Annotated in this window: 97 protein-coding genes and 3 tRNA genes (1 of these 100 running past the window's edge); 69 read left to right on the top strand and 31 right to left on the bottom strand. The window is 46.9% G+C overall.

What is annotated here, in order from left to right; genetic code table 11:
• Nucleotides 1–153, bottom strand: the 5' end (the start) of a protein-coding gene (locus tag AC1RJL_RS06085) for a DUF1853 family protein (protein ID WP_492911963.1). Its footprint begins 849 nt before the window's first position; the window shows 153 of its 1002 coding nt (coding positions 1–153); it begins with the start codon at nucleotides 151–153; its stop codon lies beyond the left edge, outside the window.
• 111 nt (nucleotides 154–264) lie between these two features.
• On the opposite strand from AC1RJL_RS06085, the gene AC1RJL_RS06080 reads away from it, so the two are divergent.
• The 7 genes from AC1RJL_RS06080 to AC1RJL_RS06050 all read left to right on the top strand — a co-directional run bounded on the left by AC1RJL_RS06080 (nucleotide 265) and on the right by AC1RJL_RS06050 (nucleotide 8334).
• Complete coding sequence (locus AC1RJL_RS06080; protein ID WP_492911961.1) at nucleotides 265–1164, top strand: NAD(+) kinase; 900 nt, start codon at nucleotides 265–267, stop codon at nucleotides 1162–1164.
• A gap of 1 nt (nucleotide 1165) precedes the next feature.
• Nucleotides 1166–2173 (top strand): metallophosphoesterase, encoded by a 1008-nt coding sequence (locus AC1RJL_RS06075; protein WP_492911959.1) that lies wholly within the window; start codon nucleotides 1166–1168, stop codon nucleotides 2171–2173.
• Between the two features lie 30 nt (nucleotides 2174–2203).
• Nucleotides 2204–3043, top strand: a complete 840-nt coding sequence (locus AC1RJL_RS06070) for a rhomboid family intramembrane serine protease (RefSeq protein ID WP_492911957.1) — start codon at nucleotides 2204–2206, stop codon at nucleotides 3041–3043.
• 33 nt (nucleotides 3044–3076) lie between these two features.
• Nucleotides 3077–3343 carry a YeaC family protein gene (locus AC1RJL_RS06065; protein WP_492911955.1) on the top strand — a complete coding sequence of 89 codons (267 nt, stop codon included), beginning with the start codon at nucleotides 3077–3079 and terminating at the stop codon, nucleotides 3341–3343.
• A 17-nt stretch (nucleotides 3344–3360) separates the two neighbouring features.
• Complete coding sequence (gene pepN, locus AC1RJL_RS06060; protein ID WP_492911953.1) at nucleotides 3361–6057, top strand: aminopeptidase N; 2697 nt, start codon at nucleotides 3361–3363, stop codon at nucleotides 6055–6057.
• Nucleotides 6058–6392: 335 nt separating this feature from the next.
• On the top strand, nucleotides 6393–7526 hold the full coding sequence (locus AC1RJL_RS06055; RefSeq protein WP_492911951.1) for a methyl-accepting chemotaxis protein: 1134 nt from the start codon (nucleotides 6393–6395) through the stop codon (nucleotides 7524–7526).
• 4 nt (nucleotides 7527–7530) lie between these two features.
• Nucleotides 7531–8334 carry a nitrate- and nitrite sensing domain-containing protein gene (locus AC1RJL_RS06050; protein ID WP_492911949.1) on the top strand — a complete coding sequence of 268 codons (804 nt, stop codon included), beginning with the start codon at nucleotides 7531–7533 and terminating at the stop codon, nucleotides 8332–8334.
• A 15-nt stretch (nucleotides 8335–8349) separates the two neighbouring features.
• Here the strand turns inward: AC1RJL_RS06050 and AC1RJL_RS06045 are convergent, their stop codons facing one another.
• The 6 genes from AC1RJL_RS06045 to AC1RJL_RS06020 form a co-directional block, all read right to left on the bottom strand.
• The gene (locus tag AC1RJL_RS06045; protein WP_492911947.1) at nucleotides 8350–10098 is read right to left on the bottom strand and encodes a BatD family protein; all 1749 of its coding nucleotides are present in this window, start codon (nucleotides 10096–10098) and stop codon (nucleotides 8350–8352) included.
• A gap of 83 nt (nucleotides 10099–10181) precedes the next feature.
• The gene (locus AC1RJL_RS06040; protein WP_492911945.1) at nucleotides 10182–12113 is read right to left on the bottom strand and encodes a vWA domain-containing protein; all 1932 of its coding nucleotides are present in this window, start codon (nucleotides 12111–12113) and stop codon (nucleotides 10182–10184) included.
• Complete coding sequence (locus AC1RJL_RS06035) at nucleotides 12113–13132, bottom strand: VWA domain-containing protein (RefSeq protein ID WP_492911943.1); 1020 nt, start codon at nucleotides 13130–13132, stop codon at nucleotides 12113–12115. The genes AC1RJL_RS06040 and AC1RJL_RS06035 overlap by 1 nt, the downstream gene beginning before the upstream one ends.
• The gene (locus tag AC1RJL_RS06030) at nucleotides 13125–13667 is read right to left on the bottom strand and encodes a DUF4381 domain-containing protein (RefSeq protein WP_492911941.1); all 543 of its coding nucleotides are present in this window, start codon (nucleotides 13665–13667) and stop codon (nucleotides 13125–13127) included. Before AC1RJL_RS06030 ends, AC1RJL_RS06035 begins: the two co-directional genes overlap by 8 nt.
• Before the next feature lie 50 nt (nucleotides 13668–13717).
• Nucleotides 13718–14689, bottom strand: a complete 972-nt coding sequence (locus AC1RJL_RS06025; protein ID WP_492911939.1) for a DUF58 domain-containing protein — start codon at nucleotides 14687–14689, stop codon at nucleotides 13718–13720.
• 14 nt (nucleotides 14690–14703) lie between these two features.
• Nucleotides 14704–15663 carry an AAA family ATPase gene (locus AC1RJL_RS06020; protein WP_492911937.1) on the bottom strand — a complete coding sequence of 320 codons (960 nt, stop codon included), beginning with the start codon at nucleotides 15661–15663 and terminating at the stop codon, nucleotides 14704–14706.
• Between the two features lie 205 nt (nucleotides 15664–15868).
• On the opposite strand from AC1RJL_RS06020, the gene AC1RJL_RS06015 reads away from it, so the two are divergent.
• The 3 genes from AC1RJL_RS06015 (at nucleotide 15869) to AC1RJL_RS06005 (ending at nucleotide 22182) form a co-directional block, all read left to right on the top strand.
• Complete coding sequence (locus tag AC1RJL_RS06015) at nucleotides 15869–20809, top strand: NAD-glutamate dehydrogenase (RefSeq protein WP_492911935.1); 4941 nt, start codon at nucleotides 15869–15871, stop codon at nucleotides 20807–20809.
• 18 nt (nucleotides 20810–20827) lie between these two features.
• A complete protein-coding gene (locus tag AC1RJL_RS06010) occupies nucleotides 20828–21049 on the top strand; it encodes a DUF2835 domain-containing protein (RefSeq protein WP_492911934.1) in 222 nt (73 codons plus the stop codon).
• 104 nt (nucleotides 21050–21153) lie between these two features.
• A complete protein-coding gene (locus tag AC1RJL_RS06005) occupies nucleotides 21154–22182 on the top strand; it encodes a quinone-dependent dihydroorotate dehydrogenase (protein WP_492911932.1) in 1029 nt (342 codons plus the stop codon).
• A 90-nt stretch (nucleotides 22183–22272) separates the two neighbouring features.
• Here the strand turns inward: AC1RJL_RS06005 and rmf are convergent, their stop codons facing one another.
• Nucleotides 22273–22497: a ribosome modulation factor gene (gene rmf, locus AC1RJL_RS06000; protein WP_007641871.1), complete on the bottom strand. Its 225-nt coding sequence runs from the start codon at nucleotides 22495–22497 to the stop codon at nucleotides 22273–22275.
• Between the two features lie 285 nt (nucleotides 22498–22782).
• Between rmf and rlmKL the strand changes: the two genes are divergently transcribed.
• The 4 genes from rlmKL (at nucleotide 22783) to AC1RJL_RS05980 (ending at nucleotide 26501) form a co-directional block, all read left to right on the top strand.
• Entirely contained in the window at nucleotides 22783–25041 is a 2259-nt protein-coding gene (gene rlmKL / locus AC1RJL_RS05995; RefSeq protein ID WP_492911930.1) for a bifunctional 23S rRNA (guanine(2069)-N(7))-methyltransferase RlmK/23S rRNA (guanine(2445)-N(2))-methyltransferase RlmL, read from the top strand.
• A gap of 75 nt (nucleotides 25042–25116) precedes the next feature.
• Nucleotides 25117–25365: a type II toxin-antitoxin system ParD family antitoxin gene (locus tag AC1RJL_RS05990; protein ID WP_492911928.1), complete on the top strand. Its 249-nt coding sequence runs from the start codon at nucleotides 25117–25119 to the stop codon at nucleotides 25363–25365.
• 112 nt (nucleotides 25366–25477) lie between these two features.
• Complete coding sequence (locus AC1RJL_RS05985; RefSeq protein WP_492911926.1) at nucleotides 25478–25663, top strand: type II toxin-antitoxin system RelE/ParE family toxin; 186 nt, start codon at nucleotides 25478–25480, stop codon at nucleotides 25661–25663.
• Nucleotides 25664–25688: 25 nt separating this feature from the next.
• On the top strand, nucleotides 25689–26501 hold the full coding sequence (locus tag AC1RJL_RS05980; protein WP_492911924.1) for a hypothetical protein: 813 nt from the start codon (nucleotides 25689–25691) through the stop codon (nucleotides 26499–26501).
• 236 nt (nucleotides 26502–26737) lie between these two features.
• Here the strand turns inward: AC1RJL_RS05980 and efp are convergent, their stop codons facing one another.
• On the bottom strand, nucleotides 26738–27298 hold the full coding sequence (efp, locus tag AC1RJL_RS05975; protein WP_492911922.1) for an elongation factor P: 561 nt from the start codon (nucleotides 27296–27298) through the stop codon (nucleotides 26738–26740).
• A 144-nt stretch (nucleotides 27299–27442) separates the two neighbouring features.
• Nucleotides 27443–28582, bottom strand: coding sequence for an elongation factor P maturation arginine rhamnosyltransferase EarP (gene earP, locus AC1RJL_RS05970; protein ID WP_492911920.1), 1140 nt, complete (start codon nucleotides 28580–28582; stop codon nucleotides 27443–27445).
• Between the two features lie 73 nt (nucleotides 28583–28655).
• Between earP and AC1RJL_RS05965 the strand changes: the two genes are divergently transcribed.
• Nucleotides 28656–29201 carry a DUF2058 domain-containing protein gene (locus AC1RJL_RS05965; protein WP_492911918.1) on the top strand — a complete coding sequence of 182 codons (546 nt, stop codon included), beginning with the start codon at nucleotides 28656–28658 and terminating at the stop codon, nucleotides 29199–29201.
• A 60-nt stretch (nucleotides 29202–29261) separates the two neighbouring features.
• Here AC1RJL_RS05965 and AC1RJL_RS05960 read toward each other — a convergent pair whose 3' ends face one another.
• Entirely contained in the window at nucleotides 29262–31091 is a 1830-nt protein-coding gene (locus AC1RJL_RS05960; protein WP_492911916.1) for an ABC transporter ATP-binding protein, read from the bottom strand.
• Nucleotides 31092–31263: 172 nt separating this feature from the next.
• On the opposite strand from AC1RJL_RS05960, the gene AC1RJL_RS05955 reads away from it, so the two are divergent.
• Both AC1RJL_RS05955 and AC1RJL_RS05950 read left to right on the top strand, forming a co-directional pair.
• Complete coding sequence (locus tag AC1RJL_RS05955; RefSeq protein WP_492911914.1) at nucleotides 31264–31653, top strand: hypothetical protein; 390 nt, start codon at nucleotides 31264–31266, stop codon at nucleotides 31651–31653.
• A 17-nt stretch (nucleotides 31654–31670) separates the two neighbouring features.
• Entirely contained in the window at nucleotides 31671–32195 is a 525-nt protein-coding gene (locus AC1RJL_RS05950; protein ID WP_492911912.1) for a hypothetical protein, read from the top strand.
• A 57-nt stretch (nucleotides 32196–32252) separates the two neighbouring features.
• Here AC1RJL_RS05950 and AC1RJL_RS05945 read toward each other — a convergent pair whose 3' ends face one another.
• Nucleotides 32253–33287: a DUF6976 family protein gene (locus AC1RJL_RS05945; protein WP_492911910.1), complete on the bottom strand. Its 1035-nt coding sequence runs from the start codon at nucleotides 33285–33287 to the stop codon at nucleotides 32253–32255.
• 29 nt (nucleotides 33288–33316) lie between these two features.
• Nucleotides 33317–34567 carry a hypothetical protein gene (locus tag AC1RJL_RS05940; protein ID WP_492911908.1) on the bottom strand — a complete coding sequence of 417 codons (1251 nt, stop codon included), beginning with the start codon at nucleotides 34565–34567 and terminating at the stop codon, nucleotides 33317–33319.
• Between the two features lie 571 nt (nucleotides 34568–35138).
• Here AC1RJL_RS05940 and AC1RJL_RS05935 point away from each other — a divergent pair.
• A complete protein-coding gene (locus AC1RJL_RS05935; RefSeq protein WP_492911906.1) occupies nucleotides 35139–36131 on the top strand; it encodes an acetylating acetaldehyde dehydrogenase in 993 nt (330 codons plus the stop codon).
• Between the two features lie 129 nt (nucleotides 36132–36260).
• Here AC1RJL_RS05935 and AC1RJL_RS05930 read toward each other — a convergent pair whose 3' ends face one another.
• Together AC1RJL_RS05930 and AC1RJL_RS05925 are read right to left on the bottom strand one after the other, a co-directional pair.
• The gene (locus AC1RJL_RS05930) at nucleotides 36261–37115 is read right to left on the bottom strand and encodes a pirin family protein (protein WP_492911904.1); all 855 of its coding nucleotides are present in this window, start codon (nucleotides 37113–37115) and stop codon (nucleotides 36261–36263) included.
• A 54-nt stretch (nucleotides 37116–37169) separates the two neighbouring features.
• Complete coding sequence (locus AC1RJL_RS05925; RefSeq protein WP_492911902.1) at nucleotides 37170–37769, bottom strand: FMN-dependent NADH-azoreductase; 600 nt, start codon at nucleotides 37767–37769, stop codon at nucleotides 37170–37172.
• 140 nt (nucleotides 37770–37909) lie between these two features.
• Here AC1RJL_RS05925 and AC1RJL_RS05920 point away from each other — a divergent pair, with 140 nt between their 5' ends.
• Nucleotides 37910–38854, top strand: coding sequence for a LysR family transcriptional regulator (locus AC1RJL_RS05920; RefSeq protein WP_492911900.1), 945 nt, complete (start codon nucleotides 37910–37912; stop codon nucleotides 38852–38854).
• A 73-nt stretch (nucleotides 38855–38927) separates the two neighbouring features.
• Here the strand turns inward: AC1RJL_RS05920 and xthA are convergent, their stop codons facing one another.
• From xthA to AC1RJL_RS05900, 4 genes are all read right to left on the bottom strand, one after another.
• Nucleotides 38928–39737: an exodeoxyribonuclease III gene (gene xthA / locus AC1RJL_RS05915; protein WP_492911898.1), complete on the bottom strand. Its 810-nt coding sequence runs from the start codon at nucleotides 39735–39737 to the stop codon at nucleotides 38928–38930.
• A 78-nt stretch (nucleotides 39738–39815) separates the two neighbouring features.
• Nucleotides 39816–41927: a carboxy terminal-processing peptidase gene (locus AC1RJL_RS05910; protein WP_492911896.1), complete on the bottom strand. Its 2112-nt coding sequence runs from the start codon at nucleotides 41925–41927 to the stop codon at nucleotides 39816–39818.
• Between the two features lie 419 nt (nucleotides 41928–42346).
• A complete protein-coding gene (locus AC1RJL_RS05905) occupies nucleotides 42347–42745 on the bottom strand; it encodes a hypothetical protein (RefSeq protein WP_492911894.1) in 399 nt (132 codons plus the stop codon).
• 232 nt (nucleotides 42746–42977) lie between these two features.
• On the bottom strand, nucleotides 42978–44054 hold the full coding sequence (locus tag AC1RJL_RS05900) for a 3-deoxy-7-phosphoheptulonate synthase (protein ID WP_492911892.1): 1077 nt from the start codon (nucleotides 44052–44054) through the stop codon (nucleotides 42978–42980).
• A gap of 350 nt (nucleotides 44055–44404) precedes the next feature.
• Between AC1RJL_RS05900 and AC1RJL_RS05895 the strand changes: the two genes are divergently transcribed.
• Entirely contained in the window at nucleotides 44405–46579 is a 2175-nt protein-coding gene (locus AC1RJL_RS05895; RefSeq protein ID WP_492911890.1) for a patatin-like phospholipase family protein, read from the top strand.
• A 55-nt stretch (nucleotides 46580–46634) separates the two neighbouring features.
• On the opposite strand, the gene AC1RJL_RS05890 is transcribed toward AC1RJL_RS05895, so the two are convergent.
• Both AC1RJL_RS05890 and AC1RJL_RS05885 read right to left on the bottom strand, forming a co-directional pair.
• On the bottom strand, nucleotides 46635–47396 hold the full coding sequence (locus AC1RJL_RS05890; protein WP_492911888.1) for a TIGR04219 family outer membrane beta-barrel protein: 762 nt from the start codon (nucleotides 47394–47396) through the stop codon (nucleotides 46635–46637).
• 93 nt (nucleotides 47397–47489) lie between these two features.
• Nucleotides 47490–48383, bottom strand: a complete 894-nt coding sequence (locus AC1RJL_RS05885) for a LysR family transcriptional regulator (RefSeq protein WP_492911886.1) — start codon at nucleotides 48381–48383, stop codon at nucleotides 47490–47492.
• Nucleotides 48384–48545: 162 nt separating this feature from the next.
• Here AC1RJL_RS05885 and leuC point away from each other — a divergent pair, with 162 nt between their 5' ends.
• From leuC to AC1RJL_RS05790, 19 genes are all read left to right on the top strand, one after another.
• Nucleotides 48546–49982 (top strand): 3-isopropylmalate dehydratase large subunit, encoded by a 1437-nt coding sequence (gene leuC / locus AC1RJL_RS05880; protein WP_492911884.1) that lies wholly within the window; start codon nucleotides 48546–48548, stop codon nucleotides 49980–49982.
• Between the two features lie 14 nt (nucleotides 49983–49996).
• Nucleotides 49997–50644, top strand: coding sequence for a 3-isopropylmalate dehydratase small subunit (gene leuD / locus AC1RJL_RS05875; protein ID WP_492911882.1), 648 nt, complete (start codon nucleotides 49997–49999; stop codon nucleotides 50642–50644).
• Between the two features lie 24 nt (nucleotides 50645–50668).
• Nucleotides 50669–51745 carry a 3-isopropylmalate dehydrogenase gene (leuB, locus tag AC1RJL_RS05870; RefSeq protein WP_492911880.1) on the top strand — a complete coding sequence of 359 codons (1077 nt, stop codon included), beginning with the start codon at nucleotides 50669–50671 and terminating at the stop codon, nucleotides 51743–51745.
• A gap of 36 nt (nucleotides 51746–51781) precedes the next feature.
• A complete protein-coding gene (gene asd, locus AC1RJL_RS05865) occupies nucleotides 51782–52888 on the top strand; it encodes an aspartate-semialdehyde dehydrogenase (protein WP_492911878.1) in 1107 nt (368 codons plus the stop codon).
• A gap of 364 nt (nucleotides 52889–53252) precedes the next feature.
• Complete coding sequence (locus AC1RJL_RS05860; RefSeq protein ID WP_492911876.1) at nucleotides 53253–56411, top strand: motility hub landmark protein FimV; 3159 nt, start codon at nucleotides 53253–53255, stop codon at nucleotides 56409–56411.
• Between the two features lie 86 nt (nucleotides 56412–56497).
• Complete coding sequence (truA, locus tag AC1RJL_RS05855) at nucleotides 56498–57397, top strand: tRNA pseudouridine(38-40) synthase TruA (protein ID WP_492911874.1); 900 nt, start codon at nucleotides 56498–56500, stop codon at nucleotides 57395–57397.
• Between the two features lie 126 nt (nucleotides 57398–57523).
• Nucleotides 57524–58150 (top strand): phosphoribosylanthranilate isomerase, encoded by a 627-nt coding sequence (locus AC1RJL_RS05850; RefSeq protein WP_492911872.1) that lies wholly within the window; start codon nucleotides 57524–57526, stop codon nucleotides 58148–58150.
• Between the two features lie 38 nt (nucleotides 58151–58188).
• On the top strand, nucleotides 58189–59415 hold the full coding sequence (gene trpB / locus AC1RJL_RS05845) for a tryptophan synthase subunit beta (protein WP_492911870.1): 1227 nt from the start codon (nucleotides 58189–58191) through the stop codon (nucleotides 59413–59415).
• Nucleotides 59416–59483: 68 nt separating this feature from the next.
• A complete protein-coding gene (gene trpA, locus AC1RJL_RS05840) occupies nucleotides 59484–60293 on the top strand; it encodes a tryptophan synthase subunit alpha (RefSeq protein WP_492911868.1) in 810 nt (269 codons plus the stop codon).
• A gap of 79 nt (nucleotides 60294–60372) precedes the next feature.
• Nucleotides 60373–61233, top strand: coding sequence for an acetyl-CoA carboxylase, carboxyltransferase subunit beta (accD, locus tag AC1RJL_RS05835; protein ID WP_492911866.1), 861 nt, complete (start codon nucleotides 60373–60375; stop codon nucleotides 61231–61233).
• Between the two features lie 22 nt (nucleotides 61234–61255).
• A complete protein-coding gene (gene folC, locus AC1RJL_RS05830) occupies nucleotides 61256–62545 on the top strand; it encodes a bifunctional tetrahydrofolate synthase/dihydrofolate synthase (protein WP_492911864.1) in 1290 nt (429 codons plus the stop codon).
• A 53-nt stretch (nucleotides 62546–62598) separates the two neighbouring features.
• The gene (locus AC1RJL_RS05825; protein ID WP_492911862.1) at nucleotides 62599–63210 is read left to right on the top strand and encodes an SPOR domain-containing protein; all 612 of its coding nucleotides are present in this window, start codon (nucleotides 62599–62601) and stop codon (nucleotides 63208–63210) included.
• A 76-nt stretch (nucleotides 63211–63286) separates the two neighbouring features.
• Complete coding sequence (locus tag AC1RJL_RS05820; protein WP_492911860.1) at nucleotides 63287–63808, top strand: CvpA family protein; 522 nt, start codon at nucleotides 63287–63289, stop codon at nucleotides 63806–63808.
• A 28-nt stretch (nucleotides 63809–63836) separates the two neighbouring features.
• Entirely contained in the window at nucleotides 63837–65366 is a 1530-nt protein-coding gene (gene purF, locus AC1RJL_RS05815) for an amidophosphoribosyltransferase (RefSeq protein ID WP_492911858.1), read from the top strand.
• 20 nt (nucleotides 65367–65386) lie between these two features.
• Nucleotides 65387–66592, top strand: a complete 1206-nt coding sequence (locus AC1RJL_RS05810; protein WP_492911856.1) for an O-succinylhomoserine sulfhydrylase — start codon at nucleotides 65387–65389, stop codon at nucleotides 66590–66592.
• Between the two features lie 85 nt (nucleotides 66593–66677).
• Nucleotides 66678–66754 (top strand) — tRNA-Val (locus AC1RJL_RS05805).
• A gap of 167 nt (nucleotides 66755–66921) precedes the next feature.
• Entirely contained in the window at nucleotides 66922–68826 is a 1905-nt protein-coding gene (gene htpG, locus AC1RJL_RS05800) for a molecular chaperone HtpG (RefSeq protein ID WP_492911854.1), read from the top strand.
• 136 nt (nucleotides 68827–68962) lie between these two features.
• Nucleotides 68963–69427, top strand: coding sequence for a methylglyoxal synthase (locus tag AC1RJL_RS05795; protein WP_492911852.1), 465 nt, complete (start codon nucleotides 68963–68965; stop codon nucleotides 69425–69427).
• A gap of 312 nt (nucleotides 69428–69739) precedes the next feature.
• Nucleotides 69740–69955 carry a cold-shock protein gene (locus AC1RJL_RS05790; protein ID WP_133682220.1) on the top strand — a complete coding sequence of 72 codons (216 nt, stop codon included), beginning with the start codon at nucleotides 69740–69742 and terminating at the stop codon, nucleotides 69953–69955.
• An 83-nt stretch (nucleotides 69956–70038) separates the two neighbouring features.
• Here the strand turns inward: AC1RJL_RS05790 and AC1RJL_RS05785 are convergent, their stop codons facing one another.
• Together AC1RJL_RS05785 and mfd are read right to left on the bottom strand one after the other, a co-directional pair.
• Nucleotides 70039–70905 (bottom strand): CsiV family protein, encoded by an 867-nt coding sequence (locus AC1RJL_RS05785; protein ID WP_492911850.1) that lies wholly within the window; start codon nucleotides 70903–70905, stop codon nucleotides 70039–70041.
• A 47-nt stretch (nucleotides 70906–70952) separates the two neighbouring features.
• The gene (mfd, locus tag AC1RJL_RS05780; RefSeq protein ID WP_492911848.1) at nucleotides 70953–74414 is read right to left on the bottom strand and encodes a transcription-repair coupling factor; all 3462 of its coding nucleotides are present in this window, start codon (nucleotides 74412–74414) and stop codon (nucleotides 70953–70955) included.
• A 630-nt stretch (nucleotides 74415–75044) separates the two neighbouring features.
• On the opposite strand from mfd, the gene AC1RJL_RS05775 reads away from it, so the two are divergent.
• The 14 genes from AC1RJL_RS05775 (at nucleotide 75045) to sthA (ending at nucleotide 91608) form a co-directional block, all read left to right on the top strand.
• The gene (locus tag AC1RJL_RS05775) at nucleotides 75045–75482 is read left to right on the top strand and encodes an NADH-quinone oxidoreductase subunit A (protein WP_492911846.1); all 438 of its coding nucleotides are present in this window, start codon (nucleotides 75045–75047) and stop codon (nucleotides 75480–75482) included.
• Nucleotides 75483–75509: 27 nt separating this feature from the next.
• Entirely contained in the window at nucleotides 75510–76184 is a 675-nt protein-coding gene (locus AC1RJL_RS05770) for a NuoB/complex I 20 kDa subunit family protein (protein ID WP_435785235.1), read from the top strand.
• Between the two features lie 55 nt (nucleotides 76185–76239).
• The gene (gene nuoC / locus AC1RJL_RS05765) at nucleotides 76240–78006 is read left to right on the top strand and encodes an NADH-quinone oxidoreductase subunit C/D (RefSeq protein WP_492911843.1); all 1767 of its coding nucleotides are present in this window, start codon (nucleotides 76240–76242) and stop codon (nucleotides 78004–78006) included.
• Nucleotides 78007–78024: 18 nt separating this feature from the next.
• Entirely contained in the window at nucleotides 78025–78552 is a 528-nt protein-coding gene (gene nuoE, locus AC1RJL_RS05760; protein WP_492911841.1) for an NADH-quinone oxidoreductase subunit NuoE, read from the top strand.
• Nucleotides 78549–79853 (top strand): NADH-quinone oxidoreductase subunit NuoF, encoded by a 1305-nt coding sequence (nuoF, locus tag AC1RJL_RS05755; protein WP_492911839.1) that lies wholly within the window; start codon nucleotides 78549–78551, stop codon nucleotides 79851–79853. Before nuoE ends, nuoF begins: the two co-directional genes overlap by 4 nt.
• 10 nt (nucleotides 79854–79863) lie before the next feature.
• Nucleotides 79864–82605, top strand: coding sequence for an NADH-quinone oxidoreductase subunit NuoG (gene nuoG, locus AC1RJL_RS05750; protein ID WP_492911837.1), 2742 nt, complete (start codon nucleotides 79864–79866; stop codon nucleotides 82603–82605).
• Nucleotides 82605–83597, top strand: coding sequence for an NADH-quinone oxidoreductase subunit NuoH (gene nuoH / locus AC1RJL_RS05745; RefSeq protein ID WP_492911835.1), 993 nt, complete (start codon nucleotides 82605–82607; stop codon nucleotides 83595–83597). Before nuoG ends, nuoH begins: the two co-directional genes overlap by 1 nt.
• An 11-nt stretch (nucleotides 83598–83608) precedes the next feature.
• Nucleotides 83609–84157 (top strand): NADH-quinone oxidoreductase subunit NuoI, encoded by a 549-nt coding sequence (gene nuoI / locus AC1RJL_RS05740; RefSeq protein ID WP_492911833.1) that lies wholly within the window; start codon nucleotides 83609–83611, stop codon nucleotides 84155–84157.
• A gap of 31 nt (nucleotides 84158–84188) precedes the next feature.
• On the top strand, nucleotides 84189–84680 hold the full coding sequence (nuoJ, locus tag AC1RJL_RS05735; protein ID WP_492911831.1) for an NADH-quinone oxidoreductase subunit J: 492 nt from the start codon (nucleotides 84189–84191) through the stop codon (nucleotides 84678–84680).
• Nucleotides 84681–84784: 104 nt separating this feature from the next.
• On the top strand, nucleotides 84785–85093 hold the full coding sequence (nuoK, locus tag AC1RJL_RS05730) for an NADH-quinone oxidoreductase subunit NuoK (RefSeq protein WP_435785227.1): 309 nt from the start codon (nucleotides 84785–84787) through the stop codon (nucleotides 85091–85093).
• Complete coding sequence (gene nuoL / locus AC1RJL_RS05725) at nucleotides 85090–86955, top strand: NADH-quinone oxidoreductase subunit L (RefSeq protein ID WP_492911829.1); 1866 nt, start codon at nucleotides 85090–85092, stop codon at nucleotides 86953–86955. The genes nuoK and nuoL overlap by 4 nt, the downstream gene beginning before the upstream one ends.
• Nucleotides 86956–86972: 17 nt before the next feature.
• A complete protein-coding gene (nuoM, locus tag AC1RJL_RS05720; RefSeq protein ID WP_492911827.1) occupies nucleotides 86973–88532 on the top strand; it encodes an NADH-quinone oxidoreductase subunit M in 1560 nt (519 codons plus the stop codon).
• A gap of 7 nt (nucleotides 88533–88539) precedes the next feature.
• Nucleotides 88540–89979 (top strand): NADH-quinone oxidoreductase subunit NuoN, encoded by a 1440-nt coding sequence (gene nuoN, locus AC1RJL_RS05715; RefSeq protein WP_492911825.1) that lies wholly within the window; start codon nucleotides 88540–88542, stop codon nucleotides 89977–89979.
• Between the two features lie 213 nt (nucleotides 89980–90192).
• Entirely contained in the window at nucleotides 90193–91608 is a 1416-nt protein-coding gene (sthA, locus tag AC1RJL_RS05710) for a Si-specific NAD(P)(+) transhydrogenase (RefSeq protein ID WP_492911823.1), read from the top strand.
• 71 nt (nucleotides 91609–91679) lie between these two features.
• On the opposite strand, the gene AC1RJL_RS05705 is transcribed toward sthA, so the two are convergent.
• On the bottom strand, nucleotides 91680–92021 hold the full coding sequence (locus AC1RJL_RS05705) for a hypothetical protein (RefSeq protein ID WP_492911821.1): 342 nt from the start codon (nucleotides 92019–92021) through the stop codon (nucleotides 91680–91682).
• 33 nt (nucleotides 92022–92054) lie between these two features.
• Complete coding sequence (locus AC1RJL_RS05700; protein WP_492911819.1) at nucleotides 92055–92627, bottom strand: PilZ domain-containing protein; 573 nt, start codon at nucleotides 92625–92627, stop codon at nucleotides 92055–92057.
• A gap of 145 nt (nucleotides 92628–92772) precedes the next feature.
• Between AC1RJL_RS05700 and AC1RJL_RS05695 the strand changes: the two genes are divergently transcribed.
• From AC1RJL_RS05695 to AC1RJL_RS05685, 3 genes are read left to right on the top strand one after another with little or no spacing between them, the layout of a single operon-like run.
• The gene (locus AC1RJL_RS05695; protein ID WP_492911817.1) at nucleotides 92773–94011 is read left to right on the top strand and encodes a lipoprotein-releasing ABC transporter permease subunit; all 1239 of its coding nucleotides are present in this window, start codon (nucleotides 92773–92775) and stop codon (nucleotides 94009–94011) included.
• A gap of 54 nt (nucleotides 94012–94065) precedes the next feature.
• Entirely contained in the window at nucleotides 94066–94761 is a 696-nt protein-coding gene (gene lolD / locus AC1RJL_RS05690; RefSeq protein WP_492911815.1) for a lipoprotein-releasing ABC transporter ATP-binding protein LolD, read from the top strand.
• A complete protein-coding gene (locus tag AC1RJL_RS05685; protein WP_492911813.1) occupies nucleotides 94761–95990 on the top strand; it encodes a lipoprotein-releasing ABC transporter permease subunit in 1230 nt (409 codons plus the stop codon). Before lolD ends, AC1RJL_RS05685 begins: the two co-directional genes overlap by 1 nt.
• A 62-nt stretch (nucleotides 95991–96052) precedes the next feature.
• On the opposite strand, the gene AC1RJL_RS05680 is transcribed toward AC1RJL_RS05685, so the two are convergent.
• Nucleotides 96053–96592 (bottom strand): DUF2062 domain-containing protein, encoded by a 540-nt coding sequence (locus tag AC1RJL_RS05680; protein ID WP_492911811.1) that lies wholly within the window; start codon nucleotides 96590–96592, stop codon nucleotides 96053–96055.
• Nucleotides 96593–96789: 197 nt separating this feature from the next.
• Here AC1RJL_RS05680 and AC1RJL_RS05675 point away from each other — a divergent pair, with 197 nt between their 5' ends.
• The 12 genes from AC1RJL_RS05675 (at nucleotide 96790) to AC1RJL_RS05620 (ending at nucleotide 107634) form a co-directional block, all read left to right on the top strand.
• A complete protein-coding gene (locus AC1RJL_RS05675) occupies nucleotides 96790–99171 on the top strand; it encodes a DNA internalization-related competence protein ComEC/Rec2 (RefSeq protein ID WP_492911809.1) in 2382 nt (793 codons plus the stop codon).
• Between the two features lie 172 nt (nucleotides 99172–99343).
• Nucleotides 99344–99970, top strand: coding sequence for a MotA/TolQ/ExbB proton channel family protein (locus AC1RJL_RS05670; protein ID WP_492911807.1), 627 nt, complete (start codon nucleotides 99344–99346; stop codon nucleotides 99968–99970).
• 17 nt (nucleotides 99971–99987) lie between these two features.
• The gene (locus AC1RJL_RS05665; protein ID WP_492911805.1) at nucleotides 99988–100413 is read left to right on the top strand and encodes an ExbD/TolR family protein; all 426 of its coding nucleotides are present in this window, start codon (nucleotides 99988–99990) and stop codon (nucleotides 100411–100413) included.
• A gap of 92 nt (nucleotides 100414–100505) precedes the next feature.
• The gene (gene lpxK / locus AC1RJL_RS05660; protein ID WP_492911803.1) at nucleotides 100506–101606 is read left to right on the top strand and encodes a tetraacyldisaccharide 4'-kinase; all 1101 of its coding nucleotides are present in this window, start codon (nucleotides 100506–100508) and stop codon (nucleotides 101604–101606) included.
• A gap of 23 nt (nucleotides 101607–101629) precedes the next feature.
• Nucleotides 101630–102391 (top strand): 3-deoxy-manno-octulosonate cytidylyltransferase, encoded by a 762-nt coding sequence (gene kdsB, locus AC1RJL_RS05655; RefSeq protein ID WP_492911801.1) that lies wholly within the window; start codon nucleotides 101630–101632, stop codon nucleotides 102389–102391.
• Nucleotides 102392–102407: 16 nt separating this feature from the next.
• Entirely contained in the window at nucleotides 102408–102881 is a 474-nt protein-coding gene (locus AC1RJL_RS05650) for a low molecular weight protein-tyrosine-phosphatase (RefSeq protein WP_492911799.1), read from the top strand.
• Between the two features lie 34 nt (nucleotides 102882–102915).
• Nucleotides 102916–103938 (top strand): UDP-N-acetylmuramate dehydrogenase, encoded by a 1023-nt coding sequence (gene murB, locus AC1RJL_RS05645; RefSeq protein WP_492911797.1) that lies wholly within the window; start codon nucleotides 102916–102918, stop codon nucleotides 103936–103938.
• A gap of 197 nt (nucleotides 103939–104135) precedes the next feature.
• A complete protein-coding gene (locus tag AC1RJL_RS05640) occupies nucleotides 104136–104789 on the top strand; it encodes a response regulator (protein ID WP_492911795.1) in 654 nt (217 codons plus the stop codon).
• A gap of 37 nt (nucleotides 104790–104826) precedes the next feature.
• Nucleotides 104827–106665, top strand: a complete 1839-nt coding sequence (gene uvrC, locus AC1RJL_RS05635; protein WP_492911793.1) for an excinuclease ABC subunit UvrC — start codon at nucleotides 104827–104829, stop codon at nucleotides 106663–106665.
• Nucleotides 106666–106770: 105 nt separating this feature from the next.
• Nucleotides 106771–107325, top strand: coding sequence for a CDP-diacylglycerol--glycerol-3-phosphate 3-phosphatidyltransferase (pgsA, locus tag AC1RJL_RS05630; RefSeq protein ID WP_492911791.1), 555 nt, complete (start codon nucleotides 106771–106773; stop codon nucleotides 107323–107325).
• A gap of 116 nt (nucleotides 107326–107441) precedes the next feature.
• Nucleotides 107442–107515, top strand: a tRNA-Cys gene (locus AC1RJL_RS05625).
• A gap of 32 nt (nucleotides 107516–107547) precedes the next feature.
• A tRNA-Leu gene (locus AC1RJL_RS05620) sits at nucleotides 107548–107634 on the top strand.
• Nucleotides 107635–107969: 335 nt separating this feature from the next.
• Here AC1RJL_RS05620 and AC1RJL_RS05615 read toward each other — a convergent pair.
• Both AC1RJL_RS05615 and AC1RJL_RS05610 read right to left on the bottom strand, forming a co-directional pair.
• On the bottom strand, nucleotides 107970–108362 hold the full coding sequence (locus tag AC1RJL_RS05615; RefSeq protein ID WP_492911789.1) for a response regulator: 393 nt from the start codon (nucleotides 108360–108362) through the stop codon (nucleotides 107970–107972).
• Nucleotides 108359–109846: an ATPase domain-containing protein gene (locus AC1RJL_RS05610; protein WP_492911787.1), complete on the bottom strand. Its 1488-nt coding sequence runs from the start codon at nucleotides 109844–109846 to the stop codon at nucleotides 108359–108361. The genes AC1RJL_RS05615 and AC1RJL_RS05610 overlap by 4 nt, the downstream gene beginning before the upstream one ends.
• A 431-nt stretch (nucleotides 109847–110277) precedes the next feature.
• Here AC1RJL_RS05610 and AC1RJL_RS05605 point away from each other — a divergent pair, with 431 nt between their 5' ends.
• Nucleotides 110278–110718, top strand: coding sequence for a DUF1810 domain-containing protein (locus AC1RJL_RS05605; protein WP_492911785.1), 441 nt, complete (start codon nucleotides 110278–110280; stop codon nucleotides 110716–110718).
• 267 nt (nucleotides 110719–110985) lie between these two features.
• On the opposite strand, the gene ligD is transcribed toward AC1RJL_RS05605, so the two are convergent.
• Genes ligD through AC1RJL_RS05590 form a run of 3 tightly spaced genes read right to left on the bottom strand, consistent with a single transcriptional unit; the run spans nucleotide 110986 to nucleotide 115007 of the window.
• The gene (ligD, locus tag AC1RJL_RS05600) at nucleotides 110986–113709 is read right to left on the bottom strand and encodes a DNA ligase D (RefSeq protein ID WP_492911783.1); all 2724 of its coding nucleotides are present in this window, start codon (nucleotides 113707–113709) and stop codon (nucleotides 110986–110988) included.
• Between the two features lie 52 nt (nucleotides 113710–113761).
• Nucleotides 113762–114733, bottom strand: a complete 972-nt coding sequence (gene ku / locus AC1RJL_RS05595; RefSeq protein WP_492911781.1) for a non-homologous end joining protein Ku — start codon at nucleotides 114731–114733, stop codon at nucleotides 113762–113764.
• A gap of 31 nt (nucleotides 114734–114764) precedes the next feature.
• Nucleotides 114765–115007: a hypothetical protein gene (locus tag AC1RJL_RS05590; RefSeq protein ID WP_492911779.1), complete on the bottom strand. Its 243-nt coding sequence runs from the start codon at nucleotides 115005–115007 to the stop codon at nucleotides 114765–114767.
• Nucleotides 115008–115343 lie beyond the last annotated feature (336 nt).

Here is a 115343-nt window from a genome sequence, read left to right as displayed (position 1 = left end):
TTGATCGTTGCCGATAGGAAATATGACGGCCTCTGTACCTGGCAATTCGCGCATTATAGGAGAGCTGAAGCAGCACCAGGCCAAGTCGCGCACAGCTTGATGTTGCAGTGCGTGTACCCGTGATTGGAAGGAGGTATATATCGAATTTGGCATAAATTTAAGCCTTGGCTGATCTGGAGGCTATAATAGCTCAAAGAGCCTGACTATTATTTATCCATGCCTCACTATATTCATTTTCCATAACCGCTCACTCAGTGAAATTTTATGACTCATTTTTCAACCATTGGCCTGATTGGTCATCTCAATAACGAGCGTGCGGTCTATTCCATCAAGCGATTAATTCGTTTTTTGCAGGCGCGCCACAAAGCCTTTGTGCTGGAAGCTGAGACAGCTGCATTAATTACCGATGCCTCAATGGTGGCGGCTGCACAGCAAATCATGGATATGGAAGCACTCGGGCAAGTGTGTGATCTGGTTATTGTAGTGGGCGGCGATGGCAGTCTGCTGCGCGGTGCGCGCGCATTGGCCAAATACGATGTGCCACTATTGGGTGTTAACCGTGGTCGCCTCGGCTTCTTGACTGACATCACTCCCGAAAATATTGAAAACAAGGTTGATGAGGTTTTGTCGGGTAAATTTAAGTCCGAACAGCGTTTTTTGCTGGATATGGAGGTTAAGCGTCAGGGGCAGGTTATAGCTACAGCTGATGCCCTAAATGACGTGGTATTGCACCCGGGCCAATTTATTCACATGCTGCAATTTGAAATTTCGGTCGATGGCGTATTTGTAACCAGCCAACGTTCCGATGGTGTGATTGTCTCCACGCCGACGGGTTCAACAGCCTATTCGCTCAGTGGTGGCGGCCCGATTCTGCATCCCACGCTGGATGCCATTGTACTGGTACCCATGAACCCCCATACCTTGAGCAGCCGTCCGATTGTCGTGGCGGGCGATAGTGCCATCAGTATTGTAGTGGGTGAGCATAACCGCGCCGAACCTATGGTCACTTGTGATGGTCATTCCCATGTGGATGTACAAACCGGCGATGAGATTTGTATCCGTAAAAAGCCCCATCGATTGAAACTGCTGCATCCGCTGGATTACAACTTTTATGAACGTTGCCGCTCTAAATTGGGGTGGGGTGGCCATTTGCTGAAGGAGTAATATGATCGAGTCCTCGTCAGGCGTAGCCCGATTCAAGCCTCAGATTGGTGAGGCGAGCGGTTATGATTTGATCGGTGATGTACACGGTTGCGCCCAAACACTGGAGCGGTTGCTACAATTGCTCGGCTATCAAAAAAGTGGCGGCGTATATCGTCATCGTGATCGACAAGCCATTTTTCTCGGCGATGTTGTTGACCGCGGTCCGCGTATCCGCGAAGCCTTACATTTGGTGCGCGATATGGTGGAAAAGGGCAGTGCGCAGTTGGTCATGGGTAATCATGAGTTCAATGCAATTACCTATTCGACACCCACGGCGACAATTGGCGAGTATTTGCGGCCACACACACCCGCTAACGTCCGGCAAGCGACAGAAACATTGGAACAATTTGCCAATTATTCTCAGGAATGGCAGTCGTTTTTACGCTGGTTTGTGGAGTTGCCGCTGTTCCTGGAGATCCAACATCCTCATACCCAACAAATATTCCGCGCGGTACACGCCTGTTGGGACCAGCAATTGATCGATCTGCACCGTGCAACCTACGGCGATGGACACATTGATTGGCAATTTATCAATCGCTCCGTTCAAAAAGGTAGCCTGGAGGCCAGAACCAAGCAGCGGTTGACAGGCGGTGTTGATATACCGCTACCGGAAGGCGAGACGATGACCTCCTCCGATGGTTACATCCGCCATGCCTTCCGCACGAAATTCTGGGGACACACCGCGCGCACTTATGGGCAGTTATTGTTCCAGCCAGATCCCATTCCAGAGCACATAGCTCGCGCCGAAATCTCGGATGAGCATCGCGCGCAAATGGTTTATTACGATAAATCCTTGCCCCCGCTGTTTATTGGCCATTATTGGCTCAAAGGCCAACCGCGCCCGCTCGCGCCCAATCTTGCTTGCCTGGATTACAGCGCAGTTAAATACGGGCGATTGGTGGCGTACCGCATGGACGGTGAGGCACAATTGCGGCCAGATAAATTTGTGTGGGTCTATGTCGATCCTTAACGATTACTTTTTTCTACTGGATACTCATCATTGAACTGGATTACCGTAAAAAATTTTCCACTTGACCAGGATTTAAGCGCGCTTGCCAATTATTTGCACCACCGCGGGCTACAACATCGAATCACCGAGGAAAATGGCCAGCAATGCCTGGCTGTGCTCGATGCCGCCGTAATTCCCGCTTTGCAAGATTTCCTTAATCAATATGCGCAAGGTCAAATTGAATTGCAGCCTGCAACAATTAATGCGCAGGCTCTGCAGGCAGGGCCTGGATTATTTGAGCAGGCGACAATGGCTCCGGTCGTTATTAGCCTGATTATTTTGAGTGGCTTGGGAGCATTGGTGGCAGGCACGCCACTGGAAAGTTATTTTTCCTTTGCCAGTTTCAACACTGCCGGCGTTGATCCATTAACGGGTTTGTTTGCCAGCGGTGAAATATGGCGGCTACTCACGCCGGCATTTTTGCATTTTGGTATTTTCCATGTGTTGTTCAATAGTTTGTGGATGTGGGATTTAGGCCGACGCCTTGAGTTTCTCATGGGGCATTGGCACTTCCTCCTGTTTTTTGCCGTTACGGCGATAGCCGCAAATATTGTCCAGTACTGGTGGAGCGGCAGCGTGAATTTTGGTGGTATGTCCGGTGTTGTTTATGCCGTGGTGGGTTTTATTGCGGTGCGTCAACGTTTGGTGCCACATCCACTGGTTGCAGTACCATCGGCATTGATTGGTTTTATGCTGGTTTGGTTAGTGTTATGTATGACTGGTGTAGTGGATTATTTTATTTCCGGTTCTGTTGCGAATGCGGCACATGTAGGCGGTTTAATTGCCGGCGTAATTTATGCGCTGCTTACCAAAAACTTATATCAGCGCTAATAGTTTGCGCTCCAGCAGTTGAGTGAATGATTTATGGATCTGCAACAATTACTTTCCAGTCTTACGCCGGAAATTTACCAAAATCTAAAGCGCGCCGTTGAGTTGGGCAAATGGCCTGATGGTAATCGATTGTCAGTTGAGCAGCGTCAATTGTGCATGCAGGCGGTGATTGCTTACGAGCATAAAAATCTTCCGCCCGAGCAACATACTGGCTATATCCCACCGGAGCCGCACGCCTATTGTGGTGATGACGATCATGACCATGAGCCGCACGATAAACCGATCAAGTGGGTTGAATAAACTTTAAGGATTTCATTATGACTGCTGTTGAACAATCATTACCTGCCAAAAATCAACCCAAAACAATTTACCTGAAAGATTATCAAGTTCCCGATTATCTCATTAAAACGACAGATTTGCGTTTTGAAATTTACGATGGTGAAACTATCGTAAGTGCGATGTTGCATTTATACCGCAATCCGGCCGCACAAGTTCCCGCGACACAATTGACTCTGCATGGTGCTGATCTGGAATTAATTTCAATCGCGCTTGATGGAAAACAACTCACCGACAGTGATTATGAGTTTGGCGAAGAAAACCTGACTATTTTTGATACGCCTGCTGAATTCAAGCTGCTGAGTATCACAAAAATCAAACCTGAGTCGAACACATCATTAGAAGGCTTATATCGCTCGCGCACTATGTATTGCACCCAGTGCGAAGCCGAGGGTTTCCGCAAGATTACTTACTATCTTGATCGTCCGGATGTAATGAGCGAATTTACCACGACGGTGGTTGCCGATAAAAAATATCCGGTGCTCTTATCCAACGGCAACTTGATTGATCAGGGCAATGCAGAAAATAATCGTCACTATGCTACCTGGCACGATCCTTTTAAAAAACCGGCTTACCTTTTTGCATTAGTGGCTGGCGAACTTGCGCATATTGAAGACAGTTTTACCACTTGTTCCGGGCGCGAAGTTGCGCTGAAAATTTTTGTAGAGCCCAAAGATCTGGATAAGTGCAATCACGCTATGACGTCGCTTAAAAATTCCATGCGTTGGGATGAAGAAGTCTACGGCCGTGAATACGATCTCAATATTTTTATGATCGTTGCGGTCGATGATTTCAATATGGGTGCGATGGAAAATAAAGGTTTGAACATCTTTAATACATCTTGCGTGCTGGCAAAGCCGGAAACGACTACCGATGCTGGATTTCAAAGGGTAGAAGGCGTAGTTGCACACGAATATTTCCACAACTGGAGCGGCAACCGTGTCACCTGTCGCGACTGGTTCCAATTGAGTTTGAAAGAAGGTTTTACGGTTTATCGCGATTCAGAATTCTCTGCCGATATGGGATCTCGCACTGTGAAGCGGGTTGAAGATGTGACTCTGCTGCGCACGCTACAGTTCGCAGAAGATGCCGGCCCGATGGCGCATCCGATCCGCCCTGAGTCCTACATCGAAATTTCCAACTTCTACACCATGACTGTATATGAAAAAGGTGCGGAAATAATCCGTATGTTGGCGACCTTACTTGGCAAAGACGATTTCCGTAAAGGCACTGACTTGTATTTCGATCGTCACGATGGGCAGGCAGTGACTACGGAGGATTTTGTTGCAGCGCTCGCCGATGCTTCCGGGCGCGACCTCACGCAATTTAAAAATTGGTATTCACAGGCAGGCACTCCACGTTTGCAAGTAACCGATTTTTACAATGAAGAGGCGCAAGAATATTCGCTTACCATTAAACAATCCTGCCCGCCAACGCCTGAATGTCAGGAGAAGTTGCCGTTTCATATTCCTATCGCACTGGGGCTTTTGGGAAGTGCAGGGGACTTACCGCTCTATCTGAAAGATGCAGAGCCGGATTTTGAAACCGGTGATAATACCCATACTGTATTGGAGCTAACTGGTGCAGAGCAAACGTTTGTATTCCAACGTGTGCAAGAAAAGCCGGTGCCGAGTTTGCTACGCGGTTTTTCTGCTCCGGTGAAATTGCATTTTGATTACAATCGTGATGATTTGATTGTGTTGATGAGCCGCGATAGCGATGGTTTTAATCGTTGGGAGGCAAGTCAACAATTAGGTTTGCAAGCTATCCATCATGCGATGGCCGCGTATCAACGTGGAGAAAATCTGGTAAGTTTGCAACTCGACGCCGACCTGGTGGCTGCATATCGCAGCGTGCTGCAAGACGATAGCCTTGATAAAGCCATGGTGGCTTATATGCTCAGTCTGCCATCAGAAGCCTATTTGAGCGAGTTGGCTGAGTTGGTTGATGTTGAGGCAATCCACTATAGCCGCATGGCTGTACGCAAAGTGATTGCACGGGAACTGCGTGATGATTTTGTGCGGATTTACAATGCGTATGATCACCGGCAATCCTATACCGCAACAGCGGATGCAATTGCTGGGCGTAGTTTAAAAAATGTTGCGCTAGGGTATTTAATGTTGTTGGGCGAAGACGATTTAATTCGTGCTTGCGAACAACAATACCGCGAGGCAAACAACATGACTGATGTGATGGCAGCGCTAACGCAATTGGTAAACACCGATGCTCCGTTAGCACAGCAGTTGGCTGAAACAGCGTTAGCCGACTTTTACCAGCGTTGGCAGCATGAATCGTTAGTGGTGAACCAATGGCTCAGCGTGCAGGCAACCTGTGTATTACCTGAGACATTGAAAAAAGTAAAAGCATTACAAGCGCATATGGCCTACGATGGAAAAAATCCCAATAAAATTCGCGCGCTTGTAGCGGCCTTTGGCAACAGCAATGCGATTAATTTTCACGCTGATGCAGGTGCTGGTTACCGATTCCTGGCCGATCAAATTATTTTACTTAACACTCAAAACCCGCAAATTGCATCGCGGTTGTTGACACCGTTAACCAAGTGGAAAAAGTACAATGTAGAACGCCAAGCGTTGATGAAAGCCGAGCTGGAAAGAATTATAGCTGAGCCAAATCTTTCCAAAGATGTATTTGAAGTTGTCAGTAAAAGTTTGATCTAGGAGAAATAGTCGTTCATAAAGGGCGGGTGAAGCTTGATTCATCCGCCTTTTTTATTGCGTAAAAGTTTATTACCCACCAAAAAATTCCTCCTGTATTCCTTATCGTTCAACACTTCGGTAAATCCTGTTCACTCTGTTTCTGCTCGCTAAATGATCGAGTAGCTGCGGCTGGCATGAATGTTGATTGATATACCTAAAATATTGCTGATAAGTAAAAGTACGCGATAAGTTGCGCCCCTTTTTGTTGCATTGATGGCAATAATAATTATGACCGCACTGATTATGTGCGCATTTTTGCTCGGTTATTTTTGCAGGGTGGGGTTGGAGGTTGTGAGATGGTGCGTTTTTTGGGGCAAGCGGTAGGCGCCGTAAAGTCGTGGGTTCTGCTAGTCGCTATTTTCTGTAATTTATTGTTGGTAGCGAGTGCTATTTTATATGGCAGTAATAGTTACTGGTTGCTGATGCCTCTGGCATTAGTGGTGATTCTAATACTCGGTATTATTGGTGGCGTAACCAGAGATGTTCGTGGAATCAAACGGTATTTGCTGGCGGTAAATAAAAATGAAGTGATCGATTGGAATCACTCGGTTGTCGGGCCTCTTAATGGTTTGCACGATGTATTTATCGAGGTATTTAAATCGCGGCAGAGGCGCAATGCAGAATATAGAGATGCTGTGAAAGAAATGGGGCATTCGTCATTTGAGTTGGCAGCAAATGCGAAAGAAGTTTCAAAAAGTGCTTCCTATCAATCAAGTGCCACCACATCGAGTGTGGCGGCAATTACGGAAATCAGCCATAGCATTGATGATATCAGTAGTCGAATTGCATCGGCTCGCGATGCAGCCACTAAAGCGTGTGACTATAGTAAAAATGGAGGAAATGCGTTAGCGGAAGCTAGCCGGGAAGCAAGTGCAGTGGCGAATCTCGCGCGTGAAACTGAGGCGCGCGTCAGCCAGTTGGGAACGCTCATGCAAAATGTTACCGCTATGTCACAGATTATTAGTGATATTGCCGGGCAGACCAACTTGCTTGCATTAAATGCAGCGATAGAGGCTGCGCGGGCAGGAGAACATGGGCGGGGTTTTGCGGTGGTGGCGGATGAAGTGCGTGCATTGGCTGTGCGCAGTAAAGGGTCTGCCAGTGAGATATCAACCAATATTGCGCGCGTGCAGGAGAGTATGCAGCAAGTATTGGTAAGCATGACTAACGTTGTAGAAAAAACAGATAAGTCATTACAAGGTGTATTCAGTGCTGATGAATCTTTAAAAGCAATTTTAACAACAACTGAGGATGTTTTTGAATTGATCGATGAGATCGCCGTCGCTGCAGGGCAGCAAAGTGTTGCAGCGCGCGAAATTTCAAAACACATAGAAACGGTAGCGGATTTGGCGAATCAAAATAGTTTTCGCGCCGGTCAAGCTGCCGAAATTGCCGACCACTTGCATAAATTGACTCATCAATCGGAGTAGCGCTATGGAAACTCCTGTTTCGCTAATGATAATTTTATTGGTTTTTCCTGTGGGTTTTTTACTGTTTTTGATGGCTTCTTTGAGCCAAAAAAAACGTTACGCCACTTTACAGTTCACCCAGGGAATTGAATATATAAAGTTGTTACGTGGCTTGTTAACCCTTGTGCAGCAACATCGTGGACTGACAACCGGTTTTATTAACGGTAATCGCGCAGTTAAAGCTGATATTGAAACGTTGGCAATAAAAATCAAATGCACTATGGACGATGTTGAAGCCGCAGGCAGCTGGATGAGAGATAACATTAAATGGTCAAGTTTAGCCGACCATTGGACTCGCTTGGGGATGATTTATTTACAGGGTGATGCGGATAAAAACTTTAAGCAGCATAATATTTTAATTGCCAATCTTTTGTATCTGATTGATGACGTGGCGGATGTACATCACCTTTCAAAAATAACCGGCGAGGCTATGGATACTGATTGGCGCTACCTGTTGTCAATTGCAGAGTACATCGGGCAGGCAAGGGCGCTGGGTACCGGCGTGGCAACAAAAGGTGAGTGCTCCAGCGTATTGCGTATTCAGCTCAATCACTTGCGCAATAAAATTGCATCCAGCGTAGATTCGTCCTGGCCTGATAAATCCCGCACAGAAATCCAACAGTTGCTGCGCTGTATTGAAACGCAGCTTGTTATAGATCGGCCAAGTATTCAGGCGGGAGATTATTTTACCTTGGCAACCCGTTGTATTGAGCATGTATTGGATCAATTTGATCGACAAATTGATCGCTTGCAGTACTACCGCAATTGATCATTAAAACAATGATCAATTGGTTTTATAGAGTGGTTCCAGGCTGTCACCGCTGTTAGCAGATTTACGTTTGCTCATGCGTAAGTTGGCAAGAAGCTGCAACAGGATATCCGTATCAGGTGCTGATGCATGGGTGCTGAAAATCGCTTCATCCAATCTGCGTAATTCGTCGCTCAAGGCCGGTTGCCGGGCATGGTCTGCAACTGCTTGCAGGCTGCTTATGGTGGAGTCTTTCCAGTAAGCTTGTGCCCATACAATTAATGCCTTGCGCAATCCGGCCAGTTCTTGCTCTGATAGCGCGCGCTTGAAGTTATTCCAGGCCTCATTTTCATTTTGGTTGAGTTCATTTTTTTCGTTGCGCTTGGCGTTATCAATTTCTGATAGTGCTCGTTTGGTTTGCAAGAAACGCACAGCAAAGAAAACGGCAATAATTAAGCTAAGAATGTTGGTGATGTACAACCAAACCGGAATTTTTTCCTGAATAACAGTTTGTGGTGTTTGGGTAGGAAGTAGATCGTTGGTGTTTGCAGTAACATCGGCTGCTGTTTCTGTATTGCCCACCGACGCTGCGGGAACTTGGGTCATATCGCCAAGGCCAACGGTTAAGTGAGCCGGGGGCAGGGTGGCGGTACGTAAACTATTGGATTTTGTATCCCACCAACTCACTTTAACTTCTGGCAAAGTAAAGTGCCCTGCTTTGGTCGGTACTATAGCGACTGTCTCAACACGTGTGCCCACAACGCCATTTGCTGATTTTTGATCGTCGTTTTGCGCTTGGTCATTGTAAAAAGTCAGGCCATCGATTGCGGCAAATTGTAACGGGTTGATTTGCCCTGCAGTGAGGCCATCAGCTTTAATTGTGATGCTGCGTGTGATTGGCTCACCAATTTTTAGTGAGTCGATACTTGTGCTCCAGTGTTCACTCAGACTGACATTGTTAGCGGGCAGCCAATCACCAGAGGCGACACTCACTGGTGCTGGTAAAATATTCAAGCGTTGTTCGTCGGTGCGCAAACGTAAAATATTATTTTGATTGTTGCCATAAAACCTGTCCCATAAATCGCGTTGACCTGCTGCGAGCGAGACTTGATACAACATACTTGGAATAACCAATTCACCACTTTGTTGTGGGAAGAGTGCGTAACGTGTTTCTACTACCGCACCAGGGCGTCCGTTAATTTTTGTTTGGTATTGTTTTTCATCCAGCTGTACCACTAATGCATCTTTTACTTGCAGTGGTTGCAGGTCTATTCCGTTCAAACCGATAGTTGTGTACAGGCGCAGGGTTACAATAATTTGCTCCTGCACATAGCTGGTATCCTTACTGGTTTCAATTTCCACTGTGACATTATTATCTGTATTTTTGGGTGATTTGCTTTTGCCTTCGATGGTCATTTCAATGGCGTCACTAATAGCACCGTCAATCGTAAAAGAAGGGATCAATGATTTACCGATACGTTTCGGGGCTAATGCAATTTTCCATTCAGTGGAGGCCTCCATGCTGCCATTGATAATGCGCATTTGCGTACCGCTTTGTGTATTTAAAATATCAAAATCTTTGCGCAGCAGTTCGTAATCAGGGCTGGCATTAACTTGTTTGTCATAGCGGAGTGTGAGGGTAAAGGTTTCCTCCAGGCCAAGAGTGTCCCGATCAACACTGGCGGTGAGATTGCCTGCATATACGTGTAATCCTGTGACCATTAACAAAAATCCGACCGCGCGGCCGAGTTGTTTTTGTAAATTTAATGAAGCCTGTTTCATCATACTCTTCCATTGCAATATTGAGCGAATTGCTGATCTATTTAATTTCGGATCTGGTTGCGGACCTATCGAATTCAATGTTTTTGCTACCAGCGATTTTCGGCTCCATTCTTTGGAGGTTCCCAATCACCATTCATGATGTCCTGGTTGCGTTTGTAATGCTCGTAATTGAATTTATTGCGCAGCAAGCCGCCCGGATCATCAGGAATGCGGCGCAGCCACTGTTCCATTGCCTGACGCTCTTCGTCAGTCAGGTCGTCATCTTTTGGCTCACCTGCCTGCATTTGCTGCATGCTTTCTTCAGCAGCCTCTTGTTCTTCTTGCTCTCGTTGGGCAGCTTCAGCGGCTTTTTGCTCCTCGGATTTTTCCTGCTGCTTATCTTGATCCTCCGGGGATTGCTGCTGATCTTGTGAATCGTTTTGTTCGTTATCTGATTGCTGTTGATCCTGGTTCTGCTGGTTATTTTGATCCTGCTGTTGCTGCTGGTCGCTTTTGTCTTGTTGTTGATCTTTATTCTGATCATTTTGTTGATCGTTATTTCCTTGATCTTGCTTTTGGTCGCCGTCCTTTTCTTCGTCTTGCTTATCCTGGTCCTGCTTGTCTTGATCCTGATTCTGGTTTTGTTGTTCTTTTTGCTCTTTGATCAAATCCTCAACGAGCTTGCGGTTTTTCTTTGCATCTTCGAGATCAGGATTGAGTTTGAGTGCCTCGTCATAGGCCTTGATCGCATCGGGCAATTTGCTTCCTTTGGCAAGTGCATTGCCGCGATTGTAATGAGCATCGGCAGTATTGGAGTGGGCAAAGTTTTTCGCGGCTTCTGCATAATCGCCGGCGCGGTATTGCGCGCTGGCTTTCCATTCCGGAGCATTGAATTGCTGCGCGGCTTCGGCGGCTTGATTCTCTTGTAGTTTTTCGTAGGCTTGCTGGTTTTTGTTTTTCCATAAATCATCCCAGCCAAATGCATAGCTTTTGCCGGGCGTTAATCCGATTAACGGGATTATGAATAAGCAGAGTAAAACCCCGCGGCGGAAACAGTAGAGAGCAATAGGTAGTATTAGTAGCACCAGCCAATGGCCACGGTCATACCAGCTGTCAAAATCACGATCTACCCGTTGGGTTTCTTCTTTTTGTGGTGCAGGTAAATCGATTAGGTAATCAATATCGCTTGCTGTATTTGCCATGGTGCGATAACGACCGCGAGTTTGGCTGGCGAGATTTTGCAGATCGCCTGCATCCAGTTGTGTGGTAACGATATTACGATTGCTGTCGCGTACAAATCCACCTTTACCTCCAGGAATTGGAGTGGGCGTTGAGCTACCTACGCCGAGAATGGATAAGCGATATTGACTTTCGCGATTCATAATCTCGACAACATTACTGCGTGCATCAGCATCTACACCATCGGTAATTAATAACAAATCACCTTGGGTGATATTGGCATCTTTTAATAGCTTTATCGCGCGGCTCACCGCTTCTTCAGTATTGCTCCCTTGCGCGGGCATAATGTTTGGGTGCAATGCGGGAATAATATTGTTAATGGTCTCGGTATCATCTGTTAGTGGCGTAACAACATGCACATCACCTGCATATACCAGCAATGCAGTTTGGCCATCTTTACGCGTACGCAGCAAGTCGGCAATTTTTAACCGTGCGCGCACCAAGCGTGAGGGTTTGATATCCTCACTCATCATTGAGGGTGATAGATCGAGCATTAACACTAATGCTTGTTGATTTTTTTCTACCGCGACCGGGCGTTTTTCCCAGCTTGGACCTGCGAGTGCGAGGCAGCTAATAATCCACGCGATCAAGAGCGCAAATAATTGCCAGGGCTTGATGCGAGTGGTTTGGCCGTCGAGAAGATATTGCAATAATTCCGGCGCAACCATTTGTTGCCACTGGCGTGCGTTATGTTTTTGATACCACAGCAACAGCGCGATGATGACCACAGGGACAATTGCAATTAACCACCAGGGACGCAAAAAATGAAATTGGCTGATAAGTAAATCCATAGCAGACATTATTTAGCCTCCGCCCCGGTTGTTACTGTTTGGGTGGTTCGCCCTTGCCAAATGTGGATGCAAGCAAAGGTGAGGCTGAGAAAAAATGCTAACGCTAGTGGCCAGTAAAATAATGTTGCGACAGGACGAAACGTTTCGGCCTCAATTTCAATTGCTTCAAGTCGATCCAATTCGCGATGGATTTCATCGAGTTCTTCCAGATTGCGCGCACGGAAATATTTGCCGCCGGTTTTTTCGGCGATCGCAATCATAGTGGGTTCGTCGAGATCCGCCGAGGGGTTAACTGTACGTGATCCAAAAATGCCGGGTACTTCCATTGAATCAGCACCAAAAGCAATGGTGTAAATTTTTATACCGGCTTTTTGTGCAAGCTCGGTGGCTTTGTCGGGCGCTAGAACGCCCGCAGTATTAGCGCCATCGGTGAGCACAACCAATACTCTGCTAGCATTGGGGCGGTCACGCAGGCGTTTCACCGCGAGACCAATCGCATCGCCAATAGCTGTTTCACGTCCGGCAAAACCAATTTGTGCTTCTTGTAAAAGTTGATTTACGGTATTGCGGTCGTAGGTTAATGGCGCTTGCAAATAAGCTTGGGCACCGAACAGAATTAGACCCAGGCGATCAGTTGTGCGGCGCGTAACAAAATCACCAATTACTTTTTTCACCGCCATCAAGCGTGTGATACGGCGGCCATTGGCGACCATATCGGTCTGTTCCATACTGCCGGAAATATCGACGGCCATTAATAAATCGCGACCGCTGGAGGGCATGCTGGTGGGTTCACCTACCCATTGGGGATTGGTTGCAGCAAGTAAACAACCAAGCCAGATTACCCAGAGCGATAATAATTTTGCCGGGCGCTTACCAATGCCCAAACGATTTTGTTGTTCCAATTGGCTTGCGTGTTGATAAAAAGGCACGCGCAATGCGGCTTCGATCCGTTTTTTCGGTGCAATAAATCCCATCAGGAGCGGGAGTGGGGCGAGCAGAAGTAGCCAGGGCCATTGCATTTCAAACATGGTTGGCCTCCGTGACTGGGTTTACTTTTTTTGCCACGGGAATTTTTTGACGATGATTGCGGTGTAGGGTGATCCAGGCGGCACTGATCCGTTGCAGGCCAAGCGCATCGATTTGTGGATTTTTTTGGTAAATACTGTGCAGCAGGTTTTGCCCTAATTCGCCGGAGAATTTTTCATCGAGCGCGGGACAAACGGCATCTAACCAATTCAACCATTCAATACCTTTGATACTGGCGTTGAAGCTGCGTGGATAGGCAGTCAACGCGGTGCGGCGCAATAACACACTCAACGCTTGTAAATAGGTGGCTGCATCTTGCGATTCGTTATAGCGCGAGTAAATTGCATCAAGCTCTTGCAGCGCAATAATACGGTAGTGATTTTGCTGCTTGCGATGACGCCAGATGAAAAAACCAATGATGATCAGAACGAGTAGTGCGAGCAAGATCCACCAGCCGGGCGCAAGTGGCCACCAGCTTACGCCATCAGGTAAATGGATATCGGCTAATTGATCCAGTGGAGATGAGGTTGGTTGCATAGTCTGCTTTATATTCGTGAATAGTGTGCGTTTAATGTTAAAAGGGTTGGCTATTTTTTTCGACCAAAGGCTTTGCGCAAACCATCCTGGATATCATCTTGTGTGGCATAGCTGAGCAGTGGAATACGCAGGCGCTTACAAATGTTGGTGAGCAGATTCAATTGTTGGTCAAATTGGTTTTTGTACGCTTGTTGGAATGCTTTTTCATTCGCTGCTAATTGCAATCGCTCGCGACCATTACTAATTGTCAGCGGTGAGTTGCTAATGAGTTGACGTTCCAATTGATCGTAAACGTGAATCAAGGTCACATCGGTATGCCGCGCCAATTCAAATAATTGTTGTTCCGCGCTCGTGGTCATATCGTGGAAATCACTGATGATAAACAGCGCGCAACCCGGTTTCGCGATACGTCTGGCATCAGACAGCATGCCCTCTAATGAGTTGGCATTTTTTAGCTTGCCTGACGGAAGCGGAGCAGGTGCGGGCGTGATAGGTGATGTTAAGCGGTGATTGTAATCTTGCAATTGATGCAACAATTCCAGCACTGCATGTTTGCTGCGGCGTGGACGTACATCGCGTTGATTATAATCGCCAAACACCAGCGCGCCCAAACGATCGCCATTGGCTAGTGCGGCCCAACCGAGCAGCGCTGCTATATGTGCAGCAAGTACCGATTTAAAACAACGTGTGCTGCCAAAAAATAACGGTGAGCGCTGATCGACCAGCATAAATACCGGACGCTCGCGCTCTTCGCGAAAAATTTTGGTATGGGCAACCTGGGTGCGCGCGGTGACTCGCCAATCAATCGAGCGAATATCATCACCCGGTTGGTAAAGCCGGACTTCTTCAAAATCCATTCCGCGACCGCGAAAGCGTGTGCGTTCGCCACCAGACAATAGACTGCGCGCAGGTTGGTGCGCAAAAAGTTTTAAATCCTGCGCAGAAAATCGACAGCGCAATAACGCGGCAAGTTCGGTATAAGCGCCGCGTGGATTCAGGTCTTGCTGCAATAAATTGCTCATGGCAGTGCGTCCGCTTAGCTCAATGGCACAGCGGCCAGCAATTTATCAATCGCGTGATTGGGCGTAGTACCGGTGGCTTCCGCTTCAAAACTTAAAATCAAACGATGGCGCAATACGTCGTGGACTACTGCCTGAACATCGTCAGGGCTGACGAAATCGCGGCCATTTAACCAGGCGTGGGCGCGAGCACAGCGGTCCAGTGCAATAGTGGCACGCGGGCTTGCACCGTATTCAATCAGGTCCGCGAGTTCTGCGGAGTATTGGGTCGGGCGGCGAGTGGCGTTAATCAAATGAACAATGTAGTCCTCAACACTGTCTGCCATATGGATTGCGAGAATCTCTTTGCGTGCAGCGTCGATGGTGGCTTGGGTGATGATGTCTGGTTGGGCTGCGGTTACCGATGCGGCCTCATTGCGCGCAAGCTGCAAAATGCGGCGTTCTGCATCGATACTCGGATAATCCACGACGATATGAAGCAGGAATCGGTCGAGCTGTGCTTCCGGTAATGGATAGGTACCTTCCTGTTCGATGGGGTTTTGTGTTGCCATCACCATAAACAAAGCGGGCAGTGGGTAGGTTTTACTGCCGACACTCACCTGGCGCTCGGCCATGGCTTCAAGCAATGCCGATTGTACCTTGGCTGGAGCCCGGTTGATCTCGTCGGCAAGTACCAGGTTGTGGAAAATCGGGCCTGGCTGGAATTCAAAACGGTTTTGCTCGGGGCGATAAATATCGGTACCGGTTACGTCGGATGGCAAAAGATCCGGAGTGAACTGAATGCGGTGAAAGTTGCCTTCTATTGCTTGGGACAGCGTTTTGATCGCCTTGGTTTTGGCGAGGCCAGGCGCACCTTCCACCAGCAAGTGGCCATCGGCAAGCAAGGCAATCAATAGGCGTTGGGTCAAATGTTCCTGGCCGATAATTTGGTCATTAAGCCAGGTGTTAAGTGATTGGATCTGTTGATAAGCCTGCATGGACGTTGAATACCTTTTCGCTGATGTGGGTAGCAATTGTGGGTTGATTCAAGGCCGGTGAGCCAGTGCGGCATCATCCAGCGCGACAAAAGTGCTCGATAGACTGCGCAAGGTGGTGACGGTTCCCTGCGATTTCAACTATTTAGCTGAATTTTTCGACTAACCTTAATGAATATCGGGTCCACCTATGACAGGAGTTCAGATTGTGAATAGCCCATTGGTAAGCCAGCACACGCTGGTGGAGTTTTTGGACGAATTTAATCTCTACAGCGCGACCAAATTGACTGGCAAAGAGTTGGACTCTGTCCAGCGATTGGCAAAAAAGTTTTTTAATTATTACCCGCTAGAGGAATTGGTTGGACGGCGCTTGAGCGATGTGTTTGGCAGTCTCTACCAATGGTGGCAATTTATCCAGCATTACGATCCTGAAACTCCCAAGGTGCGCTTGTTTAATCCCGCTCTGGCGGAGGACGGTTGGGTTTGTCCCCACACGGCGCTGGTGGTGTTGCAAAAAGACATGCCTTTTTTGGTGGATTCTATTCGCATCGAATTAAACCGGCGCAATATTGCGATCTATACGATCAAGAGTACGGTGCTTAATCTGGTACGCGATACCCACCATCAACTGATTGAGTTAATTGACGGTGAAAATGGGCAAGCGGTACAGCAACAGGCGGACGAAAAAAGTAGCGACGCGCTGATTGTGATGGAAATCAGCGTCCATACTGACCAAAAAGAGTTGGCCGATATTTGCCTGAGCTTGCACAGTATTTTGGCCGATGTCGAGCGTGTTGTTGATGATTATCAACTCATGCGTGCTGCGGCACTGGGTGCCGAGCAAAACCTTAATTTCGCAAATGAGGCTCTCGCCGCTGCAGATATCCAGCAGACCAAGGCGTTTATGCATTGGCTAACGGAAGATAAGTTCACGTTTCTCGGCTATGCCGCCTATGAATTTAAAGAAGTTGATGGCAAAAAAGTTCTCTATGAAATCCCGGACCAGCGATTAGGTATTTTCACGCTGCGAGAGGGGTCGGGCAGTGAAGTGAATTCTTTAGCGCTGGACTCCTTTAATGAAGGTATGGCGCGCTTCCATCTAGTACCGCAAGTTATCACTTTTTCAAAGTCATCGACCCGTGCACGTGTTCATCGCTATGCCTACTCGGATTACGTCATCGTCAAACGGTTTAATCCGCAGGGTGAGGTTATTGGCGAGGTGCGTTTTCTCGGGCTTTACACCTCTGCAGTGTATTTGATGAGTCCTTTTAATATTCCGCTTATCGCCACTAAAGTCGCTAAAGTTTTTGCGCGCAGTGGCCTTGATGAGTCAGGCCACGATGGAAAAAATTTACGGCAATTGCTCGAAACATTCCCGCGCAATGAACTGTTTTTAAGCAGCAGCACCGAGTTATACGAAACCTTGATGGGTGTGGCACAAATTAATGAGCGTTCTATGGTGCGCTTGTTTATGCGGCGCGATCTATTTGGAAAATTTATTAATTTTATTATCTATGTACCGCGGGATTACTTTTCTACCAAGGTTCGTTTGGCGATCCAGAAATTAATTGGTAGCGCAATAGGCTCGCACGAAAGCGAGTTTACCACCTATTTCTCTGAATCCATTCTTGCACGGGTTTATCTGGTCTTTAAAGTTGATAGCAGTGTGCCGGTGCAGGTTGATGTGGCAACCCTGCAAGCCGGTATTGTCAATATTACCCGGTCATGGGAAGACTATTTACATACGGCATTGATGGAGGTTCATGGCGAGGAAGCGAGCGCCCGGCTGCTGCGAGAATATCGCGACGCGTTTTCCACTGCCTATCAAGAACAATATGATGCGCGCACGGCGGTGCAGGATATAGTCTCAATTAATGAATTATTTAATGGCACATCGCAAAGCGAATCCTCTGCTGCGCAAAATATTGCTCTCAGTATGTACCACTCGCGCGCGATTGAGCAGGGCGCGTTTGTGCAATTCAAGATTTTCCATCGCGCTACTACGCTGGCGTTATCGGATGTGATTCCAGTATTGGAAAACCTTGGTTTTCGCGTGGTAAGCGAAAGTACTTACGATATCAAAACCCGCTCCGGTCAACTGTTTTGGCTGCACGATTTTAAACTTGCGCATCAGTTTTCTGGCAGCATCGATTTGTCGACGCTTAAAGATAAATTTATTACTGCTTTTGCAGCGATCTGGCGCGGTCAGGCTGACAGTGATGCGTTCAATACGTTAATTACCACAGCCGGATTGCACTGGCGCGAAGTCGTCATTTTGCGTGCTTATTCTGGCTATATGCACCAAACGCTATTCCCTTTTAGTGCCAGCTATATGGCAGTCGCTTTGGCAAACCAGGCGGCGATTACCCACAAATTGGTTGAACTGTTTAGTTTAAAATTTGATCCGGATCTGGTGGATGAAAAAACAGCGGAGCGAATCGCTAATTTGCAAAGCGACATCCTCGCGCGGTTGGATGCGGTACAAAATTTAAATGATGACCGTATTATTCGCCGCTTTCTCGCACTGATCGATAACACGTTACGTACCAATTTTTATCAGGTGGATGAGCAGGGGGAAGCAAAACCTTATTTATCGCTTAAGTTTTCTCCGCGTAAATTGCCGGATATTCCCGCTCCACGCCCGATGTTTGAAATTTTTGTTTATTCTCCGCGTATGGAGGGCCTGCATTTACGTACCAGTAAAGTGGCGCGTGGCGGATTGCGTTGGTCTGACCGCTTGCAGGATTATCGCACTGAAATTTTGGGCTTGGTAAAAGCGCAGCAAGTTAAAAATGCGGTAATAGTTCCCAGCGGTGCCAAAGGTGGTTTTGTATGCAAAAAAATGCCGGCTAATGCGAATCGCGAGCAGCAGTTGCAGGAGGGAATCGTCTGCTACCAGTGGTTAATTCGCGGCTTACTGGACTTAACCGATAATTTTGTCGAAGGTAATATTCGTCCCCCCGTGAGGGTGGTGCGTTACGACGATGATGATCCTTATCTTGTAGTGGCAGCCGATAAAGGCACAGCCAGTTTTTCCGATATCGCCAATGCTATCTCCACTGAATACAACCATTGGTTGGGCGATGCTTTTGCGTCGGGTGGTAGTCAGGGTTACGATCACAAAGGAATGGGAATTACCGCGCGCGGGGCCTGGATTTCTGTGCAGCGTCACTTCCGCGAAAAAAATATTGATGTACAAACCCAACCGGTGACTGTGCTGGGTATTGGCGATATGGCTGGCGATGTATTTGGCAATGGTATGTTGCTATCGCAGGCAATCAAACTGGTGGCGGCGTTTAATCACCAACATATTTTTATTGACCCTGATCCTGATCCTGCAAAGAGTTTTAGCGAGCGGCAGCGCCTATTTACTACGCCGAAAACGACTTGGGATGATTATGATAAAGCGTTGATCAGTGAGGGTGGAGGAATATTTAATCGCAGCGCAAAATCTATCGCCATCTCAACACAAATGCGCAGTCGGTTTGGATTGGATGCTGCCTCCCTCACGCCCACCGAATTAATTAATGCGTTGCTAAAATCGCCCGTTGATTTAATTTGGAATGGCGGTATTGGTACTTATGTTAAGGCCAGCAGCGAAGCCCATGCCGATGCGGGTGATAAAGCCAATGATAGTTTGCGGGTGAATGGTGATGAGCTGCGCTGCAAGGTATTTGGCGAAGGTGGCAATTTGGGGATGACTCAACGTGGCCGTATTGAATACTGTTTAAATGGCGGTGCATGTAATACCGATTTTATCGACAACGCCGGTGGTGTCGATTGCTCCGACCACGAAGTCAATATTAAAATTTTGTTAAACGAAATTGTTGTCAATGGTGATTTAACTCAAAAACAGCGCAACCAATTATTGGTTGATATGACGGAAAATGTAGCGCAATTAGTGCTTCATAATAATACGCGGCAAACCCAGGCGATCAGTGTGGCGCAGTTCGATGCATTACAACGCAGCGCGGAATATCGCCGCTTTATGAATGCACTGCAAGCGGCGGGACGCCTTGATCGTAAGTTGGAATTCCTGCCAAATGATGAGGTATTGCTTGAGCGGCAAACTCACGGTAAAGCGCTTACTCGCCCCGAGTTGTCGATTTTGATTTCCTACGCCAAGGCCGTGTTAAAAGAGGATCTGGCAAAGACAACGATTGTCGATGACGATTATCTTGCCCGATTTATTGAAACCGCATTTCCCAATAAAATTGCGCAATTGTTTCCATTGGCTTTGCGCAACCATCGCTTGCGCCGCGAAATAGTTGCCACTCAAATTGCCAACGATATGGTAAATACCATGGGCATCAGTTTTGCCCAGCGGCTGATGGAGTCCACCGGTGCAAGCGCTGGCGATGTAGCAAAAGCCTATGTCATCGCCCGTGATATTTATGCCATGCCGGAATTTTTGGCTGCATTGGATACAGCAGGTACAACAGTGCCGGCAGAGCGGCAGTTGCAGCTTATCAGTATGATGATGCGTAAAATTCGCCGCGCTGCACGCTGGTTCTTGCGTAATCGCCGCAGCTATTTAAATCCGGCGAGCGAAGTTGAGTTGTTTGCGTCAGGCCTGAAGAAAATTAATGAAAACTTACCGCAACTATTGGTCGGTGATGCCTTGACCGAGTGGCAGGATGCGGTGCAGAAATTACGCGCATTTGGGTTGTCCGATAATTTGGTTAGCTGTATCACGCGCCCGGCGGATTTATATTCCGGATTGAGCGTAGTGGAAGCAGCACGCATTGCCAATCAGGATATTGAACAGCTGGCGCGTATTTATTTTGCGCTGGGTAATTATTTGAGTTTGCCCTGGTTCTCAAACCAGATTTCCAATTTGCCGGTCGATAATTTTTGGCAAGCAATGGCACGCGAGACTTATTTGGGCGATTTGGAGTCGCAATTGCGCAGCTTGAGTGTATCCTTGATTCGATTTATGGATAAGAATTTGCCGTTGGATGAATTAATCCAGCGCTGGAGTAGCCAGCATCAATTATTGATTGCGCGTTGGAAATCAATGATCAACGAACTGCAGGCAGTGAGTGGTACTGATTTCGCGATGGTTGCGGTTGCACTGCGCGACTTATTGGATCTGGCCCAAGCGAGCCAGCATTGTGAAGCGTTGGATGAATATCCTTCGCCAGAATAAAACCGAGAGAGTGAATTTTTGAAAAGTATTATCGTAAACCTGTCGATCTCCACAGAGGAATTCCAACGGTTATATGAGGGCAGCGTTAAAACTGTCTTCGCCCACAGTATTGATGGCCGCAGCATTCGCTTTCCTGCGGGGATCTTGCGGCCATTTGTTTTGCACAATGGTATCCGCGGTACCTTTCAAATCGATTTTGATGACGAGAATCGCTTTCAGTCCATCCAACGATTGGCGTGATAAGCTGAGGTTTGGGGTGCTTTGACCTCGCTAATCCAGTATCCTTGCGGCCTTGTTTATTGCTATGCCCAATCGCTATTCCAGTTAACGTCCACGAGCCTGCTATGTATCAAACAATTCGCGATCTTTTATTCCGCCTTGATGCCGAAACATCCCATGAACTTAGCCTGGATGTCTTGGGTGCAGCCGAGCGCTTGCACGTTCTTGGTTTATTTTCACCCAGTATCCCAAGCAGTCCGGTGAATGTAATGGGATTGACCTTTGACAACCCTGTCGGGTTGGCGGCTGGGTTGGATAAAAATGGCGATTATTTCAATGCGCTGGGTGCTTTGGGTTTTGGCTTTGTAGAGATCGGTACTATCACTCCACGTCCGCAATCAGGTAACCCGCAACCGCGGTTGTTTCGTATCCCGGAAGCCCACGCCATCATTAACCGCATGGGATTTAACAATAAAGGTGTTGACCATTTGGTCGCGCAGGTGCAGAAGCGCCGCTATAAAGGTGTGCTGGGAATCAACATCGGTAAAAATGCTACTACGCCGGTGGAAAATGCGGTGGATGATTACCTGATCTGTTTGCGCAAGGTTTATGAGCACGCCGATTACATCACCGTCAATATTTCATCGCCTAATACTCCTGGCCTGCGCAACCTGCAGTTTGGTGATTCACTTTCCCAGCTGTTGTCTCCGCTCAAAAAAGAACAGGGCTTATTGCAACAAGCGACTGGTCGTTATGTGCCCATCGCAGTAAAAATTGCCCCGGATATGGATGACAGCGAAATCGCGCAGGTCGCCGGCGTGTTATTGCAGGAAGGTATGGATGGCGTCATAGCCACCAATACCACTATTACCCGAGTTGGCGTTGAAGTTTACGAGAATGGCAGCGAGACCGGTGGATTGAGCGGCCTGCCGGTGCGCGACAAGAGTACCTATGTAATCCGCACACTCAATTCCTGTTTGGGCGGCAAATTGCCGATTATCGGTGTAGGCGGAATTTTTGATGAAGCCAGTGCAGCCGATAAGATTCGCGCCGGTGCGAGCCTGGTGCAGGTGTATAGCGGTTTTATCTATGAAGGCCCGAGCCTGATTGGCCGTGCCTCTGCCGGGATTGCCAGCTATCAAAAAGGGCTTTAACCGCGCCCAAAAACGACGAAGCCCGCAAGAGCGGGCTTATAGAATCAAAAAATGATTTGGTTGGTAAATTCTGTTGGTCTTACTTGAAGTTTAGCCACTCATGGCCATGGGTTGGATATTGTTTACTTTTTGAACCTGTGCCAAACGACTATAGCCGTCCCACTGATCGATGCGCGATTCGCGCCAGCCATTAAGCCACTGTTGGCGAGCCTGGCCGGTCTCATGGGGACAAAGGCTTTTAGAGCGCCCATCAATACCTGCTTGATACCCTTTAACGAATGCGCGTTCTGTTTGGTCACGTTTTTGACGTTTCATCAGTTATTGCACCTCTATATTGTGGTTTATCGATAGAGTGTTGCCTATCGACGGAAGCGGTCTTGCGGTCTTTCACTTACATGTCTGACTGGTTTTTACAATCTCCTTGGTTTTTTACAGGTTGGGTGAGTACACCAGATTTAACGGATGTCGTGAACGATTAAATTTTTATACATATGCCGTTCTATATGGCATATCGGCCTAGCAGATGTATTTGACAATTTAATGACGCTCACCTTGTTTTAGTCAGGTGACGTTCAGGAAAGTTCAGTTTGGAAACGCACAATGACGCATCAATATTTCGCCACTTGCCCTAAAGGCTTGGAAGGCTTGCTGTACACAGAGTTGCAAACCCTTGGCGCAGAAGACCTGCGCGAGACAGTCGCAGGTATTTACTTCTCGGGCGATATCGCGATGGCTTATCGCGCTTGTCTGTGGTCCCGCTTGGCTAACAAGGTGTTATTGCCCCTTGCCAGTTTTGAAGCCAATAGCCAGGAAGAACTCTATGATGGCGTGCGCGAACTGCGCTGGGAGGAGCATCTAAGCCCGAACGGCAGCTTGCTGGTGGATTTTATCGGCACCAACGATGCGATCCGCAACACCCAATTTGGCGCTGTAAAAGTGAAGGATGCGATAGTCGATTGTTTGCGCGATTTCAGCGGCGAACGTCCTTCGGTCGCCAAGCGCGATCCCGACTTGCGCGTGAATGTGCGCCTGTCCAAAAATAAAGTGATTGTCAGTATCGATCTCTCGGGCGACAGCCTGCATCGTCGTGGCTACCGTGTGAAGCAGGGTAGTGCGCCCATGAAAGAAAACCTGGCGGCCGGCATTTTGATTCGCGCTGGTTGGCCGGAGATAGCCGCACAAGGCGGCGCCTTGCTCGACCCTATGTGTGGTTCCGGCACCATATTAGTCGAGGCGGCATTAATTGCGGCTGATATCGCACCTGGTTTATTGCGCGGCAGTTTTGGTTTTGAGCGATGGCTAAACCATCGCAACGATATTTGGCTGGATTTACGTGAAGAAGCTTTTGCACGTAAAAAAGCCGGACTCGAACGCGAGAACCTGCCGGAAATTCGCGGTTATGATGCCGATGTAAAAGTGATTCGTGCTGCAGAAGATAATATCGTCAGCGCCGGGCTGGATCATTGGTTGCGTGTGAGCCGCAAAGAGTTGGCTGATTTCGTTAAACCCACGCACAACAAATCAATGGAATTTGGCTTGGTCATCAGCAACCCACCTTACGGTGAGCGGCTCGGTGAAATTGAATCGTTAAAATTATTGTATGCACATTTAGGTGAACGTTTGCGCAATGAGTTTCAAGGCTGGCGTGCGGCTGTGTTTACCGGCAATCCCGAACTTGGTAAACAAATGGGATTGCGGGTGGATAAAAAATACAAATTTTTTAACGGTACTATCGCAAGCGAATTGTTGATGTTCAACATTAGCAGTGAAGCTTTTGTACAAAGTCGCGTTGAGCAAGATGCACGCTTCAGTAAAGACAATGAAGAGCGCAAAGAAGCCGAGCAACGTGTAAAAGTAGAAAACAAAAAAGAGCAAGCTGCTGCGCTATCCAATGGCGCGCAGATGTTAGTAAATCGCCTGCAAAAAAATCTCAAGCAGTTAGAGAAGTGGGCGAAGAAAAATGATATCAGCTGCTATCGTTTATACGATGCAGATATGCCTGAATATTCTGCCGCAATTGATATCTATCGCGGCCAGACCCAACCTAATCGTGCGCCGCAACTTTATGCCCATGTGCAAGAGTACGCAGCGCCAAAATCGATTGATGAAGATCGTGCTGCGCAGCGTTTTGCGGAAATCGAAATGGCAGTGCCTTTTGCATTGGATCTTCTTGTTTCAAACATTAGCTACAAGCAACGTCGTCGCAACAAAGGTTCCAGCCAATACGAAAAAATCAGCGAACGCCCAACGGGTGATGTGTTTAGTGTGCAGGAAGGTCGAGCAAAACTTCACATTAATATGTGGCAATATTTGGATACGGGTTTGTTCCTTGATCATCGCCCTGTGCGTTTGATGATTGCAGACCTTGCCAAAGACAAACGCTTTTTAAATTTGTTTTGCTACACCGCCACCGCCAGTGTACACGCGGCTATGGCGGGTGCGCGCTACACCGTGAGTGTGGATATGTCCAATACCTATCTCAACTGGGCGCGCAAGAATTATGCGTTGAATGGTTTAAGTGAATCGCGCAACCGACTGGAACAGGCGGATTGTTTAAAATGGTTGGAAGATAATGACCAACAATTTGATTTGATTTTGCTCGACCCGCCGAGTTTCTCCAATTCCAAGCGGATGGAAGATGTATTGGATGTACAGCGGGATCATGTCGGTATGATCAACAATGCCATGCGCTCCCTGGCAGAAGGCGGCACATTAATTTTTTCTAATAATCTGCGCAGTTTTAAATTGGATACTGACGCGCTGAGCGGTTTTACTATCAAGGATATTAGTGCGCGCACAATTGATGAAGATTTTAAACGCAACCCTAAAATCCACCAGTGTTGGTTGATTACGCATTAGGGCTAAGGGATGTATTGCCATCATATTCAAAACGGCCTATATTCATTATTGTTAAATATGAATATGGGGGCAGTGATGGCTACCACAAGCCTTAGTTTGGGTGATCATTGGGAGGCATTTATAAAAAATGAAATCTCCAGTGGTCGTTATGGTTCTGCGAGTGAGGTGGTGCGCGATGCGTTGCGGACCTTGGAAGAGAGAAAGCAAAAGCTTGAGGCGCTAAGAGCCCATCTTTCCCAAAGTGTACGACAAGCTGACCAAGGCCAGTTTGTTGAAAACTTTTCTATGGATAACCTGATCGAGGAATTGGATAAGGACACCTAATGACGAATTATCGGGTAACTCCCCTTGCCAGGGATGACTTAAAAAGTATTGGTCGTTATACGGAGCAAAAATGGGGTAGGGCACAGGCAATAAATATCTCAAACAGCTTGAATTGCGTTTTGAATGGCTTGCAGAAAATCCTCGGCTGGGTAGAAACAGATTCGATATAGGCGAAAGTTTTTATTCATTTCCTCAAGCAGAGCATGTTGTCTTTTATCGCTTCAGAGCGGAAATCGTTGAAATCATCGGCGTGTTACATCAGGAAATGGATGTCTTGAATTATTTTTCTGAATACTAATAACAAGCTTTTGGGGTGAAGGACGATGAAAATACCAGCCTATTTTTTTGTTGTTATGTCTTGTGCAATTCATCCTGCTTACGCTGATCAATTTTGTTTTGCCTTTGCCGAAACTTATTACAAACAAGTCTATTGCCAGTTACAGGCAAAGGCGCAGGTTAAAAACTTGCCGCCGTTTCATCAATTCAAAAAGAACAATGAGCATGTGCAATACTCGTTGTTAAAACGACCAGCGGAGCGCAATGCCATTAAACTGCCTCCACCGGTGAAAAAGGTTGCGGTAGTCCCTTCCATTTCCAATACCTTACCCGCTCCTCGTAGTATCAGTGAGCTACCGGTTGCATCTCCACCTGATATCAAGCGTGATATTGTTACATCGTTACAGGCGGATTCATCATGTGAGTTGATTGGCCACCAAATTCGTTGTGTCGATTCGATCTATGAGTTGCTGGGTAACAAAGCCAATCATCGCCTTGCTGCCAAGGTGCTCGACTCTCACAACACTATGGCTTTGCCAAAGGTCGGGGTTGGCTCGGCCAGTTTAGCGGCAGCTTATGAAAAATACATCGGAAAAATGTGCGAGATTGGTCTTTGTGGTGTAACGATGACTTATAAAAAATTCGACTATCTTTATCAGGATTTACAAACGAAAGGATTGGATTTCTCGCAGCGTTTTGAAACCATGTTTGGCTTTCTCAAGAAAGATAAGGCTGCTATGGCAGTGAGCGAGTCATTTAGTGTGCCTGCAGCGTTAAGTCTGATTGATTGTGGTGAATTGGGCAGCCGTTATTACGTTTGCGACTATCAAGGCAGAAATTATATTTTTGAACAGCAATGATAATAAATGATGGGTACATCCACCTACCCTACGAAAGCGATTGCAATATCTGTATTGTGGTGAATATCTAAATAATTGGATGAAGCCATGACATTCAAAAAATAAATTTTACACCTGACGAAGAAGACACTATGAAGTGCAGGATCGCTTGGATATTTCCTTTGATGTTATAAGGCATACACCAATAAAAATGGCGCCCTTGCAGCGCCATTTTTATTTGCGTCATGAATCTGCAATTAAGCGCGAGACTTATATTCGCCAGTGCGAGTGTCAATGATGATCTTTTGACCGATCTCAACGAACGCAGCAACTTGCAATTCGGTGCCGTTAAGCAGTTTTGCAGTTTTCATCACTTTGCCAGAGGTGTCACCACGTACTGCTGGCTCGGTGTAAGCTACTTCACGGGTGATGGCGTTAGGTGGAGTTACAGAAATAACTTTACCTTCGTAGAATACTGCATCACATACGTCTTCCATGCCGTCTTCGATCCATGGCAGCAGGTCGCCCAACTCTTCTGCAGTTACTTCGTATTGGTTGAATTCCGGGTCCATAAATACGTACATTGGATCTGCGTAGTAAGAATAGGTTACTTCTTTACGATCCAATTGGATGTCTTCGAATTTGTCGTCTGCACGGTAAACAGTTTCAGTATTCATACCGTTCAGCAGGTTTTTCAGCTTCATTTTAACAACGGCAGAGTTACGTCCAGATTTGTTGTATTCCGCTTTTTGAACAACCCAGGGTGAGCCGTCGATCATCAGAACGTTGCCAGCGCGGCATTCTTGAGCATTTTTCATGGTAAATCCCAGTTTGCAATGGTTAACGAATAAAGAGGGAAGCCTTGGTTCGCATAGCGCGCGGGCTTAAAAGCCCCCAGGAGTCCCGGGTTTGAAATCGGCGCGCTACTATACAGTTCTTTGTTGTTTTTCTGTAGTGCTTTTTTAGGCTTGCCGACCAGCACAGAAATCAACAAGCTGGCTAGCCAAATCGGGTTGTTGTGTCAGTAAATCGCACCAATCCCGGCTGTGTTGCTGCCATTTTGGTAATTGGGTGAATACCGCCTGCCAGCTCTCCTGAATCTCGCCATTTTGGTTCCATGCCAGCCATAAAGCGCGGATTGCGGCATTGGTTAATCTGTTGTCAGAAGCGTCTGAAACACCGGTATAGGTATCGAGAAAAGCGGAAAGCTTACTGATATGGGCATCCTCATCCTGCGGATAGATATGCCAGATTAGCGGCTTGGCAGCCCATTGCGCCCTTACAAAAGAGTCTTCGCCGCGGACAAAATTGATGTCGCATGCCCAGAGTAAGTAGTCATATTCGATCTGGGTAATAAAAGGAATGACCTGCAAGCACAGGTTCCCGTCTTTGTAGATATCACCGCTAACCAGATTCTTCCCCAATGACAGGTTAATGCTTGTCAGGATCTTTCCGGCGGGTACCAGGCAATGGATTGGAATACTCGATTTACTCCAAATCTTCAGCAGCTCGGCGATTGCCGGATTTTCGTATGCGAAAAGTGAGATTAGTAGCGCACCGGCTTGTCGAATGATGCCGAGTTGCTCCAGCCAGTGATCAGGCTCAAATTGACCGCGCTCGCGTAAGAGCGATTTTTCCCGGAGCAGGCCACCGGTGCGGGGGCTAAATCCCGGGAAAAAAAACGTTTTGCGTAGCCCGGTGGTCGGGTGGGTGGACGGCATGCGATGGCAATCTTCAACCCAACTTTCCGCACTCAGGTATTCGAGGTTGATCCAAACCGGTTCTACTTCCGCTGCTTTTTTCGCTGCCATGTTGAGCAGGTAGGGCGTGGGGATATCGCAAGCAAAGGCTTCAATGACGACATCAGCTATCTGTATGTTTGGCGGGAACCCAGCGCTCCAGCGGCGAACCTCAACTCCGGCCAGTTCCTGGCTGTCGATATTTTGCGCAGTGGGCCAAATACGTGCGAGCGAATCCAGGTCATCTACCCACAGGCGCACGCATTGGCCGTGATCCAATACCAACTGTCGGGCCAATCGCCAGCAGACACCGATATCGCCGAAGTTGTCGATAACGCGGCAAAAAATATCCCAGGTTTTCATGGACGCAAATTCGTGTGAAGAGTCAAAAGAGGGTAGTATTATGCGCAAAATTTTATTTGGCAGGTGAATATTTATGGCATCCCTTCAGGATCAACTTCTTAAAGCGGGTTTGATCGACGCTAAAAAAGCCAAGCAGGCAAATAAAGAAAAGCGTAAAGAAACCAACGTAGCGCGGCGCTCCAGTGAAGAAGCAGTTGATGAAATAAAGCAATCAGCTGAGCAGGCGCGATTGGAAAAAGCGGAGCGCGATCGTGAATTGAATCGCCAGCGCGACCTTGAGTTGCAGCAAAAAGCTATTGCCGCGCAAATCAAGCAGCTTATTGAAAACCACCGCCAATCCAAAGCGGCTGGCAATGGTGATGTGGAATATAATTTCACCGATGGCAAACTTATCAAGAAGATGCGCGTATCGCCACTAGTGCTGGAGCAAATCGTGCGCGGCGTTTTAGCGGTGGTGAAATTGGGCGAAGGGTACGAGTTGGTGCCGCGTATCGTTGCCGATAAAATTGCCCAGCGCGATGAGAAATTTATCGTAGTTGCTAACACCAAAAGTGATAACAAGGCGGATGAAGATGATCCCTATAAAGATTATGTCATCCCCGATGATCTGATGTGGTAAGACTAAAATTTAAAAACGGATTAGCTTGCGAAAATTTCTGCTAATCCGTTTTTAATAAAATCAAAACTCTCCTAAGAATCCACCCGACTGACGTGTCCATAAATGTGCGTATATGCCATTTTTGGCGATCAGTTCGCTATGGGTTCCCTGTTCGATAATTTGGCCTTTATCCAATACGATCAAACGATCCAGTGCGGCGATGGTGGACAAACGGTGTGCAATCGCAATGACAGTTTTGCCTTGCATTAACCAGTTCAGATTAGTTTGAATTGCGGCTTCTACTTCCGAATCCAATGCTGACGTTGCTTCATCCATAATGAGAATCGGGGCATTTTTTATCAGTACGCGCGCAATCGCGATGCGCTGGCGCTGGCCTCCTGATAACTTCACGCCGCGTTCGCCTACATGGGCATCGTAACCTTTGCGGCCTTCATTATCGGTGAGGCTCATAATAAAGTCATGAGCCTCGGCTTGTTGTGCCGCACGGATCATTTCTTCTTCGGTGGCATCCGGTTTTCCGTAGAGCAAATTATCGCGGATCGAACGATGCAGCAGGGATGTGTCCTGAGTAACCATACCAATCTGCGCACGCAAGCTTTCCTGCTTGATATCAACAATATTCTGGTTGTCGATTAATATAGTTCCGGCATCAACGTCATAAAAACGCAAAAGCAGATTCACAAGTGTAGATTTTCCTGCACCTGAGCGGCCTACCAGGCCAATTTTTTCACCGGCATTAATATGCAGATCAAAGTTTTGCAGCAAGCCATCATCTTTGCCATAGTTGAAACGCACTGATTTAAAATCGATAGTGCTTTGTTTGATGAGTAGCGGCGGTGCATCAGGCTTATCCTGCACGTCGCGAGGAATAGTTAAGGTATTCAAACCATCGCGTGCAGTACCGATGTTTTCAAACAGAGCGGATACTTCCCACATAATCCACTGCGCCATGCCGTTCAAACGCAAAACCAAACCAACCGCTGCGGCAATCGCACCGGTAGTGATAGCAGCGCTTGACCAGAGCCACAGCGACATTGCTGCAATAGCAAAAATCAGGAGTGCATTAATCAGCCATACACCTGTGCCTAACAAGGTAGCAAGACGCATTTGCGGGTGGACAGTCGATAAAAAATACTCCATGCCTTTTTTGGCATAATCAGCCTCGCGATTGGAGTGCGAAAACAATTTCACTGTAGAAATGTTGGTGTAGGTATCAACGAGACGGCCGGTCATATCGGAACGCGCATGGGCTTGTGCCGAGGAGATTTTTGCAAGGCGGGGCAAGAAATAATAAAGCAGTCCGGCATAGGCAAAGAACCACATCATCAGCGGGATTGCCAAACGCCAATCGAGTGACGCGGACAGCACAAGAATACCGGTGAAATACACCAACACGTATAACAAAACATCAAGGAGTTTCATGATGGTTTCGCGCACTGCCAATGCGGTTTGCATTACCTTGGTTGCAATACGACCGGCGAACTCATCCTGATAAAACTGGTAGCTTTGCCCGAGCAAGTAACGGTGCGCTTGCCACCGGATGCGCATGGGAAAATTTCCCAGCAGGGTTTGATGCATCAGCAGCGAGTGAAGCAACACTGATACCGGCAACGCAAGCAGCAGGATAAATCCCATCCAGATCAATTGGTCGTGGGATTCAGCCCAAAATGTTTGCGGTGAGTGTTTATTGAGCGAATCGACGAGCTCGCCCAAAAATCCAAATAAAGAAACTTCCATAACGGCGATCAAGCCGGTGAAAATCGCCATGCCCACGAGATACAATTCCGCGCCCCGGCTATAGTGCCGGCAGAAGGCATAAAGGGTTTTCGGGGGGGCGGTAGGGGCTTGTGGCGGAAAGGGCTTAATCAGGCTTTCAAAATAACGAAACATAGTAGGGATCGCTGGGTGGTGGTCGCTGGCTAATTCTGAGCGGCCATTGTAGCAGCTCAAACAGGATTATTGGCGTAACCAAGTGTTAAGGCAGAATGATAAACTGTCGCCTGGTATCTAGTGCGTCTCTGCCAATAAATGGCAGTAATTATTTCTGGTTGAGTAGAACTTTATGAAAAATACCTTGGTTGTCTTTGCTGCCGGTTGTGTTGGTGGTCTGGTGATGTGCATTGTGATGTGGTTATTTTCCCGCTATGGGATTACTCAATCCTTGAATGTACAACTGGCTGGTTCAATATCACCTCATTGGATGTATCCACGTATTGTGTGGAGTGGACTATGGGGCTTGTTATTTTTATTACCTATTTTTGCCAGCAGCTTGTTCGCGCGCAGTTTTGTGATCGCGTTAATTCCTACTTTGATCCAATTGTTTGTATTTTATCCCTTCTATGAAGGCAAGGGCATTGCCGGTTTATCGCTCGGTCTGTTAACGCCCTTTTTAGTATTCTTTTTCTTTTGGGTTTGGTCGTTTGTAACAGCGGTTACCTTGCGTGTCTCCTGATGATGTGGATGCTGTTAATGAATAAATTATTTCGCTATTGCATTGCCGGTATTATGTTGGTGTTATGCACCTCAACAAATGCGCAGTTGTTACCTGATAATAGAAGTCTGAATGCCCAGTCAGTACAGCGTTGGATGCAAACCAATCGCGATATTGAACCATTTGTACAAGTGGTTGACTCTATGAATGCGACCGAAGTCGAACTCAAAGCATTTGACGCGCTATCTCCTGCGGAGCAGGACAAGAAAATCGACGCGCTACTGAAATCCAAAAATCTCCTCGATACCGCAAATCAGGTTACGCGGCAGCATGGCTGGAAATCGGTTGGTGAATATATGCGCCTGAGTTCAACGCTGGGCAATGCGATAGCGGCGTATTTTTTGTTTGGCGATTTGGGTAAAGTCACCAAAGAGCAGGCGCAACAATTAAAAGAAAAAGCTGATCCGGCAGTGCTGGCAGTACCCGGAAGTGATATTGATTTTGTCAAACGAAATGAAAAGGTATTGCAGAAATATATCCAGGCTTATGGAGCAGGCCGCTAGTCGTTATCGGATATAAAAAAGGCGGATTCAAATATCCGCCTTTTTTATTACCTGAAGTTAAGCCTGGCGAGAACCGCCGCTCAAACTTAAATACACTAATGTTTGATTGAGCAGCTGATAGGCTACTTCACCAAAGGTAATAGGGCCGGTCAAGTCGCGTGTCTTCTTGCCTTCGAGTTCAGAGTAAAGGTAGTTCAGGATACAGTTGCACGAAAAGGAAATTCCCTCACTTGCTGAAGCCGATAATTCTTTATTAAAACTATCAATGTAATTTTCAACCGGCTTGGCAAAGCGATAACTGATATCTGCAAATACCGGAGCATAGAGATCTACTTTATTATTCGCTTCGTCAACTTGCTGAATACTGACGTTAATGAGTACACCTGAGTAATTTGCTACCAAAGGCAGGCGGGTGTCGACTTTAGCGTATTTGATGTAATCCGCCAGGTTTGCTGTTTCGCCATTAATCGTGCATTCGCCCGCACTAAAGCCGGTATTTTTAAATTTAATTTCCGGTCCATCGCCTTGGGTGAACAAGTTGACGATATTGATATTTGCTAATTGATTGGCTGGCAAAGGTATGTGCATTGCCACCGCTTGCTGATCAAACAACATTCCTCTGGCGGGACCAAAACCCACCTTGGCGCTGCAGCTACCGATATCGTCAAGGTGAACACCGGAAATCCATCCGATGATCGGTGAGAAATACATATTGGGATAATCCGGAGCATTTTGTGCATAGGATAAATGTACTTCAGACATCGCCGGCAGTATCACAATACTGAAACCATGCTCTGGCGCTTCCTGTGCAATGCGAGTAATTGAGTTCCCATCGTAAAGTGTGATTCTCGGTGCATTGCTGGGTTGTACACCTTCAATCGTATTTACAAAAATCTGTTCGCGATCTACTTTCCCCCCTTCTGCAGTCATAAAGTAAGGAATGGTTCCGGCGATCCAATTGCCAGAGGGAAGATCGGTTAATACTGATTCATCAGCGGCAATAACCAAATACTCGCCTTTGTTTATTTTTTCGATGAGTTGTACGCGGTTTATAAGTGCACTGCGGATACTGATATCGGCGTCTTGAGCCATGCAAGATCTCCTGGTCGATCTAATAAATGTTAATAGCTATTGCTTAAAACCATGCGAAGTTCTTGTTGCATAAACCGTTGGTTATGTTTGATAAAGTCCCTTACCCGACGCACTGCATTGAGCTCCACGACTGGATCGGGATTCATGAGAATCTGTGAGCGAAGATTGGAAAGCAAGAGCTTATAGGCAATATGTGAGCTTGGGATAAAGGCATCATCCTTCAGCATACGCTTCCAAATTTCATTGCGTTCGTCCGGCAAGGAAAACTGGTTTTCCTCCGGGGCATTCATCAATTTATTAATTAATATCAATTCTTTTTTCAGGCTGCGGGCATTCTTGCGGAAAAACTCGCGCAGTGAATTCAATGCAAAGATGCGGGCATTATTGTCATCGGAATTTTGAAAGGCATGGCGCAACCGTACCAGAAACAAATTCAGTGGCATATTGGTAGAACCGAGGTCGATCTTACCGGTCACCATTTTTAACCAAATGCTGTTCTTCAAGGCTGGCAGGACTAATTTGGTAGCGACATTCCGCCTTTCTTCAACGGATTGTTTCTTCATCGAGAGAGAACATATTTGGCCAATCTCGGCGTCCAGCGTGTTGATATGGGAAATGAAAAACTTCCGTAGTTCATTCACTGAGTCAGAAAGTTTCACTTCAATTTTGGGATCAATCATACTCAACTTCAGTTTTGACAGTATGAGTTTCAATGGAAACAATTGGGTTTTAAGGTGAAATTTATCGTAAATCATGTTTTCCCAAACAGGGTCAGATTCACAGGGTAGGCAAGTGGCCAAACGATAGGACTCTGGCGTTTTTTCAATATCACTTAAAATCTCATCGACAAGCGATTGATCAATGCGCTGCATATTGGCGATTGCATCAGGCGCAACTCCTCGGATATGGGCCAGTGCAACTTCCTGACGCAACTGATGTGTGTAATTACGGTTTGGATCGCCCAAAAAGTTCGGTTGGAGAAGTGAATCCCGACTGATGCCTGCACCGGATAAACTGCGATCATAGAAGGATGACACAATGTGGCAGCTATAGTAACCAATCCTGCTATGAAGCCACCGCTTGGCTAGTCCTGTGTCGACAATCTTATTATTTTCCGTTTCATTGCCCTTTGAGAAAAAGGAGAAACGGGATTTTTCTATCTGATACGTGAGCGTTATTTGAATTATTTTATTCTTTTCATCGATGTTCACATCCTGTACCGACCAGGGCGCATTAATTTCCAGAATGGCCTCGAAATAATGTTTGGGTTGTTTAACCACTTGCTTCTCCTTTGGTTGTCAACTGTCAAAAATTAAACTTTTACTTCGACAAAACCTCAGATCAAAGTACTTTCTACTATTTGTCGCCACTCATTAATACGGGAAATGGTTAGTCAAGGATTGCTTCTACTGCTTATCAAAGTCTTCTGTATAACGATAAAAAAATCGTTATACAGAATCGTATAACGAGACATAGTTTGGTTAATAAATGTTAACGGGCGCAGATTATGACCATCCCGATATTTATTTAATAGGTGTTTTTCAAGCAAACGAAAAAATATGGCGCATAGATTTTTATTTTGGCTTGCCAATTATCATTGGTATAAAAAGTGATCTGATAATTTTTAAGGTGTTATTAATATTATTAAAGATGAGTAGATGTTTTGTATGGTAAAAATGATTAGTTTTAGACGATAAATAGCAATTTTTTTAATATTATTTTTTTATGCGAGATGGTTCGCGAAAACAGGTATTCATTATTTCCTTGAATAAATGATTGTGAAATCTTTCAACTGCATTGCGAAAACCAAGGTGTATACCGGCTGATGAAATAATTTTTAAGGATTAAATTATGCAGTTCATTAAGGCGTTATTGAATGGCGATTTTTTTCAACGTAGCAGGCAGGTTGGTGCGCCGGTATCCGGTAAGTTAAGGGTCGGCATTATAGGTACGGGAAAAATAGGGACAGATTTATTAGTAAAAGTGCTGCGCTCGCCATGGATGGATTGTGTTGTGTTCACTGGTAGAAATTTGCAATCCCTCGGGATGCGCTATGCGGCAGACTTGGGTGTTAATGTATCGGAACAAGGAATAAACGCATTTTTTGAGTCGCGAAATCGTTGCGATATCGTTTTCGATGCAACCTCGGCAGCAAACCATATTGAGCATGCGCAGATTTTTGATGAACTGGGCATACTTGCAATCGATATGACTCCTTCGCAGATAGGTGAATGTTGTGTTCCCGCGCTCGGCATGGATGAGGTGTTGGGAAATAACAATATCAGCATGATTTCATGCGGTGGACAATCATCAATTCCTGTTGCCAATGTGCTCGCAAGAACAATCCCTGATGTTAAAAAAATAGAGGTTAAGTCTATTGTGTCCGCGAATTCTATTGGCCCGGGAACATTGGCTAATCTGGATGAGTATTACCACAACACTAAAGCAGGTTTAAGGAAATATACGGGATTAACTGATTTTTCTGTGGAGCTGCTGGTTGATGATGTGAACTTGGAAACCCGTATGTTAACGAGTGTGACGGCGTATTGTGATTGTCAGAATCCAGGTGAGTTGCATGCGCAGCTCGAAATAATGCTGCGTAAAATCCAACAATATGTGCCGGGATATAAATTGGACGCAGAGCCTGTTGTCGTTGATGGTGGCATCAGAATTGATTTGAGCGTGGAAGGGCTTGGTGATTATTTGCCTAAATATGCAGGAAACCTCGACATAATCAATTGTGCGGCTATCGCTGTTGCCGAACACTATGCACAGGCAGTAATCGCGCAGCAGACCAAAACTCCAATGGTTCGTCATCACAGAAATTTGCAGCTGGAGTTTTGATTTATATGTTCACAAGATTTATAAACACCTGAGCCGCTATTGGTGCATAACACGGCTTTATGGTTAGTTAGTATTAAAAATAAAAAAGCAGGCATTAATGCCTGCTTTTTCACACTTCAACTGCAATTACTACTCTGCGGCCAGTACACCTGCACGGTAATCCTGGATAGCTTGTTCAATTTCATCGGTAGTATTCATCACAAAAGGGCCGTATTGCACAATTGGCTCTTTTAATGGTTTACCGGATATCACCAGAAAGCGAGTATCCGCACTGACTGCCTGTACGCTAAGCTGGTCACCTTTGCCAAGCAAACCGGCGTTGCCTTTGGTGAGTTTGCGTTTGTCTTCACCAATTACAATATCGCCTTCATATACATACAAAAATGTATTGTGATCTTCCGGTAGCGCATGATGAAATTCTGCATGCTCGGGTAAATGTACATCCCAATAAATGGCTTCAGTAGTTAATCCTTGAATGGGGCCGCTAATAATTCTTCCATTCACAAACGCACTATTGGCAATTACCTTGATACTGCCACCATTGGGCAGTGCAGCAACCGGAATTTCTGCCGCTGGAATATCGCGGTAATTCGCGGGTTTCATTTTTTCTGCAGCAGGTAAATTCAGCCACAGTTGAAAGCCACGCATCAGTCCATGTTCTTGCTGCGGCATTTCTGAGTGGATGATTCCGCGACCAGCGGTCATCCATTGCACATCACCATTGCGTAAATGACCTTTGTTACCCATATGATCTTCATGCAGCATATGGCCTTCGAGCATATAGGTCACAGTTTCAAAACCGCGGTGTGGATGCGCTGGAAAACCTGCAATGTAATCATCAGCACTGTTGCTTCCAAATTCATCGAGCATCAAAAACGGATCAAAGCGCGCATGTTGATGTTGGCCAAGACTGCGTTTTATGCGCACACCAGCACCGTCGCTGGTGTCGCGGCCTTGCAATATTTGCTGTAACTGGCGTTGCATAAAATTTACTCCTGCAGGTTAAAAGTAGTTGTTGCTAAGTGCCGGGACCGATGATTAGGCCGCAACACCCTGTGCAATTTCAGCTTTTGCAGCGGCAAATGCCTGATCTTTCTGGCCCATGTTAAGGCCTTCTGCATAAATGAAATGCACATCTTTCAAGCCGATAAAATTCAAAAAGGTTGTCAGAAATGAGCTTTGTGTATCACTTGGCTGACCTTTGTAGACACCGCCACGAGCAGCGATGATGTAGACAGGTTTGTCAGTAAGCAAACCAACCGGGCCAGTTTCGGTGTACTTGAAGGTAACGCCGGCACGAGCGATGTGATCGAAATAGGCCTTGAGTGTTGATGGCACCCCGAAGTTATACAGCGGTACACCGATCACGATTACATCAGCCGCTTCTATCTCTGCGATAATTTTATCGGAGTAATCCAACACCGCTTGTTGCTCCTGAGTGCGACCTTCTGCCGGGCTGAATAACGCCTGCACTCGCGTTGCGTCCAAATGCGGTACATCTTCTTTCGCAAAATCACGTACTACAACATTTCCCGCAGGATTTTGCGCTTTCCAGTTCTGTACGAACTCCTGGCTTAATACGCTGGAGTTGCCGTTATCGCCAAACAAACTGCTATTAATTTGTAAAAGAGTAGCCATATTCAATTCCTCATCATTTTGGTGGCTTGATTGCCTGTGTCCATTAAATGATTTGACGAGCGAATGATAAATAGCGATATTTAGTGGTATATGATCGAATAATTGGATTGTTTGCAGATTAATTATCGGACTAAGGTGTTATGGCTCAAGAAGAAATGCTACCGCCAACAGCGGCGGGTACGACTGAAAACAAGGTCACCCTGGAGCAGTGGCGGGCGTTGCTGGCGGTTATTGATGCGGGTGGCTACGCCAAGGCCGCCGAGTTACTTAATAAAAGCCAGTCGGCGGTTTCTTACGCGATATCCCAATTGGAGACGGCCTTGGGAGTAAAGGTTTTCCAGCTGCAGGGGCGTAAAGCTGTGGCGTCTCCAGCGGGAGAGCTTTTGTATCGGCGGGCGAAACAGTTACTTGAGCAGGCCGAGCGCTTGGAGAAATCGGCCGGTTGTCTATCGGTGCATGTCGAGCCGCTGGTAAAGATCGCCGCCGATATTATTATCCCACCGGCGCGAGTGCTGCAGTGCCTCGCTATTTTTGCCCGGGATTTTCCCGATACGCGGGTCGAGATATTTGAATCGGTATTGAGTGGTACAGAAGATGCGCTCTTGCAGCGACAGGTGGATCTGGCTATTGGCGGGCGAGTGCCGACCGGCTTTATGGGCGAGAAGTTGGTAACGGTGACAATGCATGGTGTGTCCAGCGCTGATCATCCATTGCAGCAGCTTGGTCGACCTGTCAATGCTGAGGATATGCGGCAACACCGTCAAATTATTGTGCGCGATTCAGGCCAATATCGCCGTCGCACCGAGGGTTGGCAAGAGGCTGATCAACGCTGGACGGTGAGCCATATTAAAACTTCATTGGATGCGATCCGTATGGGCTTGGGTTACGCCTGGATTCCGGATGCTTACACGCATGAAGATATTGCTGCGGGTCGTTTGAAATATTTGCCGGTAGAGATTGGGGCGGAGCGGGAAGTGACAACCTATTTGACCTTTGCAGATCGTGATTTTGCAGGACCTGCGACGCGTCATTTAGCGGACATTCTAAAAAAACATTTACCGCAAATGTGTAATGCTGAAAGTTAAATAAGTGGAAGAAACCTTCTACGCAACCACCCACACAACTACCAGTTGATGTGGGCGAGATGGACATTTAGTTTTATTTAAATTCTGCCCAAATAGGGCAGTGGTCTGATGGTTTCTCCATGCCGCGAATATCGTAATCAATTCCCGATGCAATGCACTTGTCCAGCAAGTTTTCGCTCACCAGAATCAAATCAATTCGCAGGCCGCGCTTGGGGTTATCTTCAAAGCCGCCACTGCGGTAATCAAACCAACTAAATAAATCGCTCGCCTCCGGGTAATGAGAGCGGTAGCTATCTTTTAAACCCAGTGAGAGCAGTTCATTAAGCCATTCGCGCTCTTCCGGTAAAAAGCTGCACTTGCCGGTACGCAACCAGCGTTTACGATTGTCTTCGCCGATGCCGATATCAATGTCCTGATGGGAAATGTTCATGTCGCCCATTAAGATAATTTGTTTGCCTGCGTGTTCCGCATTTTTTATATAGCCGATCAAATCGGCATAAAATTTTCGTTTGGCGGGAAATTTAACTGCGTGGTCACGACTCTCGCCTTGGGGAAAATAACCATTAAGCAAAATTACTTCGCCGATTGGTGTATCAAAAACACCGCCGATAAAGCGCCGCTGAGCGCTTTCTTCGTCGCCAGGAAAACCTTTAATTACTTTTTTAAATGGATATTTCGACAATATTGCCACGCCGTAGTGCGTTTTTTGGCCAAAATATTCGACGTGATAGCCCATTGCCTGAATGGTGTCGAGCGGGAAGTCGGGATCGTTTACTTTGGTTTCCTGTAAGCCAATAAAATCCGGGTTATGTTTTGCAATCACTGCTTCCAATTGATGCAGGCGTGTGCGGATGCTGTTTACATTAAACGAAATAGCTTTCATATACGGCTCTATGATGAAAAAACACCTGAGCATTACTGATCAGGTGTTTTGAGTTGCAATAAACAAAGTTTTAAAAAGTTACTGTTTGGCGACTTTTGCCTCAGGTGATAATTGTTTGATAAAGTCCGCCAGGATATGACCCGCTTCCATCAGATAAGGGTCTTCTTTTGGTTTAATTTCTTTATCTGCCTCTTTAGGTGGTGAATCTTCGTTCTCGTCACCACCATTAGCTTTCTTCAGTGCGGCGTAGTCAGCATAAGGTTTTTCGCCTTTCGTTACGCGGCGTTGGTTTTCCATATCCAATGCGCGTTTTTCCATTTGCTTTTGCTCTTCCTGACGAGTTACCAGGCGGAGTGAAACTTCTTTTTTCGCTGCTGCTTCTTTGTACATCGCACTTTGTTTATTCAAGAAAATAAAGTCCGGATCTTTAGCCATTCGCTCTTGGTGATAAGTCTCAATAGTCGGCAAGTACTTGCTGATGGTGTAATAATTTTGATGCGGTGCCGGATGGATACGATCCCACGGCAATACATTGTCATAACTGCTTTCACCGATTTCATCGGGGTCTAACAAACTGGGTAATTGGACATCGGGTATAACACCGCGGTGTTGCGTACTGTCACCAGAGATGCGATAAAATTTTGCTTCAGTAATTTTCAAGCGGCCATGTTTTAATTCGACCAGATTTTGTACTGAGCCTTTACCAAAAGTGGTTGAACCAATAATAATTCCACGACCGTAATCCTGAATAGCGCCGGCAAAAATTTCTGATGCCGATGCGCTCAAACGATTGATTAACACTGCAATAGGTGCACGATACATCGCAGGCTGGTAGGCGCGATAATTGCGTGAAATCGTGTTGTCGCTTTGGCGAATTTGCACCACAGGACCCGGATCAACAAACAGGTCAGTCAACATCGCCGCTTCGGGTAAAGAGCCACCGCCGTTATCGCGCAAGTCGATGATCACACCGTCAACTTTTTCTTTGTTATTTAGTTCATTAAGCAGGTTGTAAACGTCGCGAGTAGTGCTCTTATAGTTGGGATCACCTTTTTGGTAGGCTTCAAAATTCATATAAAAGGTGGGGATATCAATAACACCAATCTTGATTGTTCTGTCGCCATCTTGTACTTCAAAAACGGCTTTTTTTGCTGCTTGATCTTCAAGCTTTACCGTCTCACGTTTAATCGTAATTTTTTTGTTTGTAGTAATAGTTGGATCAGCTGGCATTACTTCCAGGCGCACCAATGTACCTTTTGGTCCCCGGATCAATTTTACGACCTCATCAAGGCGCCAGCCGACGACATCCACAAATTCACCTTCTGCACCCTGGGCAATCGAAACAATTTTATCATTAGGTTTTAACTGGCCTTGTTTTGCTGCAGGGCCGCCTGCAACCAGGCTGCTGACTTTGGTGTAATCCTCATCACTTTGTAAAACAGCACCGATACCTTGCAGCTCGAGCGACATGCTGATGTCAAAGTTTTCTGCATTTTCCGGCGATAAATAATTGGTGTGTGGATCGTAAAGCATGGTGAGTGAATTCATCATCACGCTAAATGCTTCTTCCGCTGTCTGTTGTTTGAGGCGGCGCAGCTGGTTAGCGTAACGTTTGCGCAAAATGGTTTTACTTTCGTCAAGCTTTTTGCCGGACAACATCGAATTGAGCAAATTGGATTTCAGATACTGATGCCAAAGCTTATCCGCAGCTGCCTGATTGGTTGGCCAAGGGGCTTTTTCCCGGTCGATAACGATGGACTCTTCCACATCAAAATCGAATGTGGTTTTTGGATCATCAAGGGTTTTAACAACGGATTCGAGACGAGTAATCATTCGCTCGTTAAAACGATTAAAGATGAGAAAGCTGTTGTCCAATTTGCCTTTCTTATAGTCGTCGTCAAACGTCTTGCGATACTTTTCAAATTCGGCAATATCGGATTGGAGAAAGAAGTTTTTCGCGCTATCCAGTGACTTAAGATATTCATCAAAATAGCGGGATGAAAGAGCGTCGTTAAAGTCCTGATCCCGGTAGTGTTCGGTATCGAGCTTCTGGACGAGATCGATGACCGCTTTACCTTGTTCCGGTGTGGGCTTAAGAACCGCAATTTTGTCGGCAAGGCTTAGCGACGAAATGCTTAAAAGCAGGCTAAACAGAGTGAATTTCAGCGATCTCACAACAACAATTTGCATAAAGTGCATCTCAAAAAAGTCAAAAACGCGTGCTTGGTTCGCGTTGAGGTCTGGCAGTCTCAGTGGTTTGATCATATTAGCCCGCGCCTGAGGAGGCTTGGGGGTTGTAACAAGGCTACTATAGCGGAATTAAACCACTTAGGGCAGGCAGAAAAGCGTCCTTCCTACTCGCTTTTTCAGCTTGCAAGTGAATTGTGATTCTGATTTTCCGCAAAAGTTTCTAAATGAGTTACCTGCGTGTTGTTTTCGCTGGATATGTTCGTTGAAGCAGTGGATAGTTTATCCGGTTGGCCCCGCAGAGAAACGCGTCATCCAGTATATGGTAGAGCTCGGGGGAGGGTTGTTATTACTGTAATGCTGCAATTTCAACTGCGGTATTTTCGGTATTTCATATATTTCGGTTTTTGATTGTTGGCTAATTAACAGGTGGTGCTGCAATCAAACATCATGCGCATAAAATCGGCTTGATCAGCATGGGTAACGCGGGTGGGAACGACATTAGTTACCTGGCGCTGCTCCCATTTATAATCGTATCGGGTAAAAACCAGTTCGCCGTTGGCGGTCTCATCCGCACTCACCACCATACTCTGGTGGGGAGAGGTTTCCAGGATATCCAGCAGTTCACGGATGGTTGTCTCAATCCGCTTTTTCCCTAATAGCTCATGCATACCTTTGTGGCTTACGAATATGTAATCGCAGCCCAACATTGTGCTTAGGCTAAGGACAAATTCGCCGCGCTGAACTGCTTCGGCCACATCAAAACTGTGTGTCTTATGCAGTTGTATTACCGATTGTTGGAATGGACGGTTGAGTGCCATGTGTACTCCGCAGCTGGGGGAATGATTATTCTTGTTGCGTCCGGCAGATGGCTGTCCTGACGATCAGAATTTAACAGTCAGGGTGTTAAAAGGCCATAGCTATGCGACAAATAACGTCGATAAATTTGACACTTTATGCGTGAGCTGGCTCTCAAAAAAGAATAAAAAAAGCGGCCAATGGCCGCTTTTTATTTTTATATCAAGTAGTTGAAACTAATACTTAATCTTTACACTAAGCATTGGTGCGATTTAGCAACGCCTCTTTGATAGTGTCGCGCATCTTGCGCAGGGTTATTTCGGTTGTTTCCCAGTCGATACAAGCATCAGTCACTGATACGCCGTATTTCAGGTCGCACAAGTTGGTTGGAATACTTTGGTTGCCTGCACCAATATTACTTTCTACCATCAAGCCAATAATGGATTTGTTGCCCTCAACAATCTGGTTTGCGACATTTTCCATGACCAGCGTTTGCAGTTCGTGGTTTTTGTTGGAGTTGGCATGGCTGCAGTCCACCATGATATTAGGGACAACCTTGGCCTTGGCCAATTCTTGCTCACATACTGCAACACTGACCGAATCATAATTCGGCTTGCCATTACCCCCACGCAACACCACATGACCGTAGCTGTTGCCGCGCGTATGAATAATCGCAACCTGGCCTTCGGTGTTGATTCCAAGAAAACGGTGTGGCTTGGATACTGATTGAAGTGCGTTGATAGCCACAGTCAGGCCACCATCGGTACCATTTTTAAAGCCTACTGCAGAAGATAGTCCGCTTGCCATTTCACGGTGTGTCTGGGACTCGGTGGTGCGCGCCCCAATAGCCGACCAACTGATTAAATCGTGCAGGTATTGGGGAGAAATCGGGTCAAGCGCTTCGGTAGCTGCAGGTAATCCCATTTCCGAAATATCGAGCAACAGTTGGCGACCGATGTGTAAACCTTCTTCGATTTTGAAGGAATCGTCCAGATGAGGGTCGTTAATTAAACCTTTCCAACCTACTGTTGTACGGGGCTTTTCGAAGTAAACACGCATAACCACATAAATGGAGTCACTGACTTCATCTGCTAATTTTTTCAGGCGTTGAGCGTAGTCTTTGGCGGCGGCAACATCATGGATAGAGCAGGGGCCGATTACCACAAAAATACGATGGTCCTTACGATCCAGAATATTACGGACAACTTCGCGGCCCTGGGTAACAACCTCGCGAGCCTTTTCAGTCAGCGGAATTTTTTTCTTAAGTTCTGCCGGGGAAATCAGCAGTTCTTGCGAGACCACATTCAGGTCATCGACTTGGGTACTGGTCATGAGTTTATTTCCTAAAAAGATCAAATCGTAGGTCATTGTATCGAAAATTGTTCAATATGTGGGATAAAATATTAATAAGCTGGATAAATAAAGACTATTTCTATACTTTTGGCGAGTTTTTGAGATGGACTGTTCAGTTGTCTTCAATAATGACGAAGTTTTATCTTATTCTTCCTAAATACAGCCTGGTTTTTAGAATTTTTATCCTTTGTGTATCCGAATGTATAGGCGAGCACAGGTTAAAAATTGATCATTGTTACGGGGGGGACTGCTAGGCATGAGAACTCATGGTTGTTATGGTGCAATTGCTAAAGTTAAAGCGTGAACATTTAAAGGGTGATCCTAAGCAGATGAACATAAAAATTGCCGTGCTCCTCCTGTTGATAACCCTGCTACCAGCCACCGTAATGGCAGCGGAGGCTCAACGCACAGCTCTTGTTTTGGGTGGTGGTGGCGCGCGTGGTGCCGCGCATATTGGTGTGCTTGAGGTGCTGGAGCGTGAACGTATCCCGGTTGACTGTATAGTAGGTACCAGTATGGGCGGGTTAGTGGCCGGCTCTTATGCGGCAGGGCTTTCGCCAAAAGAGATGCGCGAGAAACTTTCCAAGGCGGATTGGACCGATATGTTCCTCGATGTGGCTGATTACTCCCAATTGAGTTATCGCAAGAAGAAAGTAAGTCGGCGCTATCTTGCTGGAACTGAATTGGGTTTGACCAAGCGAGGTATGCAAATTCAACCGGGTGTGGTTGCCGGTGAAAAAATAAAACTCTTTTTTAATCAATTGGTGGATGCCGACCTGGGTGAGCGCGAAATTCAGGAGTTGGCTATGCCGCTGGCGATTGTGGCGACCGATATTGGCACTGGCGAACGCGTGATTTTGCGTAAGGGCAGTCTGACCCAAGCGATGCGCTCCAGTATGTCAGTGCCCGGATTGATGGCACCGGTGGAGCATCAAAACCGTAAACTGGTTGATGGTGGTTTGGTCGATAACTTGCCCATTGGCATTGCGCGCGATTTATGTCAGGCAGACAGGGTGATTGCCGTTAATGTGGGCTCGCCATTGCGACCTGCTGATAGCGTTGGTTCGCTGCTGAGCGTTACCTCGCAGATGATTGGAATTTTGACCAAGCAAAATGTAGAGCGCTCACTTGCAAGCCTTACTGGCAATGACATTTACATTGCTCCTGAGCTGGGTAATATCAGAGCTACTGATTTTGCTCGTTATGAAGAGGCTGCTGATATTGGACGGGCGGCCGCCGAGCGGCAGTTGTTTGCGTTGCGTTCTTTATCCGTCGATGAACAAACTTATACTGCGCAGAAATATAAAAATAGTGAGGTGCGCAAACGGGAAATTTATATCGACAAAATTGAAATCTCCCCCTTAGAGCGTGTTCACCCCGAGTATGTTGCTCGGCAAATCGAGCAGGAAGAGGGCGCATTACTCAATCGTGTTAAATTAGAGCGGGATTTGATTCGTACCTACGGTGATGGTTACTACGATAATGTGGATTATCGGGTAATACGACGCGATAAAAAAAACATCCTGGAAATTACTGCCAAGGAAAAAAATTGGAGTTCGGATTATCTCACTTTCGGTTTTTCCATTGAAAATGAATATCGCCAGGGTTCTGATTTTAGTTTGCGCAGTGCCTATCGCAATACCTGGATGAATCCTTATGGCGGTGAATTTTTTGCCGCTGTTGATATAGGTAATGAATCATCGGTTGAGCTTGATTATTACCAGCCGCTTGATTATCGGCATAAATTTTTTATCGAACCGCGTTATTTTAAAGGTACTGAACATATAGGTATCTTTTTAGACGATACTGAATTGGCCGAGTATGAATTGGACACGTCTTATACCGAATTGCTGGTGGGAACTAATTTAGGCGTGTATGGGCAATCGACATTTGGCTGGCGTGAATATCATATGAAAGGCGCTGCTGATGTCAGCGCGGTTACTTTACCCGATATCAATCAGCGTTATGGAGGCATGTTATTTTCCATTAATTTGGATCGACGCAATCGCATCTATTTCCCCTCGCATGGTTGGCGTGGTGATATAACCGTTTTTGATTCGCGTCAGGAAGGTTACAGGAAGTTGTCTGTAGATCTGGAAGGATCTTTCAAGGTTGATGATTTTGTTTTTGGTGCACGGACTGCCTATATCGCATCATTGGAAGGAGAGTTACCTTTTTATGATACGGTTATGTTGGGTGGGTTCCTGAATTTATCCGGTTATGCTACTAACCAGATTTTGGGCGATGATGCTCTTTATGCTCACCTGCGGACGGAGCGTATTATCGGGCGTATGCCGTTGGGTTTGAATGGCGATTTACGTTTGGGCTTTGGCGTGGAAGCTGCAAAATTACAAACTATCTATACCATGTCTGAAGTCGATGATTGGCTTAATTCGGGAGTGGTTTATCTCGGTGGCGAAACACCGTTTGGACCTTTGTATCTTGGTTATGGTTTCACGTTTAGCGGTAACTATAATCTCTACTTTAAATTAGGTGCTTTTTAAATTTCTTTTGTTCAAACAGATCATCCTTTATAAGGATGATCTGTTTGAACAAAGATTAAAAATGAAATACTGCTGCGATATACGGGCCTTTTAAATCCAGATTGGTATTGACATCATCTTCGTCATCAATATTGATGGTGAGTACGCGATAACCTACTTCAACACCCAAATCCAGTGCTGAATCAAACATATAGGCAATTTTTGCGCTGTAGTCACTCAGGTCGTTGCCATCGTAACTAATATAATTACCTTCAAATCCTGCTGAAAAACCAGTAAAGGGTAAATCAAACTGCGCTTTTCCGTAAATCAAAGGAATGGCCGCATCAATATCTACTTGCTCGGAAACGTTTAGTGCGGTTGAGTTTGCTTTCAAATAACCGGAATATTTTCGTAGTGTTACACCGAGATCCAAATTAACCCAATTATCCAATAGTTCGTAATAAAGCGTTGCATCGGTATAGCTTAAATCAAAATCAGTTGTGACTTGCGTGCCAGCTGGGTAAACGATGTCACCAATACTGAAGTTTTTCCCCAGTGTACTGGTCTGATTGCTAGTAATGTCGTTGTATTGCACTTTAATATTGGGCAGCACTGGTATTGGATGCTCAATAGCGATGTAGTAAAAAGTATTGTTATCTTTATCCATTCCCAAATCTTTTGCGGACGTTGCAGGTTTGCCCGCATCGCCGCTGTATTCTGTCTGCCAGGTTCCTGCTCCAGCGTAAATTCCAAATATGGTATCTGCATTTGCATGGCATGCCACAGTAAATGCCAATGTGCTAATTGAGAGTTTAAGAAGCGGTGAAAATAATTTCATAACAAGATCCTGTTCTATGTTGGGAAAACTGGCCGTAGTCTATCCAAGCGGTAGTGACAATTGTGCGGAATGGAGAAAAAAATGACTAAAAATTTAGCGTTCGGTTGTTAATTGTTCATCTTGGGTATTTTTTAGTAGGTCCAGAAAGACACGTGCAGCATTGTTGAGGCTGCGTTGGCTGTGATGAATGTAACCCAGTGGGCGCATGATCGGCGGGTGATCAACATCCAAAATATGTAAATCGTTGTCGATAATTCGCCTTGGTAAAACACCCCATCCGAGTCCAATGCTCAGCAGCATTTTAATCGTGTCAAGATGATTCGAGACCATGCCGATATCGAGTGGTAAAAACTGCTGATCGAATAACGTTTTTATCAGTTGGGTAGTGTAAGTGTTGGTATCCGGCATGATCGTTTGGTGTTGGCTTAAATCGGCCAACTGAAGATGCGGTTGCGTTGCAAGTGCATGGGTGGGCGCGACGACGAAGTGGAGTTGGTCGTGCCAGAGGGTTTCGCTTTGGAGGCGTGCGTCCTGTTGAAGCGCGAGCGTAATAATGGCGATATCGAATCTGCCTTGGAGTATTTCATGATAAGCCTGCTCCGAATCAAGAAAGTGTAAGTCCAGTTTTACCTGGGGGTACCGCTTTGAAAAGTCTCGTAAATAGGGCGGTAAATAATGCAACCCTACGTGGTGACTGGTGGCGATACTCAGTTTGCCCTGAATATCGCCTTGTAAATCTGCAATCGCCCGTTGGGTAGCAGCGACCTCTCCTAAAATTAACTTGGCTTTGCTTAACAGTAGCTGACCGGCTTGGGTTAACGCGACCTGTCTGCCAATCCGGTCAAATAGAGAGGCTTTTAATTGCTCCTCCAGCAAGGCTATACGCTTACTGATCGCCGGTTGGGTCAGGTGTAGGCGCTCGGCTGCTGCGGAAAAAGAGCCATGTTCAGCAATAGCGACAAAAGCATGTAGATGTTGGGTATCCATTGCTCTATTTTTAGAGTATTCCTTTTTGGAATGCAATATATAAAAAAGATAAATTTGTTTTATGGGTTGGCTGGACGTAAGATCACCCTCATTGATTTGTATCTCAGGCAGGCGCTGATCTGCCGTTCAATACCGTGTAAGCCGATACTTTGGAGATTTACCATGTCCGCTAAAACGCTTTACGACAAACTTTGGGATGCCCATCTCGTTCGCGAAAGTGACGACGGCTCAGCCCTCATTTATATAGACCGGCATATTGTCCACGAAGTGACCTCACCGCAGGCGTTTGACGGCTTGCGTTTGGCTGGACGCAAGCCTTGGCGTGTGGATTCGATCCTTGCGACGCCGGATCACAATGTTCCGACAACGCAGAAAGAGCGCGCGCACGGCGTGCAGGGGATCGAGGATCCGGTATCTTTGATTCAGGTGCAGACACTTGATGACAACTGCGATGAGTTCGGTATCGTCGAATTCAAGATCAATGATCATCGCCAGGGCATTGTTCACGTAGTAGGGCCGGAAACAGGTGCCTGTTTGCCCGGTATGACCGTAGTGTGCGGTGACTCCCACACTGCGACTAACGGTGCTTTGGGTGCCTTGGCTCATGGTATCGGCACCAGTGAAGTGGAGCATGTGATGGCGACCCAATGTTTGGTTGCCAAAAAAATGAAGAACATGTTGATTAAAGTGGATGGCAAGCTTGGCTTGGGCGTCACGCCAAAAGATGTTGTACTTGCGATTATTGCCAGGATCGGCACTGCCGGCGGTACCGGTTATGCGATGGAGTTCGGTGGCCAGGTATTCCGTGACATGAGCATGGAAGGGCGCATGACTGTTTGCAATATGGCAATTGAAGCGGGCGCGCGCGCCGGTATGGTTGCGGTAGACCAAACCACTATCGACTATGTAAAAGGCAGAACTTACGCACCTAAAGGTGATTTGTGGGAACGCGCCATCGTTGCGTGGCGTGATTATGTTAGTGACGAGGGCGCGCACTTTGATGCGGTGGTTGAGCTTAATGGCGCTGACATCAAGCCGCAAGTGAGCTGGGGTACATCACCGGAGATGGTTGTTTCGGTTGAGGATAAGGTGCCGGACCCCGCGCAGGAAACCGATCCGGTCAAACGCGAAGGTATGATGCGCGCCTTGCAATATATGGGGTTGCAGGCAAATCAGCCGATCACTTCTATTTATGTTGACCGGGTGTTTATTGGTTCTTGTACCAATTCGCGCATTGAAGATATTCGGGCCGCAGCTGACGTAGTAAAGGGGCGCACTAAAGCCTCATCGGTAAAAGAGGCGATTGTGGTTCCCGGCTCTGGCGCGGTAAAAGCGCAGGCCGAAGCGGAGGGGTTGGACAAGATTTTTATCGAAGCCGGTTTGGAGTGGCGTGAGCCTGGGTGTTCAATGTGCCTTGCGATGAACGCTGACAAATTGGGTAATGGTGAGCACTGTGCATCTACGTCGAACCGCAATTTTGAGGGGCGTCAAGGGTATGGTGGCCGTACTCATTTGGTAAGTCCTGCGATGGCGGCAGCGGCAGCGATTGCCGGTCATTTTGTCGATGTGCGCACGTTTAATACTTTTAATAACAACTAATCGGGGAGCAAACCATGAAAAGTTTTACCGTTTTGCAAGGCGTTGCTGCTCCTATGGACCGTGCCAACGTCGATACCGATATGATCATTCCCAAGCAGTTTTTGAAGTCGATCAAGCGCACTGGCTTTGGCAAAAATTTGTTTGATGAATTGCGTTATTTGGACGAGGGGCAGCCCGATCAGGATTGTTCCGGACGCCCATTGAATCAGGAGTTTCCACTGAATTTTCCGCGTTACCAAGGTGCTACCATCTTGTTGTCGCGTGAGAATTTTGGTTGTGGCTCCAGTCGTGAGCATGCCCCATGGGCTTTGGATGACTACGGCTTTCGTTGTGTCATCGCCCCAAGTTTTGCGGACATTTTTTACAACAACTGTTTTAAAAATGGTTTGTTGCCGATTATTTTAAGCGATGCAATTGTTGATAAGCTTTTCAATGAGATGTATGCCAGTGAGGGTTATCAATTAACAATTGATTTGCCTGCCCAAGTTGTCAAGACTCCAAGCGGTGAAAGCTTCGTGTTTGAGGTCGATAATTTCCGTAAGCACTGCTTGTTGAATGGTTTCGATGATATTGGCTTAACGCTTGAACATGCTGACGCTATCCGCGCATATGAAGCCAAAAAGCGCGTAGAAGCTCCCTGGTTATTTGACGTAGTGAAATAAATATTTCTTAAATTGGAGTGTCTTGTGGGTAAGCATATTTTAATTCTGGAAGGCGATGGTATAGGTCCGGAAATTGTTAAAGAAGCGCGTAAAGTGCTGGATGTAGTTAATGCCAAATTCGATCTGGGTTTAACCTTTGAAAACGAATTGATGGGGGGCTGTGCGATTGATGTTCACGGTGTTCCTTTGGCGGATTCCACGCTTGAGCGCGCACGTCAGGCGGATGCGATTTTGTTGGGGGCGGTTGGTGGTCCCAAGTGGGACAAGCTTGATCGTTCAATTCGCCCTGAAAAAGGTCTGCTGAAAATCCGCTCGCAATTGGGTTTGTATGCGAATCTGCGCCCGGCGTTGCTGTATCCACAATTGGTGGATGCATCTTCGCTGAAGCCGGAGGTGGTTTCCGGTCTGGATATTTTGATCGTACGCGAATTGGCTGGCGGTATTTATTTTGGCGAGCCGCGCGGTATTCGTGTGTTGGAAAACGGCGAGCGCGAAGGTTACAACACCTATAAATATTCCGAGAGCGAGATTATCCGTATCGGTCGCACTGCTTTTGAAATGGCGCGCAAGCGTAATCGCAAGGTGTGTTCGGTCGATAAAGCAAACGTGCTTGAAGCCACTATGTTGTGGCGTGAGGTAATGGATACCTTACATAAAGAGTATCCGGACGTAGAGCTGTCGCATATGTACGTCGATAACGCTGCGATGCAACTGGTTCGCGCACCAAAACAGTTTGATGTGTTGGTGACTGGTAACATGTTTGGTGATATTTTGTCCGATGCTGCTGCTATGTTGACAGGTTCAATCGGTATGCTGCCGTCGGCATCTTTGGATAAAGAGGGTCGTGGCATGTATGAGCCGTGTCATGGTTCTGCGCCGGATATCGCCGGGCAGGGCATTGCTAACCCGCTCGCGACTGTTTTGTCGGTATCGATGATGTTGCGTTATTCACTCGGATATCCGCAGGTTGCAGACGCAATTGAAGTGGCGGTCGGTAAGGTGTTGGATCAAGGGTTCCGCACGGCGGATATTTATACTGAAGGTACGACCAAAGTATCTACCTCGCAAATGGGTGACGCTGTGGTTGCAGCGCTAGCCTGATTATCATTAGCGTATGAATTGTTAAGAGAGACAGAAATGAAAGTAGGTTTTGTAGGTTGGCGCGGTATGGTGGGCTCCGTATTGATGGAGCGTATGCAATCAGAAAATGATTTTGCTGATATCGAGCCAGTATTTTTCACCACCTCTAATATTGGTGGTGCTGCACCAGCGGTAGCTGCTGGTTTGCCCGCATTGAAAGATGCGTATTCTGTAGATGATCTCAAGCAACTGGATGTGATTGTGACCTGTCAGGGCGGCGATTACACCAATGAAATTTTCCCGAAATTGCGCTCCTCCGGTTGGAATGGCTACTGGATTGACGCAGCTTCCAGCCTGCGTATGGAAGACGATGCTGTCATTATTCTTGATCCGGTTAACCAGGGTGTTATCGATGCAGGCCTAAAGAAGGGTATTAAGAACTTCATCGGTGGCAACTGCACTAACTCCATTATGTTGATGGGCGTAGGTGGGTTGTTCCATGCTGGTTTGGTGGATTGGGTTAGTTCTATGACTTATCAGGCAGCTTCGGGCGGTGGTGCTAATCACATGCGTGAATTGTTGAAAGGCATGGGTGTAATTCATAACGCTGTATCTGACGAGCTGGCGACACCTGCTTCTGCCATTTTGGATATCGACAGAAAAGTGGCTAGTACCATTCGTAATGACGTGCCGCGCGAATTCTTTCCAGCGCCTCTGGCTGGTGGTTTGATTCCCTGGATCGATAAGCAATTGGATAATGGTCAGTCGAAAGAGGAGTGGAAAGGTCAGGCTGAAGTTAACAAAATTTTGGGGAATGCCGACACAATCCCGGTGGATGGTTTGTGTGTGCGCATTGGTGCTATGCGCTGCCATAGTTTGGCTTTGACCATTAAACTCAAAAAAGACCTTCCGCTTGCTGAGATAGAATCCATTATCAAATCAGGCAATGATTGGGTGAAGTTTGTGCCAAACGATCGCAGTATCACCGAACAGGAGTTGACCCCCGCCTCCATTACTGGTGGTCTTAAGATTGGAGTGGGTCGAGTACGCAAGCTGAATATGGGGCCAGAGTATGTCTCCGCATTTGTGATTGGCGATCAATTGTTATGGGGTGCTGCAGAGCCGTTGCGTCGTATGCTGCGTATCCTCAAAGAAGCAAAATAAGCATTTTCTGACTTCTTTACCAAGGCGAAAATTAAACCCCAAGACTGGAACCAGTCTTGGGGTTTTTGCTTTTTATAACCATTTGAGGAGTAAATAAGGATTTAAATGTCAGTCATTTTTCACATTTTTGCAAAATCATCTGCTCAAATTATCAAAAAAAGCTCTTTGTGAAGGCTTTGTCAAGACCCCGAGTATTGATAAAAAGCTATTTATAATGAATACTTACGAACGATACTGAAGATTCATTCGAGGTTTTATACCTCATCAACATGGCAATTAACCCAAGTGTAATGCCGTGTTAATCAACTAAAATGTCTGGCTAATCATGTGCAATTCAGCCGTGGAATAATAAAAGGATAGCGCTATGCGTCTTCGTCAGTTGGTTTTAGCCTGTGGTCTTACTTCCTTTGTGTTGTCGCCCTACGCGAGCGCATTGGGGTTGGGTGAGGTTAAGCTCAAGTCAACGCTGAATCAGCCGCTGGAGGCCGAGGTCAAGTTGCTTGATACGCGCGATCTCACTGCCGAGCAAGTTCTGGTTGCTCTGGCGTCTCCTGCTGATTTCGAACGCAATGGCGTAGATCGTCTCTATTTCTACACCGAGCTTCAATTCCGGGTAGATTTTGAGGCATCCGATGGCCCCAAAGTCATTATTACCTCGCGCAATCCGGTTCGCGAACCTTACTTGAATTTCTTGATTGAAGCGCGTTGGACTGCCGGTCGCTTATTGCGTGAATATACATTGTTGATGGACTTGCCTACTTTTGATGAGGGAAGCGCTACGCGTGCTGCTCCTACAGCAGCCACCAGCACCGCAATCCAGCAATCGAGAACAACCACCGCGCCAACAGCGACACCCAGAGCAACTACAGCACCTGCCTATACTAGCGAGCCCAGGCAGGCAGCACCTGTTTCTCGCAAGGCCAGTTTAAGTGGCAATGAATACGAAGTGCGCAACAATGACACTCTCTGGGAAATCGCCCAGCGCGCGCGTCCCGATGCGAGTGTATCTGTCCATCAAAGCATGATGGCGCTTTATCGCGCTAATCCAAACGCATTTATCAATGGCAATATCAATAGATTACGTCGTGGCCAGGTGTTGCGTATTCCCGATGCTACTGAGATGAGTTCGCTCGGCAAATCAGAGGCAGTAAGTCAATTTACGCAAGTTTCCGGTGATACTGAGCAAGGTGCACAATTAAATGCATCTCGCCGCACAACCGCGAGCCGGACTGAGTCGACTGAAATTAGCGGGCGCGTGAAACTGGCTGCACCAGCTGCCGGTACTAAAGGTAGTGGCCAAGGCAGTGGAGCAAATACTGGTGCCGGTAATGCATTAGAATCCGAACTTGCTGGTACTTTGGAGGAGCTGGATAAATCCAGGGCAGAAAACACCGAGCTGAGTTCGCGTGTAAAAGATCTTGAAGCGCAGATTCAAACAATGGAGCGCCTGGTTGCTGTTAGCAATGAAAAATTACGTGCGCTACAGGTTGCATCAGGCCAGGCAGCCGATGGAGTAGCGTCTGCTAAAGCGGCAGCTGCATCTTCAACTGCACCAGCGTCCGCCACTGAGCCTGTACCCGCACCAGTGGCAACAGTAACCACATCCACGGCTGCTTCCAGCGTAGCGGCAGTTGCACCACCTGCAACCACTCCAACACCCGCACCCGCAAAGAAAGTAACACCTCCACCCGCGCCGGAACCTACTTTGGTTGATACGGCAGTAGAGAATGCTCCCTGGATTGGACTTGGTGTGCTGGGTTTGCTCGGTGCAGGATATTTTGCATATCGCCGTCGCAAGCAGGCTGAAGAGCAGCAAGCTGAAGAAAATGAAGATGTATTTACCATGGATGATTCTGCTGGTGCCTACGATGAGCCGGTAGATGATGTAAGTCATTTTAATGAGATTAATGAAACCTCATTGTTTGAAGAGCAAAACGAAACCACGGTTGCCGAAACTGGTGACGTAGTGGGCGAGGCCGATATTTATATCGCCTATGGCAAGCTGGATCAGGCAGAGGAAATGCTGGTCAACGCTTTGCAGAAAGACCCCAACTCAACTGACATTCGCATGAAGCTGCTTGAAGTTTATGCGCAACAACAAAATGCCTCGGCGTTTGATAAGCATTACGCTGCGCTCCTGCCATTGGCTGGTGGGGTATTGCTGGCACGCGCTTCAGAGTTGCGTGAGGGAATTTCCGGTGCTGGTGAGTTTGATCCGGTTAGCGCACCAAGCGAATCAAATGTCGATGCGGACCTGAATCAGTTTTCGTTGGATGATTTCAATCTTGATGACGATTTGACTACCGGGGCTCCGGTAGCGGCGGCCACTGGAGATGAAACCGGTAGTTTTGACTTTGATCTTGATTTGGATGATGACGAAACCAATTTGGGATCATCGGTTGTTGATACCTTGCCGGAAGAAACTGCGAATGATTTTGAACTGGACTTTGAAGATAATTTAGCGGCTGCGTCCGAAGCTGACGATTTGTCCGAGCTGTCGTTGGCGCTTGATGGTCTTGACAGCGAGACACTTCCACAGGATGTAGAAGTTAAAGCGCCATCGATTGAAGATGAGTTTAATTTTGATCTGGATGATGATCTTGAGTTGGATGACTCTGCGCCAGAAGAAAATACCTTGGTGACCACAGAGCCTGAATCACTGGATGTGTCAGCAGATGATTTCAATCTGGACATGAACGTCGATGATGTTGACCTCGCTGCGCTCGATCATGAAATGGAAAGTCTTGATGTCGACTTTGATGAAGATGACGAGTTGCTTACTGAAAAGAGTGCCATAAATGAGTTCGAACTCGATTTGGATGGTGGCTTTGAGCTTGCAGATGCTGAACCTTTGGCGAATGATTTATCCACTTCCAACCTCAGTTTGACCGATGACCTGGATAAAGCGAGTGACGTCGAAAGTTTTGATCTCGATGAGGATCTGGCTGACCTCAATCTTGATGATTCAGCTGTGGCGGTGGATAGCAGTGAAGCGTTAGCAGAGTTGGATGCTGATGAACTGCCAGACTTTGATCTGGAAGATGATGGTTTTGATCTTGCAGCGCTTGAAGATGACCTTGACGAACTCAGTGAATCAACCGAGGTTGCGAGCAATGAGGTTGCCGCAGCGGATGCAACTATTGATTTGGAGTTGCACGATGAAATTCCGGCACCAGTAGACGCTTCAGTTCAGGAGCCTGCACTGGTTGATACTGACGATGATCATGAAGAAGATTTGTTTGCGCAGGCGCTGTCTGATTTCTCGGGCGAATCTGATGGTATCGATTTGAATGAATTTTCCAGTGACGAAGCCGCTTTGGCTGATTTGTCCGATGACGATATGGATGCAGAATTGGATTTTCTCGCGGATGCTGATGAAGCTGCAACCAAACTTGATCTTGCTCGTGCCTACATCGATATGGGAGATACCGAAGGTGCAAAAGATATCCTCTCTGAAGTAATCGGTGAAGGTAATGACGATCAGCGCAAAGAAGCTAACGAGTTGCTCGGTCGTATAGGTTAATTTCTGCTTATTAAAAAAGCCTTGCATCCAGGTGCAAGGCTTTTTTATTTTGTGTGTTCCGGTTTTTGTTTGATGGTCCATTGCCGATGAGTCAACACTACGTTCCTACCTCCAAGTCCTATTCCCGCAATGGCGAAGTGGTGGCCGATACCATTTGGCCGGAGGGTATGCATCGTATTGCGTTGGGTATTGAGTATAAAGGGACCGATTATCACGGTTTTCAGATTCAGCCGAATGGCGTTAAGACTGTGCAGCAAGCGCTTGAAAAGGCGCTATCGATTATCGCGGACGAACCGGTCAGCCTTGTATGTGCAGGACGAACGGACGCCGGTGTGCATGCAACCAATCAAGTAATTCATTTTGATACCTTATCTGTAAGACCGGAAAAGGCTTGGTTACGCGGTACTCGCCCGCATTTGCCGGATTCCGTCAGTATCCGTTGGGTGCGCGAAGTGGTCCCGCAATTTCATGCGCGTTTTAGTGCGCTCAATCGTACCTATCGTTACTTGATAACGGATGCCAAAACTCCCTCTGGTTTACTTCACGATCAGGTTACCTGGTCATCCCGACCTTTGAATGTAGATGAGATGCGTGAGGCGGCGAGTCATTTGGTAGGACAGCATGATTTCACCTCTTTTCGTGCAACCCAGTGCCAGGCCAAAAGTCCTGTGCGCCGGATTGAATACCTGCACCTTGTTCGGCGTGGCGATCTAATTGTGCTGGAGGTGCAGGCCAATGCGTTTTTGCATCATATGGTACGCAATATTGTCGGCGTTCTAATGGCTGTCGGGGCTGGCGATAAACCGGCAAGTTGGGTAGCAGAGGTTTTAGCAGCACAGGATCGTAGTGCGGGTGGTGTTACTGCCAAGCCATTCGGTCTTTATCTCGTCGGTGTTGATTATCCCGACCAGTTCGGCTTGCCCGTCAGTGCGCCGGGGCCGCTGTTTTTTGCTGAATCGCTAGGCGGTTTTGTATCTAAAGGTTGAATCTGAAGCAGCAGTTTTGCGGCTTTTCACTATAAGTTCTGTTATTATCCCCGCCTAATTTTTGATGCATTTCCCTTTTTTAATGCTCATTTGAATGTGAGTGATTTGCCGTTGGAGAGTCTGAGCTTGTCTCGAACGCGAGTAAAAATTTGCGGTATTACCAGTGTTGATGATGCGCAAGCGGTCGTCGATGCGGGAGCTGATGCTTTGGGGTTAGTATTTTACGCTGCCAGTCCTCGCGCGGTCACGATTGAAAAGGCACGTGAAATTGCATTTGCTGCAGGTCCTTTTACAGTCGTTACCGGTTTATTTGTAGATGCTGATCCTGAGTTTGTGGCAGCGGTGTTGGCGCAAGTGCCGCTGCAATTGTTGCAATTTCATGGCGATGAAACTACTGACTATTGCGAATCGTTTCAGCGTCCTTATATGAAAGCGATCCGGATGCGACCAGAATTGGATGTTGCTGCTGCAATCGCTCGCTATCCAAATGCATCGGGAATTCTATTGGATGCGTATCGACCTGGTGTGCCCGGTGGAACCGGCGAAACATTTGACTGGGCGCGTGTTCCAAAATCGCCTGCCAAGCCGATTGTGCTTGCAGGAGGTCTAACCCCTGTGAACGTTGCTGATGCTATCAATGCAACCCGTGTGTATGGGGTGGATGTGAGCGGTGGTGTAGAATCGGTGCCCGGTAAAAAAGATCACGGCAAAATAATGTCTTTTATCAATAACGCTCGGCTTGTTGTGTTTTAAATGCAGATCCAGGCCAGCTTCTTACAGGTGATTAAACGGTGAGCAATACTGAGCAGTATTCCGGCATTGATTACAGTGCTTTTCCCGATACCGAAGGTCACTTCGGCCCTTACGGTGGTCGCTTTGTTTCCGAGACATTGATATATGCTCTCGATGAACTTCAATCCATCTACTCTAATTTGAAAGATGATCCCGGCTTTCAGGCTGAGTTTGACAAAGACATGGCTCACTACGTTGGCCGTCCGTCACCCTTATATCTTGCTGAGCGCTGGACCCGCGAACTCGGCGGTGCGCAGATTTATCTGAAGCGTGAAGATCTTAATCACACCGGCGCACATAAAGTTAACAATACTATTGGCCAGGCATTGCTTGCGAAATTCACCGGTAAATCCCGTGTGATTGCGGAAACCGGCGCAGGTCAGCACGGTGTTGCCACCGCTACTGTCGCTGCGCGTTTAGGTTTGAAATGCCGCGTTTATATGGGTGCTGAAGATGTGAAGCGTCAGGCGCTCAATGTATACCGGATGAAATTGCTGGGTGCAGAAGTGTTCCCGGTGACCTCAGGTTCACGCACGTTAAAAGATGCGATGAACGAAGCCATGCGCGATTGGGCCACTAATGTGGATGATACTTTTTACATTATCGGTACCGTTGCAGGTCCACACCCCTATCCGCAATTAGTGCGCGATTTCCAATCAATCATAGGTCGCGAAGCTCGTCAGCAATGTCTGGCGCAAGCCGGTCGCTTGCCGGATGCATTGGTAGCCTGTGTTGGCGGCGGCTCTAACGCCATCGGTTTATTCCATCCATTCCTTACTGATGAGTCGGTGAAAATGTATGGTGTTGAAGCGGGTGGCTTGGGTATCGAAACCGGTAGACATGCTGCACCATTGAACAAAGGTATCCCTGGTGTATTGCATGGCAATCGCACTTATTTGATGGAAGATGAAAATGGCCAGATCATTGAAACCCATTCGGTTTCAGCTGGTTTGGATTATCCCGGCGTTGGTCCTGAGCATTCCTGGTTGAAGGATATCGGTCGCGTGAATTATGTTGCGATCAATGATGACGAGGCCTTGGCTGCGTTCCGTAAGGTTACCAAAACCGAAGGGATTATGCCGGCATTGGAGTCCAGCCATGCATTGGCCTATGTAGAAAAATTGGCGCCGACCATGGGTAAAGATCAAATTATTATTGCCAACCTTTCCGGTCGTGGTGATAAAGATATTTTGACCGTTGCAGGATTGGATGGCATCACCGTCTAATTTTAATAAATCCAAACGGGCATTTAAAGAATCGCTGCTGCGGCGGCAGATATAATCAGGAATTGTCGATGAGTCGTATTTCCCAGCATTTGAGCCAGTCCAAAGCGGCAGGCAAAAAAATATTAGTGGCTTATGTGGTCAATGGTGACCCTTATCCGCAAGCGACATTACCAACGTTACATGCGTTGGTAGAGCAGGGTGCTGATGTGATTGAGTTGGGCGTGCCTTTTTCTGATCCTATGGCTGAAGGGCCAGTCATTCAAAAAGGGCATGAACGTGCGCTTGGGCATAATATTAGTTTGCGCGGCACTCTTGAAATCATTAAACAGTTTCGCGCTACTAATAACACTACGCCGATTGTGCTGATGGGTTATGCCAATCCGGTCGAACGTTTTGGTTATGCAGAGTTTGCAAAAGCTGCCGCAGAAGCGGGTGTTGATGGTTTGCTGACCGTAGATCTTCCGCCTGAAGAAGTTGTGTTGTTGAAACGTGAGCTTGATGCGCATGGTTTGGATAATATTTTCCTGCTTGCGCCAACCACGACAGTAGATCGCGCGAAAAAGATTGCCGCCTATGCTAGCGGTTTTCTTTACTACGTTTCACTCAAAGGTGTGACCGGTGCAGGTCATTTGGATGTGGATGCGGTAAAAGAAAAGCTGGACAGTTTTGGCCAGTTAACAAATTTACCTGTGTGCGTTGGTTTTGGAATTAAAGATCCGGCAACCGCAAAAGCAGTTGCTGTATTGGCTGACGGCGTGGTTGTAGGTAGCGTGTTGGTCGATAAAATGGGCAGCATGGCTGATAAAAGCGCTGATGAAATTGCAGCTGCCGTCGGCGATATTGCCGGTAGTATTCGCGCAGCTATAGATTCTATTTAATCGTTAAAAAAAATTCTGGTTGCTCGCATGGGCGAGCAACCCATTCCATTAAATTGAAATAGAGTACAGAGAAGCGACCATGAGTTGGTTAGATAAAATTATTCCGAGTATTTCCCGCACTGATACCAAACGCAGTACTAAAGTGCCGGAAGGCTTGTGGGAAAAGTGTCCTAAATGCGACGCGGTTTTATATAAGCCGGAAATGGAAAAAACGCTCGATGTGTGTCCCAAATGTGATCATCACATGCGTGTTGGTGCAAGAGCGCGTCTGAATATGTTTTTGGACCCGCAAAATCGTCAGGAGTTGGCTGCAGATGTGGAACCAGTTGATCGCCTGAAGTTTAAAGATATTAAAAAATACAAAGACCGTTTAACGGCTGCGCAAAAAGAAACCGGCGAAAAAGATGCGTTGGTTGCGATGCGTGGTGAATTAAAAGGCATGCCAATCGTTGCTGTTGCATTTGAATTTGCATTCCACGGTGGCTCGATGGGCTATGTAGTAGGTGAGCGTTTTACACGTGCTGCAACCATCGCGCTGAAAGAAAATATTCCTTTCGTTTGTTTCTCCGCTACTGGCGGCGCACGTATGCAGGAAGCATTGATCTCATTAATGCAAATGGCGAAAACCAGTGCTGTTATTGAACGCTTGAAAATGCAAGGTACGCCTTACATTTCTGTGATGACCGATCCGGTTTACGGCGGTGTTTCTGCCAGTCTTGCATTGCTTGGTGATTTGAATATCTGTGAGCCGGGTTCACGTGCCGGTTTTGCTGGCCCCAGTATTATCGAGCAAACTATTCGCCAGAAATTACCGAAAGGTTTCCAACGTGCGGAATTTTTGTTGGAGCACGGCGCTATCGATATGATTATCCATCGCCGTGATATGCGCGATAAGTTGGCATCGTTGTTAGCGAAATTTACACGCAAAGCTGCTGTGTAATTGCCTTCCTCCTATTAATTCTATGCACTTAAATTCGCTACCCGCCTGGTTGGATTGGTTGGAAAAAAACCATCCAACCGAAATTGATCTTGGTCTTGCGCGAATCACTTGTGTTGCACAGCGGATGGGTTTGTTAACGCCGTCGGCAAAAGTGATTACCGTTGCTGGCACTAACGGCAAAGGTTCCTGTGTAACGGCTACTGCAGCACTGCTTGGTGCGGCGGGTCATTCTGTCGGTGTCTACACATCCCCGCATTTACTTCATTACAACGAGCGAATTGTCGTTAACGGCAATCCTGTTGCTGATGATGAAATTTGCTCGGCATTTGACGCTATTTTTAATGCCTGCCAGCAAATGACTGCTGATTATCCGCAACCTGTTAGCCTGACCTATTTTGAATACGGTACTTTAGCTGCGCTGGAAGTTTTTCGTCGTCGTCAAGTAACGGCGATGGTGTTGGAGGTTGGACTCGGCGGCCGTCTGGATGCAATTAATATTATTAATGCCGATATTGCTGTTATTACCAGCATCGCGCTCGATCATATAGATTGGCTGGGCGATAATCGTGAAGTGATCGGTTATGAGAAAGCGGGCATTATGCGTGCCGGTAAACCCGCAGTTTGCGCCGATTTTTCACCACCCCAATCACTGCTTGATCATGCACAAAAACTGTCAGCATCACTGCATTTAATTACGCGTGATTTTGGTTACGACGTTGCCGATGATGATTCCACCTGGAGTTGGTGGAATAACGGTGTGACTTTTTCAGCACAACCACTTCCCCAATTACCTGTGCCGAGTCTTGCAGCGGCGTTGCAAGTAGCTTCTATTCTCGGTTTGGATCTATTGAAGCTGGATGCCTTTGCACGCATCGCGGCATTGCGTATTCCCGGGCGTTTCCAGTCTGTACACTGGCGCGAGCGACAAGTCATTCTTGATGTGGCCCATAATCCGGCGGCGACCGCTTATCTTGTCGAACGTTTGGCTAAGGCTATCACTCCCGGTACGAAAATCCATGGCATAGTGGCGATGATGGCGGATAAGGATCGTGCGCAAAGCCTGGAAAATCTCAAGGGGCGGGTTAACAGTTGGTATATAGCAGATTTATCATTTATCCCGCGCGCAGCAAGCGTTGAACAATTGCGTCAGAGTTTGGTCGATTTGGGGCAGGACTGTGAATTTTCCGGCTCAGTCGCTGACTGTTTGCAGGCGGCCTACGAAAATTCTGCGCCAGGTGACTGCATTCTTGTGTTTGGATCTTTTTATACTGTTGCCGCAGGTTTGCAAGTATTAGGCACGCCGTCATTGTGATGGGTTTTCATTGTGATGCATTTTTATAACAGGTTTTAATGCAGAGGTTTTAGGTGAGAGAATCCGTAAAGCATCGATTGATTGGCGCAGCAGTACTTGCAGCGATTGCCGTACTTTTCTTGCCCAGCTTTTTTAAGGATCGCCAGCAATACCAGGTCGATACCAGTTCGCACATTCCCGGTCGTCCCAGTATTACTGCCGTTGATTTCAATGAGCCCAAGCGGCCCGACGGAATTGAATCGGCGCCAGCTCCTGAAACTATGTTTGTACCGGATGAAAGCGATGCTGCATCGTTGACCCAAATCCCTCCTGCAGAACAAGTTGCCACAGTTGCCGAGGTAGCGTCGCCAGTTAGTGTCGCTTCTTCCAACGTGGAGTCCAGCGTTGCACCGGTTCCTGAATTTCCTTTAAATGCCCAGGGTTTACCGGATACCTGGGTGATTCAGGTGGCCAGCCTCAGTGCGCAGGAGGGTGCTAATAAACTGCGTGACCAATTGCAGGCAGAAGGTCATAAAGCCTATGTGCGTGCAGTCCCGGGCGCCAATACGACTATTTATCGGGTATTTATTGGCCCTAAACAGGACAAGGCGCAGGCTATTGCGATTAAAACTCAATTGGACAAGCGCCTGAAAGTGAATTCCCTTGTTTTACCCTTCAAACCCTAAAGCCATAATCCTGCGCCTCTGCTAGAATGCGCGCCTCTGTAAACCACTCATCAATGATTTTGGAGCGGGCGAGCGAATGAACTGGGCTGATTGGGCCATTATCGGGATTTTTTCCTTGTCCTGTTTTATCGGCTTGATTCGTGGTTTTGTGCGTGAAGCCCTTTCACTCGTTATCTGGGTTGCGGCAGTCTTGGTAGCTAAAGTCTTTGGCGGCCAGCTTGAAATTCTGCTGGTCGACCAAATTGAATCACCCTCTGTGCGCATAATGACGGCCTACGCCGTTTTGTTTGTCGCTACTCTATTGCTCGGCGCCATGCTGAGTTACCTCATTGGCGCTCTGGTGCGTGCCACTGGTATATCCGGCACAGATCGTCTCCTGGGAATGGTTTTTGGTGCGGCGCGCGCGTTTATTATCGTGATGGCGCTATTGATTCTTTTGCCCGGTTTTATTCCGGTCAATGAAGATGAGTGGTGGCGACAGTCACAATTAATTCCTCATTTCCTTGCTTGTGAGGAGTGGGTCAGGGCTGCTTATGACCAGTTCAGCCAGTGGTTAATGGCACTGTTCGGCAGTGTTGAAAGTGGCCAAAAAGTTTAAAGTTGTTAACAGTTATTGAGGCAATCTTATGTGCGGCATTGTAGGTATTGTGGGTAAGCGCGATGTGAATGTTCAGCTTTACGATGCGTTGACCATCTTGCAGCACCGCGGTCAGGATGCCGCCGGTATGGTCACCTGCGAAAATGGACGCATGAGCCAGCAGAAGGCCAATGGTTTGGTGCAGGATGTGTTTAGAACGCGTCATATGCAACGCTTGCTCGGGACCATGGGGATCGGGCACGTTCGCTATCCAACCGCAGGTAGCTCAGGCCCGGCATTGGCCCAGCCTTTCTATGTTAACTCACCTTACGGTATTGCCCTTGCGCACAACGGCAACCTGACCAACGCCGATAAGCTCAATGAAGATATTTTCAAAACTGATTTGCGTCATGTTAATACTGATTCGGATTCAGAAGTACTGCTCAATGTGTTTGCCCATGAGTTGCAGCTGCAAGGCAAACTCAACCCGACAGCTGACGATATGTTTGCCGCGGTTGCCGGTGTCCATAATCGCGTGACCGGCGGTTACGCGGTAGTAGCGTTGATCGCCAATTACGGATTGGTTGCTTTCCGCGATCCAAACGGTATTCGCCCGTTAGTGTACGGCAAGCGTCACTCGGAAGAGGGCGGTGTTGAATATATGGTTGCGTCCGAAAGTGTCGCGCTTGATGTGCTCGGTTTTGAATTGATCGGCGATGTTGCGCCGGGCGAAGCAATCTATATCACTGAAGAGGGTGAATTAAATCGTCGCCAATGCGCCAAATCACCGCGTTTGACCCCGTGTATTTTTGAGCATGTGTATTTTGCGCGTCCGGATTCAATTATGGACGGTATTTCGGTGTACAAAGCGCGGTTGCGTCAAGGCGAAAAATTGGCCGAAAAAATCCTGCGTGAACGTCCGGATCATGACATCGATGTGGTTATTCCTATTCCGGATACCAGTCGTGTAGCGGGGCAGGCTCTGGCGCAAAAGTTGGGCGTAAAATTCCGCGAGGGTTTGGTAAAAAACCGTTACATCGGGCGCACATTCATCATGCCCGGGCAGCAACAACGTAAAAAATCAGTGCGTCAAAAATTGAATCCTATCGAATTGGAATTCAGAGATAAAATTGTATTGTTAGTGGATGACTCCATCGTGCGCGGTACCACTTGCCAGCAAATTATCCAGATGGTGCGTGATGTCGGTGCCAGGAAAGTGTATTTCGCTTCAGCAGCGCCAGCGGTGAAATATCCCAATGTATACGGCATCGATATGCCAACAACGACAGAATTGATTGCAAGTGGTCGTAGTGAAGAGGAAGTGTGTGAAGAAATCGGCGCTGACTGGCTGATATATCAAGATCTGGAAGATCTGATTGCCGCATCCGCTGAAGGCAACAGCAAAGTAACTGAATTTGATTGCGCCGTATTTAACGGCGAATACTGTGCTGGCGATGTCACTCCGGAATATTTGGAGAAAGTCGCAGCAGCGCGCAACGATAATGCTAAGTCCGGCAAAAAATCCGTTAAACAAATGGAATTGCCGATTGGTTTACACAACGGTGCGGCGCGCGGATAAATTAGTGAGTTGATGAGTGTATGGAAAATTTTGACGAACCTTTAGCCGAAGATCCGCTATTCGGCGCAGCGCTGGATACACTCGCGATTCGCGCCGGGCAATCGCGCTCACACGAAGGTGAGCATAGCGAAGCGTTGTTCCTGACTTCCAGTTATGTTTTCGCTAACGCGCAAGAAGCTGCTGACCGTTTTTCCGGTGAGCAGCCGGGCAATGTTTACTCCCGTTATACCAACCCCACTGTGCGTATGTTCGAAGAGCGCATCGCTGCACTTGAAGGTGCAGAATCTGCAGTTGGAACGTCATCAGGCATGGCTGCAATTTTGTCGACCTGCATTGCACTATTGAAATCCGGTGATCACATTTTGTGTTCGCGCAGTGTATTTGGTACAACGACCGTGCTCTTCACCAAATTTTTACAAAAATTCGGTGTGACCACGACTTTTGTTAATCCAACGGATTTTGCTCAGTGGGAAGCAGGGTTCACTGCCAATACCAAATTGGTTTTTGTTGAGACTCCATCAAATCCCTTGTGCGATGTAATTGATATTCAACGCTTGGCAGATTTAACCCACTCTCGCGGTGCGTTATTGGCGGTCGATAATTGTTTCTGCACACCGGCACTGCAAAAACCACTGGAATTTGGTGCGGATTTAATTATTCATTCGGCTACCAAATACATTGATGGTCAAGGTCGTTGCCTCGGTGGTGTCGTCGCTGGCGCAAAAAAATATGTAGACGAAGTACTCGGCTTTATTCGTAGCGCTGGCCCAACCATGAGTCCATTTAACGGATGGGTATTTTTAAAAGGGCTTGAGACGCTACGTCTGCGGATGGAAGCCCATTCACGCAATGCGTTGGAATTGGCACAGTGGCTCAATGCACATCCTAACGTAGAAAAAGTATTTTATGCCGGCTTACCAAGTCATGTTGGTTATGAGTTGGCGGCAAGGCAGCAAACCGCTTTTGGTGGTGTTTTATCGTTCCGTGTGAAAGGTGGAAGAGACGAGGCCTGGAAGGTTATCGACGCAACACGCATCATGTCGCTCACTGCTAATTTAGGCGATACCAAAACCACCATCGTCCATCCGGCAACCACTACACATGGCCGTTTGTCGCCGGAACAAAAAGCTGACGCCGGCATTACCGAAAACCTGATTCGTATTGCCGTTGGTTTGGAAGATATCGGTGATTTAAAAGCCGATCTCGCACGCGGTTTAGGCCAATAATCCGCAGCAAACAGGGCAAGTCACAAAAAAGTCATTTTTGGGTCTTGTCCTGGCGGATTCACCTTGGTAAAGTGCGCGCCTCTTCAGGACTATAGCTCAGTTGGTTAGAGCACCACCTTGACATGGTGGGGGTCAGCAGTTCGAGTCTGCTTAGTCCTACCAACATCTTTAAAAAAGCCGCTTTTTAGCGGCTTTTTTATTGCCTGAATTTTCTCCCTCTTTTTATACCCTTGAATTCTTTAACGCTTGCCCCATCTAGTGCACATCTCCGCCATTCCCGGCGGTTGTTAATTGTTCCCACCTTTGTGTATGTACCCAGGAGTTAGAAAATGACCGTTGATGCCCGCAAAGAAACCCGTGGCTTCCAGACTGAAGCTAAGCAATTGCTGCATTTGATGATTCACTCGTTATATTCAAACAAGGAAATTTTCCTGCGTGAGTTGGTATCCAATGCGTCGGATGCGGCTGATAAATTACGTTTTGAGGCTGTATCGAATGGCGATTTATACGAAGGTGATACGGAGTTAAAAATCCGTATCAGTTTCGATAAGGATGCGAAAACACTGACCATCAGCGACAACGGCATAGGAATGTCGCGCGATGAGGTGATCGAGAATCTGGGAACCATTGCTAAATCCGGTACTGCGCAGTTTATGCAAAAGTTGTCGGGCGACCAGAAAAAAGATGCGCAATTGATTGGTCAGTTCGGTGTCGGTTTTTATTCTGCTTTTATTGTTGCCGATAAAGTAGTTGTGACAACTCGTCGCGCCGGTGCGGCGGTTAATGAAGCTGTGCGTTGGGAATGTTCAGGTGACGCAGAGTTTACCGTAGAGTCAGTGGAAAAAGCCGATCGCGGTATGAGTGTTGAATTGCATTTAAAAGATGATGCGTTGGAGTTTGCGGATCATTGGCGTTTGCGTTCCATCATCAAAAAATATTCTGACCATATCGCGATTCCGGTAGTAATGAAAAAACAAACTCCGGCGGGTGAAGATGCAGCAAGTACAGAACCGGAAGATGAAGTTATCAACACCGCAACTGCACTTTGGACTCGTTCACGTTCTGATGTGACCGATGAGGAATACAAAGAATTTTACAAGCATATTAGCCATGACTTTACTGATCCATTGAGCTGGAGCCATAACCGCGTAGAGGGTAATCTGGATTACACCAGTATGTTGTTCATCCCGGCGCGCGCGCCGTACGATTTGTACAATCGCGATGCATCGCGTGGTTTGAAACTGTATGTGCAACGTACCTTTATTATGGATGACGCTGAACAATTCCTGCCACTGTATCTGCGTTTTATCAAAGGGGTAGTAGACTCTAACGATTTGAGTTTGAATGTCTCCCGCGAAATCCTGCAAAAAGACCCTAACATCGATAGCATGCGTTCGGCCTTGACCAAGCGTGTATTGGATATGCTGGCGAAACTGGCAAAAAGTGAACCGGACAATTACAGCATTTTCTGGAAAGAGTTTGGCCAGGTCATTAAGGAAGGTCCGGCAGAAGATTTTGCTAACCGCGAAAAAATTGCCAAGTTGTTGCGTTTTGCTTCAACGCACACTGATACCGCCGAGCAGAACCAATCGCTTGACGACTATGTTGCGCGGATGAAAGAAGGGCAGGAGAAAATTTATTATATCGCCGCTGAAAATTTCAACACCGCAAAAAGCAGCCCGCATCTCGAGGTTTTCCGCAAGAAGGGTATTGAAGTATTGTTGTTGAGTGACCGCGTTGATGAATGGCTAATGAGTCATTTGGCCGAGTTTGATGGCAAATCATTGCAAGATGTGGGTAAAGGTGAGCTTGATTTAGGCAAGCTTGATAGCGAAGAGGAAAAGCAGGCGCAAGAGAAAGTGGCTGAAGCCTTGAAGCCTTTGTTGGAGCGCGCCAAAACGGCACTGGAGAATCAAGTATCTGAAGTGCGTATTACGCACCGTCTGACAGATTCTCCTGCTTGTGTGGTCGTGGGTGATCATGACATGGGAGCACAGATGCGTCGTATCCTCGAAGCAGCAGGACAAAAAGTGCCTGAGTCCAAGCCTATTTTTGAACTGAACCCTGAGCATCCATTGGTGAAAAAATTGGAGCAGGAAACGAGTGATGAACGCTTCGGCGATTTGGCGCATATCCTGTTTGATCAAGCTAATCTTGCGGAAGGCGCGCAGTTGCAGGATCCGGCAGCTTATGTGCAGCGTCTTAACAAATTGCTGTTAGAGCTTAGCCACTAATATCGGCCATTTTTACAGCTGTTATTAAAAATGACCTTGTCTGAGCGATCCTGTCTACACTCAGGCAAGGTCATTTTTTTACTGATAATGCAGTTGCCAGCGATTTAATTCCTCATGAATTAACCGGGAGGATTTTATGGAATATAAAGAGATTAGCTTGCCTGCTGCAAAATCGATTGCATTGGTAGCCCATGACAATAGAAAAAAAGATTTGTTGGCATGGTGTAAAAAGCATCGCGCCAATTTAAGTGCCCATACGCTGTTTGCCACCGGCACCACCGGCACCTTAATAGAAAACGAAACGGGTTTGCCAATTGCCAAGCTTATCTCTGGCCCATTGGGTGGCGATCAGCAGGTAGGTGCTTTAATCAGTGAAGGCAAGCTTGATATGTTGATCTTTTTTTGGGATCCGTTTGAGCCTATGCCACACGATCCTGATGTAAAAGCGTTATTGCGCATTGCCGCAGTGTGGAACATCCCGATTGCGTGCAACCAAAGTTCGGCTGATTTTATGGTGTCATCGCCGCTGTTCAACAATGAATCGCAGCACTGGGTGCCTGATTACGCTGCCTATATGGCGAAGCGTGCAATAACTGTATAAGCAATGTCGATGCTTGCTGGTTAATGAGGGTTTGATTGATATTTGATATATGAAGAAATAATGAAAACTCCCGATGCCTGATATGGAAAATTTTAAGGAAACTATTTTTATATTTGCAAACCAGTAAATTTGGGCAAATAAGCGACAAAAAACTCACCTCTTATTTCCAAGTTTTGTTAATATCTGTAAGCACGGGGTTTTTGGTTCTATTAACCCGGTTGTGGATAGCTGCTAGCCTGCTGTGCTGGCGATCAACGGATGAAGCAAACCGAGCAAATAACAATAAGCATCAAGGCTGTAGAGGTGTTTCATATGGCAGATCGTGAAATGGGCACTGTTAAATGGTTTAACAACGTGCGTGGATACGGTTTCATAACCAGAGGAGAAGGAGGCGAGGATATTTTTGTCCATTATCGAAATATCCGTGCGGAAGGTTACCGCTCATTAGCTGAAGGTCAAAATGTCGAGTTTCAGTTACAACAAGGTGATAAGGGCTTGCAAGCAGAAGATGTAGTTTTGCTGGGCTGATGTAAACTTCACTCGCAGTGTTACATAAAAACACCGGCAATTGCCGGTGTTTTTATTTCAGGATCAACACAAGTGCCGGCGTATTATTGAGCGGTCACCGGAGCAGTCGTGATGCGTGGATAAGGTGTGACCTGAATAATAATGCCTACTATGGGGTGATCAATGTAATGGATTTCACTGCTGCGCATATCGCGCTCTTGCTGCAGCAAAATAATATTGCGGGTAACAAATGCATTGCCCGTTGCTGTCGATGGGCTGTTACCTAACTGCTGCGCCTTATCATTTTCAAGCGCTTGCTCTAACTCCATTTCAGACTCTGTTGATAAGGCGTTAACTGATGTGGCGAGCTTATTCGGTGGCAATGGAATTTCCGGCCACTGTTGGATAATTTCTTGCCCGGTATTATTCTCAAATTGTGTAAACCATAAATTGGTTTGCAATTCCAAATAGGTAGCGACACTTAACTGGATGCTGCCTTCTAATGATTGATGTTTACCAAATGTTTGGCCGCCGTTAATGAGAATGGCTTTTGCGTTATTTTTGTTGGTAATGATTTGGCGCCATGCATTATGGAATAACACTTCAGAGCGGCCACTGCGTTGCAATTTCTGCGCTTGCGCATTCAACATCCGCTCGCTAGCGGGTAAGGCATAAAATTGTTCTTTAGTGGAATCAATCCCGGTGCCAGAACTTTTTAGTTCGACCCAATTTGCCGGATAGCGCAATTTGATATTGCTTGGCCAATGTTCCTGGCCTGCATTATCTTTGCGCGCAAACACGATCATTTCAACCTGATACCAACCTTCATGGTTATTGAACATAGTGTTGCTGGCTGGTTGGGCGCTTGCATTTGTAATACCAAACAAGGTGCCGACCGTTAATAGAATAATAGTGCGCATTACATGCGACTCCCTCAACAATAAAAAAGCGGGCGATTGTTTGATAAGCATAATGATTTCCTGAATGATATCCGGACATTAAAAATGTATTTTGTAATTTAAATTTTTGGATTTAAATACCTAAGCAAATCTGTCACTGCCTGGATGCGCTTTTCTGTTGTATCCAAATCCATCGCGAATTTCAGTTGGTTGGCGCCTTCCAATTTATAAACACGTGGTTGGCTTTGTACCAATTTAACAATAAGTAGTGGATCAACGCGGGTATCGCTCGCAAATTCCACTTTGCCGCCGCGATTATTTGCTTCCAGTTTGGTAATGCCAATCGCTTCTGCGCTCAATTTAATTTGTGTTACGCGGAACAGGTTTTTAATTTGCTCCGGTAAGAGACCGAAGCGATCAATCATTTCAACCTGCAAATCCCGCAACGATTCTTCGCTATCTGCATTCGCAAGGCGTTTGTACATCACCAGGCGCGTATGTACGTCCGGCAGGTAATCTGCTGGAATTAATGCTGGAATACGCAGGTTGATTTCTATTGCTTCGCTAAGTGCTTTTTCCAGATCTGCTTGTTTACCCTGGCGGATGGCTTTTACCGCACGATCCAGCATATCCATATAAAGTGAGAAGCCAATCGTCTGTATCTGGCCGCTTTGTTCTTCGCCCAATAATTCTCCGGCGCCGCGGATTTCCATATCGTAAGTGGCAAGGGTAAAGCCAGCCCCCAAATCTTCAGCGGCGCTGATGGCTTCAAGTCGTTTGTGCGCATCGTCAGTCATTGCACGGCGATCAGGAGTTAATAAATACGCGTAGGCTTGGTGGTGTGAGCGACCCACGCGGCCGCGCAATTGGTGCAGTTGCGCGAGACCAAACTTATCGGCGCGATTGATAATAATGGTATTGGCACTAGGTATATCGATACCGGTTTCAATAATGGTAGTACATACCATAATGTTAAAACGTTTGTGATAAAAATCTGACATGACTCGTTCAAGGTCGCGCTCGCGCATCTGGCCGTGGCCTACACCGATGCGTGCTTCCGGGATCAGTTCCTGTAAATCACGCGCGACTTTTTCGATAGTATCGACTTCGTTATGCAGATAATAAACCTGACCGCCACGCAATATTTCCCGCAGGATTGCTTCTTTAATAGTCGCTTCATCATAAGTTCGTACGAAGGTTTTTACGGAGAGCCGGCGTGCCGGCGGGGTGGCGATAATCGATAAATCGCGAATGCCGGCCATCGACATATTCAGCGTACGCGGAATTGGCGTGGCAGTCAGGGTGAGGATATCGATCTCGGCACGCAGGGCTTTGATCTGGTCTTTTTGCCGTACGCCAAAGCGGTGTTCTTCATCAATAATTAATAACCCGAGATCTTTAAATTTGATATCGGGTGATAAAAGTTTATGGGTGCCTACAACAATATCTACTTTGCCTTCGGTTAATCGCTCCAGTACTTGGTTGATTTCTTTCGTGGTGCGGAAGCGGGAGAGCACTTCAATTGTGATCGGCCAGTCCGCAAATCTATCTTTTAAAGACTCATAGTGTTGTTGTGCAAGCAGGGTAGTAGGAGCAAGTATCACCACTTGTTTGCCACCATGGGCAGCAATAAATGCCGCGCGCATGGCGACTTCGGTTTTACCGAAGCCAACGTCGCCACATACGAGGCGATCCATTGGTTTGCGTGAGAGCATATCCTCAATAACGGCTTCAATTGCACGTTGTTGATCAGCGGTTTCCTCAAACGGAAAACTTGCTGCAAATGCATCGTAAGCCGTTTTGGGATCAGGAAAAGCATGGCCTTTACGTGCAGCGCGGCGCGCATAAACTTCAAGCAGTTCTGCAGCGGTATCGCGAATTTGTTCAGCAGCTTTGCGTCGCGCCTTTTGCCAGGACTCACTACCAAGTCGATGTAAGGGTGCTAAATTATCTTCAGCTCCACCGTAGCGACTGATTAAATGCAGGCTGGTGACAGGAACATAAAGTTTGGCTTCGTCCGCGTATTCCAGGGTTAAAAATTCATTGGTTTGATTGTCGATAGTGATGGTCTCCAAACCGCGATAGCGGCCGACACCGTGATCAATATGGACAACCGATGCTCCAATCTTTAATTCAGTCAGGTTTTTTACTATCAGGTCAGCATTGTCTTGCGTTTGTTTGCGTCGACGTTGCTGTTGAATCCGCTCGCCAAACAATTGTGATTCAGAAATCAAGGCAATTTTGGGATTGGTTTGTAGCAGTCCTTGTTCCAAAGGCGCGACTGTAATCGCAAGCTTTTCACTTTGGGTAAGAAACTCTCCCCAACTATTGACCGTTGCAGGTCGAATCCTGATGCGGCTAAGTAGTTCTAATAGCGTTTCGCGGCGGCCGGCAGACTCCGCGCAAAATAATACGCGGCCATCAAACTCCATTAAGAAGGATTGGATCGCTATCAATGGGTTTTCGGCCTGCGCGCGAATGGGTAGCGATGGCGTAGCGGTGGTAGCAAAATTGTAATTGCCTGCCTTATCGTCCAATGTGTTGGCTTCAATAAATGTTCGGCCGTAGCTTTTCAAGTGACCGAAAAACTCATCAATCGCCAGATAGATATCGCGTGGCGCGAGCAGCGGGCGTAAAGGATCTACACGGCGACTTTCATAGCGGCGCAACAACTCGACCCAAAAATTTTCGGCCGATTTTTCAATATCACCCAGCGCATACACTTGCGTGTTTTGCGGGAGATAATCAAATAGTGTACTGCAGCTTTCAAAGAATAACGGTAAGTAATATTCGATACCAGGCGGCGAGATCCCGGCGCTGACATCCTGGAAAATCGGGCAGGCTTTGTGGTTTACATCGAAGCGTTCCAGCCACTGTTGTTTGAATAAACTGATACCGCTTTTATTGAGTGGAAATTCTTTTGCTGGCAATAGTTGGATTTTTTCGACCTTATCGATTGTCATTTGTGTTTCGGGGTCGAAGGTGCGCAGGCTTTCAATTTCATCATCAAACAGATCAATGCGATAGGGCGTGTTGCTACCCATCGGAAATATATCCATGAGTGAGCCGCGCACAGCAAACTCGCCATGTTCGTAAACAGTATCGACACAGTGATAACCGGCTCGTTCAAGATTGGAGCGTAACTGGCTGGTATCTATTTTTTCGCCAACGGCCACCATCAAACTATTGCCGACAAGATAGGTTTGCGGCATGAGGCGTTGCAGTAGGGTTGTGACGGGTACAACCAAAATACCTTGTTTGACGTTGGGTAATTTATAGAGTGTGCTTAGCCGCTCGGAAATGATGTCCTGATGCGGTGAGATAGTGTCGTATGGGAGTGTTTCCCAATCTGCTAAATGTAAAACGGCCAGATGTTCCTGGTCTTTTGCAAAAAAAGATAATTCACCTTCAAGGCGAATCGCGGTGCTGGTGTCTGCGGTTACCACCAGGCTCAGCCCGTTATGCGCTAGTGCTGCATTAACAATAGCGAGTGATTGCGCACTGCCATGCAATTGTCCCCATGATTGTTTATTGCCGGGACGATTCGATAGGGGAGGTGTAGCGGGTGACTGTAAAACCATAGAAAACCTGAGTCGCTATTTAAAAGAGAAATGGTGAATACGCGTTACGGCTGTAGATGTGAACATCAAGGGAATGGAATCGTTCAACAGCTTATCGATAAACCGGTGAGTGCCGACTGGGCGATTTGCGTTTTCATTGGCCGGATTTGTATCGCTTTATTCGGCGGACATTGTACCTGTCCGGGGGAAAGGCTCTAGTATGAAATCGCAGAAATAAAATAAATGCGGTTATTAATTAAGCGGTTTTTCATTGTGAACGAAAATTTTTTGCAGTAAGTGCTTCAAATACCTGAAACTTTTTTGTAATCGAGGTTTGAGTCTGGTTCGATAGTTGCTACAATGCGGTGCGTTTCCATAAGCGGTTTTCAAAACACTTTGGCAGTGCAGGCATTTTTGGGCACGGGATGCGAATTATTACGACGGAATTTACGCCTTTTTTGCACACCGTTTATTGTTATCCATAGAGAATGCCGGCCGATTTCAATTCGCCTCAATTTTTTATAAGTCTTTTTGTCGAGCATGCCTGGTTAATGACGACATCATAAACTTTGCATTCTACTATCGCAATAAGATTAATTATCATCTGCGTATTATTTGCATTTTGCGTGATTCGCTGTGGGAGATTACTTGATGTCAATTGACACCATTGCGCATAACTGGTCCTTCGCTATTTATATCTTTGGCGTTCTTTTTGTCTGTGTATTTATGCTTGCTATTCCCGTTCTTATGGGGGGGCGCAGTAAGGGCAGGGCTAAAACCGAGCCATTTGAATCCGGTATTGTCTCTGTAGGTGGCGCACGCCTACGTCTCTCGGCGAAATTTTATTTGGTCGCCATGTTTTTTGTGATTTTCGATATTGAAGCATTGTTCCTTTTCGCCTGGTCTGTATCGGTACGTGAAAGCGGTTGGGCTGGCTTTATCGAAGTAGTCATTTTTGTTTCTGTTCTTCTCGTCGGTCTTTTTTACATCTGGCGCATTGGTGCGCTCGACTGGTCATCTGAAGCGCGTCGTCGTCGTATTAACGATGCGGCTAAAGCTAAAACTGACGTTACTGCAAACTCCAATTAAGTTACCAAGCATCCTGAGGTTTTCCTGATGGACTATACCCTGACGCGTATTGATTCTGACAATTCAGAAGTTCGCTACCCTGAACAACCCCGGGAGCGGGTAAGTGATCCACTGGAAGATCAGGTTCACAAAAATATTTACTTGGGCAAGCTGGAGGATATGGTCCACGGCGCTGTCAACTGGGGGCGTAAAAATTCTCTCTGGCCCTACAACTTCGGTTTATCCTGCTGCTATGTGGAAATGGCGACTGCTTTTACCGCACCTCATGACTTGGCGCGCTTCGGTGCAGAAGTAATTCGTGCATCGCCCCGTCAGGCTGACTTGATGGTGGTAGCAGGTACCTGCTTTATGAAGATGGCTCCTGTTGTTCAGCGCCTGTATGACCAAATGCTCGAACCCAAGTGGGTTATATCCATGGGCTCCTGCGCGAACTCGGGTGGCATGTACGATATTTACTCCGTTGTGCAGGGCGTTGATAAGTTTCTCCCGGTTGATCTGTATATCCCGGGCTGTCCTCCACGTCCCGAAGCTTTTTTGCAAGGTTTGATGTTGTTGCAGGAATCGATTGGCAAAGAGCGTCGCCCATTGACTTGGGTCGGCGGTGACCAGGGCGTATATCGTCCGGTAATGCCGGCACAGCGGGATGTTAAACAGGCGGAGCGTATCCAGGTAGTAAACCTGCGCGAGCCTGATGGCGTATAACCTGCCGGTTTGCGTCTTCCTTCAAAGAATTTTAATTTTAGTGATGAGCTGATAGATGGCTGAGAATGCGACTCTAGATACTGCTTTGCCTCCGGTAGTGAGCGAACTGTTTGCTGAATTTGGTGAGGGAACCTTTGTGGTTCAGCCGACCAAAGATGACGTTCCTACACTTTGGGTAACGCGCGATAAGGTGGTTGAGGTATTGCGTTTTCTGCGCGATTTACCGAAGCCTTATTCAATGCTGTATGACCTGAGTGCGATGGATGAGCGTTTACGTACTCATCGCTACGGTTTGCCAGCGTCGGATTTTACCGTTTTCTATCATCTGCTCTCGATTGAGCGCAACAGCGATGTGCGTATCAAGGTTGCTCTCTCTTCTGATAGTTTGAGTGTCCCCAGCGTTATCAAAATCTGGCCCAACGCCAACTGGTATGAGCGTGAAGTTTGGGATTTATTTGGCATTGAGTTTGATGGCCATCCATTGCTGGTACGCATCATGCTGCCGCGTACCTGGAAAGGGCATCCTCTGCGCAAGGATTATCCTGCGCGTGCGACTGAATTCGATCCGTTTATGCTGAACGCTGCAAAGCAGGAAGCTGAACAGGAAGGCTTGCGTTTCAACCCCGAAGAGTGGGGCATGAAGCGCGGTACCAAGGATGAGGACTTCATGTTCCTCAACCTCGGTCCTAACCACCCGAGTGCGCACGGTGCTTTCCGTATTGTGTTGCAATTGGATGGTGAAGAAATTCTCGATTGTGTTCCGGATATTGGTTATCACCACCGCGGCGCGGAAAAAATGGGTGAGCGTCAATCCTGGCACAGTTTCATTCCTTACACCGACCGTATCGATTACCTCGGTGGAGTAATGAACAACCTGCCTTACGTATTGGCAGTGGAAAAACTTGCCGGTATCAAAGTGCCGTCACGTGTTGAAACCATCCGTGTGATGATGGCTGAATTTTTCCGTATTACCAGTCACTTATTGTTCCTGGGTACCTACATCCAGGACGTTGGCGGTATGACGCCAATCTTCTTCATGTTTACCGACCGTATGAAAGCTTACGATGTAATCGAGGCTATAACCGGCGGGCGTATGCATCCGGCTTGGTACCGTATCGGCGGTGTTGCCCACGATCTTCCAAACGGCTGGCAAAAACTGGTGCGTGATTTTGTTGAGTGGATGCCTAAACGTCTTGCCGAATACGAAAAAGCTGCAATCAGAAACAGCGTTTTAAAATCACGTACTATCGGTATCGCCCAGTACAACTCCAAAGAAGCTATTGAGTGGGGTGTAACGGGTCCGGGTTTGCGTGCAACCGGTATTGATTTTGACCTGCGTAAAGCGCGTCCTTATTCCGGTTATCAGAATTTTGATTTTGATGTTCCCCTTGCCCACAATGGTGATGCTTACGACCGCTGTCTGGTTCGCGTTGAAGAAATGCGTCAGAGCTTGCGTATCATCAAACAATGTTTGGACAACATGCCTGAAGGTCCATACAAGGCCGATCATCCATTGACTTGTCCGCCGCCGAAAGAAAAAACCTTGCAGCACATCGAGACCTTGATCACTCACTTCCTGAGTGTTTCCTGGGGGCCGATCATGCCAGCAGGTGAGGCGAGTCAGTTGATCGAGGCAACCAAAGGCATCAATAGTTATTATCTGACCAGTGACAACTCCACCATGAGTTATCGCACCCGTATCCGTACACCGAGTTTTGCGCATTTGCAGCAAATGCCCTCGGTGATTAACGGCAGTATGATTCCCGATTTGATTGCTTACCTGGCCAGTATCGATTTTGTAATGGCCGATGTTGACCGCTAATTATCAAAGTAAACCAATATGATTATTTGTACTGACAATGATTCTTTTAAGGCTGATAGTCGTCCCAATGTCGAGCCTTATATCCTGGCCGATGAAGACCGTGCTGAAATTGAGCACCACATTCATCACTACGATGATGCGCGCGCTGCTTCTATTGATGCATTGAAAGTGATCCAGCGTCGCCATGGCTGGGTGCCTGACGGCGCTATTCAACCAGTGGCAGATTTGCTTGGAATTTCCGCGCCGGATCTCGAAGGTGTAGCGACATTTTATAGTTTGATTTTCCGTCGTCCTGTTGGCCGTAACGTTATCAAAGTCTGCGATAGCATCGCCTGTCATTTGAACGATTTTGAAGTCGTCCAAGATGCAATTATCAAGCACATTAATGTTGGCCTTGGTGAAACAACAGCAGATGATCGTTACACGCTCATCCCGATTTGCTGTTTGGGTACTTGCGATAAAGCGCCGGCCATCATGATCAATGATGACACCCACACCAATCTGACTCCCGAGCAAATTCCGGCACTGTTGGAGAAATATGTATGACAGCCCTTTCCAACCTTGGCGAAATTAAACCGCTGACGTATCGCATTGTTGATAACAAGCCGGTAGTCGATATCAAAGAATATGAAGCACTGGATGGTTATTTGTCAGTGCGCACAGCAATTCCTGCAATGTCGCCTGCTGATGTTCAGGCAGCAGTAAAAGATGCAAACCTGCGTGGCCGCGGCGGCGCAGGTTTCCCAGCGGGCATTAAGTGGGGTTTGATTCCCATGGGGCCAGACGCCGGTGCAAAATATCTCGTCTGTAATGCGGACGAAATGGAGCCTGGAACTTTTAAAGATCGTTTGCTAATGGAATGTCTGCCGCATCAATTAGTGGAAGGCATGATCATCGCGGCTTACGCGATCCAGGCAAAACGCGCTTACATCTTTTTGCGCGGTGAATATGTTCTTGCTGCAAAACATTTGAATGAAGCAATTGAGCAAGCCAACGCAAAAGGCTATCTCGGTGAAAACATTTTAGGTTCTGGCTGGAGTCTCGATATGCATGTGCATACCGGGGCAGGGCGTTATATCTGTGGTGAAGAAACCGCATTGATCAACTCGCTTGAAGGCCGTCGCGCCAATCCAAGAGCCAAACCGCCGTTCCCGCAAATTGCCGGTCTATGGGGTCGGCCAACTATCGTTAACAACGTGGAAACCCTGAGCAATTTATCGCACATCATCAACCGTGGTGCGGATTGGTTTAAAGGTTTGTCCCAAGGCAAAAGCCCCGATGGCGGTACCAAGATTTATGGTGCTTCCGGCAAGGTGAAAAATCCGGGTTTATGGGAGTTGCCAATCGGCACTACTGCACGCGAAATCATTTATGAACACGCTGGCGGTATGCGCGATGGCTTGGAGTTGAAAGCCTGGTTGCCCGGCGGTGCGTCTACCGACTTCCTCACTCCTGATCATCTGGATCTGGCGATGGACTTTGACACCATTATGAAAGCAGGCAGCCGTATGGGTACTGGCTTGGTGATGGTTGTTGATCACACCCAGAGCATGGTATCTGCGGTGCGCAACCTCGAACAGTTCTTTGCGCGTGAATCTTGCGGTTGGTGTACTCCTTGCCGCGATGGTTTGCCTTGGTCTGTAAAAATGCTATTGGCGATTGAGCGCGGTGAGGGTAAGCCGGAATATCTGGATATCCTGCAGCAACTTACTCGTCAGTTGGGCCCAGGTAAAACATTCTGCGCACATGCGCCGGGTGCGATGGAGCCACTGCAAAGTGCATTGAAATATTTCCGTTCCGAATTTGAACAAGGTATAGCCCCGGCAATTGCTGCGGCTAATGCGTAAAGGCTCAGTCATGGCTACGATTCACGTTGATGGTAAACAATTAGAAGTTAACGGCGCAGACAACCTGTTGCAGGCGTGTTTGTCGTTAGGCTTGGACATTCCCTACTTCTGCTGGCACCCGGCGCTAGGCAGTGTTGGGGCGTGTCGCCAATGCGCAGTTAAACAATATGCTAATGCTGACGATAAACGCGGCCGCTTAGTGATGTCGTGTATGACTCCGGCAACCGATAACACTTTCATTTCGATTGATGATGAAGAGGCGAAAGAGTTTCGCGCTAGCGTTGTTGAATGGTTGATGACTAACCATCCGCACGATTGCCCGGTGTGTGAAGAGGGCGGTCACTGTCACTTGCAAGATATGACAGTAATGACCGGTCACGATTCACGTCGCTATGATTTCACCAAGCGCACCCACCTTAATCAGGAATTGGGTTCGTTTATCAGCCATGAAATGAACCGCTGTATCGCATGTTATCGCTGTGTGCGTTATTACAACGATTACGCTGATGGTTCAGATCTGGGCGTGTACGGTGCACATGACAACGTTTATTTCGGTCGTGTTGAAAGCGGTACCTTGGAAAGCGAGTTCTCTGGCAACCTGGTAGAAGTTTGCCCTACCGGTGTCTTCACCGACAAAACCCACTCCGAGCGTTACAACCGTAAGTGGGATATGCAGTTTGCTCCGAGCGTATGCCAGGGTTGTTCAGTCGGCTGTAACATCAGCCCCGGTGAGCGCTACGGTGAATTGCGCCGTATCGAAAACCGTTACAACGGTTCTATCAACCATTATTTCCTGTGTGACAAAGGCCGTTTTGGTTATGGTTATGTCAATAACAAAGATCGCCCACGTGTTCCACTGTTGCGTGCAACTAACGGCCTTGGTGCAACTACTTTGGATGGTGCATTGGACTGGGCAATTGCCGCGCTTAAAAACTCCAAAAAAGTAGTGGGTATTGGTTCACCGCGTGCAAGCATTGAGACCAATTACGCGTTGCGTTCATTGGTTGGTGCAGAAAACTTCAGCGCTGGTTTTGAAGTTGCTGAGCAGGCGCGTGTTGAATTAGTGCTGGATATTCTGCAAAACAGTGGTTTGCACACTCCGCCAGTACGTGACCTCGAAAACAAAGATGCTGTATTTATTCTGGGTGAAGATTTAACCCAAACCGCAGCGCGTATTGCGCTGGCATTGCGTCAGGCAGTGAAAGGCAAAGCCTATGAAATGGCTGCCGAAAAACGCGTATCCGAATGGGCTGCTGAGGCAATTAAAAATATTGGCCAACACGCCAAGAGTCCATTGTTTATCGCCAGCTTTGAAGCAACTCGTCTGGATGATGCAGCAACTGAAACCTATCGTGCACCTGTAGAAAGTATTGCGCGTCTTGGTTTTGCAGTAGCAAATATTATCGACAGCAATGCACCTGCTGCGAATGATTTGAGCGATGCTGAGCGTGCACTTGCACAAACCATCGCTGATGCATTGCTCGCTGCAAAAGCACCATTGGTTGTGTCTGGTACTTCTGCAGGTTCAGAGGCTGTTATAAAAGCCGCTGCAAACATTGCGCTTGCATTGAAAACTCGTGAGAAGGCAGTTGCAATTACATTAGTTGTACCGGAAGTGAATAGCTTGGGTGCTGCTTACCTCAGCAATAAATCAATGGGCGGCAAATCAGTGATTGATGCATTGACTGCATTGAAAGATGGCACTGCTGATACAGTGGTTATCGCTGAAAATGATTTGTATCGTCGCGCGCCGAAAGAGCTGGTTGATGCAGCATTATCTGCAGCGAAATCTGTGATCGTTCTCGATCACCAAGTGACTGCGGTACAAGAAAAAGCACACCTCGTATTATCCGGTGCAAGCTTTGCGGAGGCGGACGGTACGGTGATTAACTGTGAAGGTCGTGCACAACGTTTCTTCCAGGTTTATGACCCGGCATTTTATGATGCGAAAATTCAGGTAAAAGAAGGCTGGCGTTGGTTACATGCTATCCATACTGCGGTTGACAATAAACCTTTCTCATGGACCCAGTTAGATGAAGTAATTGATGCGATTGTTACTGATATTCCTGTGCTCGCTGAAATTCGCGATGCGGCACCAAATGCTGATTTCCGTATTAAAGGTTTGAAGCTGGCGCGTGAGCCACGTCGTTATTCCGGCCGTACTGCAATGCGCGCAAATATCAGCGTTCATGAGCCGCGTGCATCACAAGATACCGACTCAGCATTAGTGCACTCGATGGAAGGTTATGTTGGTCCAGAGAATCCAGCTGCGCTGACATCATTTGCATGGGCTCCGGGTTGGAACTCTCCGCAAGCCTGGAACAAATTCCAGGATGAAGTTGGCGGGCATTCACGTAAAGGTGATGCGGGCAAACGCTTGATCGAAGCAAATGCCAATGCCAGCTTCAATTACTTCAGCGATGTTCCTGCTGTTTTTGTTCCATCCGATAGCAAACTGCGTGTTGCGCCTCTCTACCATATGTTTGGTAGCGAAGAGATGACTTCAAAAGCAGCCGTTGTTGCGGAAAGGATACCCGCTCCTTATGTGGCAATTTCTGTCGCTGATGCCGAACGTATCGGTATCAAAGACAATTCGACAGTCATTGTGCGCATCGTTAACAACAATCTGCGCCTGCCTGTAAAAGTCAGTTCAACGCTTGCAACTGGCAGCTTGGGTTTGCCGGTTGGCCTGAAAGGTATTCCAACATTCGTTGGTGAAACCTGGGCGCAAGTTATGCAGGAGGCTGTGTAATGTTTGATTGGATTACCCCGGATCTGGCTAACATTTTCTTCACCGTTTTCCAGGGCGTCGTCATTCTGTTGGTAACTGTGTTACTCGCCGCTTACCTTAGTTTGATTGAGCGTAAATTACTTGCATGGTGGCAGGATCGTTACGGTCCCAATCGTGTTGGTCCTTTTGGTATGTTCCAGATTGTGGCCGACATGTTCAAAATGTTTTTTAAAGAAGACTGGACTCCGCCATTTGCCGATAAATTAACGTTCCGCCTTGCGCCAGCAATCGCTATGGGAACTATTTTGCTGTCAATGGCAGTAGTTCCGGTAACCCCAACTTGGGGTGTGATTGATTTAAATATCGGCCTGTTGTTTTTCTTTGGTATGGCGGGCCTTGCTGTTTACTCGGTAATGTTTGGTGCATGGTCATCCAATAACAAATACGCGTTGCTTGGTGGCATGCGCGCCGCCGCACAAACGGTAAGTTACGAAGTATTTATGGGATTGGCACTGATGGGTGTTGTAGCGCAAGCGGGATCATTCAGCTTGCGTGACATTGTTGAGGCACAGTCCAACCTTTGGAATATCATTCCGCAATTCTTTGGTTTCTGCACATTCCTTATTGCCGGTATTGCGATAACTCACCGTCATCCATTCGACCAACCGGAGGCTGAACAAGAATTGGCTGATGGTTATCACATCGAATACTCAGGTATGAAGTGGGGGATGTTCTTTGTTGCAGAGTACATTGGTGTGGTAGTAGTTTCTGCAATGATCGTGACGCTGTTTTTCGGTGGTTGGCAACCTTTGCCTTATCTTGAATTCATTCCACCATTCATTTGGTTTGCGGTAAAAACAGCATTCTTTATCATGTTGTTTGTACTGGTGCGTGGCTCCTTGATGCGTCCTCGTTATGACCACGTAATGAAATTCAGCTGGTTGGTTTGTCTGCCTCTGACATTGATCAACTTACTTGTAACCGGCGCTGTTGTGCTGCTGAATCAGGGCTAAGGTAAATTATTATGGTGAAAAAAATAATCTCCCTTGTAAAAGGCGCTGGTACTCAGGTGCGCAGTGTGGCGATGGTTTTCAGCCACGGTTTCCGTAAGCGTGACACCATCCAATATCCGGAAGAAAAAGTATATCTACCGCCGCGCTATCGCGGGCGTATTGTGCTGACTCGTGATCCGGACGGTGAGGAGCGTTGCGTAGCCTGTAACCTTTGTGCGGTTGCCTGTCCTGTTGGTTGTATCTCGTTGCAAAAAGCGGAAACCGAGGATAGCCGCTGGTATCCCGAGTTTTTCCGTATCAATTTCTCGCGTTGTATTTTCTGCGGGATGTGCGAAGAAGCTTGTCCGACAACTGCAATTCAATTGACTCCGGATTTTGAAATGGCGGAATACAACCGTCAGGATCTGGTATATGAGAAAGAGCATTTGTTAATTTCCGGCCCGGGTAAAAATCCGGATTACAACTTTTATCGTGTTTCCGGTATGGCGATTGCGGGCAAGCCGAAAGGTGCTGCGCAAAATGAAGCCAAGCCTATTGATGTAAAAAGTTTGTTGCCTTAATTCCGGTCCGATTGAAGAGAAGAGACATTCGATGGAAATTGCATTTTACATTGCCGCCGCAATCGCGATTTATTCAACCTTGCGTGTAATCATTAACACCAATCCGGTTCATGCACTGTTGAGCCTGATTGTGTCGCTGTTAGCGGTTGCTGCCATATTCTTTATGCTGGGTTCTCCTTTTGCCGGTGCGCTTGAAATTATCGTGTATGCCGGTGCCATTATGGTGCTGTTCGTATTCGTGGTGATGATGCTCAACGTAGGTCCGGCAGTAGCTATGCAGGAGCGCGCCTGGTTAACACCGAAAAGCTGGATTGTGCCGGGGATTCTTGCAGCAATTCTTTTAGCCGAGATGCTTTTCCTGTTGCGCGATGGTACCTGGAGTCAAGCTGGCCACACATTGGTGGATGCAAAACAGGTGGGTGTTTCCCTGTTTGGTCCATATCTGTTGGTGGTTGAACTTGCCTCATTGCTACTGCTGGCGGCACTGGTTTCTGCGTACCATTTAGGTAAGCGCGAAGACTGATACAGTCGAAAACAATTTAAAAATGAAGCTGTCCGGCTCCCCGTTGGCGGAATACCGGATAAATGGCAAAGCGCGTTGCGCGTAATCGAAAAAGGTGTGCGTAAATGATAGCAATACCTATGGAGCAGGGCCTTGCGGTAGCGGGTGTGCTCTTTGTACTGGGGCTGGTTGGGGTGATGGTTCGCCGCAACATTCTATTTTTGTTGATGTGCCTTGAAGTAATGATGAATGCCGCCGCCTTGGCATTTGTTGTTGCTGGTAGCCGCTGGGGTATGCCTGATGGACAAGTCATGTTCATTCTGATTCTTACCTTGGCTGCAGCTGAAGCAAGTATCGGTTTGGCGATAGTGTTGCAATTTTATCGTCGCCATCATTCCCTGGATATTGACGTTGCGAGTGAGATGCGCGGATGAATTTTCTCTACTTAACATTCCTGTTTCCCGCAATCGGCTTTTTACTATTAGCTACATTGCGCACCCGTCTTTCTGAAAATGTGGCCGCTGCTATCGGTGTCGGCTCTTTGGGGCTTTCAGCCTTAACGACTGTTTATGTCGGGATCGATTTTTTAAATAACGTAGAGCAGGGCGGCAAATACGTACAAACACTTTGGTCGTGGATGCAGGTTGGTGATTTTGACGCGAGCTTCGGTCTGCATTTGGATGGCCTGTCCTTAACAATGCTGGGTGTAATCACCGGTGTCGGCTTCTTCATCCATCTGTTTGCCTCTTGGTACATGCGCGGTGAAGCAGGTTACGAGCGTTTTTTCTCTTACATGAACCTCTTCGTTGCCAGCATGGTATTGCTGGTATTGGGCGATAACCTTGCGCTCTTGTATCTGGGTTGGGAAGGTGTAGGCCTGTGTAGTTATCTATTGATTGGTTTCTATTATTCAGACCGCGCAAACGGCGAGGCTGCCATCAAAGCATTTACTGTTACCCGTGTGGGCGACGTGTTTATGGCGATCGGTATTTTTATTATTTTCCAACAACTGGGCACTTTGGATATCCAGGAAATCCTGGTTCTGGCTCCGCAAAAGTGGAGTGAAGGCGACCCGATGGTTGTTGCTGCTTCGTTGATGCTATTGGGTGGTGCAGTAGGTAAATCTGCACAATTGCCACTCCAAACATGGCTGGCAGATGCGATGGCGGGCCCAACACCGGTTTCTGCCTTGATCCATGCCGCAACAATGGTAACCGCAGGTGTTTACTTGATTGCTCGTACCCACACCGTATTTGAGCTGGCTCCGGATGTATTGTTGCTGGTGGGTGTAGTGGGAGCAGTTACCTTGTTGATCGCTGGTTTCTCGGCGTTGGTGCAAACCGATATCAAACGCGTACTCGCCTATTCCACTATGAGCCAGATCGGCTATATGTTCCTTGCGCTGGGCGTTAGCGCTTGGGATGCTGCGATATTCCATCTGATGACTCACGCATTCTTTAAAGCCTTATTGTTCCTTTCCGCTGGTGCAGTCATTATTGCGTGTCACCACGAGCAAAATATTTTCAAGATGGGCGGCCTCTGGAAAAAGATTCCATTTGTTTACGCCTGCTTCCTGGTGGGTGGCGGCGCTCTTGCGGCCTTCCCATTCCTGACCGTCGGCTTCTTCAGTAAAGATGCAATCTTGTTGCAAGCATATGCAAGTGGGCATACCAATTTGTTCTGGGCTGGATTGGTGGGGGCATTGTTCACCTCTATCTATACCTTCCGCCTGATCTTTATTGTTTTCCACGGCGAAGAGAAAACCCATGCACATGCGATCCACGGTATCTCCTATTGGCTGCCGCTTGGCGTGCTGTTGGTGCTTTCGACTTTCGTAGGCGCATTGATTCATCAACCGCTGGAAGGCGTGTTGCCTGAGTTCACTTCTCCAATACTGGAAGAGTCCAAGCATTTCGTTGAAATACTCGCTATCGGTACTGGCTTGATCGGTTTGGCATTGGCATTCGTCTTCTTCTGGGGCGAGCGCCGCATCGCCAAAGCTATTGCAGAAAGCGGATTGGGTCGTTTGTTGTCACCAATATTGCGCGATGGCTGTGGTTTTGATTGGTTATACAACTGGTTGTTCGTAAAACCTTATCTGTTTATCGCGGCCATCAATCGCCACGATGTCATTGGCAAATTGTTTGATTTGATCCCGTCACTGGCAAAACTGGGTAACAGCGCGATGAGCGTGACCGAAAACGGTCGCGTGCGCTGGTACGCCACCAGTATTGCGTTGGGTGCGGTGTTAGTGCTGGGCGCTGTCCTGGTTTTACAAGTTACTTTTACTCATTAAGAAGGATAAGCCAGACCATGACTCTTTCGGCACTGATCCTGATCCCGTTTGTTGGCGGCTTTTTGTGCTGGCTAAGCGAGCGATTAGGCGCAGGCGTCCCACGGTGGATTGCCCTTATTAGTATGTTTCTTGTGCTCGCCATAGGTGTAAATCTGTGGCTTACCGGTGATTACACCAGTATTACTGGTACCGGTGGGCTTAATTGGCAAGTTGAAGAACAGTATTCCTGGATTCCCATTTTAGGAGTCAGTATCCATTTCGGCCTGGATGGTTTGTCACTGGTGATGGTATTGCTCACCGGTTTGCTGGGTGTGGTTGCAGTTGGTTGCTCGTGGAAAGAAATTAAAACCAATATCGGCGCATTCCACATGAATTTGCTGTGGAGCTTGGCCGGTGTTCTCGGCGTATTCCTCGCACTGGATATGATGTTGTTTTTCTTCTTCTGGGAAATGATGTTGATTCCGGTCTATTTCCTGATTGCGCTCTGGGGGCATTCTGCTCATAACGGTACGGTACGTGTTAAGGCAGCAACTAAATTCTTCATCTACACCCAGGTGGGTGGATTGGTGATGCTGGTTGGTATCCTTGCCCTGGTATTTGTTAACTTCAATGCGACCCAGCAGCTCAGTTTTGATTATGAGACCCTGCTTGGCGCGCACAAACTAATGAGTTCGGAAGTACAGTTTGCGCTGATGATGTGTTTCTTCATTGGCTTCGCGGTTAAGTTGCCTATTGTTCCTGTGCATGCATGGTTGCCGGATGCACACGCCGAAGCCCCGACTGCAGGTAGCGTTGACCTCGCCGGTATCCTCTTGAAAACGGCGGGTTACGGTATGTTGCGTTTTACCTTGCCATTCTTCCCGGATGCTTCGCAGGAATTTGCCAATACCGCAATGTTGCTTGGTGTGGTGGGTATTTTCTATGGCGCTTTTCTGGCATTCGTTCAAACTGATATCAAACGCTTGATCGCATACACCAGTATTTCCCATATGGGCTTTGTACTGATCGGTATTTACTCCGGCAATTTGTTAACGCTGCAAGGCTTAGTGATACAAATGCTGGCTCATGGTTTGTGTGCCGGCGGCCTGTTTATTCTTGCTGGTCAACTGTACGAGCGCACTGGTACCCGTGATATGCGTGAAATGGGCGGCCTCTGGGCAAGATTTACTTATTTGCCGCCGCTGTTAATGTTCTTCGCTGCTGCGTTACTGGGTATTCCGGGAACAGCCAACTTTATTGGTGAATTCCTGATTTTGCTAGGTGCTTTCAAAGTAGTCCCAGTGATCACTATTGTTGCGACGGCGAGCTTGGTATTGGCTGGTGTTTACTCGCTGATCCTGATTCATCGCACTTTGTTTGGCCAACCCTCTTCAGAACAAAGATTCGCAGATCTGTCCGCCCGTGAAATCGGTCTGGTAGTGTCTCTTGCGTTAATTCTATTGGTAGTTGGTTTCTATCCACAACCGCTACTGAATGTGTCTGTGGATGCGATGACTTTTATCCAGCAAACCTATGCACCGGCAGATGTTTCAGTACCTCTGCCAATTGGGGGCTCAGCGTCCCCAGTCGCTCCATGAGGTCACTATGAATTTAACATTCGAATCTTTTTTACCTTTAGCTCCGGTTGTTTTACTGAGTCTTACTGCTGTATTGGTAATGTTGGCTGTTTCCATCAAACGTAACCATGCAGTTAGTTATTGGATAACTATTGTCGGTCAGGTAGCAGCATTAGTTTCTATTTTTGCGCTAAATGGCTTTGCCGCAGATCGCATTGCAACGCCGGTAACCGATTTGATCCTGATCGACGGTTATGCATTCTTCTACAGTGCGCTGGTCATTTTTGCCTCCTTGGTTTGCACTGTGTTCCTGCGCTATTTCCTCGAGAGTTACGGCAACAACAAAGAAGAAGTTTACATGTTGTTGTTGATCGCCGCGGTTGGCGGAATAGTGCTGGTATCCAGCAGCCATATGGCCGGTTTCTTTATCGGTTTGGAGTTGTTGTCGGTGCCTGTATACGGCATGGTCGCTTACACTCATGAGCGCAGCCGTTCACTGGAAGCCGGCGTTAAATACTTGATATTGTCTGCAGCGGCTTCGGCATTCATGCTGTTTGGTATGGCATTGGTATATGCGCAGACCGGCACAATGTTGTTTGCAAACCTTGGCGAACGATTTGCCGAGCATGGTGGATATCTGGCTGGCTTCGGCGTTGCCATGATTGTTATTGCCATGTGTTTCAAATTGTCTCTTGCACCATTCCATCTCTGGACTCCGGATGTGTACCAAGGTGCGCCAGCTCCAGTAGGTGCATTTTTGGCTACCGCCAGCAAGTTAGCGATTGTTGCTATCCTGATTCGCTTTTTAGGCCAGGTGCCTGTTGAACTGACCAGTGTGCTGCAGCCGGTACTTGCCGTGATTGCTGTAATCTCAATCGCAGTGGGTAACTTCCTGGCGCTGACTCAAACCAACCTGAAGCGTATGTTGGCTTATTCATCTATTGCTCATATGGGCTATTTGCTGATTGCTTTAATTGCAGGTAATTCAATTGATGTTGAAAGCGCAAACGTTTATCTGCTGACTTATGTGGTTACCAGTCTGGCGGCCTTCGGGATTATTAGTGCATTGTCCCATGGTGGTAATGCTTTGGATGCAGAAGAGGTTAATCATTACCGTGGTTTGTTCTGGCGTAATCCTGCATTGGCAGTGGCGATGACTTTTGTGATGTTGTCCCTGGCTGGAATTCCACTGACTGCTGGTTTTATCGGTAAGTTTTATATCTTTATGACTGGTGTAACCACTGGTAGTTGGATTTTACTCGCGGCCTTGATCGTCGGTAGCGGTTTGGGGCTTTATTATTATTTGCGTGTGATGATTGCTCTATATGATCGCAACACAAATACAGGGCAAGATAGTTTGCCAATTGGTCGCACCAGTACGGCTATTGTGATTCTTCTGGTTGTCTTGATATTGTGGTTGGGTGTGTATCCTCAGCCCGCACTTGAATTCATCAATACCCTGCACTAAGTGCGGTGAACAGGCTCCTGCAAAGGGGCCTGTTTTGTTTTGGCCTGCCATAATTTTCTGCAATGCATTATCAACTTCTCATCGGGCGCCTTATCAACCTGGTCGAATATTGATTTCTATCCATAGATTAATTAGTCCGTAAATTTAATTCGAAAACGGAATGCTTGTTGCTAAACTAAACATGCACCAACATTGTTAAATGAGGGGAATAAATTGACTGGTCGTAAAAAATCGGCAGACCACAGCTACGATCTTTTGGTTATCGGCTCCGGGCCTTCAGGTGAGAGCGCTGCGATAGCTGCATCGAAAGTCGGCAAGCGTGTTGCAGTGATCGAGAATAGAACACTGGTGGGCGGAAGTTGTGCGCATAAGGGGACAATTCCTTCCAAATCCCTGCGTCATGTTGTTAAGCAAATCATCCAATTCAAAAGTAACAGCTTATTCCGTGAGATAGGCGACAGTCGCCGTCTGACTTTCCCCCGTGTATTGCAATCCGCTGCCAAAGTGATTCCCAAGCAAGTCGAATTACACACCAGTTTTTATGTCCGTAATCGCGTAGATGTCCATATTGGTGAAGCATCTTTTATTGATGCCAACACGGTGAATCTTATATTGCCGGATAGCGGTATCGAAACTATTTATGCCGAGACGATTGTTATCGCCACTGGCTCTCGCCCTTATCGTCCTGCGGATGTTGATTTCACTCATCCCCGTATTTACGACAGTGATACGATTTTGGAAATGCAACACACACCGCGCCATATCATTGTTTACGGTGCAGGCGTAATCGGTTGCGAATATGCGTCTATTTTTTCCGGATTGGGAATGCGCGTTGATTTAATCAACAATCGCGAACATCTATTGTCTTTCCTTGATGATGAAATTTCCGATGCGCTGAGTTATCACCTGCGTGACAGTGGTGTAACGGTTCGTCACGGGGAAGAGTATGAGGCAATCGAAGCTAGCGATTGCAGCGTTACATTATTTTTAAAATCGGGCAAACGATTGAAAGCAGATGCCATTTTGTGGTGTAACGGCCGCAGTGGTAATACTGATGGGTTGAACCTGAACGTTGCCGGTTTAACCGCTGACCATCGCGGTAATTTAAAGGTGGATAATTCTTATCGTACAGAAGTGCCGAACATCTATGCTGTGGGCGATGTAATCGGTTGGCCGAGTTTGGCGAGCGCATCCTATGGCCAGGGGCGCGCGGTTTCCGGTGGAATTTATGGCGATGAATGCAAACTGGTGCAAGATGTTCCAACCGGCATTTATACCTTGCCGGAGATCAGTTCAGTAGGTAAAACAGAAACTGAATTGACCCAAGCTAAAGTGCCTTACGAAGTGGGGCGCGCATTATTTAAAAATACTGCGCGCGGCCAAATCAGTGGTGATGATGTGGGTATGCTTAAATTGTTATTCCACGTCGATACGCTGGAGATCCTTGGGGTACATTGTTTTGGTGCTGAAGCGGCAGAAATTGTGCACATTGGCCAAGCGATTATGGCGCAGAAAGGCGAGGGCAATAATATTTATTATTTCCTCAATAATATCTTTAATTATCCCACCATGGCCGAGGCATATCGCATTGCTGCGCTTGATGGTGTAAATCGTATTAGCCGACGATAGTTCAGATTGGACGTAAATTTATTAGGGCGCGATGTAATCGCGCCCTGTTTATTTCTGCTTTTTATTCTTGTTTATTGCTCTGTGCTTTGATTATTGCTCTCTGTTGGGGATGCTTTAGGCTGAAAGTTTCTTACGCAGTGAATCACGATGTTGCTATCAAAATATACCGTGAACTCCTGATAACGCCAACGGGAAATCGGTGGCTGGCCTTTTGCCGGTACTTCCTCCAATGCTTCCCCGAATAAACTTTTGACTCGCTCTTTACTCATGCCTTTGGTGGGCATGTCTACGGCGGGTTGGGTTTTTGCTTGCTCGCCAACCGGAATACGGATTTCCTCTGCAACAGAACAATTAACTTGAATTGCTGTTGCCAGAAGACCGGCTATGGATGTAGAGAGAAATGTCCGAAACATAATTACCTTGCGTTATTCATGTAGATAATAAAATTACTGCAGATACTGCTGGCTTTTCCGACGCTCAGCCATTTGTGCCCGCATAATTTGTTGGCCAATTAATTGTTGCTGGCTATCGCTGACTCGATGGAATTTTGCCGCAATCTGGTATTCGCCGGTGTTACTGGGTTCACAGCGAATGATTTTGGCAAACAGTACCAGTCCGGCATTGCTCGGTAAAAAAATCAACCGCAGGGCAATGAATCTGTTGGCTTCCACTGCACGGGAACTGCCAAAGGCAATTCCGCCCTCGCTCAGGTTTACCTGTTTAATGGTTTTTGATGGTGGCAAGGGCTTCGAGTCTGTCATTAACTGCTGACTGATAATGTCGATTTTGCGATTGAGGTTATGCAGATATTCACCCAAGGCACGACTGGTTTCCTTGATCTGGTGGAAGAGGTGGGCATTGTCGTTATCGATTTTACGCAATTCCGCAAACAGCTTTAATGAGGCTGTATTGGGAAATTGTAATTCCGCAGCAGCGGTATTTGCGGTTATCTCCTCAACCTCTTTAAATTCCAGGGCGATACTTTCATCAATACGAAAGTAACTACGGCGTTCACTCATGAGTAAGGTTCCGAAAATTGTGATGCAGTAAACATAGCACAAGCTGATCTGACCGTTCAGGTTTTAGATGGACGCCGCGTTGTTTTACTTGGGTTAACGGTCGGTTTTGCTTGAGCTAACGAGGCCAATTGGGTTTAATGCGCCCATGCTAAAAAACATCCCGCTTTATATCGGCCTGCGCTATACCCGCGCCAAGCGTCGAAACCAGTTCATATCCTTTATCAGCGCCTTTTCCCTGGTGGGCATGGCACTTGGGGTTATGGCATTGATTATAGTGTTGTCCGTAATGAACGGTTTTGACCGCGAAATGAAAGAGCGCATTCTCAGTGTGATTCCCCACGGTTTTGTTGATCAACTCCCGGCGGTCAAAGATTGGCAAGCGCTGTCGGCACAAGTTGACTCTCACCCTCAGGTAGTTGCGTCCGCCCCCTATATCGCCAGCAGCGCTATGGTGAGTTATTCCGGTGGTGTTGAGGCAATCGAGTTGCACGGTGTTTTACCGGAGGCGGAAGCCAGGGTGTCGGTGGTCGATCAACGTATGATTGTCGGTTCTATGGCGCAACTGCAACCGGGTGAATATGGGATTGTCATGGGGCGATTATTGGCCAGTCGGTTAATGCTTGCGCCTGGCGATAAAATCCGTATTACCTCTCCTGAGATCAACATTACTCCTCTGGGCGCATTTACCCGCTCACGTAGTTTTACTCTCGTTGGCGTCTTTGACGTGGGTGCGCAAGTCGATAGCACTTTGGCATTAATTCATCTGCAAGATGCGCAAAAGTTTTTGCGTCAACCCGGTGTGCAAGGGCTGCATGTAAAAACAACCAATATGTTTGATGCGGCAAAAGTGATGGGTGAATTGCGTAGCCAACTGGGCAGTGAGTATCGCGTTAAGGACTGGAGCCAAACCCAAGGCAGCTTATTCCAGGCAGTGAAGATGGAGAAAATTGTCGTAGGGTCGCTGTTGATGATTATCATCGCCGTGGCCGCATTTAATATTGTTTCCAGCCTGGTATTGATGGTTGCTGACAAGCGTTCTGATATTGCAGTGCTGCGCACCATGGGTGTCAGTGCACGGCAAGTGATGGCAATTTTTATTGTGCAGGGTAGTGCAGTTGGTTTTTTTGGAACCTTCATCGGCACGGTTATCGGCTGTATTGTCGCGTTGTTGCTAACACCGATTATGAGTGGAATTGAAACTTTGTTCGGTTTGCGGGTGTTTGATCCAGATGTGTATTTTATCAGCCAGCTACCCTCAGTATTGCTATGGCAGGATGTAATATTTATCTCCGGTGTTGCATTACTGCTGAGTTTTTTTGCAACGCTCTATCCGGCTTATCGTGCTGCGCAAATTGAGCCTGCGGAGGCGCTGCGCTATGAGTAAATATATGTTCCTGGTAAATATGATTTGTTGCGTTAGTCCTAAAGGTTTCGTGCTATGAATGAATCCGCTCCGGTTTTAATTTGCCAACAGGTGAGCAAAAGTTATCGCCAAGGCTCGCTTGCGGTTGATGTGTTACGCAACGTTAATTTTCAGATCAATGCACGTGAACGTGTTGCGATTGTTGGAGCCTCCGGTTCAGGCAAATCGACGCTGTTGAATATTCTCGGTGGTTTGGATGTGCCTGATTCCGGCGATGTCAGCGTTGCAGGCGAGCGTCTCTCGCACTTGAGCGCAGATGCACGCGGCCGTTTGCGGAATCGCAGTTTAGGATTTGTTTATCAGTTCCATCACTTGTTGCCGGAATTTACTGCGTTGGAAAATGTGAGCATGCCGTTATTAATCGGCAAGCAGCCCATTGCAATTGCGAAGCAGCGCGCACTTGAATTATTAGCTCGCGTGGGGCTTGCCAAACGTGTCGATCATAAACCCTCAGAGTTATCCGGCGGCGAACGCCAGCGTGTTGCGATTGCACGAGCGCTTGTCACTAATCCTGCGTGTGTGTTGATGGATGAACCAACGGGCAATCTCGATAGCCACGCTGCCGATTCGATCCAGGCATTAATGTTGGAGTTGAACCAATCAATCGGCACCAGCTTTGTAGTTGTGACCCACGATCCGCGATTGGCTGCACGTATGGATCGCACGCTTACGCTGATAGACGGCGTACTTGTCGGAGCAGAGGCTAATTGATGCTTAGCCGCTATATTTTTCTGGTTGGAACCCGCTATGGTATTTCTCACCGCCATAGCCATTTAGTCTCATTTATTTCGCGCTTATCCACTGCAGGTTTGATCATTGGTGTGGCTCTGCTGATTCTGGTCATGTCGATTATGAATGGCTTTGATAAAGAACTGCGCGAAAATATTCTCGGCGTTATGCCACAGGCAGCAATCTATCATCGCCATGCAATCGAGCGACCCGAGCAATTGATTGCTGAGCTTAAAAAGCACCCGCAAGTATTGGCAGCATCGCCTTTTGTACAATTACAGGGTTTGCTCAGCTATCAAAAACGCGTCGCACCCATCAATATTTTTGGTATTGATGCTGCGCAAGAACATACAACCTCCAAACTGCCGCAATTTTTACCCGAAGGTACGCTTGAAAAATTAGTAAGTAATGACGCGGCGATTATTATTGGGCGCGGTGTTGCTGAAAAGCTTAACGTACAAGTGACAGACACTATCAGTTTAATTATTCCTGTTGAAGGCAATGCCGCACCGCAAATTAAAATCGTCCATGTGCTGGCAATTCTTGATACTCATACTGATATTGACAATGGTTTGGCACTGATGGCAATTGAAGCCGCAGCAGAACTGTCGGGTTATCCCGGGCAGATAACGGGAGTCCGCTTAAAGGTCGATGATCTTTTCGCTGCGCCGCAAGTTGTGCGCGATATTATGCAGACACTGCCGGCAGATTATTATGGCTCAAGCTGGATGCGCACTCACGGCGGTGTTTATCAATCGATCCAGATGTCCAAAAATATGGTCGGTATGCTGCTGTTTTTAATTATCGCAATTGCCGCTTTTAATCTGGTTTCTACATTGATCATGGTAGTGGTGGATAAGCAGGGCGATATTGCAATACTGCGTACCATGGGCGCATCTACGATAGAGATTATGGCCATTTTTATGGTGCAGGGAGGGTTGATCGGATTGATTGGTACATCGATTGGCTTAGTACTTGGCGTGACCTTATCTTATTTTGTTACACCGCTCGTGCAAATTATTGAGCGTACTTTTGGTGTCCAGTTTTTGCATTCTGATGTTTATCCCATTACGTATTTGCCATCAGAATTAGTTGTTAGTGATATTGCTAAAGTTGTTGTTACAGCGTTGCTGATTAGTTTTTTTGTCAGCCTGTATCCGGCGTGGAGAGCAAGTAAGATTCAGCCGGCAGATGCGCTTCGCTATGAGTAGTAATCAGTCCTTCAAATTAACATTTTGCTCAATAAAAAGGCCCGCACGTTGCGGGTTTTTTATTATTCATTTTTTTCAGCTGCTTTTTCGGCGCGTTCCTTTTTACGTTTGTTCCAGTTGTGAGCCACGTTCCAGCGCCAATAAAATTGCATAACAAAATAACCTAGCGCACCAAAGAAAAGGCCTGTTAATACTGAGCCCGCCAAAAGCGGTTTCCATAAGTGACCAAACTCATTAGCTAACCAATCCCAACTCAATTCGGGTTGAATCATTAACGGTTGCGACTGTAAAAAAAAGCTACCGACTTGATAAGTAATAAAAAAGAAAAACGGCATGGTGAATGGGTTCGTAATCCATGTCAGTGCTACCGTAATAGGAAGGTTGCAGCGGAATAACAACGCGGCACCTGCTGCTGCAGGCATTTGGCCCGGAATGGGCAGGAGTGCAATAAAAAGTCCCCAGAAAAATGCGACAGATACAGAGTGGCGATTCAAATGAAATAAGTTGGGGTCATGCAACAAGTGCCCCAAAAATTGCAAGGCCGGATTGCTTTTGATTGCTGCGGGTGTGGGAATAAATCGTTTTAGTAGATTACGCGCCATACTTAAACCAGAGTACCGCTAAAAATGAGTGCGCATTATGCCTTTAATTATTTGCCAAGACTATGCGGTTGTTATCTTGGGCATTGCGAGGCAGAATTGCCGTAACCCGCAGGATGTCATAATCTGCGCGTCAATTTGATGATAAATGGAATGTCAGGCAAGTAGCTTCGCTGCTGCTGACGATAAAGGACTATCCCATGCCCCTCGTATTATTGCTTTTTTCCGCTGGTGTTATTGCGATCAGCTTTTTCTCTTATTTACCTCCCATTTGGAGCTTGTTCGGGCTCTTACCGCTGTTAGCGGTGTGTTGGCGTTGGCCCGCGCTTCGTTATGGGCTTGCCTTGGTATCCGGATTGGCCTGGGGAATTTATTCAGGTCATGGTTTGCTCGCAATACAGCTCGCCGATGAGATGGTCGGTAAAGACTTGGTTGTCACTGGCCGGATTCAGGACTTGCCTGAGCACGATGGCCGTCGATTGCGTTTTAATTTGCGCGTTGAGTCAGCCAGCACAACATCCGGGCAACCACTTTCTGTTGATCAGTTTCCGCCGAAACTTCAATTGAGTTGGTATCAGTACCAGCGTAATGGTGCCGCCAGTGCGTTGCCGTCCATGATGATTGGCGATACATGGCAATTGCGCGTTCGTCTCAAGCGACCGCGAGGATTTGTAAATCCAGCCGGTTTCGATTATCAGGGCTGGTTGTTACGGCAAGGTATTGGTGCTACCGGTTACGTTCTGGATCATCGTGCCAACCAACAGAAGATGGATTCCGACACAAGCTGGCGATTTGATGATTGGATCAATCGGCAACGCTATCAATTACAGCAGTGGATTGTTGCGCGAAGTGATAGTAGTGAGCGAGGGATTCTTGTTGCATTGTTAATTGGTGATTCATCGTTAGTGGAAAAAAACCAATGGCTGCGTATGCAGCAAACCGGAACGAGCCACCTGATTGCTATTTCAGGATTGCATGTTGGTTTTCTCGCTATTTTTGGTTTTTATGTCGGGCTTTTTCTTGGCAAGTTAATTCAGCTCGCTTGGCATCGTTGTCCCGCATTGGTGATTGCCTGGTGGTCGGCAATTCTTTGTGCGAGTTTTTATTCCGCACTTGCAGGGTTTAATATTCCTACCGTTCGCACATTAATTATGCTCACTGTTTTTTATTTCGCGTGCATTTGGCGACGCAGTATTCACATATCCAATATCTTTTGTTTCGCGCTAGCGTTGGTAGTTATTATCGATCCATTAGCGGCACTCGATATGGGATTTTGGTTATCATTCGGTGCGGTGGCATTGCTACTGATTTATTTTTCGGGACGCATGATTGTTAAAAAAGTGGCTGAGCCTTGGTCAGGGTTTGGTGTGGCAAGTATGTTATATGGTTTTGCGCGCTCGCAGTGGGTAATGTTTATTGGCCTGTTGGTTCCGCTCAGCGTGCTTGTAAATAATATTTCGCTAGTCGCGCCTCTCGCCAATGCCATAGCGATTCCTTTAATCACCTTTCTTGTGGTGCCGCTGTTATTAATCAGTGCAACCTTGCGTGGTTTATCTGAAGGTATAAGTGATTTTTTATTGAATTGCTCGGCATGGGTGATGGAAATCATAAAAATATTTTTGGAATATTTACTCTTATTGGGCGGCTCCTGGTCTAGCCCGATTGTCGCATTCAGTCCTTCATTAACAGTGTTGATAGGAATAAGTTGTCTTATCTTGCTCATGCCCAAAGGGTTATTTCCACGGGTGTTGGGTTGGTGTGGAGTAGTATTGGGATTCATTTTATGTTTTTTTGTGGATCCCCCCAATCAGCCGGATTTAAAACTCACCGTATTAGATGTGGGCCAGGGTACTGCGGTTGTAGTGCAGGTTGGCAAAAAAACATTAGTGTACGACGTTGGTCCAAAATACACTGATAGTTTTGATGCGGGCAGCGGGATAGTTGCACCCTATTTGTATTCGCAGGGAATTGTGCAGGTTGATCGCTTGGTGGTTAGCCATGGTGATATGGATCATGCTGGAGGCATGATGGGGTTGCTGGAAAAAATCTCTGCCGGGCACGTATTGGCTGGAGAGCCGCAAAAAATGAGTGGCGATGTAGATGCGCAAAATTGCCATCAGGTTGCTAGTTGGAATTGGCAATCCGTACATTTTTATTTTTTACAGTTTCCGCAACTGAAGGGCGCTAGCGCAAATAATCATTCATGTGTGTTGCTGATTGAATACGCTGGCCACTACATTTTGCTGCCGGGTGATATTGAAGTTTCGGTAGAAAACCAATTACTGCGCGCGCAGCAACTTCCGCAACAGCTTGATCTTGTGCTGGCGGCTCACCATGGTAGTCGCACATCGTCCGGACTACAGTTCGTCAATCATGCCCGCCCCGAGATAGTGGTTTATTCCGCTGGATATCGCAGCCAGCATGGTCATCCTCACAAGGATGTACGCAAACGTTTCCAGAATGTGAATAGTCGTGAAATCAACACTGCAGAAACGGGTGCTGTAGTTTTTGCATGGTACGAGGGCAAGCTGCAATTGACGCAAGAGTACCGAAAATTGCACCGGCGGTATTGGTATGACTGAGGCGGCGCTACTATCGAGTCTTCGATTAATTGTTTAACACCTGTTGCCGTACTCCTTCACACATTTGTAGTCTATCCTCGTGCCCCCCATGGCAATCCCCCTTTGTTATGGTAATGTACGCCGCAATTCGGGTTGGCACTTAAATGGGCTGCACAATAAGAGGAATATAGCTGTGATTGAGATTTTTTTAGCAGGTGGTATTTTGATGTGGCCGCTACTGGCCTGCTCATTGATTGTGATTGCTATCAGCGCCGAACGTTATTGGACGCTGAATCCTGCCAAAATCGTCCCCAAAACCCTGCTTGCCCAAGTCTGGAGCTGGATTAAAAACAATCAGCTGGACGCCACAAAATTACGTGAACTCAAGCAATCATCGCCCCTTGGTTATATTTTGGCCGCCGGTTTGAGTAACTCCAAACACGGGCGTGATGTGATGAAAGATTCGGTACAGGAAGCTGCCAACAAGGTCATCCACGATTTGGAACGCTATGTCAGTGCCCTTGGAACTATTGCTAACCTTGCGCCTTTACTTGGTTTGTTGGGAACTGTGTTGGGCATGATCGAAATCTTCAACGGCATTCTGTTGCATGGCACTGGTTCAACCAATGTCCTTGCAGGTGGTATTTCCATCGCTCTTTACACAACGGTTGCCGGTCTGGTAGTTGCTATCCCTGCCACTATTGCTCACAAATACTTCCAGCGCCGTATCGACGGCATCGTGGTCAATATGGAAGAAGAGGCAATCAAGTTGATTGATGCACTGCACAGCGAGCGTCGTGTTGACGTAAAGCTGGTTTAATACATCGAGGTTATGCCGTGAAATTTCGTCGACAAGCCCGTCAGGAAGAATTTATCAATTTGACTTCATTGATTGATGTAGTCTTTATCCTGCTGATTTTCTTCATGGTTTCGACCTCTTTTACTAAAGAAAGCCACCTGACGGTCAGTTTGCCTGAGGCGGTAGGTACGCCGCCTGATGAGTTGCCGCAGCAGATCGAGATTTTGATTGCTGCTGATGGTAGTTATGCGATCAATGGTAAAGCCTTGGTAAATGCCAAAATGGAAACCGTGAGATCCGCTTTGGAAAAGACAGCGGAAGGCAATAACAAGACCCCATTGGTGATCACTGCTGACGCTAAAACTCCCCACCAGGCCGTGGTACAGGCGATGGACGCAGCAGGACAGTTGGGTTTTTCCCACTTAAGTATCACCACCCGCCAACCTGAACCTGAAAAAGACTAGCGACTCGGTTACAATCCTTGCCAGCTTCGCCATTATCCATGGACTTTTGTATCGACGATGCAAAAGTCCTTTGTGTTTTTACAGGCAACAATTTGAATTCCCCTAACTCTCAATCGTTGGACAAACAATCCTTGAACAAGCAATCCCAAAACCAGCCACAGCCGTCAAAAGAAGATAGCTGGTTAGCCGCTTGGTACGGTCAGCGCCGCTGGACGTTTTGGCTGCTACCGTTAATGGGATTGTTTGTATTGCTGGCTAACATTCGTCGCTTCTGGCTATTGCGATACGAATCAAAAAAATTGGCAACGCCGGTGATGGTGGTGGGAAATATTTCTGTAGGCGGGACGGGTAAAACTCCGTTACTGATAGCACTGGTCAAATGGCTGCAGCAACAGGGATTTAATCCCGGTGTGATTAGTCGTGGTTACGGCGGCAAAGCACCGCGTTATCCCTATTTGCTGGATGCCTCCAGCTCGGCCGCAGAAGCCGGTGATGAACCGATAACGATTTTTCAGCAAACAGGCTGCGCTGTTTGTGTTGGAGCCGATAGGATTGCATCGGCCAGATTACTGGAAGATGAAGGCTGCGATATTTTATTAAGCGATGATGGCTTGCAGCATTACCGTTTGGGGCGCAATATTGAAATTGCGGTAGTCGATGGTCAGCGTGGTTTGGGCAATGGTTGGCGCTTGCCAGTCGGACCATTGCGCGAACCCGCTTCACGCTTAAAAAATGTTGATTGGGTAGTCGTCAATTCACCCTCTGATCATTTTATCCTACCCGGTATGAAAGATTTATTTTACATTCCCATGCACATAGAACCGCAAGATTTTATTAACCTGCAGTCAGGTGAAAAAATCAATAATGCTCATTTCAATAATATGCACGTCAACGCAGTTGCGGGTATTGGTAATCCGCAGCGTTTTCAACAGACATTGATGGCTTTAGGTGTTCAGTCAACATTGCGAAATTTTTCGGATCACTACGCTTATACACCTGCTGATCTCGTATTTGATAACGATCTTCCGGTGATTATGACCGAGAAAGATGCGGTAAAATGTAAAGCATTTGCGCAATCAAATTGGTTTTATCTGCCGATAAGTGCCAGTTTGCCCGATACATTTTGGCCGGCATTCCAGCAAAAAATACTGCGTATTGTCGAGCAGAAAAAAGCGCCCTTTAAATTTAAATAGAATTTTCTACACGGACTCCCACCATGAGTTTTTATGTCGTTATTCCAGCACGTTACGCTTCCACACGTTTGCCTGCAAAACCCTTGAGGGACATTGCCGGTAAACCAATGATCCGGCACGTATATGAACGCGCTTGTGAGAGTGGGGCAGTACAAGTGATTATTGCTACTGATGATGCCCGTATTGAAGCAGCGGCAACGGCATTTGGTGCGCGCGTTTGTATGACGTCAACGGCACATAATTCAGGTACTGATCGATTGCAGGAAGTAGTAACACAATTGGGTTTGAGTGATACCGATATTGTCGTCAATGTGCAGGGGGATGAACCATTGATTCCCGCTGCAGTGATTAATCAAGTGGCGGAAAATCTGGCGCAAAATCAATTTGCCAGTGTGGCGACCTTAAGTGAACCTATCCACAGTCTGGATGATTTTCGCAATCCAAATATCGTTAAAGTGGTGGCGGATCAAGCGGGTAAAGCGCTGTATTTTAGTCGCGCTCCTATTCCGTGGCCACGTGATCATTTTGCTAAAACTGACGTGAGTGTTCTTTCGGATAATTTTCCGGCGCAGCGTCACATCGGAATTTATGCCTATCGAGTGGCATTGCTCAATCGGTTTATTACCTGGCCGCAAGCTGCGTTGGAGCAGATTGAATCGCTTGAACAGTTGCGTGTGTTAGCCAATGGTGAGGCAATTCATATTGCTGACGCTTGCGTAACGGTCCCTGGCGGTGTTGATACCGAGGCTGATTTATTACGCGTAAAAGCGATTTTGGAAAACTAGAATTATCAGGTGCAAAATGACTAAAGTGTTATTCGTTTGTTTGGGAAATATTTGTCGCTCACCGACGGCTGACGGGATTTTTAATCACTTTGTGGTGCGCGAAAAAATGGATCAAAAAATAATTATTGATTCAGCCGGAACGGGTGACTGGCATGTCGGCAAAGCGCCGGATTCACGCACCGTTGCTGCCGCACGTCAGCGCGGCTACGACTTATCTGTTTTACGTGCACGACAAGTGACGGCGCGCGATTTTGACGAGTTTGACTACGTGTTGGGGATGGATAAATCCAATTTGTTGGATTTACAGCGCATCAAACCATCTACCTATACCGGCCATTTGGGATTGTTTCTGGATTTTGGCACGCGTGGCGACTATTGCGAAGTTCCCGATCCCTACTATGGCGGTCACGACGGTTTTGAGCTTGTACTTGATCTGGTAGAAGACGCCGCACAGGGCTTGTTAAATCATATTCGTAAAAGCGCGCACTAATTAATGGTTGTTTGTTCTAAAAGGTGAATTGGCAGTGCCACTTTTTTTACCCCATTTTAATTTGCAAAAATTCAATACGCTCGCCGTGCCGGCAGTTGCTCAGTATTTTGTCAGCGTAAAAACTGATGATGAGCTGCGCGAAGCTTTAACATTTGCCCGCACCGAAAAATTGCCTCTGCTGTTATTGGGCGGCGGTAGCAATATTGTATTGCGCGACGATTTTCCTGGCCTGGTTATCCACGTTAAAAACCAGGGAAAAGAAATCGTCAGTGAGAATGATGAATTTGTCTGGTTGAAAGTGGCGGCAGGGGAAAACTGGCATCAGCTGGTGGAATATTCTCTCGATAATGCCCTCTACGGTTTGGAAAACCTCTCGTTAATTCCCGGTAGTGTCGGTGCGGCTCCGATCCAGAATATCGGTGCATACGGTATTGAGATCAAAGAGGTGGTGGCGGAGCTGTCGGCGTTGAATATCAGTTCCGGCCTGATGGTGACGTTTACTAATGAGAGCTGCCAATTCGGTTATCGCGACAGTATCTTTAAGCATTCGCTGCGGGATCAATATGTCATCATTTCAGTGACTTTCCAGCTACGTAAGCAGCCGCAGCTGATACTCACTTATCCTGCATTGCGAGCGGCGTTGGCAAATACGCCAGAGCAAGATATTACCCCCGAACAGGTCAGTGCAGCAGTAATCGCTATTCGCCAATCCAAATTACCTGATCCCGGCGATATTCCCAATGCAGGCAGTTTTTTTAAGAATCCGGTAATTGACATTGGGCAGTTCGAACTATTGCAAGCAGAGCATCCCGCGATAGTGTCTTATCGGGTCGATTCCCAACACGTGAAGTTGGCTGCTGGCTGGCTAATAGATCAGGCAGGGTGGCGCGGCAAAGAGTTTGGCGGAGCCGCTGTCCATGCACTACAGGCCCTGGTGCTTACCAATCCGCATAGGTCATCAGGCACAAGTGTATTGGCGTTGGCGGAGCAAATTAGAAACGCTGTATTCGAACAGTTTGGCGTGAACTTGGAAGTGGAGCCGCGTGTTTATCCGTGAGGTGGGCACTCGGGGTATTCATGAAAGGTAATAAAAACAAAACGATAATTAATTTTTGGCATTTAATCTTGCCGAAACAGACGATTAAATAGTGGTAGTTTGTCCCGAGTCTCACTACAATCATTAAAAATGTGCCAGCGTATTTGTGGTAGTTATAACAACAATGTTTTGTATCCGTTTTCGGATTGGGGGCTAGTTTGACAAAGATTCTCGTAGTCGATGATCACGATCTAGTTCGCATGGGGATAGTGCGTATGTTGGCCGATATAGACGGCTATCAAGTGGTTGGGGACGCCAAGAGCGGTGAAGAGGCGGTAACCAAGGCGCGTATTTTAAAGCCTGACGTTGTCTTGATGGATGTAAAAATGCCGGGGATGGGCGGCCTTGAAGCCACCAAGAAACTATTGACCGTGAACCCGGTAATTAAAATCATCGCTGTAACTGCTTGCGATGATGACCTTTACCCAACCCGCCTGATGCAGGCTGGGGCGGTAGGTTATGTCACCAAGGGTGCGGAATTCACCGAGATTACCGATGCGATCAATAAAGTGATCCGCGGCGATCTTTACATGAGTAACAGTATTGCGCAGCAATTGGCCCTTAGGACCTTTTCTGGCGGCAATAGCCAGGAATCGCCGTTTGAGAAGCTGTCCCAGCGTGAGCTGCAAACAGCGATGCTGATTGCCAATGGCCAGAAAGTAAATGATATTGCCAACACATTCTGTGTAAGCCCTAAAACCGTTAACTCCTATCGCTACCGCATCTTCGAGAAACTGGATATTAATAGCGATGTTGAATTAACACTCCTTGCAGTGAAGCACAACCTTCTTGACCCGGAAGCAGTCGTATAAACGACTGCTTCGCTTCCCTATAAATCGATGTTTCCCGATGACGCACGACAGCGCAGATCGTTTTGATCACTCCCGTTTTCTAGCCAACACCACCCAGCAACCGGGCATCTATCAAATGTTTGGTGCGGATGGTGCGATTCTGTATGTCGGCAAAGCCAAGAACCTCAAAGCGCGCCTGTCGAGTTATTTCCGTAAAACCGGTTTGACACCCAAGACCCAGGCCTTGGTGGGGCGGATTGCGCGCGTTGAAGTCACCGTAACTGCAAGTGAAACCGAGGCGCTGATTCTTGAGCAGAATCTGATTAAATCCAATCGCCCACCCTACAATATTTTGCTGCGCGATGATAAATCCTATCCCTACATTTTTATTTCCAGCGGCGAAGATTATCCGCGTATTTCATTTCATCGCGGCGCGAAGAAAAAGCGCGGTGATTATTATGGGCCGTTCCCCAATGTGGGTGCGGTAAAAGAAAGTTTGCATTTTTTGCAAAAAACTTTTCGTGTACGTCAGTGTGAAGACAGTGTATTCAGGAATCGCACGCGGCCCTGTTTGCAGTATCAAATAAAACGGTGCACAGCGCCCTGTGTAGGTTTTATTTCTCCCGAAGATTACAAAACGGATTTGCATCATACAAGCATGTTTCTCACCGGCAATGCCGATAAATTACTCGGTGAATTGGCAGATCAAATGGACAGTGCTGCGCAGCAATTGCAGTTTGAGAAAGCGGCTGCTTATCGCGACCAGATTACCGCGTTGCGTACCGTACAGTCGCAGCAAGTGATAGAAGAAGGTAATGGCGATATTGATGTGATCGCAGCAGAAATGCGTGCGGCTGCAATCTGTGTGCATATACTATTTATCCGGCAAGGGCGTATTCTCGGTAGTCGCAGTTTTTATCCATCATCGACGCTTGCGGAAACGCCGGCAGAAATCCTCGCTGAATTTATTCCGCAATTTTATCTGGCAAGTAGTGGCCGTGAAATTCCCCGCGAATTGATTGTAAGCCAAGCGCTTGAAGAAGCTGACCTTATCAGTTCGGCTTTACAGCAAGCAGCAGGGCGTCAAATATTTATTAATCATCAAGTCCGTAGTCATCGTGCACAGTGGTTGCAAATGGCTACCACAGCAGCGCAACAAAATTTAATTGCCCATATCAATAATAAAAAGAATTCATTGGATCGTTTTGTCGCGCTGCAAGAGGCGCTGGGGTTGGATGAAACACCGCAGCGAATGGAATGCTTTGATATCAGTCACAGCAGTGGTGAATTGACGGTTGCCAGCTGCGTTGTATTTGATACCAACGGCCCGCTGAAATCGGATTATCGCCGGTTTAATATCGATGGCATTACGCCGGGCGATGATTACGCGGCGATGGAGCAGGCGCTCACGCGGCGCTACACGCGCTTGCAAAATGGCGAAGGTAAGTTACCGGATATATTGCTGATTGACGGCGGCAAAGGGCAGTTAGGTAAAGCAATAGAGGTGTTGAACGAGTTAGGTGTACAGGGCGTACAATTGATTGGTGTCGCCAAAGGCTCTACCCGTAAAGCGGGTTTTGAAACCCTTTTCGATGGTGAAAGCGGCGCAGAGATTGTATTGCCTGGCGATTCACCGGCGCTGCATTTGATCCAACATATCCGCGATGAATCCCACCGTTTTGCGATTACTGGCCATAAGCAGCGGCGCGATAAAAAGCGTAAAACCTCGACTCTGGAAGATATTCCTGGTATCGGCGCCAATCGTCGTCGCGACTTGCTACGTCATTTTGGTGGTTTACATGAAGTGCAAAATGCGAGTATTAATGATCTGGCGCGGGTAAATGGGATTAGCCAGCGTTTGGCCGAAGAGATTTACGCGTTTTTTCACAATGACTAGGTACGTCTACTTATACTCAAAAGGTGTTAAAGCCGCGGCGCTGGTGTATTATCGCGCCCGATTGATGACCTACCGAAACTTTTCAAGTTTTCCCGGGATTTGCTTATGACCCTCGCCAACCAGCTCACCTTGATGCGGATTTTTCTTATCCCGCTCTTCGTAGTGGTCTTCTACTTACCCTTTGGCTGGTCACATTTTGTTTCCTCGATGATTTTCAGCGTTGCCGCGATCACCGATTGGGCTGACGGATATGTCGCCCGCAAATACAACCAAAGCACACCTTTCGGCGCCTTCCTCGATCCGGTAGCGGATAAGCTGATGGTCGCTATCGCGCTGCTGTTACTCGTTACCCTGCACCATGATTCTGCCTGGTTCGTCGCTGCTGCGGCGGTGATTGTCGGGCGCGAAATTGTTATCTCTGCGTTGCGCGAATGGATGGCTGAATTAGGGCAGAGGGCTAGTGTGGCGGTATCCAATATTGGCAAGGTCAAAACGACGCTGCAGATGACGGCGATTATTGTGTTGCTGATGAATATCCCGCTATTACTTCCCGTCGGTTTTATTGCACTGGCGGGGGCCGCAGTTTTGACTCTCTGGTCGATGGTGCTTTACTTGCGCGCTGCCTGGCCTTATCTGTTGCCTGAGTCGCCGGATAAATAACGGCTTTTTGATCGACCTGCGCAGCATTTAAACAACTGTCAAAAAACCTTCGCGCGACTTGGATAAAAGACTAGGATTTTCAAAATGAGTCCGCTAGAATTGCGGCCTCTTGAAAAGGCGCGATAGCAAAGCGGTTATGCTCTGGATTGCAAATCCAGCTAGTCCGGTTCGACTCCGGATCGCGCCTCCATTTTTCTTTACGTACCGACGTAAAGGCACTCTGCCCGAGTGGTGAAATCGGTAGACACAACAGATTTAAAATCTGTCGATCTTTTGGTCGTGCCGGTTCAAGTCCGGCCTCGGGCACCATCTTGAAACTCAGTGAAATTCCAGAACGTCTAAAAACCCCGCAGAAATGCGGGTTTTTTTATGGTTTTTTGTCCATGGAAGTCCACCGATATCCTATTGCAGTCCCGCTATTCTGAGGGCATAAATTTCGGGGTACATGAATGTCAACTATTCAAGTTGAGACGCTATACAAGTTGTCAAAATGCGTGGCCAAGCGCAAAGTCCTGGCGTGTATACCTTCAGGATTTATAATGATTGCAACTGCTCCCAATAGTGGCAGCTCAACTTTTTATCAATTCTTGAAATAGCGATTTTAATTGGCGAGGGATAAAGATTAGGAATGGATCTACTAAATATTACTGCTTTTCAAGCAAACGAATCACTTCTTTCAAGAGCTCTTGAAATATAACAGGTTTCTGCATCAGTGAATTATAAGGCGTATCTATGTCTTTTATATGGAAGGCAGCACTCGATAATATAAAAGGAATGTCTTTCCAGCGCGGCTCTTTTTTTAAAGTGCTACATAATTCTGCTCCATTCATAAGCGGCATCATGTAATCAGACAGGATTATGTCCGGAGTCACCGTATCAATCATTTTTAATGCACTCTGACCGTCGTAGGCTGTGCTCACGCGAAACCCGTGGAATTCGAACAACATCGCATAGGTAGTTGTAATATCAGGCTCGTCGTCAACAATCAATATGACGGGTGCGTCATCCGTGGTTTTAATGATAACGTCTTCTTTCATTGTGGCTCATTATTCAGTGCGTTATTTTTAATAATTTCTTGTGCTAATTTTTCCGTCGACACCGAGCGCCCTATAGATATACCATTGTTTGAAATTAGCATGATGTGGTTGGCAGAGTCGTAACCATTTTGTCGCAATTTTAAAACTGCAATTTGGCGATGGTTGATTCCACTAATTTCCACATATTGCAGCAGCATAATATTTTCGTACAAAATTGATGATGGTCCGGAATCAAAATTTTCCGGCATTTTACTACCGAGATATGGCAGTTCCCGGGTGAAAAAACTGGTTACTTGGCGAGATCGCAATTCATTCACAAATGCCGTAAGGAATGAGCGTGCACGTCCAATATGCATAACAATATCAAGCAAACCATCCATCCCATCAACAAGCAGGCGCGATACTTTACGCTCTTCGACATTTTCTAAAACCTGGTGTGCAAGTGCATCTACAGAAATCTCCAGCGGTGGATTCCAAATAATTTGTAATTGCCCATTATCAATAAAGCTGGCCAAGTCAATGTTGACACTACGAGCTTTGGCAATTAAACGGAGCGGTGATTCATAAAAACCAACGATCAAACACTGCTCTCCCAGTTGCAGTCCTTCATAAATAAAATGCAATCCCATGAGTGTTTTACCAACGCCAGGATTACCTAGTAGTTCTGTTGTCGAGCCTTTGTTTACCCCTCCTTTGGTAATGTTGTTCCAACCGGGAATGCCGAAACCGAGTAGTGAATTAGAGGCTGCATCGATGGTTTTATTTACCGTACTAATGGCTTCAAGGCGCGGGTAGACTACTATGCCATCTTCACCAACTTCAAATACATGGCGGCCCAATAAATGTTTGCCGCCGCGAATTTTAAATACTTTTACTTCACGAATAAGCTGCATGCCTTTTTCGTGCTGGCTCAATTCAATCAGGCCATCAACCAGCGTGTTTTCCGAATCTGCAACATTTCCTTCAGTGGGGGATAGCAGGAAAGTTGTGCATTCCATTGAAGAAACCAGCGAGTTCAGCGATAACATAAATTCTGACAAACTAATCGTTGATGGGCTTGAATCACGCACTGATCGAAAGCCATCAATAATCAAAATATCTGCATTATGTTTTGCAAGCATGCTGGTGATCAATTGCAGCAGTCCATCAAGGCCGCCTTTGACTAACTCGTTATAGCCGCCGAACATCAAGATATTCTGCCCGATCAACTGTTCGTCAAAAAATGAAAAATTACTCAGGTGGTTAAGCATCTTGCCGTGCGTTTCAGCGATCAAAGTAAGGATCAAAACCTTCTCGCCTTTAGCTGCATGATCAAAACCAATCTGGCAGGCAAGGGTAGTTTTGCCGCTGCCTGCTAAACCCTGGATAAGATAAAGGCTGTGGCGGGGAAAGCCGCCGCCGAGTACTTCATCAAATCCAGCAACGCCGCTCTTTAAAAGCGATAATCGGTGTTTTGTTTGAGGATTATTTTGCAATTTTTTCATTGTTTTTGTTGTGACATCACGAGGTTATTTGCTTTAAGAACAATCATTTTTACAGGAGTACGAAAACAGTCTATCGTATTAAATGGTTAACTGAGAGTATTAATGATAATGATTTTAGCCATTATCTAGGTATGCAGATTCCATATACAGTCACCAGGCTCGTTCATGTAAGGCTTTACAGGATACCTGATTTGCTTCCAGGCTGAAATATTTACGAGAAAAACCCGTGGTTGCACTTGATAATTACTGCTCAGCTTGGCGGTATGTAATATTCGTCTAATGACTGCTTATGCGTTTTATGACAGGGTAAACAATAAGGCAATCCATTGCAGCACTGCTGCGCTACGCATTTACGTTCGACAGTTTGGGAGAAGCATATAGGCTACTTTCAATTGAAGTAGGACACATAGTTGACCACATTGGAGTTTTCCATGAACACAGATGAGTTCCGTCTCGCTCGATTCTTGGTTGCCCAGGAAAAGTCATACGATGCAGCCTTGCACGAACTTCGTTCAGGTGGAAAGCGCTCGCACTGGATCTGGTATGTGTTCCCTCAGCTTAGAGGCCTTGGGGTCAGCTCCAATTCTGAAACATACGGCTTAATTGGATTAGCTGAGGCTCGCGCATATCTAAGCGACCCAGTCTTGGGCCAACGGCTCCGAGAAGCCATAAAGGCCATGATAGCTCATCGGTCCGTGGATGCAGCTTCAGTACTTGGCGAGCTTGATGCACTAAAGTTCAAATCATGTCTTACATTATTCTCTCTTGCTGATCCTTCCGACCAAATCTTTACCAATGCTCTTGAACACTTTTTCGCTGGAGAGCATGACGTGCGGACAATCGAGCTGCTAAAGCTCCGCGGTGAAGGGTAATGAATTGGAGTATCAAGATTCGGTTCATCTTTATCCTGATAAAGGGGTAGCGTTTGTTCGGTTTAAAAATCCCCTTGATTACCGTTTTACTTGTCAGAAACTCTTAGTGACAGACGCCAAAAGATGAATAAAATTATCATAGTAAGTATAAGTAGTCCCATATCTCCTCCCAGAGTATTTTGCGAATTTTACATTTCAATCTTAACAGTAATCTTTACACGCCAGTTTATTCAATTGTTGATAATATCCCCATCCGACAATGGACTTTTATCTGGTGAGAGTAGTGGGTTCTTTAATTCCTAATTTCTTCCACATTGTCGCGGTAATTTTTTGACTTTTAAATTTTTCTCCAGAGTATGATTCCCATGGGTTATTGCGTAGCTTAGCGAGTCGTTGTCCAAGATTATCAATATTCCAATGGTCTGAACGAACAATCTTTTCTAATTCGCTTCTCGCAATCGGAACTGACATAGACAATCCAGGGCGAGCTCTGACTGAGTAAGCGCACACTGTACTCGCACCGCGAGAATTTCGAAGATAGTCAATGAAAATTTTTCCTATCCGATTTTTTGGGCCCATTTTGGCGACGAACCGATCTGGAATTTGTCGGGCCATAAACTCTGCAATCGATTTTGAAAACTCTTTTACGTAATCCCAACTCGCATCCGGTGTCACTGGAACCAGAATGTGCATTCCTTTACCACCTGTTGTCTTCAAAAATGAAGTCAATTTCAATTCATCCAGTACGGCAAGTGTCAGCTTGGTTGCCTCTACTACACTCCGCCATGGTAAGGATGGATCAGGATCAAGATCGAGTACAAATCTGTCGGGAGCTTCCATATTCGCAGTTGTGGCCCCCCATGTGTGAAATTCAATTGTGTTCATTTGCACGCATCCAATCAACGCCTCAACGCTATCTATCATCATCAGCGGATCATGCTCCGGATCAAATTTCTTGTCTAACCGGGTAATATGTGGAATTCCTCTGTTGTCGGAGTGTTTTTGAAAAAATTGCTGTCCGGCGATACCGTCTGGAGCGCGTAACAGTGACACAGGACGATTTTTCAAATGCGGTAAAATAAATTCCGCTACCTGCTCGTAATAAGCCACAAGATCCAGCTTTTTGCCATTGCTGGTTGCGTCGATAATTCTGCCTGGATTGCTGATAGCGACACCTGCGATTTCAGGCTTGGTGTTATCGGAAAAGGAATTCTTTCGGGATGCAGAAGTTATTTTGTTTCCTTTTGAAGCCTTGACTGTTGATTGCTGAACGCCTTTAGGATCTTTTGGGTGTTCGCGAATAATATCTTTTACCGGTTTATCAGTTCGCAGAGCAATGAACGAGGCTTGTCGTAAAATTCCTTCGCCAGTCCATTCACCAAATTCCACTTCACAGATTAGCTTTGGTTTAATCCAATGTACGCCTCGAGCTTGCAAGCCAGTCAACGTAGTTGATATCGGGGATTGTGATTGCTCTAACGCTTTCATCTTCTTGTGCATGTCGTCCAAGCGATTAGTATCAAAACCAGTGCCGACGCGGCCAACATAAATCAGCTCGGGCGACTTCAGCTCTTTATGCACAGCTAATAAAAGCGCACCAAATTTGCTGCGGCTACCCTGAGGATCGGTGTAGCCTACTATGACAAACTCTTGTCGCAATCTGCATTTTAGTTTGATCCAGTCATCACTGCGCCGGGAAACATAAGGGCTACCAACTCGTTTGCCGATTACACCTTCTAATGACATAGCGCATGCGCTCTGTACAATGCTGCGATGATCAACATCAAATGTATCGGAATAGCGGAGTGGACTTTTTGAAGTGCGAGGGATTATCTTTTTCAATCTTCTTCGACGCTCTTCCATTGGCAATGTGCGTAAATCTTCATTATTTAAATAGGGTGCATCAAATAAATAGAAGATGATATGCTGACTAGTGTCGGTATCAAAAGCATTTTGCAACTCCTGGAAACTTGGTAAACCATTTTCGTTTAGCACGACCACTTCGCCATCAAGCCAGCTATCTCGAAGTTTCAGCGCTTCAATTGCTTTGACCTGGACCGGCATTCGAGCAGTCCAGTCGTTCCCGTTTCGCGTGAACAGGCTTACTTTACCATCCAACACTCTTGCGAGAATTCGATAGCCGTCAAATTTTATTTCATAAATCCAATTACCAATTGGTGGTGGTTCACTAACGAGTGTGGCTAGTTCCGGTGAAAATGTTTCAGGAATGGAAGTGGATTCCGATTTTTTCCTGGAACTTAATTTTTTGTCCGCTATGGTTGGTAATTTTTTGAGGATTTTATCGACCGGTTTAATAGCCGTTTTCTTAAGGGTTTTATTGACAGTCGTTTCTACGCTGAGGTTAACCTTGTTTTTCTTTTTAAGAGAAGAATTTATTTTAGCTTTTCCGTCTCTATCTCCAGGTAATAACTTTCCGGTCAGTATGCTTTCCGGTTGTTCCACCAAAATATCGTAATCTTCAGAGGATCTGGCGACACTATCTCGCTCTTTTATTAAAAGCCAGTGCTCTTTATCGTTGTCTCCTCGCCCGCGAGTTCGGACCAAGGCCCAATCACCAACAAGCTTCTCGCCGATAAGCTTGAATTTTAACTTACCGGATTTGAAAGCAGTGCTGATATCGCCCTGGGGCTCCCAAATGCCTTCATCCCACACAATCATGTCGCCGCCGCCATACTGCCCGTGGGGGATATGTCCTTCAAATTTTGCATAGCTCAAGGGATGGTCTTCGGTTCGGATAGCCATGCGTTTATTTGCGGGATCTAAACTCGGGCCTTTCGGCACCGCCCAACTTTTCAATGTTCCCTCAAGTTCTAAACGAAAATCATAATGCAGTCCCCGTGCTTCATGCTTTTGTACAACAAAACGCAAAGCATGGGGGCCAGGTTTGCGTCGAGGAACTTGTTCCTCAGGCGGTTCCGGAGTGATATCGAAATTACGTTTTCGATTATACTCAGTTGCAGGCAGGGCCATGTCTCACCTCCAGAATTGAAGCACAACACTTATCGTTGTTTATCCACCTTAATCATTTGCTTGAAGCCTTTTTTGGGGCGCGCTTAGGTGTAGTGGCGGCTGACTTTTTTGGCTCTGCCTTGCTGGACGCCAACGAAGCAGATTTTTTCGCCCCCGGTTTTGTCCCGGCGGTTTTTTTAGTTGCAGATTTACTCGGGGTTACCGATGTTTTTCTCTCACTTGGCTTGGAAGTTTTACTACCACCAAGGCTGCGTTTCAGTAGTTCAGTTAAATCGATAATATCAGCACTTTTGCGAGGCTCTTCTCCAACTTCCGTTTCGACATCCTCGATCTTGCCTTCTGCCGCTTTTTTATCAACCAAGGCCATGATTTTTTCCTGAAACGTATCGCGGTATTCTTGTGGATTCCATTTACCTTTCATGTCTGCAACTAATCGCTTTGCCATATCCTTTTCCGCTTTTGAAAGTGTGGCTTTGGTAGTCGCCGGGGTTAACTCAAGTGTGTCGAGGTTTCGCACCTCACTCGGCCAGCGCAACAGAATTAATACTAGCGCTGAGTCGATTGGCATCACCGCTGCTAAATGTTGTTTAGTGTGCAGGATTACACTGGCTAGACCTACTGTCGCAGTTTCTGAAAGTGTTTCGCGCAACAGTGCGTAAACCTTTTCGCCACGTTTGTCCGGCGCCAGATAGTAAGGAGTATCAATATTGGCAAGCGGAATATCGATACTGTTTACAAAAGAAAATATTTCAATAGTTTGCGTGGATTTTGGATGCGCAGATTTTATTTCTTCATCGCTCAATAAAATATATTTACCTTTCTCATGCTGGATTCCCTTTACGATATTTTCCTTTTTAACTTCCTTGCCTGAGACTTTATTTACACGTTTGTATCCCACTCGCTCCATTGTGCGCTTATCGAGCCAGTCGAAATCAATATTTTCTGACGAAGTTGCCGATTGAAGGGCTACCGGAATATGTACCAAACCAAAACTAATTGCGCCTTTCCAAATTGAGCGTGCCATGATTGATACCTGTCAATTAATTAACCTGAAATTAAAGTATCACGCCATCACTGAATATCACTTTACCGAAGCGATTGATGTCTTTGATTTGGTTCAGCATGTTATCGGCAGATATCTCAGCATCCGCTTCAGATGCCAGGTTTGGGGATAGTACCCACAATATTTTCGCTACGCCATTGGGCGCTTTACGCTGATATCCGATGAGCCCCGCATATCCCTGCTCATATCTCATGTTGTCTGTCCAAGCCATGTAATACTGGAATTCTTTAATCATTTTGCGATACCTCCATTCAGTGATTGGCGACGTCAAATGTCACATCAACGAAAAAAGTGTCACCTTCACATAACGATTATTGATACTACTCCAGCATGGATTAGTGAAAATGTACGATTGCACACAGACATCTCCCCCTATTTGGCGAAGAGTAAGGATTTATTTAATCGATATCCACTCTGTTGACGGTCGAGGAAACATTATTAGAGTCAAGTAATTACACTTGATAAAAGCAGTAACTATCAGACAGCGTCTTTGCAAAAAGGCATTTCAAAGCGCCGTATCGAACAGATCTATTCCAGTTGTTTAAATAAAATTTTTTATTTATGCACTGCA

This window comes from Cellvibrio sp. GW822-FHT04B05 (assembly GCF_058800985.1).
This window is presented reverse-complemented; position numbering and strand designations above follow the sequence as displayed.

Coding starts and splice junctions, on each gene's coding strand:
- AC1RJL_RS06080 (WP_492911961.1), top strand. CDS start 265: ATGACTCATTTTTCAACCATTGGCCTGATTGGTCATCTCAATAACGAG.
- AC1RJL_RS06075 (WP_492911959.1), top strand. CDS start 1,166: ATGATCGAGTCCTCGTCAGGCGTAGCCCGATTCAAGCCTCAGATTGGT.
- AC1RJL_RS06065 (WP_492911955.1), top strand. CDS start 3,077: ATGGATCTGCAACAATTACTTTCCAGTCTTACGCCGGAAATTTACCAA.
- pepN (WP_492911953.1), top strand. CDS start 3,361: ATGACTGCTGTTGAACAATCATTACCTGCCAAAAATCAACCCAAAACA.
- AC1RJL_RS06055 (WP_492911951.1), top strand. CDS start 6,393: ATGGTGCGTTTTTTGGGGCAAGCGGTAGGCGCCGTAAAGTCGTGGGTT.
- AC1RJL_RS06050 (WP_492911949.1), top strand. CDS start 7,531: ATGGAAACTCCTGTTTCGCTAATGATAATTTTATTGGTTTTTCCTGTG.
- AC1RJL_RS06045 (WP_492911947.1), bottom strand. CDS start 10,098: ATGATGAAACAGGCTTCATTAAATTTACAAAAACAACTCGGCCGCGCG.
- AC1RJL_RS06040 (WP_492911945.1), bottom strand. CDS start 12,113: ATGTCTGCTATGGATTTACTTATCAGCCAATTTCATTTTTTGCGTCCC.
- AC1RJL_RS06035 (WP_492911943.1), bottom strand. CDS start 13,132: ATGTTTGAAATGCAATGGCCCTGGCTACTTCTGCTCGCCCCACTCCCG.
- AC1RJL_RS06030 (WP_492911941.1), bottom strand. CDS start 13,667: ATGCAACCAACCTCATCTCCACTGGATCAATTAGCCGATATCCATTTA.
- AC1RJL_RS06025 (WP_492911939.1), bottom strand. CDS start 14,689: ATGAGCAATTTATTGCAGCAAGACCTGAATCCACGCGGCGCTTATACC.
- AC1RJL_RS06020 (WP_492911937.1), bottom strand. CDS start 15,663: ATGCAGGCTTATCAACAGATCCAATCACTTAACACCTGGCTTAATGAC.
- AC1RJL_RS06005 (WP_492911932.1), top strand. CDS start 21,154: ATGTATCAAACAATTCGCGATCTTTTATTCCGCCTTGATGCCGAAACA.
- rmf (WP_007641871.1), bottom strand. CDS start 22,497: ATGAAACGTCAAAAACGTGACCAAACAGAACGCGCATTCGTTAAAGGG.
- rlmKL (WP_492911930.1), top strand. CDS start 22,783: ATGACGCATCAATATTTCGCCACTTGCCCTAAAGGCTTGGAAGGCTTG.
- AC1RJL_RS05990 (WP_492911928.1), top strand. CDS start 25,117: ATGGCTACCACAAGCCTTAGTTTGGGTGATCATTGGGAGGCATTTATA.
- AC1RJL_RS05980 (WP_492911924.1), top strand. CDS start 25,689: ATGAAAATACCAGCCTATTTTTTTGTTGTTATGTCTTGTGCAATTCAT.
- efp (WP_492911922.1), bottom strand. CDS start 27,298: ATGAAAAATGCTCAAGAATGCCGCGCTGGCAACGTTCTGATGATCGAC.
- earP (WP_492911920.1), bottom strand. CDS start 28,582: ATGAAAACCTGGGATATTTTTTGCCGCGTTATCGACAACTTCGGCGAT.
- AC1RJL_RS05965 (WP_492911918.1), top strand. CDS start 28,656: ATGGCATCCCTTCAGGATCAACTTCTTAAAGCGGGTTTGATCGACGCT.
- AC1RJL_RS05960 (WP_492911916.1), bottom strand. CDS start 31,091: ATGTTTCGTTATTTTGAAAGCCTGATTAAGCCCTTTCCGCCACAAGCC.
- AC1RJL_RS05955 (WP_492911914.1), top strand. CDS start 31,264: ATGAAAAATACCTTGGTTGTCTTTGCTGCCGGTTGTGTTGGTGGTCTG.
- AC1RJL_RS05950 (WP_492911912.1), top strand. CDS start 31,671: ATGAATAAATTATTTCGCTATTGCATTGCCGGTATTATGTTGGTGTTA.
- AC1RJL_RS05945 (WP_492911910.1), bottom strand. CDS start 33,287: ATGGCTCAAGACGCCGATATCAGTATCCGCAGTGCACTTATAAACCGC.
- AC1RJL_RS05935 (WP_492911906.1), top strand. CDS start 35,139: ATGCAGTTCATTAAGGCGTTATTGAATGGCGATTTTTTTCAACGTAGC.
- AC1RJL_RS05930 (WP_492911904.1), bottom strand. CDS start 37,115: ATGCAACGCCAGTTACAGCAAATATTGCAAGGCCGCGACACCAGCGAC.
- AC1RJL_RS05925 (WP_492911902.1), bottom strand. CDS start 37,769: ATGGCTACTCTTTTACAAATTAATAGCAGTTTGTTTGGCGATAACGGC.
- AC1RJL_RS05920 (WP_492911900.1), top strand. CDS start 37,910: ATGGCTCAAGAAGAAATGCTACCGCCAACAGCGGCGGGTACGACTGAA.
- xthA (WP_492911898.1), bottom strand. CDS start 39,737: ATGAAAGCTATTTCGTTTAATGTAAACAGCATCCGCACACGCCTGCAT.
- AC1RJL_RS05910 (WP_492911896.1), bottom strand. CDS start 41,927: ATGCAAATTGTTGTTGTGAGATCGCTGAAATTCACTCTGTTTAGCCTG.
- AC1RJL_RS05905 (WP_492911894.1), bottom strand. CDS start 42,745: ATGGCACTCAACCGTCCATTCCAACAATCGGTAATACAACTGCATAAG.
- AC1RJL_RS05900 (WP_492911892.1), bottom strand. CDS start 44,054: ATGACCAGTACCCAAGTCGATGACCTGAATGTGGTCTCGCAAGAACTG.
- AC1RJL_RS05895 (WP_492911890.1), top strand. CDS start 44,405: ATGAACATAAAAATTGCCGTGCTCCTCCTGTTGATAACCCTGCTACCA.
- AC1RJL_RS05890 (WP_492911888.1), bottom strand. CDS start 47,396: ATGAAATTATTTTCACCGCTTCTTAAACTCTCAATTAGCACATTGGCA.
- AC1RJL_RS05885 (WP_492911886.1), bottom strand. CDS start 48,383: ATGGATACCCAACATCTACATGCTTTTGTCGCTATTGCTGAACATGGC.
- leuC (WP_492911884.1), top strand. CDS start 48,546: ATGTCCGCTAAAACGCTTTACGACAAACTTTGGGATGCCCATCTCGTT.
- leuD (WP_492911882.1), top strand. CDS start 49,997: ATGAAAAGTTTTACCGTTTTGCAAGGCGTTGCTGCTCCTATGGACCGT.
- asd (WP_492911878.1), top strand. CDS start 51,782: ATGAAAGTAGGTTTTGTAGGTTGGCGCGGTATGGTGGGCTCCGTATTG.
- AC1RJL_RS05860 (WP_492911876.1), top strand. CDS start 53,253: ATGCGTCTTCGTCAGTTGGTTTTAGCCTGTGGTCTTACTTCCTTTGTG.
- truA (WP_492911874.1), top strand. CDS start 56,498: ATGAGTCAACACTACGTTCCTACCTCCAAGTCCTATTCCCGCAATGGC.
- trpA (WP_492911868.1), top strand. CDS start 59,484: ATGAGTCGTATTTCCCAGCATTTGAGCCAGTCCAAAGCGGCAGGCAAA.
- accD (WP_492911866.1), top strand. CDS start 60,373: ATGAGTTGGTTAGATAAAATTATTCCGAGTATTTCCCGCACTGATACC.
- folC (WP_492911864.1), top strand. CDS start 61,256: ATGCACTTAAATTCGCTACCCGCCTGGTTGGATTGGTTGGAAAAAAAC.
- AC1RJL_RS05820 (WP_492911860.1), top strand. CDS start 63,287: ATGAACTGGGCTGATTGGGCCATTATCGGGATTTTTTCCTTGTCCTGT.
- purF (WP_492911858.1), top strand. CDS start 63,837: ATGTGCGGCATTGTAGGTATTGTGGGTAAGCGCGATGTGAATGTTCAG.
- AC1RJL_RS05810 (WP_492911856.1), top strand. CDS start 65,387: ATGGAAAATTTTGACGAACCTTTAGCCGAAGATCCGCTATTCGGCGCA.
- htpG (WP_492911854.1), top strand. CDS start 66,922: ATGACCGTTGATGCCCGCAAAGAAACCCGTGGCTTCCAGACTGAAGCT.
- AC1RJL_RS05795 (WP_492911852.1), top strand. CDS start 68,963: ATGGAATATAAAGAGATTAGCTTGCCTGCTGCAAAATCGATTGCATTG.
- AC1RJL_RS05790 (WP_133682220.1), top strand. CDS start 69,740: ATGGCAGATCGTGAAATGGGCACTGTTAAATGGTTTAACAACGTGCGT.
- AC1RJL_RS05785 (WP_492911850.1), bottom strand. CDS start 70,905: ATGCTTATCAAACAATCGCCCGCTTTTTTATTGTTGAGGGAGTCGCAT.
- mfd (WP_492911848.1), bottom strand. CDS start 74,414: ATGGTTTTACAGTCACCCGCTACACCTCCCCTATCGAATCGTCCCGGC.
- AC1RJL_RS05775 (WP_492911846.1), top strand. CDS start 75,045: ATGTCAATTGACACCATTGCGCATAACTGGTCCTTCGCTATTTATATC.
- AC1RJL_RS05770 (WP_435785235.1), top strand. CDS start 75,510: ATGGACTATACCCTGACGCGTATTGATTCTGACAATTCAGAAGTTCGC.
- nuoC (WP_492911843.1), top strand. CDS start 76,240: ATGGCTGAGAATGCGACTCTAGATACTGCTTTGCCTCCGGTAGTGAGC.
- nuoE (WP_492911841.1), top strand. CDS start 78,025: ATGATTATTTGTACTGACAATGATTCTTTTAAGGCTGATAGTCGTCCC.
- nuoF (WP_492911839.1), top strand. CDS start 78,549: ATGACAGCCCTTTCCAACCTTGGCGAAATTAAACCGCTGACGTATCGC.
- nuoG (WP_492911837.1), top strand. CDS start 79,864: ATGGCTACGATTCACGTTGATGGTAAACAATTAGAAGTTAACGGCGCA.
- nuoH (WP_492911835.1), top strand. CDS start 82,605: ATGTTTGATTGGATTACCCCGGATCTGGCTAACATTTTCTTCACCGTT.
- nuoI (WP_492911833.1), top strand. CDS start 83,609: ATGGTGAAAAAAATAATCTCCCTTGTAAAAGGCGCTGGTACTCAGGTG.
- nuoJ (WP_492911831.1), top strand. CDS start 84,189: ATGGAAATTGCATTTTACATTGCCGCCGCAATCGCGATTTATTCAACC.
- nuoK (WP_435785227.1), top strand. CDS start 84,785: ATGATAGCAATACCTATGGAGCAGGGCCTTGCGGTAGCGGGTGTGCTC.
- nuoL (WP_492911829.1), top strand. CDS start 85,090: ATGAATTTTCTCTACTTAACATTCCTGTTTCCCGCAATCGGCTTTTTA.
- nuoM (WP_492911827.1), top strand. CDS start 86,973: ATGACTCTTTCGGCACTGATCCTGATCCCGTTTGTTGGCGGCTTTTTG.
- nuoN (WP_492911825.1), top strand. CDS start 88,540: ATGAATTTAACATTCGAATCTTTTTTACCTTTAGCTCCGGTTGTTTTA.
- AC1RJL_RS05705 (WP_492911821.1), bottom strand. CDS start 92,021: ATGTTTCGGACATTTCTCTCTACATCCATAGCCGGTCTTCTGGCAACA.
- AC1RJL_RS05700 (WP_492911819.1), bottom strand. CDS start 92,627: ATGAGTGAACGCCGTAGTTACTTTCGTATTGATGAAAGTATCGCCCTG.
- AC1RJL_RS05695 (WP_492911817.1), top strand. CDS start 92,773: ATGCTAAAAAACATCCCGCTTTATATCGGCCTGCGCTATACCCGCGCC.
- lolD (WP_492911815.1), top strand. CDS start 94,066: ATGAATGAATCCGCTCCGGTTTTAATTTGCCAACAGGTGAGCAAAAGT.
- AC1RJL_RS05685 (WP_492911813.1), top strand. CDS start 94,761: ATGCTTAGCCGCTATATTTTTCTGGTTGGAACCCGCTATGGTATTTCT.
- AC1RJL_RS05680 (WP_492911811.1), bottom strand. CDS start 96,592: ATGGCGCGTAATCTACTAAAACGATTTATTCCCACACCCGCAGCAATC.
- AC1RJL_RS05675 (WP_492911809.1), top strand. CDS start 96,790: ATGCCCCTCGTATTATTGCTTTTTTCCGCTGGTGTTATTGCGATCAGC.
- kdsB (WP_492911801.1), top strand. CDS start 101,630: ATGAGTTTTTATGTCGTTATTCCAGCACGTTACGCTTCCACACGTTTG.
- AC1RJL_RS05650 (WP_492911799.1), top strand. CDS start 102,408: ATGACTAAAGTGTTATTCGTTTGTTTGGGAAATATTTGTCGCTCACCG.
- uvrC (WP_492911793.1), top strand. CDS start 104,827: ATGACGCACGACAGCGCAGATCGTTTTGATCACTCCCGTTTTCTAGCC.
- pgsA (WP_492911791.1), top strand. CDS start 106,771: ATGACCCTCGCCAACCAGCTCACCTTGATGCGGATTTTTCTTATCCCG.
- AC1RJL_RS05615 (WP_492911789.1), bottom strand. CDS start 108,362: ATGAAAGAAGACGTTATCATTAAAACCACGGATGACGCACCCGTCATA.
- AC1RJL_RS05610 (WP_492911787.1), bottom strand. CDS start 109,846: ATGAAAAAATTGCAAAATAATCCTCAAACAAAACACCGATTATCGCTT.
- AC1RJL_RS05605 (WP_492911785.1), top strand. CDS start 110,278: ATGAACACAGATGAGTTCCGTCTCGCTCGATTCTTGGTTGCCCAGGAA.
- ligD (WP_492911783.1), bottom strand. CDS start 113,709: ATGGCCCTGCCTGCAACTGAGTATAATCGAAAACGTAATTTCGATATC.
- ku (WP_492911781.1), bottom strand. CDS start 114,733: ATGGCACGCTCAATTTGGAAAGGCGCAATTAGTTTTGGTTTGGTACAT.
- AC1RJL_RS05590 (WP_492911779.1), bottom strand. CDS start 115,007: ATGATTAAAGAATTCCAGTATTACATGGCTTGGACAGACAACATGAGA.